This is a genomic window from Rhodobacter viridis, from assembly GCF_003217355.1.
Taxonomy (GTDB): domain Bacteria; phylum Pseudomonadota; class Alphaproteobacteria; order Rhodobacterales; family Rhodobacteraceae; genus Rhodobacter; species Rhodobacter viridis.
In genome coordinates this window covers 334,776-445,175 of record NZ_QJTK01000002.1, presented here as the reverse complement: position 1 = coordinate 445,175, position 110,400 = coordinate 334,776, and the positions used below count along the sequence as shown (strand labels likewise).

Here is a 110,400-nt window from a genome sequence, read left to right as displayed (position 1 = left end):
CGACAAGCGCGAAACCGAGGCCAAGCGCGACTGGAATCGGCAAAAGCAACGCCTGTTGAAGCAGAACGGATAGGGCCTCTGCCCTTGCCCCCATGGCCTCGTGAAGCTAAGCACAAAGCGATGACGGGAGGGTGAAAGATGGCTTTGGACGATCCGAAAACACTTGTTTCCACCGACTGGCTCGAGGCGCATCTGCGCGACCCCGATCTGCGGGTTCTCGATGCCTCGTGGTTCCTGCCCTCGATGGGGCGGGATGCGAAGGCGGGCTATGCCGCGGCCCATATTCCGGGGGCGCGGTTCTTCGACATCGACGAGATTTCCGACACGCGCTCGGACCTGCCGCACATGGCTCCGCCGGTCGAGAAATTCATGAGCAGAATGCGGGCGATGGGCGTGGGCGATGGCCATCAGGTCGTCATCTATGACCAGATGGGGATCTTTTCCGCGCCGCGCGTCTGGTGGCTGTTCCGGCTGATGGGCAAATCCGACGTCGCCGTGCTGGATGGCGGTCTGCCGAAATGGCTGGCCGAGGGCCGCGAGACCGAAGACATGGCGCCGATCCCGCGCGACCGTCACATGACGGTGCAGCGGCAGGCGCATCTGATCAAGGACGTGACGCAGGTCGCGCATGCCTCGAAGCTCGGCGATCACGAGATCATCGACGCCCGTCCGCGTGGCCGGTTCACCGGCACCGATCCCGAACCGCGGCCCGGCCTGCGCTCGGGGCATATTCCCGGCTCGAAGAACGTGCCGTGGAACGAGGTGCTGACCGAGGCAAACACGATGAAATCGCCCGAAGATCTGCGCGCGGTCTTCACGGCGGCAGGGGTGGACCTTGCGAAACCGGCCATCGCCACCTGCGGCTCGGGGATTTCCGCCGCGGTTCTGGTGCTGGCGCTGGAACGGATCGGCCACCGCAATCACGCCCTTTATGACGGCTCCTGGGCCGAATGGGGCATGTTCAACGACCTGCGCGTCGCAACCGGAGAAGCATGATGTTCAATTCCCTCAAAGCTCAGGCGCCCGACAAGATCTTGGCGCTGATGGGCCAGTTCCGCGCCGATCCGCGGACGGACAAGATCGACCTTGGCGTCGGTGTCTACAAGGACGCCGAAGGCCGGACCCCGGTGATGCGGGCGATCAAATCGGCCGAAAAGCAGCTTTGGGAAACGGAAACCACGAAAACCTACACCGCGCTGGCGGGCGAGCCCGCCTTCCACGCCGCGATGGCGGAAATGGTGCTGGGCGCGGGCTATCCGGCCGATCGTCTGTCGTGCCTCGCCACGGTGGGCGGTACCGGCGCCTGCCGTCAGGCGTTCGAACTGGCGCGTCTGGCAAACCCCGGCTGCACCGTCTGGGTCTCGGACCCGACCTGGCCGAACCACCTCTCGATCCTCGCCTTCATGAAGCAGGACTATAAACTCTATCGCTACTTCGACAATGACGCCCGCGCGGTGGCCTTTGATGCGATGATGGAAGACCTGCAGGCGATCAAGGCGGGCGATGTCGTGCTGCTGCACGGCTGCTGCCACAACCCGACCGGCGCCAACCTGACGCTCGATCAATGGGCGGCCGTCGCCGACCTTTTGGAAGCCAAGGGCGCCGTGCCGATGATCGACCTTGCCTATCAGGGCTTCGGTGACGGTCTGGAAGAAGACGCAGCGGGCACCCGGCTGATCGCCGCGCGTCTGCCCGAGGTGATGATCGCGGCCTCCTGCTCGAAGAACTTCGGCATCTACCGCGAACGCACCGGTTGCCTGATGGTCCTGTCCGATGCGGCCTCGAAAGAGGTGACGCAGGGCACCCTCGCCTATCTGAACCGTCAGAACTATTCCTTCTCGCCCGATCACGGCGCGCGGCTGGTGACGATGGTGCTGACCGACCCGACCCTGCGGGCCGAGTGGATGACCGAGCTTGAGGAAGTCCGCAAAGGCATGCTGGGCCTGCGCGAGCAACTGGCGGCAGAACTGCGCCAGCTTTCGAACTCGGACCGGTTCGACTTCGTCGCCCGTCACCGGGGCATGTTCTCGCGTCTGGGCGCCTCGCCCGAAGCGGTCGAAAAGATGCGCGTCGACAATGCGATCTACATGGTCGGCGATTCGCGTCTGAACATCGCCGGGCTGAACGCCAAGACCGTGCCGATCCTCGCCCGCGCGATCATCGCCGCCGGCGTGTGATTTCGCACAGAGACCTGTGCAAGGGCGGCCCCTCGGGGTCGCCCTTTTGCATGTTCTGTCACTTGATATTGTAAGCACGCTTATAATATATCTGCTCATCTCCGATGGAGGGATGATGAGCAACGGTGAAATTCCCCACGAAAGCCTCGGCTTTCTGATGCATGACGCGGCGCGGCTTCTGCGCAAACGCTTCGAGGTGCAGGCGGCAGAGCTTGGCCTGACTTCGGCGCAGTGGCGGCTGCTGGTCAACCTGTTCAAGCGCGGGCCGCTGCCGCAGGCACGGCTGGCGGAGCTGCTGGAAATCGAGCCGATTTCGCTCTCGCGCCTTGTCGACCGGATGGCCGAGGCGGGTTGGGTGGAACGCCGCCCCGACCCGAACGACCGCCGCATCCGCATCGTTCATGCCACCGACAAGACCCGGTCGACGATCAGCGCCGCGCGCCATATCGCCGACAGCATTTATGCCGACGCTCTGGCGGGCCTGCCCCCCGGCGCCACCGAAACGATGACGGCGATGCTGCGCCAGATCATCTGCAACCTTTCGCAAACGACCGAGACCGAAAAATGACCGATGCAACCCAAGCTCCGAAGAAATCGCCGAAGAAACTCTTGATGGCGACGCTGCCCGTGGCGCTGATCGCGGTGGGCGGCTGGGTCTGGCTTGACTCGGGCCGCTACGAATCGACCGAAAACGCTGCCGTGCAACAGGCGCGGATCTCTGTCGCCTCGGATATTTCCGGCCGCGTGACCGAGGTTTTCGTCAAGGACAATGCCGTGGTGACAGCGGGGCAGCCGCTCTTCCGCGTCGATCCTGAGCCCTATCAGATCGCGCTCGCTCAGGCCGATGCGGCGCTCGCCCAGGCGCGGCTTCAGGTCGATCAGCTGCGCGCGGCTTATCAACTGGCGCTGGCGCAGGAAAAGGTCGCGCAGGATACGGCAGATTACCTTGCCTCGGAACTGAAGCGGCAAGAGGCGATCACCGGCCGCGGCGCGGGCACGGAATCGGCGCTGGATGCGGCGCGCCATGATGCCAGCTCGGCCGAAGAAAGCCTTGCAGCGGCCAAGCAAGGCGTGGCCGCTGCGCTGGCGGCGCTTGGCGGCGATCCGAAGGTCGAAACAGATGCCCATCCGACCGTGCAGGCCGCGCTGACCGCGCGCGACAAGGCCGCCTACAATCTGGGCCTGACCGAGGTGAAAGCCCCCGCCGATGGCGTGATCTACAAGGCCGACAGCTTCAAGCCGGGCCAGTTCGTCGCCGCGGGGGCGTCGCTGTTCTCGCTCGTGGAAACCGGCGACACCTGGATCGAGGCGAACTTCAAGGAAACCCAGATCGGCAAGATGGCCCCCGGCCAGAAAGCGACGATCGAATTCGACACCTTCCCCGGTGAAGAGTTCGAAGCGACCGTCGCCGCCGTCGGCGCGGGCACCGGGGCCGAGTTCTCGCTGCTGCCGGCGCAGAACGCCACCGGCAACTGGGTCAAGGTCACGCAGCGCGTGCCCGTGATGCTGCGGCTCGCGCCCGGCACCGAGGCCCCTGCCCTGCGCACCGGCCTGTCCGCCGCCGTCACCGTCGACACCAAGGCTGCCACCAACCTCGATGCGCTTGTCAGCAACGTCGAGGGCAAGCCCGCGACCGCCGGGAACTGAGCCATGCACGGACCGATCGAGGTCAAGCACCATGGGCTGATCACCGCCTCGCTGATGCTCGCGACCATCATGCAGGTGCTCGACACCACCATCGCCAACGTGGCGCTGCCGTCGATGCGCTCGGATCTGGGCGCGTCGTCGGACACGATCAACTGGGTGCTGACCTCCTATATCGTCGCCTCGGCGATCGTCACGCCGCTCTCGGGGTGGCTCTCGGAACGCTACGGCCGGAAAGAGGTCTTCATCGCCTCGGTCGCAGGCTTCGTCTTCACGTCGATGCTCTGCGGCATCGCGTGGAGCCTGAACTCGATGGTGTTCTTCCGCATGGCGCAGGGGGTCTTTGGCGCCGCCATCGTGCCGCTCAGCCAGACCTTCCTGCTCGACATCAACCCGCGTGAAAAGCACGGGCAGGCGATGGCGATCTGGGGCGCGGGGATCATGGTCGGGCCGATCATCGGGCCGACACTCGGCGGCTATCTGACCGAGACGCTGAACTGGCGCTGGGTCTTTTACATCAACGTGCCGCTGGGCGTGATCGCGCTGGCAGGCCTTGCCGCCTACCTGCCGCACATGCCGCGCCGAACCCGACGCTTCGACTTCATCGGCTTTGCCGCGCTGGGTATCGGCGTCGGTTGCCTGCAATTGCTTCTGGACCGCGGCGGCGAGGTCGACTGGTTCAACTCGGTCGAGATCTGGATCGAGCTGGCGATCGCGATGTGCGGCTTCTGGGTCTTCGTGATCTGGATCATGGGGGTGGAGCATCCGTTCCTTGACCCGCACATGTTCACCGACCGCAACTTTTCGACCGGGCTGGTGCTGATCTTCATCGTCGGAATCGTGCTTTTGGCCTCGCTGGCGCTGCTGCCGCCGATGCTCTCGAGCCTCTTCGGCTATCCCGTCATCACGACGGGGATGGTGATGGCGCCGCGCGGCGTCGGCACGATGGTCACGATGATCGCGGCCGGGAAGCTCTTGCGCGTCGTCGATGCGCGCAAGCTGGTGATGACCGGCCTGATCTTCACCTCGGTCTCGCTTTACATCATGACGGGCTTTGGCCCGCAGATGAACGCGATGCCGATCATCGTCTCGGGCTTCGTGCAGGGGATCGGGCTGGGGCTGGTCTTCGTGCCGCTGTCGACCGTCGCCTTTGCGACGATCGCCCCGCAGTTCCGCGGCGATGCGACGGCGCTCTTCAGTCTGGTGCGCAACATCGGCAGCTCGATCGGGATCTCGATCGTCACCCTGCTTTTGACCCGCAACACCCAGATCAGCCATACCGAGCTGGTCTCGAACATCTCGGTCTTCGATCCGAACTTCTCGCAGATGATGAGCGGGCAATGGGGCGGCATCATGCAGGCGATGACGGCGCAATATGGCGAAGGCGCCTTCTGGAGCGTGATGAACCAGCTTGTCACGGCGCAGGCGGCGATGGTGGCCTATGTCGACGACTTCGAGGCGCTGATGTGGGTGACGCTCTCGGCCCTGCCGTTGGCCTTCCTGCTGCGGCGTCCGGTGGCCGCACCGCCGGGGGCTGCGGCACCGCCCCCCGCTCACGCGGATTAAAACAAAAAAAGGCCCGGGAATGTCCCGGGCCTTTCGCTTTCGATCCTTGCGGATCACATGTTGTAGGCGCTTTCGCCATGCGAGGTCTGGTCGAGGCCCTGACGTTCGTCATCGGCGGTCGGCCGCAGACCGAAGGCCATCGAGATGACCTTGAAGAGCACGAGCGACACACCACCCGACCACACCAGCGTGACCGTCACGGCTTTCAGCTGGGTGATGAACTGGGCCACCATGTCGTAGCTGCCCGGAACCGCCGGGAAGACGGTGTAATCGACCCAGCCCTGGCCGCCCAGCGACGGGTCGGCGACGATGGCCGTGCCCAGCGCGCCGACGATCCCGCCGATGCCGTGCACGCCGAAGACGTCGAGGCTGTCGTCATATTTCAGCTTCGACTTCACCACCGAGACGAAGAAGAAGCAGACCGGCGACACCACGAGGCCAAGCACGACCGAGCCCATCGGACCGGCGAAACCCGAAGCCGGGGTGATCGCGACGAGACCGGCGACGGCCCCCGACACGGCACCCAGCAGCGACGAGCGGCCATGCAGCACTTGTTCGACAAGGCTCCACGACAGCGCCGCGGCGGCAGTGGCAACGAAAGTGTTGATGAAGGCAAGCGCGGCCAGACCGTTCGACTCGAGGTTCGAACCGGCGTTGAAGCCAAACCAGCCAACCCACAGCAGCGAGGCGCCGATCATCGTCATCGTCAGCGAGTGGGGCGGCATCGGTTCCTTGTTGTGACCGATGCGCTTGCCGATCACGATGCAGCCCATCAGACCCGCGATCCCGGCGTTGATGTGCACGACCGTGCCACCGGCGAAGTCAAGACCACCCCAGCCCCAGATCAGGCCGTAATCGGTCGGCGCATCCACGAGGAAGTCGGGGCCAGCCCAGTACCAGACCATGTGGGCCATCGGGAAATAGACGACGGTCAGCCAGACCACCATGAAGATCATCAGCGGCCAGAACTTCACGCGCTCGGCGAAGGCGCCGACGATGAGGGCCGGGGTGATGCAGGCAAAGGTCATCTGGAAGACGACGAAAGCATATTCCGGGATATAGACGTTGTTCGAGAAGGTCGCGGCATAGGTGCCGGTGTTCACGCCGGCCAGGAACATCTTCGACAGGCCGCCGATGAAAGCGTTGCCCGAGGTGAAGGCGAGCGAATAGCCGTAGATCACCCACAGCAGCGAGGCGATCGACACGATCATGAACACCTGCATGAGCAGCGAAAGCATGTTCTTGGTGCGCACGAGGCCACCATAGAACAGTGCCAGCGCCGGGATCGACATCAGCAGAACCAGCGCCGAGGAGATCAGCATCCAGGCCGTGTCGCCCTTGTCGACCATGCCCGCCATCGCGGCGGCATCGGGGGCCTTGATCGGGCCGGCGGCGACAGCTTCGGCGACCGGCGCGGCCGCTTCCTGCGCGAACGCAGGCAGGGCCGCCACGGCAAGCGCCGTCGCAAGACCCGCGTATTTTGTCAGTTTGTTCATTGTCCCTGTTTCCCCTGTGGTTCTTAGAGCGCGTCGTCGCCCGCTTCGCCGGTGCGCACGCGCACGGCCTGGTTGACGTCGAGCACGAAGATCTTGCCGTCGCCGATCTTGTCGGTCTTCGCCGCTTTCAGGATCGTCTCGACCACTTCGTCGGCGAGATTGTCCGCAACGACGATTTCAAGCTTCACCTTCGGCACGAAATTCACCGCATACTCGGCACCACGATAAATTTCCGTATGGCCCGACTGAGCGCCGAAGCCCTTGATTTCCGTAACCATCATCCCGCGCACGCCGATCGCGGTCAGCGCCTCGCGGACCTCCTCGAGCTTGAACGGTTTGATCGCTGCAATGATGAGTTTCACGAGATGTCCCTTCCTATTGTCAGCCGCTCCGATGCCCGGGGCACCGTTGTGAGCGTATCAAGGCGCTGCCGGGCCGTTTCACACAAGGAAAGCTGCTTAAACCGGCAGCACGGAAAAACCGATTTTGGCCAGAAAACGCACAATTTGTGCGCATCGCCTTATTTTTATGCTTTCGAAAAACCGAATCGTGACGGGTTGCGGCTCCACATCCGGTTTCCTGCGGTGTAAGTTGCGCGAAATAACAGGCACCGGGGCGGAAATGGCAGGAACAGGCGGGCGGCGTGGGCCGCTGGTGGCGGACAAGCGCTACGTAGCAAGGCAGGCGACGACGGCGCAGACGAAATCCGCGCCGCCGAGCAAGCCGAAGACCCCGCGCAAACCCCGCGGCCCACGGCGGCCGCGCGGCGGCGGCTCGCTGTCCGGGCTGGTGCTGGGGCTGTTCAGCTTCCTCATGGGGGTGCTTTGGGGTGCGATCTGGCGCAGCGCGGCGGTGCTGGCGCTGATCCTCGGCCTTGCCACCTTCTATTTCTACAGCCAGTTGCCCGACTACACTGCCCTGCTGGATGGCCGTAACCGCGGTTCGGTGACCCTGCTCGACACCGAGGGCAAAGTCTTTGCCTGGCGCGGCGAGACCTTCGGCGGTCAGACCACCGCCGACAATGTCTCGCCCTATCTGAAGAACGCCATCATCGCGACCGAGGACAAACGCTTCTATCACCACTTCGGCGTCTCGCCCCGCGGCATCATCTCGGCGATCAGCATCAACCTGAGCGAAGGCCGCGGTCCGCTGGAGGGCAACGGCGGCTCGACGATCACCCAGCAGGTGGCCAAGCTGCTCTGCCTTGGCACTGCCTATGATCCGAAGCGCTGGAAGACCGAAGCCGATTACGAAAGCGATTGCCGTTCGGGAGGGGTGAAGCGCAAGATCAAGGAAATTCCCTATGCGATGGCGATGGAGGTCAAATACTCCAAGGCCGAGATCCTGACGATCTACTTCAACCGTGCCTATCTCGGCGCTGGCGCGCGTGGTTTCGAAGCCGCAGCGCAGCGCTATTTCGGCATTTCGGCCGCCAATGTGAATCCGCAACAGGCGGCGATGCTCGCCGGGCTGCTCAAGGCACCCTCGAGCTACGCGCCGACGACGAACCTGAAACGCTCGCAGGAGCGGGCGGGCATGGTGCTCGCGCTGATGCACGATCAGGGCTATCTGACCGACGCGGAATGGCAAAACGCCCGGGCACATCCAGCCACGCTGTCCGAAGCGGCGCAGGCCCGCGCGGGCGGCTATTTCGCCGATTGGGTGATGGACAGCATTCCCGACTTTCTCGCCAAGGACACGACCGAGGATGTGGTGATCCGCACCACCTTGGATCAGCGCATCCAGACCGCCGCCGAAGAGGCGCTGAAGTCGGTCTTCGACACCAAGGTCAAGGATGGCTCGACCGCCGAGGCGGCGATCGTGGTGATGTCGGCCGACGGCGCCGTGCGGGCGATGGTCGGCGGACGACAGTCGAAGGTCTCGGGGGCGTTCAACCGCGCGACTCAGGCGAAGCGGCAGACCGGCTCGACCTTCAAGCCCTTCGTCTATGCCGCCGCGCTTGATCTGGGCTGGACGCCGGATTCGATCGTCGAGGATGCGCCGCTGACGATCAATGTCCGTGGCTCGGGCCCGTGGTCGCCGAAGAACTATGAAAAGGAATATCTGGGGGCGATCCCGATCTGGCGGGCGCTGGCGAAGTCGATCAACACCGCGACGGTGCGGGTCAGCCAGTCGGTCGGGCTGGATGCCGTGCGCAAGGTCGCCTCGGATTTCGGCTTCGCCTCGGATCTGGCAGAGGGGCCTGCTGTGGCGCTTGGCGTGTCGGAATCGACGCTGCTGGAAATGACCGGCGCCTATGCGGGCATCCTGAACGGCGGCTCGTCGGTGCGGCCCTACGGGCTGACCGATCTGCGGCTGAAGGGCGAGGACGAGCCGCTCTTCGGCGCCGAGACCGGCATCGGCGAGCGGGTGATTTCCGAAAAGGCCGCGCGCGAGCTGATCTGGATGATGCATCAGGGCGTCGAGCAGGGCACCGGGATGCGGGCGCGGCTCGATGGCCGCGAAGTGGCGGGCAAGACCGGCACGACGCAGGCCGCCCGCGATGCCTGGTTCATCGGCTTCACCGCCGATTATGTGGCGGGCGTCTGGATGGGCTATGACGACAACCGGCCGCTCTCGGGCGTGACCGGGGGCGGGCTGCCCGCCGAGATCTGGCACGAGGTGATGACCCGTGTCGAAGACGGCCAGCCGGTGACGCCGCTGCCGATGGCCAGCCCCGAGGAATGGCGCGGTCAGGCCGATCCGAACAATGGCTATCCCGGTCAGGCCTGGTCTTCGGGCGATCCGATCCCCGAGGGCGGGGTTCCGGTGGTGGACGGCCAGCTTGTCACCTCGGGCACGCCGGTGCCGCCGCCGGTGCAGGCGACCAGCCCCACCGCCGAGGATGCGCAGCCGATGCCGTCGCAACCGGAGGCGCAACCGCGGCAACAGGGCGGTCCGCAGTCCTTTGGCGAGCAGATCGATTCGATGCTGCGCCAGCTCTACTGACCCCAGGCCAAGCCCGAAACGAAAACGCGGCCCCGAGGGGCCGCGTTTCCTTTTTCGCTCAAGACGCGATCACTCGGCCGTCTTCAGATCCGCGATCAGCGCATCGAGATTTCCGTGCCGCGCATCGACCATCGCGCCGATCTCGGTGCGCTCGGCCGCCAGCATGTTCACGCCTTCGATGATCATGTTGAAGAACAGGCTTTTGCCCGACTTGTCCGAGACATGCCAGAGCACCTCGAAGGGTTCCTCGCCCGGCATGTAGGCGATCGACTTCACCTCGATGAAGCTCTTCACCTTGCGCGCGCCGACGACCTCGAAGCGGGTCGCGCTGAATTCGCGGAAGCGCTTGCCATACTTGCGCGAGACATAGCCGCGGAAGGCAAGGGTGAAGGCCTGCATCTGCGCCGGCGTCGCGCTGCGCGAGGCCGTGCCCAGCACCGAACGGGCAATCGTCGGCACGTCGGCATATTGCATGTAGAGGTCTTCGAACATCGCATAGAGCGCCGGGCCGGTCTTGCCCGAGGCGATGGCGGCGTTCACATCATCGACCGCCTTGCCGATCAGCGCCTTCGCCTGATCTTCGGTCAGCGCCAGCGCCATGCCCGGGCGCAACACCGTCGCCGCGAACAGCGCGGCGGCGCCCCCCAGCAGGACGCGGCGGCGATCACTGCGCATTGGGGTCTTCATAGGGGTCCCAGGCCTGTGCATCGTCATTCTCCTTGCCTGCAAGCTGGTGGCGGCGCATCTGCAGATAGAGCAGCCGCGATTGCGCGTAGCTGTCCGCGCTGTCGTAAAGCACCGATTCGATCATGCCGCCGAAGCGTTTGCGGTCGGCGACATGGCCCGCGACCCGGGTCGCGGAGGCGGCGGTGGCATCGGCGCCCTCGAGCACCTGCCCCACCGGGTTCATCGCGATATCGACAACCCGACCGACGGCATCCCGCCCGGTCGAGGGGCCGAAGAACGGCATTTCGACATAGGCGCCCTCGCCCATGCCCCAGACCGCCAGCGTCTCGCCGAAATCGGTGTCCTGCTCGGGCAGGGCAAAATCCTTGCCCGCCGGGTCGAAGAGACCGGCCAGACCGATGGTCGAGTTGATCGCGAAGCGGAAGGTATTCTTGATCGCCGGTTCCGGGCGGCCCTGCAACAGCGAGTTCACCACCTTGCCGGGCAGCGACAGGTTCGAGCCCGCATTCGACACCGCACGGGTGAAGCCATTGTCGACCGTGCGCGGATGCCCGGGGCGTGCCTTGAAGAGCACCCGGTCGACGCCCTTGTTGAAGCCGTGCACATGCCGGTTGAAGCCCTCGTAGGGGTCATTGATTCCGTCGGGTCCGGTCGCAGTATGCCCGCCAGCACATCCGGCAAGCGCGAGGCCTGCGACCAGGACGAGGCCAAATCTCTTTTCCATCAACCCCTCGTGTCATCTTTGGCGCGCTGGAGTGTCGTCTTCGGCGCGCAGCGTCAAGACAGGTGACAACCGTCTCGATTTCGGTAAAACCCCAGAAAGCAATAAGGAGACCGGGGCGCGGAAACAAGGCGCCGCACGCGATTTTGTAGGATCGATGCGTTAACGTTTTCGCGTTCTCAGCTATTTTTTGGGCAGTGGATCCTGTCCTGCGACAAAGAGGGCAGAATGAAACGAGATGAACTTGCCGCTGGCAAGGCCGAGTTGCGGGCAGCCAGGTCAGCCGGAACGAGGCTGTTTCTGAGTGTCGGGCTGTTTTCGGTTTTCGTGAACCTGCTGATGCTCACCGGCCCTCTCTTCATGCTGCAGGTCTATGACCGGGTGCTCGGCGCGCGCTCGGTCGAGACGCTGACCGCACTGTTCCTGCTGGTGGTTTTCCTGTTCACCGCCATGGGTCTTCTGGATCTGGCGCGATCGCGGCTGATGGCCCGGATCGGCGCGCGGTTTCAGGCCGATCTGGAAGCGCGCGTCTTCGAAGCCGCGCTGCGCCGCAACGGCATGGTGCCGAACGATCCGGTGGCGATGGCCGGTCTGCGCGATCTCGATTCGATCAACAAGCTGCTGGCCTCGCCCGTGTTCCTTGCGCTCTTCGACGTGCCCTGGGTGCCGCTCTTCCTGAGCGCCATCTTCTTCTTCCACCCCTATCTCGGCTTCCTGTCCATCGCCGGCGGGGCCCTTCTGATCGGGGTGACTCTGCTCAACCAGTCGGTGACGGGCAAGCCGCTGCAAACGGCGACGGGGGCACAGATCGCCTCGGATCGTCTGGCCGACCAACTGCGCGACGAGGCCGAACTGGTGCAGGCGCTTGGCATGCGCGGCGCGTCCTTCCTGCGCTGGCGCAAGGCGCGCGAGCGGGCGGTGGTTTCGATGCTGCGCGCAACCGATCTGGGCGGCGGCTTCTCCACCTTCACCAAGACCTTCCGCGCCTTCCTGCAATCGGCGATTCTCGCCATGGGGGCCTTCGTCGTGCTCAAGGGCGAGATGACCGCCGGGGCGATGGTGGCGGGCTCGATCCTGATGGGGCGGGCGCTCTCGCCGGTCGAACAGGCGGTGGGTGGCTGGGCACTGGTCGCCCGCGCCCGCGAGGGCTGGGGACGGCTGTCGATCCTTCTGACCACGATCCCGCGCGACATGCCCCGCACGCCGCTGCCGCGTCCGCGCGCCGTGCTGGAAGCGCAGGCGCTGACGGTGGTGCCTCCGGGCACCCAGACCGCGACGCTGCGGGCGGTGTCGTTCCGGGTCGAGCCCGGGCAGGCGATGGGGATCATCGGCCCCTCGGGCGCGGGCAAATCCACCCTTGCACGGGCGATCTGCGGCGTCTGGCGGGCGGCCAACGGCTCGATCCGGCTCGATGGCGCCTCGCTCGACCAATATGACCCGGATGTGCTGGGCGGGCTGATCGGCTATCTGCCGCAGCGCGTGACGCTGTTCGACGGCACGATCGCCGAGAATATCGCCCGGCTCTCGCCCAATCCCGATCCCGAGATGATCGTCGATGCCGCCAAGCGGGCGGCGGCGCATCAGCTCATCCTCGATCTGCCCGAGGGCTACGACACCAAGGTGGCGCAGGCGGGCGGACGGCTGTCCGGCGGGCAGATCCAGCGCGTCGGTCTGGCGCGCGCGCTCTATGGCAACCCGGTGCTGCTGGTCCTCGACGAGCCGAATGCGAACCTCGACAACGAAGGGTCGATCGCCCTCAACACCGCCGTGCGAGGGATGAAGGCCGCGGGTGGCGCGGTGCTGATCATGGCGCACCGTCCGGCGGCGATTACCGAATGCGATACGCTGCTGGTGCTGGAATCGGGGATGCGGCGGGCCTTCGGCCCGCGTGAAGACGTGTTGAAAGCGATGGTGCAGAATGCGGCCGAACTGACCCGCAGCGCCGGACCGGGAGGAGTGGTATGACCCGCAAGCCGACATCCGCAAGCGAGGGCGCGAGCGACACCCCGGACGCGGCCGCGTTGGTGCGCAAGGCGATTCCGCAGCGCACGACGGCGGTGGCCTCTCCCGAACCGACCGGGCTGCAAGCGGCGGTGAACAGCTTTCCGAAAGCTGCCGTTCCGATCGGCCAGATCGGCGGCACGCCGCCCGATGGCCGGATCTCGCCGCGTGTGGCTCTGCTTCTGGGCTACATCACGCTCGCCGTTCTGCTTGGCGGCTTCGGGGTCTGGTCGGTCGTCTCCTCGATCGCCGGGGCGGTGGTCGCTTCGGGGCAGATCGAGGTGGATCAGCACCGGCAGGTGGTGCAGCACCCCGATGGCGGGGTGGTGTCCGAGATCAACGTGCACGAGGGCGACAAGGTCAAGGCCGGACAGGTGCTGATCCGTCTTGATGGCGATCTCGACCGGTCGGAACGGTCGATTGTCGAAGGGCAGTTCTTCGAGCTTCTGGCGCGGCGCGGACGGCTTGAAGCCGAACGAGTCGATGCGCCGCAAATTCACTTTCACAACGAACTGGTCGAGGCGGCAAAGACCCGGCCCGATGTCGCGGAACTCGTCGACGGGCAACAACGGCTCTTCGAGGCGCGGGCGCAAACCCTGCGCAAGTCGCTCGATCAGGTGGCCAAGCGCCGCGATCAGACTCAGTCTCAGATCGAAGGGATCGAGGCGCAGCGCGTTGCGATCCAGCGCCAGCAAGAGCTGATCGAACAGGAATTGACTGACCAGCGCGGGCTGCTGGCAAAGGGCCTAGCTCAAGCCAGCCGGGTTCTGGCGCTGGAGCGCGAGGCGGCCAGTCTTGCCGGTCAGGTGGGCGAGCTGGTGTCGCAAAAGGCGCAGGCCGAAGGCAAGGTCACCGAGCTTGATCTCGAAGCGTTGCGGCTGGCCTCGCAGCGGCGCGAAGATGCGGAAAGCGAGCTGCGCGACATCGGCTACCGCGAACTTGAACTGGCCGAGCGCCGCCGGTCGCTGACCGAAAAGATCGAGCGGCTGGATCTGCGCGCCCCCGTTGCCGGGATCGTCTACGCGATGACGGTGACGACGCCGCGCTCGGTGATCCGCGCGGCGGAGCCCGTGCTTTACATCGTGCCGCAGGATCGGCCGCTGCTGATCGCCGCGAAGATCTCGCCGATCAACGTCGACGAGGTGCGGGTCGGCCAGCCGGTCGCGCTGCGCTTCCCGGCCTTTGCCAGCCGCACGACGCCCGAGCTTTTCGGTCAGGTGACGAAGATCTCGGCCGACGCACTGGTCGACGAAGCCTCGAAAGCCTCCTACTTCCGCGCCGAGGTGATGCTGAACCCGGGCGAAGCGCAAAAGCTGGGCGATCTGCAATTGCTGCCGGGGATGCCCGCCGAGGTCTATATCCGCACCGGCGACCGCAGCCCGCTGCGCTATCTGACGAAGCCCTTCACCGATTACTTCGCCCGCGCCTTCCGCGAGGACTGATCACAGGGCCGCAAGCAGCGCCGCCGTGGGCCAGGCATCCGCCGGCAGGCCCAGGCGGCTCTGCTCGGCCTGCACGGCCTCGCGAGTCTTCTCGCCCAGAATGCCGTCGATCGGCCCGACATCATGGCGAAGCGCCTGCAGCCGCGCCTGCAGCGCTTTCATCTGCGCAGGCGCAAGCCCCGGTTCGGCGTTGCGCGGATCGATCCGCGGGGCGCCCTCCAGCCGGGTCGCGAAATAGGCCGCGGTGGTGACGTAGACGAAGCTCTGGTTCCATTCGAACAGAACCTTGAAGTTCGGATAGGCGAGGAAGGCCGGCCCCTTGCGCCCCATCGGCAGCAGCACCGAACCCTGCGCGCCGGCGAATTGCCCCGAGCGCGGCACCACCCCCATCTGCGCCCAGTCCCGGGTCGACAGGCTGTGGTTCAGCCCGGTCTGCGCCCAGTCCATCCGATCGGGCACGCTGACTTCCTGCAGCCAGGCCTCGCCCGGCCGCCACCCCATCGACGCGATCATCCGCGCCCCGGACATCAGCGCATCGGCGCTTGACCCCTTCAGGTTCACATGCCCGTCGCCGTCGCCATCGACGCCATTGCGCAGGATATCCTCGGGCAGCATCTGCACCTGCCCGATCTCGCCCGCCCAAGCACCAATGGTGCGCTTCGGGTCGAAATCACCGCGGGCATAAAGCTCGGCCGCGGCCATCACTTGCGGGCGGAACAACTGCGGGCGGCGGCAATCATGCGCCAGCGTCACCAGCGCATCGCGCGTGTTGAAATCGCCCTGCACCTTGCCAAAATCGGTCTCAAGCGCCCAGAACGCCAGCAGCACCCCGCGCGAGACGCCATATTGACGCTCGGCCGCATCGAAGACGCCCGCATATTTCTGCGCCATCGCCGCCCCGGTCTGCAGCCGATTCTTCGAAATCACCGAGGCCTGAAAATCAAGAAAGCTCTTCCGGAACACCCCCTGCGCCCGGTCGGCCTTGAGCACCTTTGTGTCCTGCCGAACCCCGGCAAAAAACGAATCAGCCTGCGCCGCCGAAAGCCCGTTGCGTTGCGCCTCGGCTTTCAGCCCGGCAACGAAGCTTGCGAAATCGCCACCGCACTCGGCATGGGCGGCAAGGGGCAGTGAAAGGCTCAGACACAGGGCGGCAAGCTGGGAACGCATCGGTTGCTCCGAAAATGATGTTGCCGCAGGGTAATCGGCGGCAGCGCACGGAGCAACCGGGCGTTGCGTTTACGATACGTCAGCAGGGTGACATACGGTATTCACTTGATTTTTACATATCACATCACACACTTGGCACGAGGGTTGCCCAGGGAGGGGCGCCCGCTGGAGGGTAAGATGGAGTTCCTGTCGAAAGAGATCCTGGCCGGTTTGCGCGAGGCGACCCGGCGCGAAAGCAAACGCCCCGCGCGCCTGAGCGTTCACGCCGGCGGCCGAGTCTGGCCGATCCTGAAACGCTGGTCGGGCGGCTTCTCGCTTGACGCGACTCAGGTCACCAACCTGCGCGGGCATGTGCAGATCTTTGACGGCGAACGCCCGGTAGCCACTGCGCTGATCGTCGCGGCCGAGGTCGACGGGTTCGAACTCATCTGCTCGACGAAGCGCGAAACCCCAGTGCGCCATGGCCCCGCGCTCGATTTCGAACGCGAAGACCGCACACCGCTGGGCTACATGCCCCCCGCGTAAGCGTCACAGCCGCGCGGGCAGCACCAGACCTTTGAGAATTTCGGCGGAGGGCATCGGTTTCTTGCCCTCTCGCTGCGCTTCCAGAACCCGGATCGCGCCCGTCCCGCAGGCGATGTCGAATCCCTGCAACACGGTTCCGGCGTCACCGCTGCCCGCGACACATTCGGCGCGCAGCAGTTTCACCCGCTCGCCCGCGACTTCGCACCAGGCCCCCGGGAAGGGCGAAAGCCCGTTCACCAGCCGCACCAGCTCGGAAGCCGGGCGGGACCAGTCGATCTTCGCCTCGGCCTTGTCGATCTTGGCGGCATAGGTGACGCCAACCTCGGGCTGCGCCGCGGGGGTCAGGCTGTCGAGCCGATCAAGCGCCTCGCAGATCATTCGCGCGCCCATCGCGCTCAGCCGATCATGCAGCTCGCCCGTCGTTTCGGTCGCGCCGATGGCAAGGGTTTCGCGCAGCAGCACCGGGCCGGTATCAAGCCCCGCCTCCATCTGCATGATGCAGATCCCGGTTTCGGCATCCCCGGCGATGATCGCCCGGTGAATCGGCGCCGCCCCGCGCCAACGCGGCAAAAGCGAGGCGTGAATATTCAGACAGCCGCGTTTCGGCGCGTCGAGAATCGCCTGCGGCAGGATCAGCCCATAGGCGACGACGACGGCAATATCGGCGTTCAGCGCGGCGAAAGCCTCGCGATCCTCGGGCGCCTTGAAGTTCAGCGGATGGCGCACGGACAGGCCCAGCGCCTCGGCCCGCGCCTGCACCGGCGAGGGCCGCAGCGCCTTGCCACGCCCGGCGGGTCGGGGCGGCTGGCTGTAGACGGCAACGACCTCGTGCTGCGCGGCAAGCGCTTCCAGCACCGGCACCGAAAACTCGGGCGTTCCCATGAAGATGACGCGCATCAGGGTTTCTTCGCGAATTTGGCCGATTTCGCCACCAGCATCTTGCGTTTGAGCATGCTGAGGTGATCGACATAGGTCTTGCCGTTCAGATGGTCGATCTGGTGCTGCACCGAGGTCGCCCAGAGGTGCACGAAATCGCGTTCCTCAATCTCGCCCACCGCGTTCAGGAACCGCACCGTCACCGCACGGGGCCGCGCAATCGTCGCCCAGACGCCGGGCAGGTTCGGGCTCGCCTCGTCATGCTCGCGCATCTGGCCCGAAGCATGCAGCACCTCGGGATTGGCCATCAGGATCGCCTGCCCCCGCGCCTCCGAGGCATCGACGACAGCAAGCCGCAACATCACCCCGATCTGCGGCGCCGCCAGACCGACACCCTGACCGGGCATCGCTTCCATCGTGTCGACCATGTCAGCCCAGATCGCGCGGATCTCGTCGGTGATCGCCTCGACCGGCGCGGCCGCGGTGTGCAACCGCTTGTCGTCAAAGCGGATAAAGGGACGGACGGCCACTTACGCCCGGCCCTCACGCGCCCATTCCCGCTTCAGCTTTTCCAGCTTGCGGGTGACCATCTGCCGCTTCAGCGGGCCCAGATGGTCAATGAAAAGCTTGCCGTTGAGGTGATCAAGCTCATGCTGCGCGCAAGTCGCCCAGAGCCCGTCGAACTGTTCCTCATGCGTCTGGCCATCAAGACCCAGCCAGCGCATCCGCACCTCTTTCGGGCGGGTCACGTCGGCATATTGCTCGGGAAGCGACAGACAGCCTTCCTCGTGCACGTTCTTTTCCTCGGAGACCCAGGTGATTTCCGGATTGATCATCACCATCGGCTCGGGGAAGCCGCTTTTTTCCTTGGCGCAATCCATCACGAAGATGCGCGACATCACGCCAATCTGCGGCGCGGCCAAGCCCACACCGGGGGCGTCATACATGGTTTCCAGCATGTCATCGGCCAGCTGGCGAATGGTATCATCAAGCGCTGCGACCGGGTCGCAAAGCTTCTTGAGCCGGGGATCGGGATGGATCAGGATGGGTCGCGTTGTCATGCGCATTTTTTATTGGATGCGGGCCAGTCACGCAATGGCGACCTTTGCGCGCAGGGTCGTTCTGCAAAATGGCAAATTTTCAGGAGGATGTTCCAGTTTTTTGATCTTCACTGGAACGTTGGACCGGAATATCAATCACATCAAGAACGATACCCCAAAACCTGCGATACACCCAGGAGCCTGCCATGACCCGCCTTCCCGACTTCGACGAAGTCATCGACCGCATCGGCACCCATTCGGTGAAATGGGACTGCATGGAAAGCCTGTACGGCGTTTCCCCGCAGGAAGGCATCGCGATGTGGGTGGCGGACATGGATTTCCGCCCGCCGCAAGCGGTGCAGGACGCGCTGACAACGCTGATGCGCCAGGGCGTCTACGGCTATTGGGGCGACGAGCGCGCCTACACCGCCGCGATTCAGTGGTGGATGGCCAATCGGCACGGCTGGACGATCGCGCCCGAGTGGATCTTCACCACGCATGGGCTGGTGAACGGCACGTCGCTCTGCCTGCAGGCCTTCACTCAACCCGGCGATGGCGTCGTTCTGATGACGCCGGTCTATCACGCCTTTGCCCGTGTCATCCGCGCCTCGGGGCGCAAGGTCGTCGAATGCGCGCTGAAGACGGTCGAAGGCCGCTATGAAATGGATTTCGACGCCTGGGACGCGCAGATGGACGGGACGGCGAAGATGCTGATCCTGTGCTCGCCGCACAATCCGGGCGGGCGGGTCTGGACCGCGGCCGAGCTGAAAGCCACCGCCGAATTTGCCCAGCGCCACAATCTGATCCTTGTCTCGGACGAGATCCACCACGATCTGGTGATGCCCGGCCACACCCACATTCCGATGGCCGTGGCCGCCCCCGATCAGCCGGTGGTGATGATGACGGCGACGACCAAGACCTTCAACATCGCGGGCGCGCATTCGGGCAATGTGATCATCGCCGATCCGGCGCTGCGGGCGCGGTTCGGGGCCACCATGGCCGCGATGGGCATTTCGCCGAACAGCTTCGGCATCGCCATGGCCACCGCCGCCTATTCGCCCGAGGGCGCGGCCTGGGTCGATGCGCTGAACACCTATCTGGACGGCAACCGGCAGGCCTTCGATGCGATCGTGAACACCATCCCGGGCGTCAAATCGATGCCGCTCGAGGCGACCTATCTCGCCTGGGTCGATTTCTCCGGCACCGGCATGGCCGCTCCCGAATTCATCGCGCGTGTGGAAAAGACCGCGAAGATCGCCGCCAACCATGGCGCCACCTTCGGGCTGGGCGGCGACGGTTGTCTGCGCTTCAACCTTGCGACGCCGCGGGCGCGGGTGGTGGACGCCGCAAACCGACTGAAAGCGGCCTTCGCCGATCTGCAGTAAACCGCGACATTGCGGGCCTTCCCAACCGCCCCGCCCACCCCCATATTCGGCGGGCGTGAACGGGAGGCCCCCATGCCCATCATCACCTTTCTGATCATCGGCACCGCCGCCGGCTACCTGGCGACGCGGCTGATGAAAGTGAACACCGACATTCCCACGACGATCGCGCTTGGCGTCTTTGGCGCGCTGATCGGGGGGTTTCTGCTGCGCTTCCTGATTTCGATCATGGGGATGATGGCGGGCTTCGTCGGCGCCGTCCTTGGCGCGATGGCGCTGATCTGGGTGTGGCAGACCTGGGGGCGCCGCTAGATGTGGGGCCCCTTCCTCGGCTTTGCGGGCACGGCATCGCTGCGGCTGATCTGGGCGCTTCTGGCGCTCGGCATCTGGCTGATGAGCCGCCCGGGTGGCTGGGCCGTGGTCGTCGTCGCCGTGCTGGTCGGCCTCAAACTCGTCCCCGAGCACTGAGCCCTTCCCAGCCCGCCCCGGACCGCCCATATTGGAGCCAGTTTCAAACCGGAGGCTCCCATGGACCCCATCACTCCCGGCGATTTCATCGGCGGCAATGCGATCATGCTCGCCGTCGCCTTCTTCCTGATTCTCTGCGTTTTCCTTGGCGTGCGGATCGTTCCGCAGTCCGAAAAGCATGTGGTCGAGCGCTTTGGCCGCCTGCGCGCCGTGCTGGGGCCGGGCATCAACTTCATCGTCCCCTTCCTTGACCGCGTGGCGCACAAGGTCTCGGTGCTGGAACGCCAGCTGCCGACGACGCGGCAGGATGCGATCACCGCCGACAACGTGCTGGTGCAGGTCGATACCTCGGTCTTTTACCGCGTGATCGAGCCGGAAAAGACCGTCTACCGGATCCGCGACATCGATGCCGCCATCGCCACCACCGTCGCCGGGATCGTGCGCTCGCAGATCGGGCAGATGGAACTCGACACCGTGCAGTCGAACCGCTCGCAGCTGATCACCCATATTCGCGACAACGTGGCGAATGTGGTCGATGACTGGGGGATCGAGGTGACGCGGACCGAGATTCTGGACGTGAATCTGGACGAGGCCACCCGTGCTGCGATGCTGCAGCAGCTGAACGCCGAACGCGCCCGGCGCGCGCAGGTGATGGAGGCAGAGGGGCGCAAACGCTCGGTCGAACTTGCCGCCGAAGCCGATCTTTACGCCGCCGAACAGGCCGCGAAGGCAAAACGCGTCACCGCCGAGGCGGAAGCCTATGCCACCTCGGTCATCGCCGAGGCGATCGCCAAAAGCGGCATCGAGGCCGCGCAATATCAGGTGGCGCTGAAACAGGTCGAGGCCCTGACCAAGGTCGCCTCGGGCAATGGCAAGCAGACGCTGCTGATGCCCACCTCGGCGCTCGAGGCCTTTGGCGAAGCCTTCAAGATGTGGAAGAAGTGATCATGTGGTGGCAGGAACCCTGGGCCTGGGTGGTGGCGGCGGCCGTGCTGGGCGCGGCAGAGATGCTGCTGCCCATCTTCCTTCTGCTCGGCTTTGCCGCCGGGGCGCTTCTGGTGGCCGGGCTGCTCTGGCTTGGTGTCCTTGGCGGATCGCTGCCCGCGCTGATTCTGGTGATGACGGTGGCGGCGCTGGCGGTCTGGCTGATCGCGCGCAAATTGGTCGGCGTCCGCGCCGGTCAGACGCGGATCTGGGATCGGGATATCAACGAAAACTGAAAATCTCTCACATTCCAGAACTGGAATTGATCTAGGTTATGGACGACTCGGCCGCTGCGGCGTAGAGACGCAGGTGGCAGATCAGGAGAGAAGAAATGTACGATGATTTCCCGAAAGAAGCGAAAAGCTTCAAGTACTTCCTTGTTAGCGTTACCGTTTGTCTGGTTGGCCTTGTCGTCTGGCTGTCGGTAGCCCAGCCGATGGGTCTGGGGATCGGGGCCGGGGCGGCGGAAGCCTCCACCCATCAGTGACGTTTGTCACATCATGCACGAAAACGGCGGCTCGGTCGGAGCCGCCGTTTTCGTTTTCAGCGACAGGATGTCAGATCTCGGCGATCTCGCGCAGGATCGCCTGCGCCGCCGCCTGCGGATCGGCGGCCTGCCAGATCGGACGACCGACGACCAGATGATCGGCCCCGGCCTTCAGCGCCGAAGCCGGGGTTTCGACCCGCTTCTGATCGCCAAGCGCGGCCCCCGCCGGACGCACGCCCGGGGTGACGATGAGCTTGCCCGCCGCCTCGGGCAGTGCCCGGATCAGCGCCGCTTCCTGAGGACTTGCGATGACGCCATCTGCCCCGGACAGAAAGGCCCGACCGGCCCGCTCCACCACCAGATCGGCGACGGCACCATCGCGGATCAGCGCGGCATCGAGATCGCCCCGGTCGAGCGAGGTCAGGATGGTGACGGCAAGGATTTTCAGATCCTTGCCCGCAGCCCCCTGTTTCGCCGCCCGCACCACATGGGGGTCGCCATGCACGGTCAGGAAATCGAGATCGAATTGCGCAAGGCCCCGCACCGCCGCTTCGACCGTCGCCCCGATATCGAAGAGCTTCATGTCGAGGAAGATCTTCTTGCCGTGCTCGTCCTTGAGCTCGTTCGCCAGCGCCAGACCACCGCCCGTCAGCATGCCAAGGCCGATCTTGTAGAAGCTGACGCTGTCACCCAGCTTTTCGGCCAGTTCCAGCCCCGCAAGGGCATTCGGCACATCCATCGCAACGATCAGGCGATCATCGGCGGGAAGAAGATCGGTCATGGCAGCCCTCCAGCGGTGCAAACGCCGGGGTTTTGCCCCTGATGCCGGAAGCGGTCAAGCGAATTGGATCAGTAGATCCCGCCGCGCCGCCGGGCTTCATGGGTCAGCGCCCGGACCAGACGCCGGTGCCCCATGTCGGGCGCGGCCGGAACCCGGACCGGCACCCGCATCGGCTGCGGCAGTCCGGGAGAGAAGAACTCCACCACCGCTTCGAACTGACGAAGCGCGGCGTTGTAGATCAGATGCGCGATGCGGACGGCAACCTGGTGCATGGGGTGACCTCGCCTATGGAGCTTTCAGGATGAACGTGAAGTCTTGGCGAATGGTTTCCAAGATCGCCCCAGCGAAATTTTTTTCATCACCCCGGACCCCTCTTGAACCGGCCAAAACGCTCGACCACTTTCTGGGCAAGACCCGGGAACGGCGTGCCATGGTGGGCGCCAAGGCCTTGGGGGCTTGATTGAGGAGAAACCCGATGAACATGGAAAAGTTCACGGAACGGTCGCGCGGCTTCCTGCAGGCGGCGCAGACGATCGCGATGCGCGAGGGCCATCAGCGGGTTGTGCCCGAGCATCTTCTGAAAGCGCTGATGGATGACGATCAGGGGCTGTCGGCCAATATGATCAAGCGCGCCGGGGGCGAGCCCGCCCGGGTGCAGGAAACCGTCGATCTTTACGTCTCGAAGCTGCCGAAAGTCTCGGGCGGCGACGGGCAGGTCTATGTCGAACAGGCGCTGGTGCGCGTGCTCGACGAGGCCGAGAAACTGGCAACGAAAGCGGGCGACAGCTTCGTTCCGGTCGAGCGGATGCTGATGGCGCTCGCCATGGTGAACACCAAGGCCAAGGACGCGCTGGATGCCGGCGCGGTGACCGCGCAGAAGCTGAACACCGCCATCAACGACATCCGCAAGGGCCGCACCGCCGACAGCGCCAATGCCGAGCAAGGCTATGATGCGCTGAAGAAATATGCGCGCGACCTGACCGCGGCGGCGGAAGAAGGCAAGATCGACCCGATCATCGGGCGCGATGACGAGATCCGCCGCACGATGCAGGTGCTGTCGCGGCGCACCAAGAACAACCCGGTGCTGATCGGCGAACCCGGCGTGGGGAAAACCGCCATCGCCGAGGGGCTGGCTTTGCGCATCATCAACGGCGACGTGCCCGAAAGCCTGCGCAACAAGAAGCTTCTGGCGCTCGACATGGGCGCGCTGATTGCCGGGGCGAAATACCGTGGCGAATTCGAGGAACGGCTGAAGGCGATCCTGAAGGAAATCGAGGCCGCGGCGGGCGAGATCATCCTTTTCATCGACGAGATGCACACGCTGGTCGGCGCGGGCAAATCCGAAGGCGCGATGGATGCGGCGAACCTGATCAAACCGGCGCTTGCGCGGGGCGAATTGCATTGCGTCGGCGCCACCACGCTCGACGAATACCGCAAATATGTGGAGAAGGACGCAGCCCTCGCGCGGCGGTTCCAGCCGGTGATGGTGAGCGAGCCGACGGTCGAGGACACGATCTCGATCCTGCGCGGGATCAAGGAGAAATACGAACTCCACCACGGCGTGAAGATTTCCGATTCGGCGCTGGTGGCGGCGGCGACGCTGTCGCACCGCTACATCACCGACCGCTTCCTGCCCGACAAGGCGATCGACCTTGTGGACGAGGCGGCAAGCCGTCTGCGGATGGAAGTGGACAGCAAGCCCGAAGAACTTGACGCGCTCGACCGTCAAATCCTGCAGATGCAGATCGAGGCCGAGGCGCTGAAACGCGAGGAAGATGCGGCGTCGAAAGATCGGCTCGAGAAGCTGGAAAAGGATCTGGCCGAGGTGATGGAGCGTTCCGCCGTGATGACCGCCAAATGGCAGTCGGAACGCGACATGCTCGAGGCCTCGCGCTCGGTCAAGGAACAGCTGGACCAAGCGCGGGCGGCGCTGGAACAGGCCAAGCGCGAGGGGAACTTCGCCAAGGCGGGCGAGCTGCAATACGGCAAGATCCCGGAACTGGAAAAGGTGCTGGCCGAAGCCGAGACGGTGGCCGAGGGCAAGATGGTCGAAGAGGCCGTCCGCCCCGAGCAGATCGCCGAAGTGGTGGAACGCTGGACCGGCATTCCGACCTCGAAGATGCTCGAAGGCGAGCGCGAGAAGCTCTTGAAGATGGAGGACGAGCTCCACAACCGGGTGATCGGGCAGGATGCCGCCATCACTGCGGTGGCCAATGCCGTGCGCCGCGCCCGCGCCGGGCTGAACGACGAGGGGCGGCCCTTGGGCTCGTTCCTGTTCCTCGGCCCGACCGGGGTCGGCAAGACCGAACTGACGAAGGCCGTCGCCAATTATCTGTTTGACGACGATGCCGCGATGGTGCGGATCGACATGTCGGAATTCATGGAGAAGCACTCCGTGGCCCGGCTGATCGGCGCCCCGCCCGGCTATGTCGGCTACGATGAGGGCGGCGTGCTGACCGAAGCCGTGCGGCGCCGCCCCTATCAGGTGGTTCTGTTCGACGAGGTGGAAAAGGCGCATCCCGATGTCTTCAACGTGCTGCTGCAAGTGCTTGACGACGGCATGCTGACCGATGGCCAGGGCCGCACCGTCGATTTCAAGCAGACGCTGATCGTGCTGACTTCGAACCTTGGCAGCCAGGCACTCAGCCGCCTTCCCGAGGGGTCGGATGCCGCCGAGGCCAAGTCCGAGGTAATGGAGGCGGTGCGGATGCATTTCCGCCCCGAATTCCTGAACCGTCTGGACGAGATGGTGATCTTCGACCGGCTGACGCGCGACAACATGGACGGGATCGTGACGATCCAGCTCAAGCGGCTCGAAAAACGTCTCGCGGCGCGGAAGATCAGCCTCGCGCTCGACGAGGCGGCGCTGAAATGGCTCGCCGACGAGGGCTACGATCCGGTCTTCGGCGCGCGGCCGCTGAAACGGGTGATCCAGCGCGCGTTGCAAGACCCGCTGGCGGAACTGATCCTCGCGGGCGAAGTGAAGGACGGCGACGAGGTCAAGGTGACCGCCGGTCTCGACGGGCTGGTGGTGGGCGGGCGGGTCTCGGCCAGCCACCGCGCCCAGACCGAAGCCCGGGTGCTGAACTGACAGGGAGGTGGGGGGCTCTGCCCCCCGCTTCGCCCCCCCCGAGATATTTGCAGCAAGGTGAGAGCATGGCCCTTCATCTTGCTTCAAATATCCCGGGGGTGAATTTTGGCGCAGCCAAAAGAGGGGGCAGCGCCCCCTCCCCTACGGCCGGGTCCTGCGTTAGGATCGATCACCATGCCCGCGCTCTGCCGTGATTGCCTTGCGACCTTCGACACCTCTCCTGCACGCTGTCCGCGCTGCGGGCGGCCGCGGATGCTGCGTCACCCCGAGCTTTTCACCCTCTCCGTCGCCCATATCGATTGCGACAGCTTCTATGCGTCGGTCGAAAAGCGCGACGACCCGAGCCTTGCCGACAAGCCGCTGATCGTCGGTGGCGGCACGCGCGGGGTCGTCACCACCTGCTGCTATATCGCCCGCATCGCCGGGGTCCGCTCTGCCATGCCGATGTTTCAGGCGATGAAGCTTTGCCCCGAGGCAGTCGTGCTGCGTCCGCGCAAGGATCGCTATGCCGAGGTCTCGGCGCTGATCCGGGCGAAATTCGCCACGCTGACGCCGCTGGTCGAACCGCTCTCGCTTGACGAGGCGTTTCTGGACCTGACCGGCACCGCCCGTCTGCACCATGCGCCCCCTGCGGTCAGTCTTGCCCGGGTGATCCGCGAGATCGAGACCGAGATCGGCGTCACCGCCTCGGTCGGGCTGTCGCACAACAAGTTTCTGGCGAAGATCGCCTCGGACCTCGACAAGCCGCGCGGGTTTTCGGTGATCGGCGTGGCCGAGACCGCGGAGTTCCTGCGCGACAAGCCCGCTTCGATCCTCTGGGGCGTGGGCGAGGCGACGCGGGCGGCGCTGGCCCGGGCGGGCTTGCGCAGTCTGGCCGATATCCGCCGCGCCGGTCAGGGCGCGCTCGAAAGCCGGTTCGGCGCGACGGGCCTGCGGCTTTACGACCTGGCGCAGGGCATCGACCGGCGCCGCGTCGTGCCCGATGCCGAGATCAAGTCGGTCTCGCACGAGACCACCTTCGACACCGACATCGCCGACCGCGACCGGTTGCAGGACATTCTTTGGACGATGTGCGAAAAGGCCGCCGCGCGGATGAAGGCGAAGGGGCTTGAAGGCCGCACGGCGGTGCTGAAGCTGCGGCGGGCGGATTTCTCCGCGCTCAGCCGTCAGGTGAAGCTTGAGGAACCCTCGCAACTGGCCGACACGCTCTTTCGCGCGACGCAGGCGCTGCTGATGGCCCTGCCCGAGCCGGGGCCGTTCCGGCTGATCGGCGCAGCCTATTCCGACCTTGGTCCGGCGGGCGGCCGCGATCCGGTGGGCGATCTGCTCGATCCGCAGGCGACGACGCGCGCGGCGGCCGAGCGGGCGGCCGATGCGATCCGGGCGAAATTCGGGTCAGATGCGATCCGGCTGGGCCGTGGCCTGACCAAAGGCTGACTATTCCGCCGCCATCCGCGCGTCGCCGCGCACAAGATCGGCGAGTTCCGCAAAGACTGCCCCGATCCGGCGCGCGAATCGATCGAACTGGGCCAGCGGCTCGATGAAGTCCTCGTCCATGTAGAGCGCCCGGGCGATCTCGACCTGCACCACCTCCAGCCCTTCGGCGGGCCGGCCGTAGCGCTGCACGATATAGGCGCCCGCAAAGGGGCTGTTGCGCGCCACGCGGAGCCCTGCGCGGCGGAACGCCTGTTCGACGGCCAGAATCGTCTCCGACCGGGCCGAGGCGCCGAAGCGGTCGCCCAGCACGATATCCGGCCCCTGACCGCGCAGGCTGGCGGCCTCGCTTGGCATCGAATGGACGTCGAAGAGAATCGCGCGGCCGAATCGGGCCCGCCGGTCCTGCAGCAGGGCGCTCAACTGACTGTGATAGGGCCGCCAGATTCGCGCCAGCCGGTCTTCGGCCTCGGCGCGGGAGATCTTGCCGCGGAAAATTTCCCGCCCCCCGGCGACGACACGGGGAATCACACCGAGCCCCGTTGCGACCCGCGCGCCCCCCGACCCGCGGGCCACCCCCTCGATCAGGGCCGGATCGAGCTCGTCTTCGGCACGGTTCAGATCGACATAGGCGCGCGGATAAACCGCCTCGAGCAGCGTCGCCCCCAGCAGCGGAACCTCTGTCAGAAGCCTGTCTACAAAGGCATCCTCGGAGGAACGCAGCCTGAGCAGGTCAAGCTGGGCACGGCGGGTGAAGTCGGCCGGATAGAACCGGCCCGAATGCGGCGACGCAAAGATCACCCCCGAGGTCACGGTCTCGGGCAGCTGCAGCCGGTAGGGCTGGATCGATGCGGGACACTCGGGCATGGGGGCTCCTTCGGAAGAAAGAGTACACCGATTTCTTTTCGTGCCAAAAGGGCCTTGAAAGCCGGAACGACTCCTTTTATAGACCCCCAGACCGACGCGGTTGCGGCCACGTTCTTTGCTTCGGGAAAGAATGCAGCGGCAAACGGCGAAAGTTTCCGGGCGGTTAGCTCAGCGGTAGAGCACTACGTTGACATCGTAGGGGTCACTGGTTCGATCCCAGTACCGCCCACCATTCACCGCCCCTTCGGGGGCATTCGTTTTCAAGGCGCACGTCGCCGCGAACAGGAGAAGACCGATGAAGGTCCGCAACTCGCTCCGCTCGCTCAAGCAGCGTCATCGCGATTGCCAGATCGTGCGCCGTAAAGGCCGCGTCTACGTGATCAACAAGACGCAGAAGCGCTTCAAGGCCCGTCAGGGCTGAAGCCGCCTTCGAGCAGTTCAAAAGGCCGCTGAGGAAACTCGGCGGTCTTTTTCTTTGCGCCCTGCGATTCCCTTGAGGCTGTGCGATCAGCCTTGGGCAAGGCCGATCAGCTTCGGAATCTCATGCAGATCGGTGAAGATCTCGGCCCCGGCAGCCAGCAGCGCCTCGGCCCCGCCGTGCGGCGCATAGCCAAGGCAGCGCATTCCGGCCGCCCGTGCCGCCTGCGCGCCGGGGCCACTGTCCTCGACAACCACGCATTCCGCAGGCGCCACCCCAAGGAACGCTGCCGCGTGCAGGTAAAGATCGGGGGCCGGTTTCGGACAGCCCAGATCCTGCCCGGAAAAGAGCCGATCCGAGAGCCGTGCCCACAGCGCCGGATGGCGGCCAAGGCTCGCCTCCATCTTCGCGCGTCGCCCGTTCGAGCCGACGGCATAGGGAATCCCCGCATCGTCAAGCCGATCCAGCAGCGATTCGACCCCCGGCATCAACTCGGCACGCGCGCGCAGCATCGCGTAAAGCCGGGCATAGAAGGAATCGCACCAAGCGGGCGCCAGCCCAGCGCCCATGTCGTTGGCCACCTGCCGCACGCGCTCCAGCGTGCCGCCGAGGAACATCTTTTCCATCTGCGGAATCGTCAGAGGCAACCCGTGGTCCGCCAGATCGTCCTGCAGCGCCAGAAAGGTCATCGGTTCGCTGTCGACCAGCACGCCGTCGCAGTCGAACAGAACGGCTTTCACGCTCATGCCGGCATCCGGGCGAGGGTCACGATCGTCTCGCCATAGCGGCGCTGGTCGATCTGCTCGAGCGGCTCGGGAACGATGGGGGCCGTGTTTTCCTCCCACACCACCATTGCACCGGGGGCGATCCAGCCATGCGCCAGACAGGAGGCAAGCGCCTTCTCCCCCAGCCCCATGCCATAGGGCGGATCGAGGAAAATCAGCCCATAGCCCGCACCGCGGCAGGGCCCCATGTTTGTCGCATCACGGCGCCAGATGTCGGTCACGCCCATCGCCCGCATCAGCTCGACATTCTTGCGCAAAAGCACCCGTGCCGCCGTGCCGTCATCGACAAAGGCCACCCGGGCCGCGCCGCGGGACAGAGCCTCGAGCCCCAGCGCGCCAGTGCCCGCAAACAAATCCAGCACCCGCGCCCCCGGGATCGGGTTGCCATGGGTGCCGTTGATCAGAAGGTTGAAGATGCTCTCGCGCACCCGGTCGGTGGTGGGGCGCAGATGCGCGCCCATGTCGCCCTCGCCCACCTCGGTCAGTTTCAGGCCCCGCCGCTCGCCGCCGATGATTCTCATGCCATCAGCGCCTTGAGATCGGTCGCCTCGGCCACCTGCTCGGGCGTCACCGACTTGCCACCCTCGATCAGCCGCTTGCCGATCATGTAGGCGCGCGGCGCATCCAGCGCATCGACGGCGATCAGGTGCCCGTTGCGGAAATACCAAAACGACTGCCCCTCGGTGGTGCGGGTCACCACTTTGTCATGACCGGTGCAAAGCCCCGCGATCTGCAGTTTCGAGGAAAACTGATCCGACCAGAACCAGGGTTTCGGCTGATAAGTTTTCCGGGCGCCCAACATGTTCTCGGCCACGAGTTCGCCCATGTCGATGGCATTGCCGACCGATTCGATCCGCATCCGCCCTTCCGGCCCCGGCAGCGCGGCGCAATCGCCCGCCGCCCAGATGTTCGGATCAGAGGTGCGGCCTTGTTCATCGACTGCGATGCCCTCGTCGATCACAAGTCCCGCAGCCTCGGCCAGATCGGTGCGCGGATCGACCCCGATGCCGACGACGATGAAATCGGCGGGCAGGATGCGGCCATCGGCCAGTTCGACGCCGCTCACCCGACCCTCACCCAAGACCCGGGTGATGCCGATGTCTTCCAGAATTTCGACCCCATGCGCGCGGTGCATCTCGCGGATCGCATTCGCGGTTTCCACCCCCGCGACGCGGCGCAGGATGCGGGCCCGGGTATGCACGAGTTTCGCGGTCAGCCCACGCTTGCTGGCCACCGCCGCCGCCTCAAGCCCGATGTAGCCGCCGCCCACGACGACCAGATTGCGCCCGGCGACGAATTCATCGGCCATCGCGTCGGTATCGGCGAGATCGCGCAGGGTGTAGATGCCCGCAAGCCCCTCGGCCCCCATCTCGACCGGCAGGGGCCGCGGCACCGCCCCGGTACAAAGCGCCAGATGGTCATAGCTCAGCCGCTCGTCGCCGATCAGCACCGCCTTCGCGGCACGGTCGATGCCGGTCACCTTCGTGCCCACGCGCAACGTCACCCGGTTCGCCACATACCAGTCGTCACCGCGCAGCGTCAGCCGTTCGAGCGGCATCTCGCCCAGAAGATAGGCCTTGGACAGCGGCGGGCGCTGATAGGGGGCCACCGGTTCCTCGCCCAGAATGGTCACGTCGCCCTCATATCCCAGGGCCCGCGCCTTCGCCGCCAAGGATGCCGCCGCCTGCCCGCCGCCCACAATCACGATGCCGCTCATGGTCTTCCTCTGGTCATGTCACGTCCCGCCCCTATATCCCTGATGCACAGCCCGTGCCAAGCGAAGGGAGAACGCAATGACACTTACGGTTGGGGAGAAACTTCCCGGCGCAACGCTTTTGAAGATCGGCGCCAACGGCCCCGAAGCGGTTGATCTGGCGGCGCTGACCAAGGGGCGCAAGTTGGTGATCTTTGCCGTTCCGGGCGCTTACACCGGTGTCTGCACGACCGCCCATGTGCCGAGCTTCATCCGCACCAAGCCGCAGTTCGACGCCAAGGGCGTGGACGAGATCGTCTGTGTCTCTGTCAACGACCCCTTCGTGATGGCCGCCTGGGGCGAAGCGACCGGGGCCACGGCTGCCGGCATCACGATGCTGGCCGATGCGGAAGCGAGCTTCACCAAGGCGATCGGAATGGCGTTTTCGGCGCCGCCCGTGGGCCTGATCGATCGCTCGGCCCGCTATGCGATGCTCGTCGAAGACGGCACCGTGAAGGTGCTGAACCGCGAGGAAAGCCCGGGCGTGTGTGAAATCTCGGCGGGCGAAGCCCTGCTTTCGGCGCTCTGACACCAAGGCGGCAAGGGCGTATTTGGGCCAAGAAGAAACACTGGTCTTCTTCTTGGCGAAAATACGCCCCTTTCCGCGGCCCGCGCGACCCGGGGGGATTTGCGTATTTGGACCAGGAAAAACCCGCTGCTTTTTCTTGGACTAAATACGCCCTGCTTCCCGATAGGGGCCAAGCTCTGCCAGTGCATCGGCTTCCTCGGCCACCGCCGCGCGCTCCTGTTCCAGATACTCGGCGACGGCGCGGCGGAAGCCGGGATGCGGGATGTGATGCACCGAATGCGTCACCACGGGCAGATAGCCGCGCGCCAGCTTGTGTTCGCCCTGCGCCCCGGCCTCGACCCGGGCGAAGCCTTCGGCAATCGCCCAGTCGACCGCCTGATGGTAGCACAGTTCGAAATGCAGGAAGGCGTGATCCTCGAGGCAGCCCCAATAGCGGCCGTAAAGCGTATCCCGCCCGATGAAATTGAGCGCCCCGGCCACAGCCCGGCCATCCCGCTCGGCCACGATCAAGAGCACCTCGTCGCGCATCGCATGCACCGCGTCAAAGAAGGCGCGGGTCAGATAGGGGCGGCCCCATTTCCGCGCCCCGGTGTCCTGATAAAAGGCCCACATCGCTTCCCAATGATGCTCCTCGATCGCCGCGCCGGTCAGCGCCCGGATCGTGCCGCCAAAAGCCTGCGCCCGCTCGCGTTCCTTGCGCAACGCCTTGCGCTTGCGCGAGGCAAGGGTGGCCAGAAACGCCTCGTAGCTGTCGTAGCCGCGGTTTTCCCAATGGAACTGCACGCCCATGCGATGCAGCCAGCCCTCGGAGGTTGCCGCCTCGGCCTCGGCCTCAGAGCAAAAGGTCAGATGCGCCGAGGAATGGCCGCCCCGCCGCGTCAGCTCTGCCATCGCCTGCAACAGCGCGGCCTGCCCGATGTCCTCCTGCCCCGGACGGCACAGAAGCCGCCGCCCGGTGACCGGGGTGAAGGGCACGGCGCCCTGAAGCTTCGGATAATAACTGCCGCCCGCCCGATGCCAGGCCTCGGCCCAGGCATGGTCGAAGACATATTCGCCCTGCGAATGGCTCTTGCGGTAAAAGGGGGCGACGGCGATCACCGCGCCCGCATGCCGGGCCACCAGATGATGCGGCGTCCAGCCGGTGCCGGGTCCGACCGAGCCCGAGTCTTCAAGCGCGCTCAGGAACCGATGCGTGGTGAAAGGGTCGCAGGGGCGGCCGCCCTCGGCGGTTTCGGGGCAGGCGCAGGCGTCCCAGTCTGCCGCCGGGATCGTTGAAAGGGCTGCAAGAACAGAAACTTCAACGCTTTCCAAAAAAGGGCCCCCCGCACCATTTCCCAGAAGGATGGGGCGCCGGGGGAAAGGGTCAAGCGGCGTAGCCCTCGAAGGTGATGTTTTGCGCGATCTTCCGCGCGTCGGCCTCGGCCTCGGGCGAGCGGATCGTCCAGCACAGGATCGCCGCCCCTTTGGCTTTCAGCTCGGCCACCCGGGCCGAGCCCAGATCGGCGGCCTCATGCGAGATGAACGAGGCCCCCACCCGCTCGAAATCAGGAATGCCCGCCAGATGCGCCCGCACAGTCGCGGGCAGAAGCGGCCAGTGATCGGCGTGATAGGCCGAGGTCGTCAGGCCGACCGGCACCCCGGGCGCCTCCAGATGGAAGGCGAGCACCGCATTCGGGTTGAAGGACATCACCGCCACCGGCCCGGCATAACCCGTCAGAACCCGCGCGGTGGCGGTCTCAAGCGGGCCGACATCCGGCCCCATCGCCCCATCCTGATCCTTGATCTCGATGAGCAGCGGCACCTGGCCATCGACGATCGCCAGGACCTCGGCCAAGGTCGGAATGCCCTCGTCGCCGCCCAAAAGCGGGATCTCGGACAGCTCCGCCGCCGTCAGGCCGCGCAGCCGACCGGGAACCCCGGTCAGCCGCCGCAGATCATAATCGTGAAACACCATCGGCACGCCATCGGCCGAGGGTTGCAGGTCGATCTCGATGCCGTAGCCCGCGGCCACCGCCGCCCGCACCGCAGCGCGGCTGTTCTCGGGCCGCCCGGCGGCCCGGTCATGCAACGCGCGATGCGCGATGGGGCGGGTCAGGAAGGCCGCAGGCAGGGGATGCATCATTCCACCTCGAAGATCGCCTCGATCTCGACCGCGACGCCGAAGGGCAGCGAAGCGGCAGACACGGCCGAGCGCGCATGACGGCCTGCCTCGCCAAAGACCTCGACCATGAGGTCCGAGCAGCCGTTCACCACCTTGGGCTGGTCGGTGAAATCAACCGTGGAATTGACGAAGCCCACGAGCTTCACCACCCGCTTCACCTTGTCCAGATCGCCCACCGCGGCCCGGGCCTGCGCGATCAGCGCGAGGCCGCACCGCCGCGCGGCGGCGGCGCCCTCTTCGACGCTCATGTCAGCGCCCAGCTTGCCCTTGATGAACCCGTCCGGCCCCGAGGAAACCTGACCCGAGACGAAGATCTGATTGCCGGTGCGCACGAAAGGCACGTAATTCGCCGCCGGGGCGGGGGCGTCGGGAAGCGTGATGTTGAGCGCGCTCAGACGGGCTTCGATTGCGGATGCCATGGGATCTTTGCCTTACCAGTTGATGTGATTGCGGAAGTCATCCAGCAAGCTGCGCCAGATGTCGATGGTGTCGGTGAAATTCTTTCCGCCCACGCCATCCTTGTCGAGGTTCACGTCATATTCGATCACCGCATTGCCGTCGCCGTCGACATAGGCGCGGCCAAAGCGGGCGTTCTTGTTCCAGCCGTTCAGCATCGCGTATTTCATCGGCTCTTCGGTCAGGAACACCGCCGAAAACGCGACCGAGGTGCAGTCGCGCGTCTGCGTGCAGCCATAGAAATAGACGTCGAATTTCGTGTCATCGACCTCGCTCGAGAGCATCGGATCGCCCTGATCGTCCCTGCCCGGATCGACCTTCAGACCGTAGTCCTGCAGGAAGGCGGCAACGACATCGGGATCGGCCATCACCTGCGCCTGCGCAGGCAGAGCCGCCAGAATTGCAGCGAAAGCGGGGACGAACGGACGGATCATCTGGGCCTCCTTTCGGCAAGGATTGTCCGATTGCCGGGTCTGCATCAAGCCCCGTCAGGCCACCAGCTGCTCGGCCTTCTTCAGATCGACCGAGACCAGTTGGCTGACGCCTTGTTCCTGCATCGTCACGCCGAAAAGCCGGTCCATCCGGCTCATCGTCACCGCATGGTGGGTGATGATCAGAAACCGCGTGTCGGTGCGGCGGGTCATTTCATCGAGCAGGTCACAGAACCGGGTGACGTTGGCATCGTCCAAGGGCGCATCCACCTCGTCGAGCACGCAGATCGGCGCCGGGTTGGCAAGGAAAACGGCAAAGATCAGCGCCATCGCGGTCAGCGTCTGCTCGCCGCCCGACAGCAGGCTGAGGGTGGAGAGCTTCTTGCCCGGCGGCTGGCACATGATCTCGAGCCCGGCTTCCAGCGGGTCATCGCTTTCGACCAGTTGCAGACTGGCCGAACCACCGCCGAAGAGGTGGGTGAAGAGCGTGCGGAAGCTTTCGTTGACCTGCTCGTAAGCCGTCAGCAACCGCTCGCGCCCCTCGCGGTTCAGCCCGGCGATGCCCGAGCGCAGCTTGCGGATCGCTTCCTCCAGATCGGTCTTTTCCTGCGCCAGCCCGTCATGTTCGCCCTGCACCTCGCGCAGGTCTTCCTCGGCGCGCAGGTTCACGGCGCCCAAGGCCTCGCGAGCGCGTTTGAGCCGCGCGACCTCGATTTCCAGCGCCTCGGCGGCGGGCATCTTCTCCGGGTCGACGTCGAGCGCATCGAACAAAGCCTGCGGCGTCAGATCCATCGCCTCCTCGATCCGCTCGGCGGCATGGGCCTGGGTTTCGCGGGCGGCATCAAGCCGCGCCTCGGCCCGGGCCTTGCCCTCGCGCGCCTCACCGGCGGCGCGTTCGGCATCGCGTTCCGCCATCTGCGCCTGACGCAAGGCGCCCTCCGCCTCGGCCAGCCGGTCCGAGGCTTTCGCGCGCCGTTCCTCGGCGGTCTCGATCGCGGAATTCAACTCGTCGCGCTTTGCCGCCAGTTCCTCGGGCGCGGCGGCGGCGTCTTCGAGTTCCCCCACCGCCTCCTCGCGCCGCGAGGCCAGTTCGGCGGACCGCTTCTCGGCCGTCTCCAACCGGTGCCGCCAGCCCGAAATTTCCTTGGTGATCTCCTGCCGCCGCCGCAGCCTTGCCTCGCCCTCGCGGCGGATCTCGTCATGCGCGGCGCGGCGGGTCAGCATCGTCACCCGCGCCGCTTCCACCGTCAGCTTGATCGCCTCGACGGCACCGCGCGCGGCGTCCAGATCGGGCAGCGCGGCCAGTTGCGCCTCGGCCTCGGCCAAAGCGAGCCGCGCCGATCCGGCCTCGTCGCCGTAACGCTTCACCGCCATCCGCGCCGCTTCGAGTTTGCCCGCGGAAATCGAACGATCCGCTTCGGCACGGCTGAGCGCCCGCCCCGCCTCGGCCAGCCGCGTATCGGCGGCGCGACGCGCATCGCGGGCGCGGGCGTCGGCGGCCGATGCCTCGGCCAGCGTCCGGCTCAAAGCCTCATGCGCCTGCCGCGCGCCATCGGCCCGGGCCGCGACCTCCTCGAGATCGCGCTTGAGTTCCACCAGACGGTTGAGCTGGCGCAGCCGCAGCGCAGCCGCCGTCGGCGCATCCTCGGCCCCGGCGCGAAAGCCGTCCCAGCGCCACAGGTCCCCGGCGAGCGACACCAGCCGCTGCCCCGGCGCAAGCGCGGGTTGCAGCCGCGCCCCCTCGGCTGCATCGGCCACAAGGCCGATCTGCGCGATGCGACGGCGCAGCACATCAGGCACGTCGACATGGGCAGAGAGCGGCTCGATCCCCGCGGGCAACGGCTGCACCACCGCGTAATCGGGCAGCACACCCCAGCCGGAGCGGGCCTCGGCCTCCACCTCCGGCGCGCGCAGATCATCGGCCAAGGCCGCGCCCAGAGCCGCCTCGTAGCCGCTTTTCACCCGCACCCGATCCAGAAGCTGATGCCCGCTCGCCGCCTCGCGTTCGACAAGCCGGGCCAAAGCCGCCACCTCGGCCCGCAGTGCGCCCGCCTCGCCCTCGGCCTCGGACCGCGCGGCGCGGGCGGTGCTTTCGCGCGCCTGCACGACGCCGCGGGCCTCATCCGCCGCAATCAGCGCTTCCTCGGCGGCTTCGGCCTGATCCTGCGCTTCTTCCTGCGCAGTCTGGGCGGCCTCGAACGCCTCCTCGGCGCGCTCCAGCGCCTCGGCCGCGGCCTCGGCGGCATCGGACGCCCGTTCCGCCTCCGCCTCGGCCTTGGCCACCGTCGCGCGGTTGTCCGACACGAGCCGCGTCACCGAGCCATGCCGCGCCGCCAGCCGGGCCACATCCTCGGTGCCTTCGCTCAGGTTCGCTTCCCGCTCGGCCAGAACCGCCGCCGCTTCGGCCGAAGCCTCGGAGGCCGCTTCCAGCTTGTCCTCGTGCCCCTCGGTGGCCTTGAGCAACTGGCCCATTTCCCAGTCGAGCCGGGCGATGGTTTCCCCCGCATCGCGATTCAGCCCGGCTTCGCGTTCCATGTCGCGATCGAGCTGCGCGATGCGCGACTTCAGACTGTCGATCCGCGCCGCCGCCTGCGCCTCGGCATCCGAGAGCGCGTCGCGTTGCAACACAAGCCGTTGCAGGATCGCCCCGGCAATCGCCTCTTCCTCGCGCAAGGGCGGCAGGGCATCTTCCTGCCCCGCCCGCGCCTTCGCCGCCGCGCGGGACGCCAATTCCGCCTGCGCCGCGCCCATCATCGCCGAGCGCAGCGCGTTCTCCGCCTCGGCCCGGGCCAGATCGGCCTCGCGCCAGCGCCGATAGAGAAGCATCCCCTCGGCATTGCGCAGATCATTGCCGATCTCGCGATACCGCACCGCCTGCCGCACCTGCCGGGCGAGCGCGGCCAACTGCCCGCCAAGCTGGTCAAGCACGTCATCGACGCGCGCCAGATTCTGCTCGGCCCCCGACAGTTTCAACTCCGCCTCGTGCCGGCGCTGATAAAGGCCCGAGATCCCCGCAGCCTCTTCCAGAATCCGGCGGCGGGCTTTCGGCTTGGCGTTGATCAGTTCCGAAATCTGCCCCTGCCGCACCAGCGCCGGGCTGTGCGCCCCGGTCGAGGCATCGGCGAACAGCATCTGCACATCCCGCGCGCGGACATCCTTGGTGTTGACCTTGTAGGCGGACCCGGCATCGCGGGTGATCCGGCGCACGATTTCCAGCGTGTCGGCCTCGTTGAAGCCCGACGGCGCCAGCCGTTCGCTGTTGTCGATCGACAGCGAGACTTCCGCAAAATGCCGCGCGCCGCGGGTGGCGGCGCCCGCGAAGATCACATCCTCCATCCCGCCGCCGCGCATCGCACTGGCGCGGGTTTCGCCCATCACCCAGCGCAAAGCTTCGAGCAGGTTCGACTTGCCGCAGCCGTTCGGACCCACGACGCCGGTCAGGCCGTCGTGGATCACAAGGTCGGTCGGATCGACGAAGCTCTTGAAGCCGTTCAGTCGCAGGCGGGTGAAACGCAAGGGGCACCGATTCCAGTTCAGGGGTCCGCCAGTGTCGGTTTTGCCACCGGGCAAGTCAACGCCACCGCCTCACGTTGCAGCGATCCCCCCGCGCTTATCCACAGGATCGGAGGCTTTTTGCTTGCATGGCGGGGTAACAGGCATAATCTGGTTCTAAATTCTGACCAATATCAAGGAAACATCCGATGGTTCCGGCTCTGGCGATCATTCTGGCGTGCCAATTGGCGGGCGAGGTGATCTCGCGTGCGGTGCATCTGCCGTTGCCGGGGCCGGTTCTGGGGATGCTGGGGATGGTGGCGGCGCTCACGGCCAGCGACCGGCTGCGCGAGATGATCCGACCCGTGGCGCAGGGGCTTTTGAACCATCTGTCGCTGCTTTTCGTGCCTGCGGGCGTGGGGGTGGTGGCGCATCTGCCGACGCTTGCCGCGCATGGTCCGGCGCTGGCGGTGGCGCTGGTGGCCTCGACGCTGCTGGCCATCGTCGTTGGCGCGGTGACCTTTACCCTTGTCGCGAAACTGGTGCGGAGCCTGCCCGATGAATGACGCGGCGCTGATCTGGTCCTATCTCGCCTCGCAACCTTTGTTGTGGCTGACGGCGACGCTCTTTGCCTATTGGGCGGGCGACAGTCTTTATCGGTTGGCGCGGCGCAATCCCGCGGCCAATCCGGTGATGCTGGCGGTGATCTTTCTGGCGGTGCTGCTGGGGATCACCGGCACGCCCTACAAGGATTATTTCGAGGGGGCGCAATTCGTCCATTTCATGCTGGGACCGGCGACGGTCTGTCTGGCCGTGCCGCTGCAGGCGAATCTGAAGGCGATCCGCAAGGCGCTGATCCCGATTGCGGCGGCGCTGCTGGCAGGGTCGTTCACCGCCATCGTCTCGGCGCTCGCGATTGCGAAGGCCCTAGGGGCCGAGGCGGGGCTTCTGGCGACGCTCGCGCCGAAATCGGCGACCGCGCCCGTGGCGATCGGCATTTCCGAGGCCTTGGGCGGGCAGCCGACGCTGACCGCGGTTCTGGTGCTGCTGACCGGCATGATCGGGGCGATTTTCGTGACGCCGATGATGAACGGGCTCGGCTTGAAGGACTGGCGTGCGCGCGGCTTTGCGACCGGGGTGGCCGCGCATGGGATCGGCACCGCGCGGGCCTTTCAGGTGCATGACACGGCGGGGGCTTTCGCCTCGATCGGGATGGGGCTGAATGCGGTGCTGACGGCATTTCTGGCGCCGCTTGTGCTGCCGTGGTTTTTGTGAGGGGTTATCCCTGACCGAGGCCATTGCCGAGGTCACGCGATACATTGGCCCCGTGACCGCCGAGTGCATCAAGCACTCGGCCAGCGCCCGCCCCGCCCATGGCGGGCGCTTTCGCGCCGCCGGGGCGGAGCGCTGGCCTCTGTCACGCTTGGGGATGCGGTCTTGCCGCAAAAGGGATCGCAACGGGCGGGGAAAAGCGGTGCTTTTCCTGATCCGCCCGAACCACCGTGTTGCTCAACCCTTGCTCGGCTTGTAGGGCGCCATGCCCGCCCGGGCCAGTTCATCCGCCCGTTCGTTTTCCGCATGCCCAGCGTGGCCCTTTATCCACTTCCAGACCACCTGATGGCGCGCCTGCGCCGCATCGAGCCGTTGCCACAGATCGACGTTCTTCACCGGCTTCTTGTCGGCGGTCTTCCAGCCGTTGCGTTTCCAGCCGTGCATCCAGGACTGGATGCCGTTCTTCACATAGGCCGAGTCGGTGGTGATCGTCAGCGCGGTCGGCCGCGTCAAAGCCTCCAGCGCCGAGATTGCCGCCATCAACTCCATGCGATTGTTGGTCGTGTCAGCCTCGCCGCCGCAGAGTTCCTTTTCCTTGACGATCGTGGCGCCGTCCATCGCGCGCATCAACACGCCCCAGCCCCCCGGCCCCGGGTTGCCGCTGCAGGCCCCGTCGGTCCATGCGTAAAGATCTGCCATCATGCGCGCTCGAACGCCAGCCGCAGGCCCAGCGCCGCGAAGGACGCCGCGAAAGCCCGCCGCATCCAGGCCATCACGGCCGGGCGGCTCAGGATCGCCTGCCGCCCCGAGGCGGCCAGCGCGGTGTAGCCAAGAAAGGTCAGGAAGGTCAGCACGGCAAAGACGACGCCCAGTTCCGCCATGACGTAAGGCCCGTCATTCACCGCCATGAATTGCGGCAGGAAGGCCACGAAGAACAGGGGCAGCTTCGGGTTCAGCAGGTTCAGCACGATGCCGCGCCAGACGAGGCGCCCGACCGACTGCGGCGCAGCGGCTTCAAGCGCCAGCCCGCCCGTGCCCTTCAGCGTGCCCCATGCCATGTAAAGCAGATAGGCCACGCCTGCATATTTGATCGACTGGAACAGCACGGCGGAGGTGTGCAGCACCGCGGCCAAGCCCGCGAGCGCGACGGCCAGATGCACCAGCGTCGCGATGGTGCACCCGAGCGAGGCCCAGAACCCCGCCCGGACCCCCTGCCCCAGCGTCGAGGACAAGGTGTAGACGACGCCGATCCCCGGAACCAGACAGACGATGAAAGCGGTCAGCAGGAACTCGGGCGTCATGGTACCTCAGGTGTCGTGGCGGAAGATCCGCGGGGTCTTGAACTCTATCCGCTCTTTCGCGGTCTCGACAAGCTCCACCGTCAGATCGTAGCGGTCACGGAAGGCCTCGATCACCTCGTCGACCAGCACCTCGGGGGCCGAGGCGCCCGCGGTCAGACCCACGCGGGTGATGCCCTCGAGCGCGTCCCATTTGATCTCGGAGGCGCGTTCGACCAGATGCGAGACCGCGCAACCTGCATTGCGACCGACTTCGACCAGACGCTTCGAGTTCGAGGAATTCGGCGCACCGATGACCAGCAAAGCCTCGATCTTTTCCGCGAGGATCTTCACCGCCGCCTGACGGTTGGTCGTGGCGTAACAGATGTCATCCTTGCCCGGCCCGACGAGCGAGGGGAACCGCGCCTGCAGCGCCGCCACCACCTCGGCCGTGTCATCGACCGACAGCGTCGTCTGGGTGATCCACGCCAGCTTGTCCGGGTCGCGCACCTCAAGCGTCGCCACATCGGCGGCGGTTTCGATCAGAAGCACCTCACCCTCGGGCAGCTGTCCCATGGTGCCGATCACCTCGGGGTGGCCGCGGTGACCGATCATGATGATCTGCAGACCTTCCTCGGCATGGCGTTCGGCTTCCAGATGCACCTTGGACACCAAGGGGCAGGTCGCATCGACATAGATCATGTTGCGCCGCTCGGCCTCGGCCGGGACGGTCTTCGGCACGCCATGCGCCGAAAAGATCACCGGCCGATCGACCGGGCATTCATCGAGCTCTTCCACGAAAACCGCGCCCTTGGCCGCGAGCGTGTCCACGACGAATTTGTTGTGGACGATCTCGTGGCGCACATAGACCGGTGCCCCCCATTTCTCGAGCGACATCTCGACGATCTTCACGGCCCGGTCGACGCCCGCGCAGAAGCCACGGGGGGCGGCAAGGTAAAGGGTAAGGGCAGGTTTCATGGTGCGCTCCGTATTCACGGGTCCAGAGGTAATGCCGCCGCGCCCCGCCGTAAAGTGCGACCCGTTTACTCCCAGCGCACCTCGCCCAGAAAGATGTAGCCCGCGCCGTAGATCGTCTTGATCAGACGCGGGTTCTTTGGATCTTCGCCAAGCTTCGTGCGCAGCCGCGAAATCCGCACATCCATCGCCCGATCGAAGCTTTCGCCCGCGGCGCCGCCCAGCGTCTCCTGCATTTGCGCCCGCGAAATCAGCCGGTTGGGGCTTTCAAGGAAAAGCCGCAGCACCTCTCCCTCGGCATGGGAAAAGGGCGTCTCGGCGCCGCTGTCATCAATCAGCACATACCGGTCGAAAGCGGCCTTCCACCCGGCAAAGACGGCGACCTGCGCCGCCGGTGCGGTGTCGGGACGCGGGCGGCGCAGACGGGCGCGGATGCGGGCCACCACCTCGGCCGGATCGAAGGGCTTGATGATATAGTCATCGGCGCCAAGTTCGAGGCCGGTCACCCGGTCCTGCACCTGCGCCCGCCCCGAGATGATGATGATCGCCGCCCCCGATTCGAGCGCCAGCCGATGCACCAGCGCCAGACCGTCGCGGTCGGGCAGGCCCAGATCGACAAGGCAAACATCGGGTTGGCAGCGCTTCAGCCCGGCCTCGAATTCCGTGGCGCGGGCGTAAGCGTTGGTGCGAAACCCGGCTTCCTCCAGCGCATCGACCAGCATGCGGCGGATCTCGGGTTCGTCGTCGAGAACGGTCACAAGGGGGGCTTGCGAAATGGTCATCGGCGCACTCCGGCAATCAGCGCGGCCAGTTCCGCCGCGACGAAGGGTTTTTGCAACACCGGGCAGGGCGCGGCGGCGCGCAGCCGACTGCCCGGCGGCAGCGAGGTCATCAGCAGCATCGGCACCCGCCCGGCCAGATGATGCGCAAGGTCGATCCCGGTGCCCTCGCCCGCGAGTTGGATATCGGACAGGACCAGCCCGATTTCCGGCAGATTGGAGAGCGCCTCGGCCTCTTCGACCGAGCCCGCCTCCAGCACCGAATGGCCCAGACCGCGAAGCATTTCGCGCACCGAAAGGCGGATATCCGGGTCATCCTCGACCAAGAGCACCAGCATCGGCGTCGCATCGGTTTCGGCCAGCCGCAGGGGCAGGCGCAGGGTCACGCAGGCGCCCGGTTCGCAATTCTCGATCCGCACCGTGCCGCCCGCCAGTTTCGTCTGGTCATAGACCATCGACAGCCCAAGCCCCGAGCCCTGCCCGCCCTTCGTGGTGAAGAACGGATCGAGAGCATGGGTCAGCGCCTCGGGCGAAAACCCCGGGCCGGTGTCGCTGACATGCACCTCGACCCAGGTATCCTGCACCGGATGCGCGGCAATGCGGATCGCCCCGCCGCGCGGCCCCATCGCATCGCGGGCGTTCAAGAGCAGATTGAGCAGGCTGTCCTGCAACGGCCCGGGGTCAAGGACCAAGGGCGCGTGCAACGCATCGACGTCGATATCGACCAGCACCGCGGGGCCAAGCGTCGGCGCCGCCATCGTCACCAGATCGGCAATCAACGCGGGCAGGTTCACCGCCTGCGGCCGCAACTCGCGCTTGCCGGAAATCGCGGCGATCCGGTCCAGAAGCGTCCCCCCGCGCCGCGCCGCCGAGAGCGTCGCCCGCACGACATCGCGCCCTTCCGAGGGCAGCCCGTCGATCCGCATCATCCGCCCCTGCAGGCCCAGAATGATCGTCAGAAGGTTGGCAAAATCATGCGCCATGCCCGAGGTGATCTGCGCCGCCAACTCGCGCTTGCTGGCCTGCGCCAGCGCCGTGCGGGCCTGCGTTTCCTCGGTCACGTCGGTGGACAGGATATAGACCCCCTGCACCCCGTTCCCCGCCCCCCGATCCGGCGTCAGCGCGATGCGGATGCGCCGCCCCGAGGGTTCGTGGGTGATCTCGAGCACATTCGCCTCACCGGCGAAGGCACGTTCGAACCCGGGCAAGATGCGGCGAAAGGTTTCCTCGCCCAGAACCTCGGCGGCGGTATGGCCCACAGGATCATCGAGCGAGCCGGGCATCACCGAGGTCACGCGGCGGTTCGAGAAGGTATAGACGAAATCCACCCCCATATGCGCGATATGGGCGGGCATCATCTCGGTCACCTGCCGGATGCGGGCGGCGGTGCGGCGCAGCTCACGCTGTGCTTCCTCCAGCGCCGCATTCGTCGCGGCCAGCTGCCGGTTCGCCGCCGCCAGCTGCTCGGCATGGGTCAGAACCTGTTCCGACAATTCCTCGGAGCGGGCATGCAGCAACGCCTCTTGCCGCTTCGTTTCGGTGATGTCGGTATAGACGGTGATCCAGCCACCCTCGGCCAAGGGGGCGCCTTCGACCGCGATGGTCCGGCCATTCGCGCGGGTGCGCTCCATGTAATGCGGCGCGAAATCCCGCGCCTGCTCGACCCGGGCGGCCACCCATGTCTCGATCTCGCCCACCTCGCCGTAATCGCCGCGCTCGGCCAGCCAGCGGATCGTGTCGGCAAAGGTCGTGCCCGGTTGCGTCAGATGCTCGGGCAGGTCGAACATCAGCTGATACTGCCGGTTCGAGACCGCCAGCCGCAGATCGCTGTCAAAGATCGACAGCGCCTGACCGATCAGGTTCAGCCCCGCCTGCGTCAGCCGTGCCCGCGTGTCCTCGGTCATCGCGTCCTCCCCCATCCCATCGCTAGCACCTTCTGCGCGCTTCGCAAGCTTCGGATTCAACCGGAAAGGATTCGCAAGATTTGGGCAAAAGTCCCGAAACTATTAACGGCAAGTTTCCAACCCAGAGGCCGCGCGGCGAGAGAGTCGCGGCTTTCGACGCCGGAGAGCCGGCGCAGGGGAGGACGCATGACAGATCAGGATCAGGGACCGGCCGCGCAGTCGATCCCGGCGCTCTTGGCGCTGAACGTCGAAAGGTATGGCAACCGTCCCGCCTATCGCGAGAAGGAATTCGGCATCTGGCAGGTCTGGACCTGGGCCGAAGCCGCCACGGAAATCCGGGCGATGGCGATGGGGTTCCTCAGCCTTGGCGTGGAACGGGGCGATCACATCGCGATCATCGGCCGCAACCGTCCGGCGCATTACTGGGCGATGGTGGCGGCGCAGATGTGCGGCGCGGTGCCGGTGCCGCTGTATCAGGACGCCGTGGCCGAGGAGATGGCCTATGTGCTCGATCACTGCGGCGCCCGTTTCGTGGTTTGCGGTGATCAGGAGCAGGTCGACAAGGTGGTGGAGGTCGAGGACCGCATCCACCACATCCAGCATGTGATGTATACCGACAAGCGCGGCATGCGGAAATACGACCATTCTCGCATGAACCATCTGGCCGACATCGTGGCCGAGGGGAAAGCCGGGCATTTCCGCTATGAAGGCGAGCTGGACAAGCGCATCGCCGAGCTGACCACCGACAGCACCTGCGTGATGCTCTACACCTCGGGCACCACCGGCAAGCCGAAGGGCGTGGTGCTGTCGAACCGCAACATCATCGAGACCGCCCGCGCCTCGGTCGCCTTCGATCATCTGGGCTGCGACGAGGACGTGCTGGCCTATCTGCCGATGGCCTGGGTCGGCGATTTCATCTTTTCCATCGGTCAGGCGATGGTGGCCGGGTTCTGCGTGAACTGCCCCGAAAGCCCGGCGACGATGATGACCGACCTGCGCGAAATCGGGCCGACCTATTTCTTCGCGCCGCCGCGGATCTTTGAAACGATGCTGACGAACGTGATGATCCGGATGGAGGACGCGGGCGATCTGAAGCATGGGATGTTCAAGCATTTCATGGAGTTCGCCAAGACCACCGGGGAAACCTACGGGATGCCGCGGTATCGGGTGAAGCGCTCGAAACCGACCTTGCGGCGGCGCTGGCGCTGGGCTTGGCGCTATGCGATGGGGATCGGCTTCTCGGTCGAGACGATGGTGGAAAACGCGGTGCGGCTGGCGATCGTGCGGCTGCGCCACCCGATGGAGCATCGCAAGCATTTCCACGCCCGCGGGCCTTTGCTGAACCTCTATCCGCAGCCCCTGCGCGATTACTTCGATTATCGCACTGGCGAGGTGACGATCTTTTCGCCGCTGAAAAACACGCTCGGCCTCAGCCGCGTGCGGGTGGCCTATACCGCAGGCGAAGCGATCGGTCCCGAGATCTTCGAATTCTACCGCTCGATGGGCATCAACCTGAAACAGCTTTACGGCCAGACCGAGGCCTCGGTTTTCATCACCCAGCAGCCCGACGGGCAGGTGCGGGCCGATACGGTGGGGGTGCCCAGCCCGGGCGTCGAGGTGAAGATCGGCGAGAATGGAGAGGTCTTCTATCGCTCGCCCGGAACCTTTGTCGAATATTTCAAGAATCCGGAAAGCACCGCCTCGACCAAGGATGCCGAGGGCTGGGTGGCCACGGGCGACGCCGGTTTCTTTGAACCGGGCACCGGGCATCTGCGCATCATCGACCGCGCGAAAGACGTGGGCAAGATGGCGGACGGACGGCTTTTCGCGCCGAAATACGTTGAAAACAAACTGAAGTTCTACCCCTCGATCCTCGAGGCGGTGGTCTTCGGCGGGGGCCGCGACCGCTGCACCGCCTTCATCAACATCGACCTGACCGCGGTCGGCAACTGGGCCGAGCGCAACAACATCGCCTATGCCTCCTATCAGGAACTGGCGGGCCATCCGCAGGTCTATCAGATGATCCGCGAGCACATCGACGCGGTGAACCGCTCGGTCGCGCAAGACCCGATGCTGTCGGGCTGCCAGATCCACCGCTTCCTGATCCTGCACAAGGAACTCGATGCCGATGACGGCGAGATGACCCGCACCCGCAAGGTCCGCCGCAATGTCATCGCCGAGAAATACGCCGATCTGATCGCCGCGCTCTATGACGGGCGCAGCAGCATCTACACCGAAACCGAGGTGACCTACGAAGACGGACGCAAGGGCGCGATCAAGGCCACGCTCCGCATCGAGGATGCCATCGTCGCGCCCGAGGCGCGCATCCACAAGGAGGCCGCGGAATGAAGGACACCGGCGCAGGCATCACCACGGCAGAGGGCGGCAGCGTCGGCCCGGTGCTGATGGAGTTGCGCAACATCACCCTGCGCTTCGGTGGGGTGGTGGCGATCAAGGACATTTCCTTCGATATCCGCGAGGGCGAGATCCGCGCGATCATCGGCCCGAACGGCGCGGGCAAGAGCTCGATGCTGAACGTGATCTCGGGCTTTTACGTGCCGACCGAGGGCGAAGTCTGGTTCCGCGGCGAAAAGCGCGGTCCGATGAAGCCCTATCAGGTGGCGCGTCTGGGCATCGCCCGCACCTTCCAGAACATCGCGCTCTTCGATGGCATGTCGGTTCTGGACAACATCATGACCGGGCGGCTGACCCTGATGCATTCGGGACTGCTCAGCCAGGCGATGTGGTGGGGCAAGGCCGCCGCCGAGGAAGATGAGCATCGCGAAAAAGTCGAAAAGATCATCGACTTCCTTGAAATCCAGAATATTCGGAAAACTCCGGTTGGGCGCCTGCCCTATGGGTTGAAGAAGCGGGTGGAACTGGCGCGGGCGCTTGCCGCCGAGCCGAAGATCCTGCTTCTGGACGAGCCGATGGCCGGGATGAACGTCGAGGAAAAAGAGGACATGTGCCGATTCATCCTCGATGTGAATGACGAATTCGGCACCACCACGGTTCTGATCGAACATGACATGGGCGTGGTGATGGATCTGTCGGATCGCGTCGTGGTGATGGATTACGGCCGCAAGATCGGCGACGGCCCGCCCGACGAGGTGCGCAACAATCAGGATGTGATCGACGCTTATCTGGGGGTGGCCCATGCTTGACCAGCTGACCTATGCCTCGGAGGCGGCGCTGAACGGCCTGATGGCCGGGGTGATGTATTCGCTCGTCGCCCTTGGCTTCGTCTTGATCTACAAATCTTCGGGCGTGTTCAACTACGCCCAAGGGGTAATGGCGCTTTTCGCGGCGCTGACGCTCGTCGGCATCCAGAAGGGCCAGGTGCCCTTTGCCCATCTGATCAACGCCGTCACCGGCGGCCATCTGGAGACCTTCGGCTGGCAGGTGCCCGCCGTGCTGGCCATCCTTTTGACCATCGTGGTGATGATCGGAATGGCGATCGTGATCGAGACGCTGGTGCTGAAGCATCTGGTCAATCAGGCGCCGATCATCCTCTTCATGGCGACGATCGGGCTGGCCTATTTCCTCGAGGGCTTCGGCGACGTGATGTGGGGCGCCGACATCAAGACGCTCGATGTCGGGCTGCCGCAGGGCATCAACGAAACGATCGAGAGCGTGACCGACACTTGGTTTGGCTACGGCTTCTTCATCGACAATCTCGACATCGTGGCGGCTATCGTTTCGGTCGCGCTGGTGACGGCGCTGACGCTCTTCAGCCAGTATTCGAAACAGGGCCGCGCACTGCGTGCCGTGGCTGACGACCATCAGGCGGCGCTCTCGGTCGGCATCTCGCTGCGCTTCATCTGGGTGCTGGTCTGGTCGATCGCAGGCTTCGTCGCGCTGGTCGCGGGGATCATGTGGGGCTCGAAATCCGGGGTGCAATTCTCGCTCTCGATGATCGCGCTGAAAGCCCTGCCGGTGCTGATGCTGGGCGGCTTCACCTCGATCCCCGGCGCCATCGTCGGCGGGCTGATCATCGGCATGGGCGAGAAGCTGTTCGAATTCTTCGTCGGGCCGCTGATCGGTGGCGCCACCGAAAACTGGTTCGCCTATGTGCTGGCGCTCTTTTTCCTCGTGTTCCGGCCGCAGGGCCTGTTCGGCGAGCGGATCATCGAGAGAGTGTAAACTAAAATGGACACTTTGACGCAGAAAACGGTTGAACAGGGGGACAAGGTGCGACATTCTGTCAGCGATCCGGCGAGCTGGAATGATTCCTGCCGGGGACAAGCACTGCATCAGGCGCTCCTTGTGGTTGAGGAGGCGCCCGGGGATGGGGGGCCCCTTCAAGATGACCAGAAAAGCCTGTTCCGTCGCCTTTACCATCGGTTGGGCCTCGGCATTGACCTTCGGATGGATTGCGCTGGCGGCACCGCCGGACGAGCCCGCTTCGCTGCGGACCATCAACATGATCCTCGCGGCCTTCGGGGCCGGGGCCGGCCTCTGGTCCTGGATGCGCGTGCGCCGCGACATCTGACCGGGGCGGAACGCACCCTTCCCCACCACATCACGGGGGGGAGGGGCTGATGTTCTACCGCGAAGCAGGCGATTTCAAGACAAGTTACCGGGCCGACAGCCAGACCTTTCCGATCCGTCTGGACCGGATGGGCTATGTCGCGGCGCTGGTCGTGGCCTATGGCATCGTGCCTTTCGTCATTGACGATTACTGGGCCAATGCGGTTTTCGTGCCCTTCCTGATCTACGCGATCGCGGCGATCGGGCTCAATATTCTGGTCGGCTATGCCGGTCAGGTGAGCCTTGGCACCGGCGGTTTCATGGCCGTGGGCGCCTATGCGGTCTACAAGCTGATGACCGCTTTTCCCGACGTGCCGATCCTGATCCATGTGCTTCTGGCGGGTGGCATCACCGCCGCGGTGGGCGTGCTCTTCGGCCTGCCCTCGCTGCGGATCAAGGGGTTCTACCTTGCCGTCGCGACGCTCGCCGCGCAGTTCTTTCTTGTCTGGCTCTTCAACAAGGTGCCGTGGTTTTACAACTATTCCGCGTCCGGGCAGATCACCGCGCCCGAGCGCACGATGTTCGGCATCTTCATCACCGGGGCGCAGACGACGGCGGCGGCGAAATACCTTTTCTGTCTGATCATCCTGACACTTGTGGCCCTGATGGCGCGCAACCTGACCCGCGGCACGGTCGGGCGGAAGTGGATGGCGATCCGCGACATGGACATCGCGGCCGAGATCATCGGGGTCAACCCGCTCTCTGCCAAGGTCACCGCCTTTGCCGTCTCGTCCTTCTTCATCGGCATCGCCGGGGCACTTCTGTTCTCGGTCTACCTGGGCGCGGCCGAGGTTGGCGAGGCCTTCGGGATCAACAAGTCGTTCCTGATCCTCTTCATGGTGATCATCGGCGGACTGGGCTCGATCTTCGGCTCCTTCGCCGGGGCGGCTTTCCTCGTGCTGCTGCCGGTGTTTCTGAAAAATGTGCTGGTGGGCGGCTTCGGCTGGCCGACCGATGTGGCGGCGCATCTGGAGCTGATGATCGTCGGCGCGCTGATCGTGGTGTTCCTGATCGTCGAGCCGCATGGGCTGGCGCAGCTGTGGCGCATCGCCAAGGAAAAACTGAGACTTTGGCCCTTCCCGCATTGAGGGGCAAGGCAAGACCCGGGCAACCGGCCAAATATAATCAATACGTTACTGGGAGGAGACACGTATGAAAAAGAGCTTTGCAGCCCTTGCGGCGGCGGCCATGCTGGCCACGACCGTTCCCGCGATGGCAGATCTGACGGTGCCGAACCTGAGCTATCGCACCGGCTCCTATGCCGCGAACGGCATCCCCTATGCCGATGGTTTCGCCGACTACTTCACGCTGCTGAACGAGCGGGATGGCGGCATCGGTGGCGAGAAGGTCGCCGTGCCGGAATGCGAGACCGCCTACAACACCGAAAAGGGCGTCGAGTGCTATGAGAGCACCAAGGGCCAGGCGGCGCTCGCCTATAACCCGCTCTCGACCGGGATCACCTATCAGCTGATCCCGAAGGTCACCGCGGATCACCATGTCCTTTACACGCCGGGCTATGGCCGCACGTCCTCGGCCAATGGCGCGGTCTTTGAATGGGTGTTCAACTACCCGGCCAACTACTGGGACGGCGCCTCGGTCGCGGTGAAATACATGCTGTCGCAGAATGGCGACGACCTGAAGGGCAAGAAGGTCGCGCTGGTCTATCACAACTCGGCCTATGGCAAGGAGCCGATCCGCACGCTCGAGGAACTGGCGAAGAAGCATGGCTTCGAGCTGGTGACGATCGCGGTCGACCCGCCCGGGCAGGAGCAGAAATCGCAATGGCTGCAGATCCGCCGCGAGAAGCCGGATTACGTGCTGATGTGGGGCTGGGGCGTGATGAACCAGGTCGCGATTCAGGAAGCGGTGAACATCAAGTTCCCGATGGATCACATGATCGGCGTCTGGTGGTCGGGCTCTGAAAACGATGTCGGACCGGCGGGCGAGGGCGCGAACGGCTACAAGGCGCTCAGCTTCCACGGCGTCGGCTCGGATTACCCGATCTATGCCGATCTGAAGAAATACGTCTTCGACGCGGGCAAGGCTGCGGGCGCGGGCGACAACCTTGGCAACGTGCTCTACTCGCGCGGCATGTATGCGGCGATGATCATTTCCGAAGCGATCAAGACCGCGCAGGAAAAGACCGGCCATGCCGCAGTGACGCCCGAAGAGGTGCGCGACGGCTTCGAGAACCTGAACCTGACCGAAGCGCGCCTGACCGAGCTGGGTCTGCCGGGCTTTGCGCAGGAAATCCACGCGACCTGCGCCGATCACGGTGGCCCGGGCACGGCGATGATCCTGCAATGGGACGCCGCGGCGAAGAAATGGTCGGCGGTCTCGGACTGGATCGAAGCCGACAAGGACGTGCTTGACCCGCTCATCGCCGAAGATTCGGCGGCCTTCGCCAAGGAAGGCGGCATCGCCGAGCGTTGCAAGTAAGACCCTGCCCCCGGCCTTCGGGCCGGGGGATTTCCCCGGAGGATGACCATGTTTGATGCGGCCAAGACCGAGACGCTGCTGGAAGTGAACAACATCGAGGTGATCTACAATCACGTCATCCTTGTGCTGAAGGGCGTCAGCCTGTCGGTGCCGAAGGGCGGGATCACCGCACTTTTGGGCGGCAATGGCGCGGGCAAGACGACGACGCTGAAGGCGATCTCGAACCTGCTGCATTCCGAACGCGGCGAGGTGACGAAGGGCTCGATCCTCTATCGCGGCGAACGGGTGCAGGACATGTCTCCCGCCGATCTGGTGCGCAAGGGCGTCATTCAGGTGATGGAAGGGCGGCATTGCTTCGAGCATCTGACGGTCGAGGAAAACCTGCTGACCGGCGCCTATACCCGCAGCGATGGCCGAGCCGCGATCGCACAGGACCTCGAGATGGTCTACACCTATTTCCCGCGCCTGAAGGAGCGCCGCAAATCGCAGGCGGGCTACACCTCGGGCGGCGAGCAGCAGATGGTGGCGATGGGACGGGCGCTGATGTCCCGGCCCGAGACGATCCTGCTTGACGAACCCTCGATGGGGCTCGCGCCGCAGCTGGTCGAGCAGATCTTCGAGATCGTGAAAGCGGTGAACGAGGGCGAAGGCGTCACCTTCCTTCTGGCTGAGCAGAACACCAACGTCGCGCTGCGCTATGCGCATTTCGGCTACATCCTGGAAAGCGGCCGCGTGGTGATGGACGGCCCGGCGGCGCAGCTGCGCGAAAACCCGGATGTGAAGGAGTTCTATCTGGGCATGTCGGACGACGGCCGCAAGAGCTTCCGCGATGTCCGAAGCTACCGTCGCCGCAAGCGCTGGTTGGCCTGACAAGCCCCTGACTTGAAAAACTTGCTGCGCAGCATTCTGCATTGCAGCATCTCCCAAATGTGGCGCAGAAAGGCCCCGTGATGAGCCGTTATTACGATGTTCTGGAAACCCGCTCCGCCGATGAACGTGCCGCCGCACTGACGCGGGATCTGCCGCAGGCGGTGGCGCGGGCGTTGATGGCGCCGGGTCTTGCGGCGCATCTGGGCGGGGTCGATGCCGCGGCGATCACCTCGCTTGACGCGCTGGCGAAATTGCCCGTGCTGCGCAAATCCGACCTGAGCGCGGCGCAGAAGAAATCGCCCCCCTTCGGCGGCATGACCCCGCGCACGGCGCGCGGCTTCGCGCATATCTTTCAAAGCCCCGGCCCGATCTATGAACCCGGCGAAACCTCGGCCGACTGGTGGCGGATGGGGCGCTTCCTGCATGCGGCGGGGGTTGGCCCGGGGGACATCGTGCAGAACTGCTTTGGCTACCATCTGACGCCCGCCGGGATGATCTTTGAATCCGGCGCGCGGGCCGTGGGCGCCGCCGTCCTGCCCGCGGGCACCGGCCAGACCGAATTGCAGGTCCGCGCCGCCGTCGATATCGGCACCACCGTCTATGCGGGCACCCCCGATTATCTGAAGGTGATCCTCGACAAGGCGGCCGAGATGAACGAGCCGCTGACGATCAGCCGCGCCGTCGTCGGCGGTGGGGCGCTGTTCCCGTCCTTGCGCAAGGAATATGCCGACCGCGGCATCGCCTGCCTGCAATGCTATGCGACGGCCGATCTGGGCAACATCGCCTATGAAAGCCCGGCGATGGAGGGGATGATCGTCGATGAGGGCGTGATCGTCGAGATCGTCCGCCCCGGCACCGGCGATCCGGTCGCCCCGGGCGAGGTCGGCGAAGTCGTCGTCACCACGCTCAACCCCGATTATCCGCTGATCCGCTTTGCCACCGGGGATCTCAGCGCCGTGCTGCCGGGCGTCTCGCCCTGCGGCCGCACCAATCTGCGCATCAAGGGCTGGATGGGCCGCGCCGATCAGACGACGAAGATCAAGGGCATGTTCGTGCGTCCCGAACAGGTCGCGGCCTTCGTTGCCGCCCACCCCGAGGTGAAACGCGCCCGCGTCATCGCCACCCGCGAGGGCGAGATGGATGCGATGACGGTGCGGATCGAAACCGAGGTCTGCGAGCCCGACCGCTACGCCGCGGGCGTCGTTGAAGCGCTCAAGCTCAAGGGCATGATCGAACTCGTGGCGCCGGGCAGCCTGCCCAACGACGGCAAGGTGATCGAGGATCTGCGCAAATACGACTGAGGCGGCCCGCCTTGGGCCCCGCCTCAGCCCCAGGTCGGGTGGAACTTGTTCGCCGGGCTCAGCGTGAAGATCTCGCAGCCATCGGCGGTGACGCCCACCGAATGCTCGAACTGCGCAGAAAGCGACTTGTCGCGCGTGACGGCGGTCCAGTCATCCGACAGAACCTTGGTTTCGGGGCGGCCAAGGTTCACCATCGGCTCGATGGTGAAGAGCATGCCTTCCTCCAGCACCGCACCGGCGCCCTTGCGGCCGTAGTGCAGAACGTTCGGCGGCGCATGGAAAACCCGGCCCAGCCCGTGACCGCAGAAATCGCGTACCACGCTCATCCGCTGCGCCTCGACATAGGCCTGAATCGCATGTCCGATGTCGCCAAAGGTGTTGCCCGGCTTCACCTGCTCGATCCCCAGCATCAGCGCGTCATGCGTGACCTGAATGAGCCGCTCCGCCTTGCGGGTCAGATTGCCCGCCACATACATCCGCGAGGTATCGCCGAACCAGCCATCCAGAATCACCGTCACGTCGATGTTCAGGATGTCGCCATCGGCCAGAACCTTCGGCCCCGGGATGCCGTGGCACACCACATGGTTCACCGAGATGCAGGACGCATGCTTGTAACCGCGATAGCCGATCGTCGCCGAGACCGCGCCAAGCTCCGTCACCCGGTTGCGGATGAAATCGTCGAGCGCCGCAGTCGTCGCCCCCGGCAGCACCATCGGCGCGACTTCGTCGAGGATCTGCGACGCGATCTTCCCGGCCGCCGCCATGCCCGCGAAATCGGCACGGTCATAGATGCGGATGCCATCCTTGGTCAGGCGGGGTTTTGCGTCGTTCACGGGCACTCTCCTGTTCGCTGGCCCCTAGATAGTCACAAATCCGCTGCTTGGCCAGACCCGGGCTTTTCCGCAACGCCGCAGCCCCTTATACCCATGCCGAAGGAGGAGCCCCATGCCCAATCCCACCTGTGCGATCCTGATCATTGGCGACGAGATCCTGACCGGCCGCACCCGCGAGGGGAATGCGCATCATCTGGCGGGCGAACTCGTCAAGGCGGGCTTCGATCTGCGCCAGATCCGGGTGATTTCGGACGACCATCCGACGATCGTCGCCGCGGTGCGGGAGCTTTCCGCGGCGCATGACCATCTGTTCACCTCGGGCGGCATCGGGCCGACCCATGACGACATCACCGCCGATGCCGTGGCCGAGGCCTTCGGGCGCAAGATCGGCGTGCGCGCGGATGCCCGGACGATCCTGGCCGCCCATTACGCCGCCCGCGGCGTCGAGTTCACCGAGGCCCGGCTGCGCATGGCCCGCATTCCCGACGGCGCGAGCCTGATCGACAACCCGGTCTCGGGCGCGCCGGGGTTCAGCGTCGAGAATTGCCACGTCATGGCCGGGGTGCCGAACATCTTTCAGGCGATGGTGGCAGGGCTTTTGCCGCGGCTCGCCGGGGGGCAACCGCTTCTGTCGCGCAACTGGCAGATGATGGTGGCCGAGGCCGCCATCGCCGATGCCCTGCGCGCGCTCGCCGAGGCACATCCCGACGTGTCCTTCGGGTCCTATCCCTTCGTGACCGAGGGGCAATATGGCACCAACCTTGTCGCCCGCGCGACCGATCCCGCGGCGCTCGACGCTGCCTTTGCCGCGCTGCAAGCCGCTTTCCCGGAGGGTCGATGACCGATCCGCTGTTCGAGGTGATCGACGCCACATGGCCCGCGGCCTCGGTGCGGGAGGTGGGCGGATTTCTGATCCGTGAAGGACAGGGCGGCGGCTCGCGCGTCAGCGCGGCAAGCCTTGTCGGTCGCCTTGAAGACGCCGACATCGACGAAGCGCTCGCTGCGCAGCGAAGCCTTGGGCAGACAGGGAAATTCATCCTGCGCCCCGGCGACGAGGCCCTTGATCTGGCGCTCGCGAAGCGCGGCTTCGAGGTGTTCGACCCGGTGGTGATCCTGGCCGCCGATCTTGCTGCCCTGCCCTCGGAGGTGCCGCCCGTCACCGCCTTCGCGCATTGGCCTCCCTTGGCGATCGCCCGCGAAATCTGGTCAGAAAACGGCATCGGCCCGGCGCGACAGGCGGTGATCGACCGCACCCCGCAGCCGAAAGCCACCGTCCTTGGCCGCACGAAAGACCGCGCCGCCGGGGCGGCCTTTGTCGCGATCCACCAGCGCAGCGCGATGCTGCATGCGCTGGTCGTCGCCCCGGAGTTCCGCCGTCTCGGCCTTGCCCGGTCGATCATGGCCGAAGCCTGTCGCTGGGCCGCAACCGAGGGGGCCGAGCGCATGACCCTTGTCGTCACCAAGGCGAATGTCGCGGCTCTGGCACTTTACCGGGCCCTCGGAATGCAGCCCGTCTGCGCTTACCATTACCGCCGCGAGGCCCAGTCATGAGACGTTTTTTCTGCGCAGCATTTTTCCTTGTCGCCCTGCCCGCGCAGGCCGAACAACTGCAACTGACGCTTCCGGCCGGGGCCTCGGTCTCGTCGGAGCGCACCCATGCCGCAACCTCTTACGCGCTGCCGATCGGGCCTTGGCGCAATGACACGATGGCCCGCAGCACACTCGAGGGCACGCGCTCGGACACCGCATGGCGGTTGCGCGGCAATCAGCAGACGACGCTGCAGATCCTTGCGCCGCTGCGCGATCAGATCGAGGCGGCAGGCTATATCCTGATGTATCAATGCGAGACCGATGCCTGCGGCGGCTTCGATTTCCGTTATGCGCTCGACTTGATCCCGGAACCGGAAATGCACGTCGATCTGGGCGACTTCCGCTATCTTGCGGCGCAGAATGGCAATGACTGGATCGCGCTGACAGTCTCGCGGTCGTCGGAATCGGGGTTCGTGCATCTGACGACAATGACGGTGCAAGACGCCTCGCCCGGCACACCCGACAATGATCTGGCCGCACCGCAACCGAGCCCGGAACCCGACAGCCCGGCCGGTGATCTGGGTCAGGCGCTGGAAAGCACGGGCAAGGTGGCGCTCGATGATCTGGTCTTTGCCAGCGGCGCTTCGAAACTGGCCGAAGAAGATTTCGCCTCGCTCTCGGCGCTGGCCGATTACCTTGCGACCCGGCCCGAGGCGCGGATCGCGCTGGTGGGGCACACCGACAACTCTGGGTCGCTCGCCGCGAATGTGGCTTTGTCGAAAGACCGCGCGGCGGCCGTGCGTAAACGGCTGATCGAGAAACTGGGCGTTCCGGCCGAGCAACTGACCGCCGAGGGGGCAGGCTGGCTCTCGCCCCGGACGTCGAACCTCACGCCCGAGGGGCGCGAGAAAAACAGAAGGGTCGAAGCGGTTCTCGCCTCGACCCCAAGGTGACGACGCCGGACGGAAAAGGCGCCGTGGGAGGAAGTCAATTCACCAGTTGTCCGGACCCTTGTCGGCAAAGGTCTCGGCCAGAAAGTCGATGAAGGCCCGCACCTTGGGCTGGGTGAAGCGGCCCGGCGGATAGACGGCATAGATGCCGAGCGTCTCCATCGGCAGATCGGGCATGGCCTCTTCGACCATCCCTTTCTTCATCGCATCAGCGTAAAGGAAACTGGGCAGATAGGCGATGCCAAGACCCGCGATCGCGGCATGCAGCAGCGATTGCCCGTCATTCACCGTCAGCCAACCCGCCGAGCGCACCTGACGCCGCTCGCCCGAGGGCGCGGTGATCTTCCAGACGTTGCCATTCGACTGGTTCGAATAATGCAGCAGCTTGTGATCATTCAGATCGTCGATCTTCGTGGGGCGGCCGTATTTCTCGAAATACTTTGGCGAGGCGATCATCCGTTTCGCCGTCTCGGTCAGCTTGCGCGCCTTGAGCGTGCTGTCTTCCAGCTCGCCCACCCGGATCGCCATGTCGAAGCCTTCGGAGATCAGTTCGACGTAGCGGTTGTTCAGCACCATGTTCACGGTAACTTCCGGATATTCCTGCAGAAAATCCCCCAGCACGGGCGAGAGCAGGTTGACCCCGAAATCGGTCGCGACCGAAATCCGCAGAAGCCCCGAGGGCGCCACCTGCATCGAGGTGACGAGCGCATCGGCCTCTCCGGCATCGTTCAGCACCCGTCGGGCACGGTCGTAATAGGCCAGCCCGATCTCGGTCGGCGACACCCGCCGCGTCGTGCGGTTCAGAAGTCGCGCCCCCAATCGGGCTTCCAGCGCCGAGACGTGCTTGGACACGGCCGATTTGGAAATCCCCATCTTCTTGGCGGCATCGGTGAAGCCACCTTGATCCACCACTGTGGCAAAGGCTTCCATTTCGGTCAGGCGGTCCATCGTTCACCCATGGGGAATGTTTCGTGTTTGTCTGAGTGATCGGATCGAATTCGGGCGCAATTTGGACACGCCCGGGACAATACGGGGGAAATTGCGGGGTTCGGTTAAGGCAGGGAAACGATTGTTGCTGGCAAAAGCGCGAAAGGGACGCTGCCCCTCGCCCTTGCGGGCTCACCCGGGGATATTTGGCGCAGGATAAAGACAATGACGTCGCGTTTGCCGTGACAGGGGGGGCGGCGCGCGTAAGGTGGCCGAAAAGGGGAGGACCTGATGAGCCATTATCCGCATCTGCTGGCGCCGCTCGATCTGGGCCATGTGGTGCTGCCCAACCGCGTGCTGATGGGCTCGATGCACACGAATCTGGAGGAAACCGGCGACTGGAACCGGGTGGCCGAGTTCTATGCGACGCGGGCGCGCGGCGGGGTCGGGCTGATGGTGACAGGGGGCATGGCCCCGAACCGCGAGGGCGGGGTGTTTCCCGGCGCCGCGGGATTGTTCACGCCGCAGGATATGGCCAACCACCGGCTGGTGACGGATCGGGTGCATGACGCGGGCGGGCGGATCGCGATGCAGATCCTGCATGCAGGCCGCTATGCCTATGGCCCGGACTGCGTTTCCGCCTCGGCGGTGAAATCGCCGATTTCCCCTTTCGCGCCAAAGGAACTGGATGCGGCCGGGATCGAAAAGCAGATCGCGGACATTGCCACCGCCGCCGCCCGCGCCCGCGAGGCGGGCTATGATGGCGTCGAGGTGATGGGGTCCGAGGGCTATTTCCTCAACCAGTTCCTGGTCCGCCATGTGAACCGTAGAGCCGACGACTGGGGTGGGTCTTATGAAAACCGGATGCGCCTGCCCGTCGAGGTGATGAAACGCGTCCGCGCTGCGGTCGGCCCGGATTTCATCGTGATCTTCCGCATCTCGCTGATCGACCTCGTACCCGACGGCTCGACCTGGGACGAGGTGGTGCAGCTCGCCAAAGCCATCGAAGCCGCCGGGGCGAGCCTGCTGAATACCGGCATCGGCTGGCACGAGGCGCGGGTGCCCACCATCGCCACCTCGGTGCCGCGGGCGGCGTTTTCCTGGCTGACGGCGCGGCTGCGCCCCGAAGTCGGCATCCCGGTCATCACCTCGAACCGGATCAACACCCCCGAGGTGGCCGAGGGGATTTTGGCTGCCGGGCAGGCCGACATGGTCTCGATGGCGCGGCCTTTCCTCGCCGATCCCGCGTTCGTCACCAAGGCGGCGCGCGGCCGCGCGGCGGAAATCGCGCCGTGCATCGGCTGCAATCAGGCCTGCCTTGACCACACCTTCTCGGGCAAGATTTCGTCCTGCCTCGTCAATCCGCGCGCCGGGCACGAAACCGAGCTGATGCTGACGCCCACCGAGACCCCGAAACGCATCGCCGTCGTCGGCGCGGGACCGGCAGGCATGGCCTGCGCCATCGCTGCGGCCGAACGCGGCCATGCGGTGAAGCTGTTCGAGAAGGACGCGGAAATCGGCGGGCAGTTGCGGCTCGCCCGCACCATCCCGGGGAAAGAGGAGTTCGTGGGCCTGACCGACTGGTTCGCGACGATGCTGTCCCGCGCGGGCGTCAGCCTGCGGCTCAACACCGAGGCGACAGTGGCCGCACTTGGCGGCTTCGACGAGGTGGTGATCGCCACCGGCGTCACCCCGCGCCGTCCCGGCATTCCGGGGGAGGAACTGGCGATCAGCTATGCCGACCTGCTCTCCGGCAAAGCCTCGGCCGGGCCGCGCGTGGCGGTTGTCGGTGCAGGCGGCATCGGCTTTGACGTCGCCGAATACCTGACCGTGACCGACAGCCCGACGCTGCACCCCGAGGAATGGATGCGGGAATGGGGCGTCGGCGATCCGGCGCAAAGCCCGGGCGGGCTCGCAAAACCCGAACCGACCCCGCCCGCTCGCACGGTCACACTGCTGCAAAGGAAGCCCGAGAAACCCGGCCGCCATCTGGGCAAGACCACCGGCTGGATCCACCGCGCCGCGCTTTCGGCGAAAGGCGTGAAGATGATCGGCGGGGTGAATTACGAGCGCATCACCGCCGAAGGCCTGCACATCAGCTTCGGCCCCGCGCGCGAAAATCCGACGCTGATCGAGGCGGATACCGTCGTGCTCTGCTCCGGTCAGGACAGCCAGCGTACCTTGGCCGAGGCGCTCACGGCGCAGGGGTTCACCCCCCACATCATCGGCGGCGCCGATGTCGCGGGCGAGCTGGATGCAAAACGGGCGATCGATCAGGGCACAAGGCTCGGCGCCAGCCTCTGATCCCCTTCATCTTGCCACAAATATCCCGGGGTCCGGGGGCAGCGCCCCCGGCCTCAGGGCTCAACCCGCGGTCTCGACGCAAAGGCGCCGGAACGCCCGCTTCAGCAGATCGAGTTCCGCCCGCAGCAGATCGAGTTCGGCGCGCAGATCCGCCTCGAGCGGCTGACCGCTCAGGATGGTGAAATGCCCCACCCTCTCGCCATCGGCCTGCAGAAGAAAGGTCTGCACCCCGTCCGAAAGCAGTTCGACCGGGATCGGCAGGCTCAGCCGCCAGCGACCATCGCCCAGCCCGTCGCAGGCCAGACCGGGCAGCTCGCGCGCCTGATGCACGACCTGAAACGCCGGTTCCGATGCACCGGCCCAGACACCTTCCCAGCGCCCGGCGATGATCCGCGATTCTTCCAGCATCCCGCCCCCTCAGATATCGGCGCGCGGATGGCGCGCGAAGGTCAGATCCCGCAGCAGGATCTGGTTCATCTGCGGACCTTCGAAGATCAGATCGACCCAGATCTTCTCGACCCGCTTTTCGTTCATCTTCGTATAGGCCAGATCGAATTCGACGAAATCCGTGCCGCCGCCCACCGGCATTTCCCGTACCAGTTGATCGGTGTTCGGCCCGTGCTTGACGTTCAGCCGACAGAAAATCTCGATCGGGCGTTCCAGCTCGACCGACATCGAAAGCCGCAGCAGGTGGTTGCGTCTGAGCCCGGCAACGCCGTCCTCGGGCAGATCGAGCACCAGCGACAGGAACGAGCCATCGAAGCGGAACACATCAAGCCGCAAGCCGAAGGGCGCGCGATCCTGCGCCCGCGTGTTGCGGATCTGGCGCAGCGTGATGTCGCTCTCCCGGCAATCGTGAAACAGCGTCGCATCCGTGCCGATCCGGCTGCGGCTTTCAGCACCGACGATCCCCGCCGGGTCCACCGGCCCGCGCCACAGATCGGGGCACCAGACCCAGTCGCAGCCGATCGGCCGTGCGATCCCGTCGACGTCATCGGGCGGCAGGGCCAGACGCGCCTCGGCCGCGAACAGCACCCGGTCGAGTTCGCGCCGCAACGCCCGCGCATCATGGCTGAGCTGATGCAGTTCCCCCCGGCTCAGCGCCGAAACGAGCCGCCCCGCCCGCGCCCAACGCGCCAGCATCCGGCTTTGCACCAGACGATCCAGAAACGAGGGGGACTTTCCAGACATCTTCATCGCGGCCATCCGAGAGTGTCGCCAATATGGAAACACTGCATCACATTCGTTTCCTTCTGCCCTGCATCCGGCCGAAAATGAAGCCGTAAATCCATCGAAATCCGCGCATTTTCGTTCGTATCAACCAAGGACGGAAACCGGATCGCAACTTTCGCCAAAAGCGATCAGTTCTGGTCGCGGATCGTCTCGTCAAAGGCAGAGAGCAGGTCAAGCTGCGTCTGGTCATCCAGCCGGCTGCCCGCCAGCGGCAGCACCGACAGCGCCGAGACATGGCCGCCGAGCCCCGAGATCTCGCGCCAATAGACCGGATCGACCGGCGCCGCGGTCGGCGCGGAATGGTCGGAGATCTTCAGAAGCAGCCGTTGCTCCTCGCGCTTCACCGCAAGGATCTCGACGTCCCGCGCCTTGCCCGACCGCGCCAGAGCCGCACGCCCGGCCTTGCTCTTGAAGAAGGTCTCGTAACTCTCGAAGGCGGTCTCGACGGGATCTGCGCTGACGGGGCCGATGGTGGCGCTCAGCATCGCCTGTTGCGCGGGTTTCGGCGCCGAGGCATTGCCGCCGATCGCAGCGCAACTGCCCCACAGCACGAAACTGCCCTCGGGCCCGTCGCGGGTCGAATTCGGATCGACGCAGAAGCCATCCGGCGCCATCAGCGTCATCTCGCCCTTCTGCACCGTCACCTTGCCGGAGACCGGCTTTCGCGCCGGCAAATGCAGGTTGAATTTCATCGGGAGTGCGTTGAGACAGCCCGAAAGGGCAAGGCTCAGGCACAAAGTGATCAAGACCCGTTTCATCGCCCCCCCTTTGCTGCGTCGCTCTTCCTAGCAAGGGGGGCAACCCGGGGACAAGCCCGCTTCGCACGGACGCAAGGTTTCGCCTTGCCGCAGGGGGCGTGCCACGGCATCTTGGGCCGAACGGAGGCAAACATGGTCTATCTTGCGATCGATGGCGGCGGCAGCGGCTGCCGGGCGGCTTTGTGCGATGACGCGGGGCAGGAGCTTGCGCGGGCGGAAGGCGGGCCTGCGAACATCGCCTCGGATTTCGACACGGCCCTTGCCAGCCTGCGCGAACTGGCGCTGCGGATGATCGGCGATCGGCCGCTGGATCAGGTGCGCGCGGTGCTGGGCGTTGCGGGGGCGAACCTGTCGGGCGCGGGGCCGCGGCTTGAAGCGGCACTGCCGTTCCGGGCAAAAGTGGTGCAGGATGTGACGACCTCGCTGCGCGGCGCCTTGGGCGACGCCGACGGGATCATGGCGGCGATCGGCACCGGCTCGGTCTTTGCGCGGCAAGTGGGCGGAGAGGTGAAGGCGATCGGCGGTTGGGGGTTTCGTTTGGGCGACGAGGCCTCGGGCGCCTGGATGGGACGGCTGATGCTGAACCGGATCACCCGGATGCTCGACGGCTACGCGCCGCTTTCCCCTTTGGCCAAGGCGGTGCTCGACGATCTGGGCGGCGGTCCGGGGCTGGTGGCCTTCACGCTGAAGAAAACCCCCGCCGATCATGCGCTTCTGGTGCATCGGATGGCGGCGGCGCTCGAAGATCCGCTCTCGCGGCAAGTGCTGACCGAGACGCGGGCGGAATTGCGCGCGGCGATCGGGCTGTTGCAGACCGACCCGCCGTTGCCGGTGGTCTGGCTCGGCGGGCTCGGGCCGACGCTGGCACTGACCGACTGGCCGCGAACCGAGCCTTTGGGCAGCTCGCTTGACGGAGCTATGGCGATGGCCCGGGACGAGGCGACATGGGCCGCGTGATCCTGACCGGGGCGCGGCTCTTTGACGGGCAGACATGTCATGACGGCAAGGCCGTGGTGCTGGAGAGGGCACAGATCGCCGCGATCCTGCCCGCCTCCGATCTGCCCGAGGGCGCGCGGATCGAGCTGGGCGGCGGCATCCTTGCGCCGGGTCTGATCGACCTGCAGGTGAATGGCGGCGGCGGGGTGATGCTTTCGGGCGCCGATCCGCTGACCGAGATCGCCACGATCTGCGCCGCCCATGCGCGGCTTGGCACGACCGGGCTTTTGCCCACGCTGATCACCACCTCTTCGAGCCTGACGCGCTCGGTTCTGGCAGCGGGGGTGGCGGCGGTCGGTCGAGTGCCCGGCTTTCTGGGGCTGCATCTGGAAGGGCCCCATCTCGACCCCAAACGCCCCGGCTGCCATCCGGCGCAGCACATTCGCCCGATGACCGAGGACGACCTTGATCTGATCTGCGAAGCCCGTGCCGGTCTGCCCGCGCTGATGCTGACGGTTGCGCCCGCATCGGTGACGCCCGCGCAGATCACCCGGCTGACCGCGGCGGGGGTGACGGTGGCTTTGGGTCATGCCGACTGCAGTTTTGCCGAGGCGCAGGCGGCCCATGCTGCGGGCGCCAGCGCCGTGACGCATCTCTTCAACGCGATGAGCCAGCTTGGCGCGCGCGAGCCGGGGCTGGTCGGCGCGGCCCTGTCGCTGCCCTTTGCGGCGGGGCTGATCGCCGACGGCATCCATGTTGCCCCCGAATCAGCGCGGCTCGCCCTGCGTCTGGCGGGCGAACGGCTCTTCCTTGTCACCGATGCGATGGCTGTGGCGGGCACCGACCTGCTCGACTTTGACCTCGCGGGCCAGCGCATCCATCGTGCCAACCGATCCCTGAGGACAGAAAACGACACGCTCGCCGGGGCGGATCTGAGCCTGCCGGAGGCGATCCGCTTCTGTATCGAAGTTCTCGGCCTTCCCCCCGAACAGGCGCTGGCCATGGCCACCGCACGCCCGGCGGCGCTGATCGGGTCGAATCGGGGACGTATCGCCCCCAGCCTGCCTGCCGATCTGGTGCATTTCACCGAGGATTGGCAGGTGAACCGGGTCTGGCAGGGCGGGAAGCCTCAGGCGAAATCGCCGACCGCATAGCCCTGAATGTAAAGCAGCGCGGTCAGGTCGCCGTGGTTGATGCGGATCTCGCATTGCGCCGCGACCGAGGGTTTGGCGTGCAGCGCCACGCCCGCCCCAGCCAGCTGCAGCATGCCCAGATCATTGGCACCGTCACCGACCGCCATGACTTGCGAATGTTCCAGCTTCAGTCTTTCCGAAATTTCCAGAAATGCCTGAACCTTGGCTTCACGCCCCAGAATCGGCAGCACCGGAACCCCGGTCAGCTTGCCATCTTCGATGCCGAGAACATTCGCCCGGTTCTCGTCAAAGCCAAGCGTTTCAGAGACATAGCCGGTGAAGGCGGTAAATCCGCCCGACACCAGCGCGCAATAGGCGCCATTCGCCTTCATCGTCCGAAGCAGGTCATGGCCGCCCGGCATGAAGGTGATCCGCTCGGCAATCACCCGCCCGATCACGCTTTCGGGCAGACCGCGCAAAAGCCCCAGCCGCTCGGTCAGCGCGCCTTCGAAATCGAGTTCCCCATTCATCGCGCGGGCGGTGATCGCGCTCACCTGCGCGCCCACGCCCGCCACATCGGCCAGCTCGTCGATACATTCCTGCTGGATCATCGTGCTGTCCATGTCGGCCAGAAGCATCTGCTTCTTCCGCCCCGCCGCGCGCTGCACGACCAGATCGAACCCCAGCCCCTGCAGGCTTTCCCAAACCTGCCAGCGATTCTCGGGAATCACCTCCAGCGGGAACTCGGCGGCGATGCCGGGGGCGAGCCAGCGCACCGCTCCGCCCACCCAGGCATTGCGCAGCGCCTCAACCGTCGCGGCATCAAGATTGGCAGCTTTGGGGTCGGCAATAAGGGTAGCGATGAACATGATCAGAGGTCCCGAGAGGTGAAGCTATGTCGCTTTTGATGTCCGATGCGGCGCTTTAGCGCGATTTTCCGTATTGTGCCAGTGCGGCAAAGTCTGTAGGAGCGACGGCGGGACACCTCTCCCCAACGAGAGGCGTTTATCTGGAAGGATAGCGACATGACGAATACTGCCCCGGCCAACCGTCCGGCGAATGCACGTTTTTCTTCGGGCCCCTGCGCGAAGATCCCCGGTTTCTCCCTCGACATGCTCTCGGATGCGCCTCTTGGCAGGTCGCACCGTGCCGCCATCGGCAAGAACAAGCTGAAAGAGGCGATCGACCTTACCCGCGAAATTTTGGGCGTGCCTGCGGATTACCGCATCGGCATCGTTCCCGCCTCGGACACCGGCGCCGTCGAGATGGCGCTCTGGTCGCTGCTCGGCGCCCGCAAGGTGACGATGTGCGCCTGGGAAAGCTTCGGCTCCGGCTGGGTCACCGACGTGGTCAAGCAACTCAAGCTTGACGCCGAGGTGAAAGAGGCGGGCTACGGCGATATCGTCGATTTCGCCACCGTCGATTTCAACACCGATGTCGTCTTCACCTGGAACGGCACCACCTCGGGCGTCCGTGTTCCGAATGGCGACAAGATCCCGGCCGACCGCGAAGGCCTGACCATCTGCGACGCGACCTCGGCCGCTTTCGCGATGGACCTGCCCTGGGACAAGCTCGACGTCACCACCTTCTCCTGGCAGAAAGTGCTGGGCGGTGAAGGCGGTCATGGCGTTCTGATCCTGTCGCCCCGCGCCGTTGCCCGGCTCGAAAGCTACACTCCCGCCTGGCCGATGCCGAAGATCTTCCGCCTGACCTCCAAGGGCAAGCTGATCGAGGGCGTCTTTGTTGGCGAAACCATCAACACCCCCTCGATGCTCTGCGTCGAAGACTATCTGGTGGCGATGAAATGGGCGAAAACCATCGGCGGGCTGAAAGGCCTTGTCGACCGTGCCGCCGCCAATGCGAAAGTGGTCTGGGACTTCTGCGCCGCCAATCCGTGGATCGCGAACCTCGCCAATGACCCGGCGACGGCCTCGACCACCTCGGTCTGCCTCAAGTTCAATGACGCCCGCATCAAGGACGGCGCCGCCTTTGCCAAGGCCGTTGCCAAACGCCTTGAAAAAGAAGGGGTTGCGCTGGATATCGGCGCCTATCGCGATGCCCCCGCCGGTCTGCGCATCTGGTGCGGCTCGACCATCGAGAAATCCGATGTCGAAGCCCTGATGCCTTGGCTCGCCTACGCCTTCGAGGCGGAGATCGCGGCTCAAGCCTGAACGACCGATGCGTGTGACCCACGCATCCCTTGCCTGAAGTCCTGAGGTGCGGCCCCCGCACCTCACCCCTTCCCCACATCCAAGGACTGACCCCAATGGCCCCCAAGGTTCTCATTTCCGACGAACTCTCCGACGCCGCCGTGCAGATCTTCAAAGATCGCGGCATCGAGGTGGATTTCCAGCCCAAGCTCGGCAAGGACAAGGAAAAGCTGGCCGAGATCATCGGCAATTATGACGGCCTCGCCATCCGCTCGGCCACCAAGGCCACCGCGGCCCTGCTTGAAAAAGCCACTCGCCTGAAGGTGATCGGTCGCGCGGGCATCGGTGTCGACAACGTCGACAAGGAAGCCGCCTCGAAAAAAGGCGTGATCGTGATGAACACGCCGTTCGGCAACATGATCACCACCGCCGAACATGCGATCGCGATGATGTTCGCCGTCGCCCGGCAGATCCCCGAGGCCTCTGCCTCGACCCATGCGGGCAAATGGGAAAAGTCGAAATTCATGGGCGTCGAACTGACGGCCAAGACGCTCGGCGTGATCGGCGCGGGCAACATCGGCGGGATCGTCTGCGACCGCGCCAAGGGCCTGAAGATGAAAGTGATCGCCTACGATCCCTTCCTGTCGGAAGAAAAGGCCGAGAAGATGGGCGTCGACAAGGTCGAGCTGGAAGAACTGCTCCGCCGCGCCGATTTCATCACCCTGCACGTGCCGCTGACCGACAGCACCCGCAACATCCTCAGCCGTGAAAACCTCGCCAAGACCAAACCCGGCGTGCGCATCATCAACTGCGCCCGTGGCGGTCTGGTGGACGAAGAGGCCCTCGCCGACATGCTGAAATCGGGCCATGTCGCGGGCGCCGCCTTCGACGTGTTCTCGGTCGAACCCGCCGAGGCGAACCCGCTCTTCAACCTGCCGAACGTCGTCTGCACCCCGCACCTCGGCGCCTCGACCTCGGAAGCGCAGGAAAACGTGGCGCTGCAAGTGGCCGAGCAGATGGCGAACTACCTGCTCGACGGCGCGGTTGAAAACGCGCTCAACATGCCCTCGATGACCGCCGACGAAGCCCGCGTGATGGGCCCCTGGGTGAAGCTGGCCGAATACCTTGGCGCCTTCATCGGCCAGATGACCGACGAGCCGATCACCGCGATCAACGTCACCTATGACGGCACCGCCTCGACGATGAACCTGCGCGCGCTCGAATGCGCCGTCATCGCCGGGATCATGAGCCGCTCGAACCCCGACGTGAACATGGTCTCCGCCCCGGTCATCGCCAAGGAACGCGGCATCCAGCTTTCGACCACGACGCAAGACAAGTCGGGCGTGTTCGACGGTTACATCAAGATCACCGTCGTCACCGACAAGCGGGAACGCTCGATCGCCGGTACCTGCTTCTCGGATGGCAAGCCGCGCTTCATCCAGATCAAGGGCATCAACGTCGACGCCGAAGTGGGCCGCCACATGCTCTACACGACCAACAAGGACGTGCCCGGCATCATCGGCAAACTCGGCACGCTTCTGGGCGAAAACAACGTCAACCTCGCGAACTTCACCCTTGGCCGTTCGGCCGCGGGCGGCGAGGCGATCGCCATCGCCTATCTCGACGAGGCGCTGGATGCCAAAGTTGTGTCCGAACTTGAAGCCACCGGCCTCTTCCAGCAGGTGAAACCGCTGGAATTCAACATCGCCTGATCTAGATTGGGCTCTGCCTTCAGGCCCTCCGCCGCGGCGGGGGGCCTTTTTCTTGGAGCCATCATGCAGACCTACGCCATCGGCGATATTCACGGCCAGTTTCACCTGCTGCAACGCGCGTTCGAGCTGATCGAGGCGGACCGGTCGCGGGAGGGATTGGCGGACAGTCCCGTGGTGGTGCTGGGCGATCTGTGCGACCGCGGTCCGCATTCAGCGAGTGTCATCGGCCATCTTTACGACCGGCAGGCGGCGGGTGAAAATCTGATCGTGCTCAAGGGCAATCACGACCGGATGTTCTCGATCTTTCTGGACGATCCCTTTGGCCGCGATCCGCGACTGCGCGCCGAATTCACTTGGATGCATCCGCGGCTCGGCGGCCCCGAGACGCTCGCCTCCTATGGCATTCGCGAACCGGCCAATCGCCCCACCGCGCAGGTCCATGCCGAAGCGCTGGCCGCAGTTCCCGCCGCGCATCGCACCTGGCTGGCCCGGCTGCCGGGTTCTTATCGCCGCGGCGAGGCGATCTTCGTGCATGCGGGCATTCGCCCCGGCGTGCCGCTCGAGGCGCAGACCGAGGATGACCTGCTCTGGATCCGCGCAGATTTTCTAGATGATTGTCGCGATCATGGTGCGTTGATCGTGCATGGTCATACCGCAATCAACACCCCCATCCATTACGGCAACCGACTGAATCTCGACAGTTCCGCGGGCTATGGCGGACCGCTTTCCACCGCGGTGATCGAGGGGCGCAAGGCCTGGCTTCTGACCGAGCAGGGCCGCCTTCCTTTGGGGTGACCCCAGCCGGAAACACATCATTAACCAATTCGGCGCATGCTTCCTGCCACAGGCAACCGCGGGGGCAACAATGCGGAACAGATCAAAGCCACGCCTCAGAACCCACTGGGTCCTCACCTGGCCCGACGGGGTCGGGGGGAGAGCGGAACTCCGGCTCGTCTGGGCCTTTGCAAGCTAGGAAGATGACGTTCCGTCACGCGGCCTGCGGCCCCTGTTCTCGGACCGGCTGCCGGGGGTAACCTTTCCGCATTGCAGCGGAGGGGACCTCATGACCGGCATCGTCATTCTATCGGGCGCGCGCACCGCGATCGGCGCATTCGGCGGCAGCCTGGCGGGCTTTGCGCCCGTCGATCTTGGCACCATTGCCGCGCGCGCAGCACTGGAACGCTCGGGCATCGCGCCCGAGCAGATCAATCAGGTTGTCATGGGCCACATCCTGAACACCGAGCCGCGCGACATGTATGTCAGCCGCGTCGCGGCCATTCAGGCGGGCATCCCGGTCGAGACCCCGGCGATGAACGTGAACCGGCTCTGCGGCTCGGGCGTGCAGGCGATCGTCTCGGCGGCGCAGGCGCTGATGCTGGGCGAGGGCGATTTCGCGCTGGCGGGCGGGGTCGATGTGATGAGCCGCGCCCCCTACATCCTGCCCGCCGCCCGCTTCGGACAAAAGATGGGCGATGCCAGCGTGATCGACATGATGGTGGGGGCGCTGTCCTGCCCCTTCGGCACCGGCCATATGGGGGTGACGGCGGAAAACGTCGCCACGGAATGCGCAATCTCGCGCGAGGATCAGGACACCTTCGCGCTGGAGAGCCAGACCCGCGCCGCGGCGGCGATTGCGGCGGGGGCGTTCAAGGATGAAATCGTGCCGGTCGAGATCGCCTCGCGCAAGGGCACGGTGATCTTCGACACCGACGAACACCCGAAGGCAACGACGCTCGATAAACTTGCCGCGCTGAAGCCCGCCTTCCTCAAGGGCGGCTCGGTCACGGCGGGCAACGCCTCGGGCATCAATGACGGCGCCGGGGCACTGGTGATCGCCCGCGAAGACGCCGCGGTCGCGACCGGGCTGAAACCGCTCGCCCGCATCCGCGGCTTTGCCATCGCAGGCGTGCGCCCCGAGGTGATGGGCCTTGGCCCGATCCCGGCGGTGCGGCTTCTGTGCGAAAAGACCGGGTTGAAGGTCAGCGATTTCGACGTGATCGAAAGCAACGAGGCGTTTGCGGCTCAGGCGCTGGCGGTCTCGCGTGCGCTCGACCTCGACCCGACCAAGGTAAACCCGAACGGCGGCGCCATCGCGCTTGGCCATCCGGTGGGTGCGACGGGCGCGATCCTGACGGTGAAGACGCTCTATCATCTGCGCCGCACCGGCGGGCGGCTTGGCCTGATCACCATGTGTATCGGTGGCGGTCAGGGGATTGCGCTGGCGATCGAGCGCCTCTGACCTCTGTCGCAAGGGCGTATTTGGACCAAGAAGAAACATGCGCTTCTTCTTGGCACAAATACGCCCTTGTCACGGTTTCAGCATGATCTGACGGTGGTCACTGCGCCCCTGTGCATCGAGCACCGTCAGCGACACGAAACCCGGGCCGGTCAGCGCCAGCATCGTTTCCCGCGTGCGGCTGCCCACCAGCAGCGGCGCCCCATTCGCCAGCCAGGTGAAGGGTGGCTGGCCGCCGCGCAGCTTCACCGTCAGCCCCTGCCCCGCGGTCTCGATCTCGGCGCCTTCGGGCGGGAAGGTCACTTCCGGGGCGCCCTCGACCACGACCGAGAAAGCCGCATCGCGCGGGCGGAAGCGCTGCAGCGGTTGCGGCAGGCGCGCATTGGGCAGGATCAGCGTCGCGGGCGGCGGCGGTGGAAGCGGCGCGCGGGTCTCGCCGATACGGTCGAACAGCTCGAACAGGACCGGCGCGGCAAGCTCGCCGCCAAAGGCCCCCGGCACCGGCGTGCCATCGGCGCGGCCCATCCAGACGCCCGCCACATGAGCGCCATCAAACCCCACCGCCAGCGCGTCGCGATGCCCGTATGATGTGCCGGTCTTGAAGGCGATCCGGTTCGGCGCCGCCCCGGGCGGAGGCGGAATCCGCGACAGGATGTCGGTCACCTGCCAAGCGGCAACCGGACCGAAAAGCTGCCCGTCGCGCGGACCGGCCTTGCCCGCCTCGGCCGAGAGCCGCAAGGGATGACCGAGCCGCGCCAGCGCCGCATAGGCCTGCACCAGATCCTGCAGACTGATCCCGAGCCCACCGAGACTGACCGCCAGACCGGGCGGCGCATCATTCGGCAGCAGCACTTTCGCCCCCGCCTTGCGCAGGGCGGCGAGCAGCCGCTCCGGCCCCAAAGCCTCGGTCAGGCTGACGACGGGGATATTGAGCGACAAGGACAAAGCCTGCCGCACCGGCAAGGTGCCGCGAAAGCTGCGGTCGAAATTCTGCGGCCGCCACGGGCCGAAGGCGACGGGGCGATCCTCGATCAGCGTCTCGGGATGGGCCAGACCGTCGTCAAAGGCCAGCGCATAGACAAAGGGCTTCAGCGTCGATCCGGGGGAGCGCAAGGCCTGCGTCAGATCGACAAACCCCGCCCGTTTCGCATCGGTCCAGGCGGCGCCGCCGACCGAGGCGAGGATCTCGCCCGTGCGATGATCAGCCACCAGCAGCGCCACGGAAACCTGCCCGGCCTGCCCGGAAACGGCCCGCGCCGCCAGCGCCTCGGCCGCGCGTTGCAGCGAGGGCTCGATCGTCGTCTCGATCCGCGCGCCGCGCGGCTTGGCGGCGGAGAGCCGTTCGGTCAGATGCGGGGCGAGCGCAGGAAAGTCGCGCCGCCGGGTCGGGATCGGCTCGGCCTTGGCGGCGCGGGCGGCATCGGCCTCCAGCGCCCCCTCGGCGGCAAGACGATCCAGAACCCGGTCGCGCGCGGCCTTGGCCGCCTTGGGAAATCGATCCGGGCGGCGGCTCCCGGGCGATTGCGGCAGGGCGATCAGCAGCGCCGCCTCGGCCGGGGACAGCCGCCGCGGTTCCTTGCCGAACCAGGCCAGCGACGCCGCCCGCACCCCTTCGACATTGCCGCCAAAGGGCGCCAGACGCAGATACAAATCAAGGATCTGCGGCTTCGTCAGATGCCGCTCCAGCGCCAGCGCCAGCCGGGCTTGGCGCAGCTTGCCATCGAGCCTGCCGGTGGTGCCGTCCTCCAGAAGCCGCGCCACCTGCATCGTCAGCGTCGAGGCCCCCGAGACCACATGCCCATTCCAGAGCATCTGCACCCCGGCCCGCAGCACGGCGAACCCATCGACGCCGGAGTGGCGGTAAAACCGGCCGTCCTCATAGGCGACAAGGTCATCAAGATAGGCCGGATCGACCGGACCGGGCGCCAGTCGCCAGCGCCCATCGGCGACCGGAAAGGCCCGCAGGATCGTGCCATCGCGGGCCAAAACCTCGGTGCCGACCTCGACGGCCAAGGGCGGCAGCGGGGCCGTCGAAACCCAGCGATCGAGCCCGTCGCGCAGGCCCGCAGCCGTGGTCAGAAGAAGGGCGGCGGCGAAAAACCCCGCCGCCCGCAGGCGCAGTGTCATTCCACCGTCACCACCCCGGTTTCGCCATGCGCGCGCATTTCGGGGCGATACATGTCTTCGACCGAGGCGGCCGGATGCACGAAGCTGCCCGGGCTGACCGCGCGCACGACATAGGCCAGACGGAACGGCTGATCGCTTTGCCAATCCAGCGCGGCCAGGAACCGATCCTGCCGGAACTCGGTCGTCAGCGGATTTTCCTCGACCGAGAGCCAGTCGAAGGCCGCCAGATCGCCCGAGCGGACAAGGTTCGGGTTGTCGATCTCGAAGCCCGCGGGCAGCGGATCGTTGACCATCAGCCGCGCTTCCTGATGGCCGAGCGGCTTGACTTCGAGCACGGTCACCAGCCGCGTGCCCTGCGCAACCTTGGTGGCATCGACCTCCTCGCCCTCCAGCGTGTAGTAGCTGCGCGCAATCGCCCAGCCCTTGCCACCGGCCTTTTCCGCGACCTCGGGCACGCCCACCGTGGTCAGCGTCAGCGTTTGCGGGGTTTCGCCCGTATTGGCGATGGCAAGCGCGCGCCCGGCGGTATCGGCGTCGATCACCTTCACCAGCGGCCCGGTCACCGCCGCGCCATCCACCGTCAGACCTTCCGCCTCGGGCCGGTCAATCTGCGCATGGGCGGCCAGAAGCGTCCAGGTTGCCTCCTGCGTCGAAAGCTGGGTGCTGCCCAGACGCTCGATCACCGATTTGCCCACCGTCTCGGGGTTGACCGCAGTCGAGCCCGATTCAGACGCGAGCGCCAGCACCGCCGCGGCATCGCGCAGGTTGGTGCCATAATCATCCCGCCAGACCGGCTTTTCATCGCCCAGCGCCGAGACCGACTGCGCCGCCCGGGCAAACATCGCATCGGCCCGGGTCTGATCGCCATAGGAGGCGAGCGCTGCCCCCAGTTGCGCCATCGCCAGGGGCGTCGCGAAATCGTCGCCCTTCACATCGGCGAAGTAGCGCAGATCGCCGATCGAGGCCGCCCCTTCGCGCGCCAGCACCATCAACTGATAGGCCAGAACCCGGCCGCCGCCATTGCTGGTGGCATCGAAATCGGGCGCGTAATTCACCTGATTGCGCAGGTTATCAAGCGCGTTGCGGAAAGCCATGTCCGGCACCGCATGACCGGCCTTGCGGGCGCGGCTGAGGAAGTCGGTGACATAGGCATCCAGCCAGCCATCGCCCGACATCGGCCCCCAAAGCCCGAAGGCCCCCGAAGCATCCTGATTGGTCAGCACCTTGGAAATCGCGCCCTCGATCCGGGCATCCAGATCCTTGGGCGTGCCCAGCTCCATCGCCTCGGCCACGGAGGACAGATAGAGCAGCGGCATCGCCGTCGAGGTGATCTGCTCGGTGCAGCCATAGGGATACTGGTCCAGCGCCTGCAACAGCGCCGGGGTGTTGAAGCGGGCAATCGGCCCCGCCGCCAGCGTCGCCCGCGCCGATCCGGGCAGGAAGCCCGCAAAGACATTGGCATCAAAGGTGAAGGTCTTGCCCGCGGCAAGATCAAACCGCGATTGCCGCGAGACGGCCGGGCTGTTGTCCTCGACCGGGATTTTCAGCGCCTTTTCCAAAAGCTTGCCATCGGGCGTCGTCAGCGCCACCCGGATCTCCTGCACGCCTTCGGATTTGGGCGCCGTGATCGGAACCTCGATCTCCGCCTTGCCAAGATCGGTCAGATCGACGCCCGAGGGACGCTCGCCGAGGGTCAGCCCGGCCGAAGTCACATCGAGCCCCATCCGCCCGGACGGCCCGGTGGCATGGACGATTTCCAGAAGCAGCCGCGAGGTATCTCCGGGGGCAAGGAAGCGCGGCACCGAGGCCGTCACCACCACCGGATCACGCACCAGCACGTCCGAAGACGCCTGCCCGACGCCGGTCTTCGACCAGACCACCGCCGACAGCCGCACGGTGCCGTTGAAGGCAGGCATGTCGAAACTGGTGTGAATGACCCCATTTTCATCCGCCGTCAGCGCGCCGGAGAAATAGGCCACCAGCTCTTCCGTGGGCGGAGGGGCTTGCATCGACATGTCCCGTCCGGCATCGCCACCCGAGCGGATCACCCCCATCTCGCCGCTGCGGCCATCGATCAGCCGCCCGTAAACGTCGCGCAGCCCGACGCCCAGACGGCGTTGGCCGAAGTAATGCGCAGCCGGATCGGGCGCCTTGAACCCGGTCAGGTTCAAGATCCCCACATCCACCGCCGCAATCGTCGCGTAGACGGTTTCGCCTTTCTTCACGCCATCGACCTTCAGCGCCACCGGAAGCTCGGCGCGCGGGTCAGAAGCGGCGGGAACGTCAAAGGCCGCTTGCAGCTTGCGCTCGCCAGGATCGACACCGGCATAGGCCAGCCCCATCGCCCGGTTCGGTGCTCGCGCCGGGGCCTCCTCGGCCAAGGGCCGCAGCACGGAAGCCGTCACATAGGCCCCCGCGCCCCATTCCTGCGTCACCGGCAGATCGATGCTGTTTTCACCCGCAGCGACTTCAACCGATTTCAGCGCCACGACCCGGTTCGACAGGACCGAAACCAGCGCCACCCCCTTGGCGGGCGCGACGATGCGCAGATGCGCCGTGTCGCCCATCGCATAGGCGGGCTTGTCGAGCGCGAGTTGCAGCCGGTCGGGGCTGGCCAGAACATCGGCAGGCGCATACCAGCCCGCGTCAAACGTCGTGCTGGCAGCAATCGCCCCGCTGTCATCCTCGACCACCAGTTCGTATTGGCCCCAATCGACCTTGGCCGCGATCTTCAGCGGTTCGGCCGCGGTCAGATCGCCCTTGCCCTCGGCCACGCGACTGCGCCGGGTGATCGGTTCCCAGTTCCAATAGCCATCGACCGCATACCACTGGTAGTCGGTCTCGACCTTGTTCACCACCCAATGCAACGCCATCGGCACGGGCTTCAGATCGGCGCCCAGCGTCGTGACCTTGAACCCGGCCTCGGATCCTTCGGGCACGGCGCCATCGGTGAAGGCGGGCTTGATCCCCAGCACCGGGGCATCGGGCATGACGAGACGCTTGATCTCGCGGCTGATCGGACGGCCCGAGCCTTCGCGCACTTCGACGGCAAAGGTCGCTTCCAGCGGCCGGTCGGCGGTCAAAGCCGCCTCGGGCAGCGCGACGGGAATTTCGGTCTTGCCCGCCTCGTCGGTCTCGCCCGCTTCCAGACTGTCATAGATCGTCTCGAAACTGGTGTCGTGACGGCCGAAGACATAGCCCTCGAACCCCGGAACGGCTTCGGCGGTGCGCAACGCGAAGCTGCCCTCGGTGCCCAGACCCGCGCCGGGCGCCCCGAACAGATAGCGCGCCTCAACCCCGATCAGCGGCATGTCGCCCCCGGCCAGAACCCCTTCGGGCAGGGTCAGGGTCGCATCGATCCGTTCGGGCAGGAAATCCTCGACAAGGATCTTGGTCGAGGCGAGCGGCTCCCCCTTCGGATCAGCAAAGACATCGAGCCGCCAGGTGCCGCGCGGCGCCTGCGCCCCGATCGGCAGGGCGATGGTATGACCCCCCGCCCCGGCATCTTCGGTCAGCGCGCGGGAATATTCGACGCCATCGGGCCGGTTCAGCACGGCGGTCAGCGGCAGACCGTCAATTGCCTGCGTGCTCGCATCGCGGGCCAGAACCGTCGCATTCACCGTCTCGCCCGCGCGATAGGCGCCGCGGTCGGTGGTCAGGAAAACGTCGATCGCAGGCGCAGGCGGCATCCCCTCGACGCCCCGATCGGACAGGTCGAATTCGGCATCGGTGAGGGACAGATAGGCCAGATCCTCACCATGCGTGACCGCGACCAGCGCCGGGGCGGAGTTTTCCTTGCCCGCGGCCTGTTCGGGGGCGAAATGCACCACGCCCTCCGCATCGGTCTTCGCCGTCGCGATCACCGCATTGGCCTTCGACACCAGCTGCACCTCGGCATCCGCCACGGCCGCGGCATCGGAGAGGCCCCGCACCGCCACGGTCAGCCCGTCGGCGCCGGAATAGGTCGTCAGACCGATGTCCGAGATCATGAACCACTGCGCCGCGGGCGGCTTTTCATAGGGATCGGCGCCGGGGACCGCCGCCGTCAGCACATAGACGCCCGGCCCGAGCGCCCCGGTCACCTCTTGCACCGGCAGACGGGTGGTCATGTCGCGGTTGACCTCCATCTTCACATCGGCGCTGCCGTGCCAGACTTCCTCGGCATATTGGCTGTTGAAATAGTCGATCGACCAGCTGTCGATCGAGCGGGCAAAGTAATCCTCGCGCATCGAGGCGACGAGGTTGCGATCCGACACCCGCAGGATCTTCAGATCGAGCCCCTTGAGGTTCACCGTCTGCACCGGCACGCCACTGTCTTCGCCGCGCGGCAGGATATAGGCGCGGCCGGGGAAGCTGACGGCAGGCGCACGGTCGCGCACATAAGCGGCAATGACCGTATCCTTGCCCAGCGTCTCGCCCGTCGCGGCGGGCAGGCCCTCGCGGAAGGTCAGCGCATAGCGTTGCCCGTGCTTCAGACCGCCCACGCAGATCTGGTTCGCCTCGGCCTCGACGGTCAGCCCGGTTTCAGGCAGCTGCACGAAGGGCGTGTAATCAACCCCGGTCTTCACCAGATCGGCGTTGAAATTCGCGCAGATCCGGGGCGTCGCACTGTCCGCCTCGACGGTGTTGTCCTGAATCCGGAAGCCGTATTTTCCCTCGGCATCGACCAGCGCGGCGGCAATATCGTCACGCGCCGAGAGCGTCGCGGCCAGTTGCAGCGCGGCGAGAGTTTCGCGCGTGCGGTCCACCTTTTCCAGCGCCCGCGCCAGCACGAAGAGCGCTTCCGCCTGACCGGCGGGCTTCGCCGCCCGCAGATAGCCGTTCACCGCCGCCGAAACCGAGCGCGCCCAAGCCGAGAAATCGTCGATCTTCAGCCCCAGCGCGGCGTAATCCGTCCACTGGTCCGAGGCATCGCCGAGCACGATCATCGCCCCTTCCAGCGCCTGCGCCCGGGTCCAGTTCGACTGCGTCCGCGCCTGTTTCAGCCCCGCGGCCAGTTCCTCGGGGCTGGCGAAATTCGTCAGATGCATCCGCCCCATGCCCGCGGCCAGCGCCGTCGCTTCGGCCAGCGTCCCTTCGTTCAGGAAACCGAGATCAGCCGCCCGGGTCGCCGCCCGCGCCTCGGCGCCCTTGTTTGCCGCGACGACAACCCCGGAGAAGGCGCCCTGATAAGGCGTCATCGCCGTCACCTCGGCTTTCGGGAAGCAGGAATTGTTGCGCGCGTTGAAGGTCACGGCCTTGCAGGCCGAATCGGCCAGACAGGCGGCCTCGCAGGCTTCGAGCGTCGTATCGAAGATTTGCGTCAGATCGCGGCCCGAAAGATCCATGCCCTCGGCGATCGACAACCGCCTTTCGGGGACAAGGGGGGACTCCTGCGCAACAGCTGGGACCAGCGATAAAAACAAGGCAGACAAGGACAGAAAGGCCGAGGACAGACGCATGGAAACCTCCGGGCTGAATGCGCGGATCGTCTCACGGGTCTGGGCCGGGTTCAACGGGGTAGCACAGAAGTTAAGGATGTTAAGCTGATTTTCACCCCCGGCTGCGAGAGTGCGCCAAGGAAATTCGACAGGTGCCGGGAATGGACGCCGTCTTGGCAGAAAAATTGGCTCAGGAGCGGCGGGCGCGTCTGGCAGCGGAACGTCTGCTGGAGCAGAAGAAGCGCGAACTCTTTGCCGCGAACCAAAAGCTTGCGCTGCATGCGCGGGCGCTTTCGGAACAGATCGTGCAGCAGCGCCACGGGCTGCAGCAGGCTCTGACCGAGGCGGCCTCGCTCAAGGGCGAGAATTCGCGCGTGCTGGGGGACCTGCAACGCGCGGAATCGGTGGCGATGATCGCACAGCGGCGGCTGTGGGACGCGCTTGAAACCATCCGCGACGGCTTTGCCGTCTATGACAACGATCTGCGCCTCGTGGTGGCGAACAAGGCCTATCTGTCGTTCTTTCACGGCGAGGTCGCGATCACCGCGGGCGTCACCTACGACGCCGTGCTGAAGATCGTCGCCAAGCACGAGATGGTCGACATGGCCGGGCGTGATCCGCTCGACTGGCACCACGAGATGATCGCCCGGATCCGGCGCGAACATATCGAGCCGATCGTGCTGCGCACCCGCGAGGGGCGCCACATCAAGCTGATCGACCGCTGGGGCGAGGATGGCGATCTGGTCTGCCTTGCGCAGGACATAACCCATATCATCGAGCGCGAACAGGAACTCGAGGAGGCGCGCAACCGCGCCGAAGCCGCGAACCGGGCGAAATCGGCTTTCCTTGCCAACATGAGCCACGAGATCCGCACGCCGATGAACGGTGTCGTCGGCATGGCGGAACTGCTGGGCGAGACAAAACTGACCGACGAACAGGAGCTTTACGTCGAGACGATCCGCTCCTCGGGCGAGGCGCTGCTGACGATCATCAACGACGTGCTCGATTATTCGAAGATCGAAGCCGAGCGGCTGAAGCTTTACCCCGAGATCTTCGATCTCGAACGCTGCCTGCACGAAATCATGGTGCTCTTGCAGCCCTCGGCCAAGGACAAGGGCGTGAAGCTTCTGGTCGATTACGACCTGTTCCTGCCGACACGCTTCATCGCCGATCCGGGGCGGATGCGACAGATCATGACCAACCTGATCGGCAATGCGGTCAAGTTTACCAATGCCGGTCACGTCCTCGCCCGCGTCGTCGGCTTCGAGCGCGACGCCGAACATTACGAACTGCACGTCACCGTCGAAGATACCGGCATCGGCATCTCGCCCGACAATCTCGAACATGTCTTCGGCGAGTTCAATCAGGTCGAAAGCACCTCGAACCGCCGCTTCGAGGGCACCGGGCTTGGGCTCGCGATCACCCGGCAACTGGTGCATCTGATGGGCGGCTCGGTCTGGGTCGACAGCCAGCTGGGCGAGGGCTCGTGCTTCGGCTTCCGGGTCATCCTGCCGCGCGCCGAGCCGGTCGAGCCGATCGACCAGCCGACGCCGCCGGTCACCCTGCGCGCGGCGCTGGTGGTCGATGATCTGCTGGTGAACCGGGTGATTCTGGAACGGCAGCTGGAAACCTACGGGCTCGAAGTGACGCTCTGCCGCTCGGGGACCGAGGCGCTGAAGGTGCTTGATGATGGCACCCGCTTCGATCTGGTGCTGACCGACCATCACATGCCTGATCTCGATGGTCTGGAACTGACGCGGCGGCTGCGGGCGATGGGCAATGCGACGCCGATCCTGCTTCTGACCTCGGACAGTGCCGCGCTGGATGCGGCGCAGGGCAATTGCGATCTGTTCGGCTGTCTCGAAAAGCCGGTGCTGCGCTCGGACCTGTTCCGGATGCTGCAAAAACTCTCGCTGCCGGGGGAGCCGCGGGCGCTTGAACCGCCGCCCCCGCCGCCGCCGCCGCCCCCGCCGAAGGTGAAACGGCAGATGCGGGTGCTTGCGGCCGAAGACAACCGCACCAACCAGCTTGTCTTCGGCAAGATGGTGAAGGATTTCGACATCGAGCTGCGCTTTGCCGCGAACGGGCTCGAGGCGGTCGAGGAGTGGCGGCGCTTCCAGCCCGATCTGATCTTCATGGATATTTCCATGCCCGAGATGGACGGTCGCGAGGCGACGCAGACGATCCGGCTGCATGAGCAGGACAAGGGCACGCGGGTGCCGATCTGCGCCCTGACCGCCCATGCGATGGAAGGTGACAGCGACTCGATCTTTGCCGCGGGCATCGATTTCTATCTGACGAAACCCTTGCGCAAGGCCTCGATCGCGGAACGCATTCTGGCGCATCAACCCGAGGATGCGCGGCCGGTGCTGCCCGAGGGGGGCGATATCTGATCAGCCGTGCTCGGCAATCAGCGCAAGGAAAGTGTCGGCGAAGCGGTCCAGCTTCGCCTCGCCCATGCCCGCGATCCGCTCCAGATCGGCGCGACTGCGCGGCTTCGTCTCGGCGATCCGGCGCAACATCGTCGCGGTGCAGGAGAGAAACCGGTCATGCCCGTCCTCACCGCGCGCAAGCCTGCGCTGCGCCGTGTCCAGCGCATCGAAAAGGCTCGCCGCCGCCGTGCCCGCAAGCTTCATCCGCGCCGGATGCAGCGGCTCGGCCGCATCGGCCCCCGCGATCACCTCAAGGAAGGCCCGGCCATAGCTTTCCAGCTTCTTCGCCCCCACCCCGTTCACCTGCGCGAACTGATCAAGCGTCCTTGGCCGCAGTTCCGCCATCTCGATCAGGGTGCGGTCGGGGAAGATCATGTAGGCGGGCAGCCCCGCCACCTCGGCCAGCGCGCGGCGCTTGGCCTTCAGCGCCGAGAGCAGCGGCGCATCTTCGTCGGAGACCAGCGCCTTCGGCACATGCTTGACCTTGGCCTTGCGGACCAGATCGCGGCGCAGCGTGATCCGTTCCTCGCCGCGCAGGATCGGCCGGGCACGCTCGGTCATCACCAGCGCCCCATGCCGCGCCGCATCCGGGCGGATCAGGTCATGCCCCTGCATCTGCCGGAACACCGCCTGCCATTCGGTGCGGCTCAGATCCTTGCCGACACCGAAGGTGGGCAGCAGGTCATGGCCGCGCGCGGTGATCCGGTCATTCGTCTGACCGAGCAGAATCTCGATCAGATGCCCCGCGCCATAGCTCTCGTCGGTCCGCAGCGCGGCAGACAGCGCCTTGCGCACGGCCTCGGTGCCATCGAACAGATCGGGCGGCGTCTCGCACAGATCGCAATTGCCGCAAGGGCCAGAGTCTTCGCCGAAATAGGACAAAAGCCGCTGCCGCCGACAGCCCGTCGCCTCGGCCAGACCCAGAAGCGCATTCAGCCGCCCGTGATCGGCGGCCTTGCGTTCGGGCGGCGCCAGCCCCTCGTCGATCTGCTGACGGCGAAAGCGCACGTCATCGGCTCCGAAAAGCGTCAGCGTCTCGGCCGGGGCGCCATCGCGGCCGGCGCGGCCGATTTCCTGATAATAGCTCTCGATCGATTTCGGCAGATCGGCATGGGCGACCCAGCGAATGTCGGGCTTGTCGATCCCCATCCCGAAGGCCACCGTCGCCACCACGATCAGCCCGTCCTCGCGCTGAAACCGCACCTCGACGCGGCGGCGGTCTTCGGCCTCCATCCCGCCGTGATAATGGCAGGCCGGATGACCGGCTTCGATCAGCGCGGCGGCCAGTTGTTCGGTCTTCGCGCGCGAGGCGCAATAGACGATGCCCGACTGCCCGCGCCGGGCCGCCACATACTCAAGGATCTGCTTGCGCGGCTGGTCCTTGGGCTCGAAGGCCAGCGAGATGTTCGGCCGGTCAAAGCCGCGCAGAAAGGTCGCGGGCGGAATGCCGTCGAACAGCCGGGTGACGATCTCGGCCCGGGTTTCCTCGTCCGCCGTCGCGGTAAAGGCCGCCAAGGGCACATCGAGCATGCGGCGCAGATCGCCGATGCGCAGATAATCGGGGCGGAAATCATGCCCCCACTGGCTGACGCAATGCGCCTCGTCGACCGCGATCAGCCCTGTTTTCGCGCGCCGCAACAGCGCCAGCGTGCCCGATCCGGCCAACCGCTCGGGCGCGATGTAAAGGAGCTTCAGCCGCCCGGCATCGATCGCTTCGAAAACAGCTTCGGTCTCTTCCTCGGTATTGCCCGAGGTCAGCGCCCCGGCCTCGACCCCGGCTTCGCGCAAGCTGCGCACCTGATCGCGCATCAGCGCGATGAGCGGTGAAATGACCACCGTCAGCCCCGGCAGGCACAGCGCAGGCAATTGGAAACACAGCGATTTCCCACCACCCGTCGGCATGATCGCCAAGGTGTTGCGCCCTGCCAGAACCGCCCGCACGATTTCCTCCTGCCCCGGTCGGAAGGCATGGAATCCGAAAACCGAGGCAAGCATTGCCTCGGGGCTGGGGTCGGGCAGGGTCATGCGCTCAGAGGCCGAGCAGCCGTTGCAGGAAGATCATGCCGATGATCACCACCATGGGGGTGAAGTCGATGCCTTGAAACGGCGGCAGGATCTTGCGGATCGGCGCGTAGATCGGCTCGAGGATGCGGTTGAGCAGATCCCAGACCTTGTAGACCATCGGCTGACGCAGGTTCAGCACGTTGAAATTGACCAGCCAGCTCATGATCACCTGGGCCAGGATCACCAGCCACAGGATCTGGAACACGAGGGCAAGGGCCACATGGACCCCGTCGAGCAGCATGTAAGGGTTCATTCGGACCTCCGTCGGATGCGCCTCACAGGTAAGCCACGCGGCGCCCGCTTGCAACTGCCCGAGGCGGCCATTTCGCGGGGCATTTGCCGCAAGGTCGTTGTTGACGCCCGCGCTGCAGCGCGGCACGACAGGGGCGGCAACAGGGGGCAGACATGTATCCGATCATCCGCATGGGCAAGGCGATCCTGTCGTCGCGCGGCAAGGCGATGGACATTCTTGAGCCCCTGTCGACCTTTCACCGTGCCTGGCCCTGGGACATCGACCCGTGGAAGGATCTGAACAACGGCCGGATCGTGACGCTGTTCGATCTGGGCCGGATCGCGCTGGCCCAGCGCACCGGGCTGAACGCGGCCCTGATCCGTAACCGCTGGGGCATCGTCGTCGCGGGCAACACCACGCGCTACAGAAAGCGCATCACGATGATGCAGGCCTTCGAGATGCGGACCCGTTGCGTTGGCTGGGACGCGCGGTTTTTCTACATGGAACAGGCGATGTGGCGGAGTGAGGAGTGCTGCAACCACATCCTGATCCGCGGCGCGATCACTTCGAAAGCGGGGATCGTCGCGCCGCAACGGGTGGTCGAGGACATGGGCCACCGCGACGAAAGCCCCGAACTGCCCGCCTGGGTGCAGGCCTGGGCCGCGGCCGATCATGCCCGGCCGTGGCCGCCCGAGATGCCGCCTTCAAGGTAAATGTTGCGCCGCCCTCCGGTTTCGGGCTTGATCCGGCGGAACATTCCGGGGGGCAACATGATCACCGAACGCAAGCGCATCTGGGGCCGGTGGTTCTTCGACTGGGCCAGCCAGCCCTACAACACGCTGCTGCTGACCTTCATTTTCGCACCGTTCATGGAACGGCTGATGGGCGACGGCACCACCGCGCAGACGGTCTGGGGCTTTGGCATCGGGCTTTCGGGGATGATCATCGCGGTCGCCTCGCCCTTCCTTGGCGCGATCGCCGACCGCTCCGGCCGCCGCATGCCCTTCATCTGGCTGTTTTCGCTGATGTATGTGCTGGGCTCGGCGTTCCTGTGGACGGCCGAGCCGGGGCATTTCAACCTCTGGCTGGTGATGATCGCCTTCTCGATCGGCATGATCGGCATGGAATTCGCCACCTCCTTCACCAATGCGATGCTGCCCGACCTGACCGAGCGCGAGAATATCGGCAAGGTTTCCGGATCGGGCTGGGCCTTTGGCTATGTCGGCGGGATGCTGTCGCTGATCATCATGCTGACGCTGTTGCAGGCCTCGCCCACCACCGGCAAGACACTGGTCGGGCTGACGCCGCTGTTCGGGCTCGATCCCGCCACCGGCGAGGATACGCGCATCGTCGGCCCGCTGACCGCGGTCTGGTATGCGGTGTTCATGATCCCGTTTTTCCTCTGGGTACGCGAACCGCGCCATCCGGGCGCCGTGCCGGTGGCGCAGGCCTATCGCGAGGCCTGGCCCGAGCTGCGCACCACCCTGAAATCGTTGCCGAAACGGCCGAGCCTGTTTGCCTATCTGGTGTCCTCGATGTTCTACCGCGATGCGCTGAACGGCATATTCACCTTCGGCGGCATCTATGCGGCGGGCGTGCTGCACTGGTCGATCACGCAGATCGGTCTCTTCGGCATTCTGGGCACGATCACCGGGGCCACATTTTCGTGGCTGGGGGGCAAGGCTGATGACCGCTTCGGACCGAAAGCCGTGATCGTCTTCAACCTGATCGCCCTTGCGCTGATAACGCTGGGCATCGTTTTCGTCTCGCGCGAGAGCGTCTTCGGCATGGCCGTGACCCCGGACAGTCATCTGCCCGACATCGCCTTCTACATCCTTGGCGGGTTGATCGGCGCGGGCGGCGGGGCGTTGCAATCGGCGAGCCGCACGATGATGGTGCGCCAGTCCGACCCGGAAAAGATCACCGAATGCTTCGGCCTTTACGCGCTGACCGGCAAGGCCACCGCCTTCATCGCGCCGATTGCCATCGGATCGGTCACTGCGATGACGCAAAGCCAGACTTTGGGCATCACTCCCGTCATCGTGCTTTTCGTTCTGGGTCTGATGCTGCTAGCCTTCGTCAAATCCGAGGGAGACCACGCCACGGCGTGAACCAAAGGGAGAGCGCATGACGCCGATCCGCCTTGCCGTCGCCGCCGCTCTGGTGGCGACAGGAACCGTTACGGCAAGTGCCGAGCCGCTGGCGCGGCAACTGTTCGGCGCGCAAGCGCGCCCGACCCAAGGCGCCTCCGAGCCGGTCGGCTCTTACGCGCGCGGCTGTGCGGCGGGTCTTGTGGCCCTGCCCGAGACCGGCCCGACCTGGCAGGCGATGCGGCTCAGCCGCAACCGCTTCTGGGGCCAACCCGAACTTGTCTCCTATCTCGAGGATCTGTCGAGCTTTGCCGCGCGCCTGCCCGGCTGGCAGGGGCTTTACATCGGCGACATGAGCCAGCCGCGCGGCGGCCCGATGACGGGCGGCCATGCCAGCCATCAGATCGGGCTGGATGCCGATATCTGGATGCTGCCCGCGACGCGGCTCGACCTGTCGCAAAAACAACGCGAGAAGATTTCCTCGATCTCGATCCGCACCGAGGATCAGACCCGGGTGAACGGCAACTGGACCCCGCAACACGCGGCACTGTTGCAGGCGGCCGCCTCCGACCCGCGGGTGGAGCGCGTCTTCGTCTCGGCGGCGGCGAAGCTTGCGATGTGTGCGACGGCGACCCGGGCCGACACGCCCTGGCTGCAGAAGATCCGGCCGATCTATGGCCATAACGAACATTTCCACGTCCGGCTGAAATGCCCGGCCGGATCGAACCTGTGCCAGACGCAAACACCGACGGTGGCGGAGCTGTCGAAAGGCGGCAACGGCTGCGACGACACCCTGACCTGGTGGGTGACGACCTATCTGGAGGAACTGCGCCACCCGCCGAAACGGCCGAAAAAACCCGGTCCTGTTCCGAAGACCGCGAAAACCTATGTGATGTCGGATCTGCCCGTCCAATGCCGAAACGTCCTGTCCGCGCCCTGATCGCCAGCCTCGGGCTGGTGGCGGTTCTGGCCGCCTCGACGCTTCTGATCGGCGTCGCCAGCGCCGGTCAGGACCGCGCCGTGCTTTTGCAAAGCTACATCTGGCGCAATCCGAACCCCGCTTTCGGCGGCATGTCTGCGATTGATTTCGCGGATGATGGCGTGACTTTCGTCGCGGTCTCGGATCGCGCAACACTCTGGCGCGGGCAGATGCGCCGGGATGCTCAGGGGCGCATCACCGAAATTGTCACCTCGGGGCCGACGAGATTGCACGACAGGAGGGGCAACCCGCTTGGCCTTCTCAGCGGCGATTCGGAGGGGGTCGCGCTGGCCCCGGATGGCAGCGTGTTCATCTCGTTCGAAGGTGTGCCCCGCGTCTCGCTCTATACGAAAGATGACGGCCCCGGCAAACTCCTGCCCCGGCCGCTCGCCTTCCAGACCATGCCTCTCAACGGGGCGCTGGAATCGCTGGCCGCCGACCCCCATGGCGCGCTTTACACCATGCCCGAGCGATCGGGCGACCGCGCGACCCCGTTCCCGGTCTGGCGCTACAAGGGCGGGGAATGGACGCAACCGTTCTCGATCCCGCGCGAGGGCGACTGGCTGCCCACCGGCGCAGATTTCGGCCCGGATGGCCGCTTCTACCTGCTCGAACGCGATTTCTGGGGCCTGCTGGGCTTTCGCAGCCGGGTGCAGGTCTTCGATATCTCGGGCGACCGGATCAGCGGCGGCGAGGTGCTGTTTCAGACCACGGCGGGAATGCACGACAATCTCGAGGGCCTCTCGGTCTGGCGCGACGACAGCGGCGCCATCCGGCTGACCATGGTCTCGGACGACAATTTCAGCGTCTTCCAACGCACCGAGATCGTCGAATATCGCATCTCGCACTAAGGTTTTGCTTGACCGGAACCGGCGGCAGGCGTATCCGCGCCTCCGTCCGCATGAGGCGGACCATGTCTCCGCTACCATGTAAAAACGGTGATCCTGAATGCGCTACCTGCCCGGCATCCTTGCCATGGCCATCATTGTCGTGGCCTCGAACATCCTCGTGCAGCATCTGCTCGGTCAATGGCTGACCTACGGGGCCTTCACCTATCCCTTCGCCTTCCTTGTGAACGACACCACGAACCGGCTGCAAGGCGCCCGCGCCGCGCGGATCGTCGTCGTCTCGGGCTTCTTCGTCGGCGTGATCTGCTCGCTCGTCGGCTCGCAGATCGAAGGCGAATTCGGCCCGCTCGTCAGCTTCCGCGTCGCGCTGGCCTCGGGGCTGGCCTTCCTCGTCGGGCAGCTGATCGACATTTCGGTCTTCAACCGGCTGCGCAACCGGCTGCGCTGGTGGCCCGCGCCCTTGGCCTCGACGCTGATCGGCTCGTTCCTTGATACTTGCGTCTTCTTCACCATCGCCTTTGCCGCAAGCCTTGTCTGGCTTGAACCCGGCAATGATGTGACCTGGGCCAATGAAAGCCTGCCGCTTCTGGGCCTCGGTCCGGCCGCACCGCTCTGGGTTTCGCTCGCCGCAGCCGATCTGTGCGTAAAACTTGGGCTTGGCATCTTTGCCCTGCTGCCTTTCCGGGCAATGGTCTGGCGGTTTTCGCCACGGATTGCGTAATTTAACTTGCCATACACCAAATCTGTGCCACCCTCCTGTTATCGGCAACACGCATGAAAGGAGGTGGTCCAGTGTCTAGAGTGATATTGGAGAGAGGTGTCGGGACAGTCAGGGGGGCCGAGGCCTGAGGGCAACCCCAAGGGTCGCAGACCCTGGCTGGGACGGAGGATCTGATCCAGACCCTAACCGGACCATCTCCGTAGATCTCGGGGGTCGCAGGCCACGCCCGCGACCCTTTTACTTTGCGACTTTTCGACCTCGGCAGGCCAATCGGCCTGCTTTTTCATTGCGGGGGCTGGAATTGCCGCCCCGCCCGTGGCAATCTGAAAAAGGCAATCCAAGGGGGCGGGAGAGCGCGATGGACGACAGCGACATTTCCGGCATGACGTTCGAGCAGGCGATGGCTGCGCTTGAACAGGTGGTCAACCAGCTTGAACGCGGGGAAGTGGCGCTGGATCAGTCGGTCCGGCTCTCCGAACGTGGCGCGAAGCTGAAAGAGCGCTGCGCGATGCTTCTGAAGGAAGCCGAGGAGCGGGTCGAAAAGATCATGCTGGGCGAAGGCGGGGTGCCCGCAGGCACCGTTGCGGTGGAAGGACTCTGATGTTTTCCGAACGTTTGAAAGAGATTCAGGACGCCGTCGAGGCGGCGATGTCGGCTGCGATCCTGCGTTTGCCCGAGGGCGATCTGCGCGATGCGATGGCCTATGCGGCGCAGGGCGGCAAGCGGCTGCGCGCCTTCCTCGCCATCGAATCGGCGGCGATCCACGGGATCGCGATGGAGCAGGCGATGCCCGCCGCGCTGGCGGTCGAGGCGCTGCACGCCTATTCGCTGGTGCATGATGACATGCCCTGCATGGACAATGACGATCTGCGCCGCGGCCTGCCGACCGTTCACAAGAAATGGGATGACGCCACCGCCGTTCTGGCGGGCGATGCGCTGCAAACCCTGGCGTTTGAGCTGTGCACCGCGCCGGTGCTGGGCACGGCCGAGAACCGGGTGGCGCTGGTCGCCGCCTTGGCGCAGGCTTCGGGCGCCGAGGGGATGGTCTATGGTCAAGCCCTCGACATTGCCGCGGAAACCGCCGCCGTGCCGCTGACGCTGGATGAAATCATCCGTCTGCAAGCGGGCAAGACCGGTGCGCTGATCTCGTTCGCCGCGCAGGCGGGCGCGATCCTCTCGGGCGCCGACCGCGGGCCACTGGCGGCTTACGCCAAGGCGCTCGGCCTTGCCTTCCAGATCGCTGACGACATCCTTGATGTCGAGGGCAACGAGGAAGCCGCGGGCAAGCGTTTGGGCAAGGATGCCGAGGCGCACAAGGCCACCTTCGTCTCGCTGCTGGGTCTGCCGGGGGCAAAAGCCCGCGCCGCGGATCTGGTCGCCGAGGCCGAAGCCGCCCTTGCGCCTTATGGCGAGGCCGCGGCTACCCTTCGCGCCTGTGCGCGCTATGTGATCGAACGCGACAAGTAAAGCGACCCAGATGAGCCAGACCCCAGCCACTCCCGTTCTCGACCGCGTCCGCCTGCCCTCCGACCTGAAGGGGCTGAGCGACCGCGAGTTGCACCGCCTTGCCGATGAATTGCGCGCCGAGACGATCTCGGCCGTGTCGGTCACCGGCGGCCATCTGGGGGCGGGGCTGGGCGTCGTCGAGCTGACCGTGGCGCTGCATGCGGTCTTTGACTGCCCGCGCGACAAGATCATCTGGGACGTGGGCCATCAGTGCTATCCGCACAAGATCCTGACCGGGCGGCGCGACCGCATCCGCACCCTGCGCACCAAGGGGGGCTTGTCGGGCTTCACCAAACGCTCGGAAAGCCCCTATGACGCTTTCGGGGCCGGGCACAGCTCAACCTCGATTTCCGCGGCGGTGGGCTTCACCATGGCCCGCGAGCTGGGCTCCGAATGCGGCGACGCCATCGCGGTGATCGGCGACGGCGCGATGACCGGCGGCATGGCCTTCGAGGCGCTCAATCACGGCGGCCATCTGGGCAAACGGATGTTCGTAGTGCTGAACGACAATGAAATGTCGATCTCGCCGCCCGTTGGCGCGCTCTCGTCCTATCTGACCCGGCTTTATGCCGAAGCGCCGATGCAGGATCTGAAGGCGATGGCCAAGGGTGCCGTCAGCCTGCTGCCCGAACCCTTCCAGGAAGGCGCCCGGCGGGCGAAGGAAATGCTCAAGGGCATGACGATCGGCGGCACCCTGTTCGAAGAACTGGGCTTTGATTATGTCGGCCCGGTCGATGGCCATGATCTGGATACGCTCCTGCATCTGTTCCGCACGCTGAAGACGCGGGCGACGGGGCCGGTGCTGATCCACGCGCTGACGAAAAAGGGCAAGGGCTATGCGCCCGCGGAAAACCGCCCCGACCGTGGCCATGCCACGGCCCGTTTCGACGTGCTGACCGGCGCACAGGTCAAGGCGCCCTCGAACGCGCCGAGCTACACCAAGGTCTTTGCCGAAAGCCTGATCGACCAAGCCTCGCGCGATGAAAAGATCGTCGCGGTGACGGCGGCGATGCCCGAGGGCACCGGGCTGAACCTCTTTGCCGAGCGCTTCCCGCGCCGCTGCTTTGACGTCGGCATCGCGGAACAGCATGGGGTCACCTTTTCGGCCGGACTGGCGGCGGGGGGGATGAAACCCTTCTGCGCGATCTACTCCACCTTCCTGCAACGCGGCTACGACCAGATCGTGCATGACGTGGCAATCCAGCGCCTGCCGGTCCGCTTTGCCATCGACCGCGCCGGTCTGGTGGGCGCCGATGGCGCCACCCATGCGGGAGCATTTGATATCGGCTTCATGGCGAACCTGCCAGGCATGGTGGTGATGGCCGCCGCCGACGAGGCCGACCTTGTGCATATGGTCGCCACCGCCGCCGCGCATGACGAAGGCCCGATCGCCTTCCGCTATCCCCGCGGCGAGGGGATGGGCGTCGACATGCCGTCCCAGGGCGTTCCGCTCGAGATCGGCAAGGGCCGGATCATCGCGGAAGGCGCCCGGGTCGCGATCCTGTCCTTTGGCACGCGTCTGGCCGAGGTGCTGAAAGCCCGTGAAGCTTTGGCCGCCCGCGGCATGGCGCCGACCGTCGCCGATGCCCGCTTCGCAAAACCGCTCGACACCGATCTGATCCTGCAGCTTGTCGCAGACCACGAGGCGCTGATCTGCATCGAGGAAGGCGCGGTGGGCGGCTTCGGCAGCCATGTGGCGCAATTCCTGTCGGATCAGGGCGTGTTCGATCGCGGCTACAAGTTCCGCTCGATGGTGCTTCCCGACACCTTCATCGACCACGCCAACGCCGAAGACATGTATGCCGCGGCCAAGATGAACGCAGCGGATATCGAGGCGAAGGTGCTCGATCTGCTGGGTATCGCGGTCGCGAAACGCGCCTGAGGCGCGGGTTTCAAGCGTCGCAAAGAGCGTATTTAGGCCAAGAAGAAACGCCATCGGCTTCTTCTTGGTGCAAATACGCATCCTTCCTTGCGGCAAGGCGCGGCGGTCAGATCACCGCGCCAGCCAGCGGTCGCGGATGAAGCTGGCGGTCATCAGATCCAGATGCGCGCCGCCGCCATTCTTGCTCAGCGTGATCTCATCGGCGCTTTCGCGGGCGAACCGGCCCGTTGCGATGTCGTAGAAGTCGGCCACCACATCCGTCTCGGCAATCACCCCGCGGGAGAGCGGATCGCGGAATTCGCCAATATGGTGCAGCGTCGTCGCGCGGGCATCGCAGAACAGCCGCGCCCGGCGCAGGGTCGCGTCATCGGCCTCGCGCATGTCGGGGCGGAAGGCGCCAATCAGGTCGATGTGGGTGCCCGGTTGCAGCCAGTCGCCGCGCAGCCAGGGGTCCTTGGCCATCGTCGTGCCCGCGACGATCTCGGCCTGACCCAGCGCGGTTTCAAGGTTCATCTCGACCCGGGCGCCCGTGGCCTCGGCCAAGGCTTCGGCCCCCGCCTGCGAGCGGTTCCAGATGGTGAACCGGGCGGCGGGAAAGGCCGCGCGATAGGCCTCGATCATCGCGGCGGCCACCTTGCCCGCACCGCAGATCAGGATCTCCGTCGCCTCGGGCCGCGCCAGAAGCCGCGCCGCCAGCAGGCTGTCGCCCGCCGTCTTCCATTTCGTCACCAGCGCGAAATCGAGCACGGCCGAGAGAAGCCCGGTCCGGTCCTCCATCAGCATCACGCCCCCATTCACCGTGGGCAGATCCACCCCGGCATTGCCCGGCACGATTGTTGCCGCCTTCACCAGCATGCCCAGCCCGTCGATCAGCGCCGAGCGGGTCAGCAGCGTGTCGGCGCCGCGATAGAGGAAACTGTCCGCCACCTCGGCGCGCGGCAGGCGGTGCCCGGCGCGAAAGGCCTCGGTCAGGCCGATCCAGTCCAGCTGCGCTTCGGCCTCGGGGCCGATCAGGGCGGGGGTCATGCGGCCTCTCCTTCGGTCAGGAAGCCCTCGGCGATGAGCCTTTCGGCCCAGCCCTCGGGCGTGGTGAACAGATGCGTCTTCCAGCCCCGCGCGGCGGCGGCTTCGATGTTTTCCGGCCGGTCATCGGCGAAAAGCAGATCGGCACCGGAATAGCCCGTGCCCTCCTCCAGCGCCGCATAGAAGCGCGGATCGGGCTTGATCATGCCCAGATAGCCCGAAACGAACAGCCGGTCGAAATTGGTCAGGAACGGATAGGCGCGGCAGGCCAGCTCAAAGGTGCCGATGCCGAAATTCGACAGCGCGAAGACCGGCACCCCTTTCGCGCGCAGGGCCGAAAGCAGGCGCACGGAATGGGGAATGGCCGGGGTGCACATGTCGAGCCAGTGGTCATGCCAGGCCATCACCTCGGCTCGCCAGTCGGGGTGCAGATCGGCATGGGCACGCACGGTTTCGGCAAAGGGCGCCCCCAGATCGATGCGCTCGTTCATCGCGGCGATGCCGGTTTCGGCCCAAAAGGCGCGGCGGCGCTCGGGGCCGATCAGGCGGTCATAAAACGCCTCGGGGTGCCATTCGACCAGCACCATTCCGATGTCGAAAACCACGGCTTTTGTCATGTGTGCACCCATGCGATGACGGCGGGGATGGAAAGGATCGAGACCGCGGTCGAGATCAGGACCGCGGTCGAGACGCGTTGGGGCGCGACGCCGAAACTCGCAGCAAGGATGTAGACATTGCCCGCCACCGGCAACGCGGCGGCAGCGACCATCACCCCCGCGGCAATGGGCTCGACGGGGAAGATCAGAAAGGCGGCGACGGCGACGGCCAGCGGATGCAGCACCAGCTTCGCCGCGGACAGCCAGAGCGCGGGGCCAAGCCGCTCGGCAGAGCGCCCGGCAAGCGAGGCGCCGATGGCGAACAGCGCCCCGGGCGTGGCAGCGCCCCCAAGGATCTTCATGAACTCCTCAAGCGGGCCCGGCATCGGCAGATGCAAAAGCGCCCAAGCCAGCCCCGCCACCATCGAGACGATCATCGGGTTCTTCGCCAGCCCGAGCGCCAGCGGCGCCACGGCCACGCGGCCATGATGGGCATAGGTGACAATCAGCGTGATCAGCGTCGAAAACACGATCATGTCGGCGGCCAGCACCATCAGCACCGGCCCCGCCGCTTTCGGGCCCAGAAGCACGACCAGCATCGGCACGCCCAGAAACCCGGTATTGCCGGTCATTGCGGTATGGGCCTCCATCGCGGCCTCGGCCAGCGGCCGGGCGCGCAGTTTCGCCACCGCGAAGCCAAGTGCCCAGACCGCAATCGAGGCGGTCAGATAGGCGGCGAAGAAGGCGGGATCGAAAAGCTCCTCGATCGGCAGCGTCGCGGTGAAGCGAAAGAGCATCGCCGAAAGCGCGAAGTAGAAGACGAATTTCGTCAGCCATGCCGTCGCCTCGGGCGGGAAGAAACGCAGCCGGCCCGCTGCCCAACCGAGCCCGATCAGCGCGAAGAAGGGCAATGTCTTGAGGAAGATCTCGATCATGGTTCCGGGCTAACACGCCCGCTTGCGCGGCACCAGTGAAGGGATTTGCGTATTTGGACCAAGAAGAAAGCCGCTGCTTCTTCTTGGCCGAAATACGCCCTTTCAACCGCCGCCAATCAGCGCCCCCGCCGCAAAGACAAGCGCGCCGCCCACCACCACCTGCAGCACGGCGCGGAAGAAGGGGGTTTCCATGTAGCGGTTCTGAATCCACGCAATCGCCCACAATTCGACGAAGACGATCACCATGGCGATCGCCGTCGCGGTCCAGAAATCCGGGATCAGATAGGGCAACGCGTGGCCAAGCCCGCCCAGCGCCGTCATCACGCCCGAGGCGAGCCCACGTTTCAGCGGACTTCCGCGCCCCGAGATCACCCCGTCGTCATGCGCGGCCTCGGTGAAGCCCATCGAGATCCCGGCACCGACCGAGGCCGCAAGACCGACGAGCAGCGTCGTATGGGTATCCTGCGTCGCGAAGGCCGTGGCGAAGATCGGCGCCAGCGTCGAGACCGAGCCATCCATCAACCCCGCCAGCCCCGGCTGCACCCAGGTCAGCACGAATTGCCGATGCGCCGAGGCGTCTTCCTCGGTCTTCGCCGCGCCGCCCAGATTGTCCTCGGTCAGGTTCTCGGCATGGCGTTCGTGCCGCGCCTCGGCCGCGGCCAGATCACCCAGAAGCTTGCGCGTCGCCGCATCACTCGTGCTTTTCGCGGCGCGAACGTAAAAGGCGCCCGCGGTGCGTTCCATGTCTTCCGCCTCGGCCCGGATCGCGTCCAGCGACAGGTTGGCGGAAAGCCACATCGGCTTGCGCGCATAAAAGCCCGCCACATGTTCGCGGCGGATGAGCGGGATCACCTCGCCGAACCGCGCCCGATGTCGCTCGATCAGGGCCTGACGGTGGCCGTCTTCCTCGGCGGCCATACCGTCGAAGACGGCGGCGCTGGCGGGGTAATCGGCACGCAGACGCTCGGCGAAGCTGCGGTAGATGCGGGCATCGTCTTCTTCGGAAGAAATGGCGAGGGCCAGAACCTCGCGTTCGGAGAGCTCGGAAAAACGGCGGCGAGTGGCGAGTGCGGAAAACATGGCGGCCCCATTTTAGAACAATTCCAACTTAGGCGAAGACCTCGATCATGCAACCGAAAAATGTGAACCGTCCAGTTCAATTTACCCTTGAAGATCTGAACGACTCGGTTCATATAAGCGATGTAAACCGATTGGTTTAGATTGGAGATCAACATGAAACGCTTCTTCCTTGGCCTCGCGCTTGTCACGATGACCGCGTCTGCCGCCGCGGCCGGAGGCATGAGCTTCGACCTTCCGCGCCTCGACTTCCCGGGTTCGGGCGCCGATGTCACCCAGACCTGCAACCTGCTGACGCAAGCTTGCGGCCAATAAGCGCCCGCAAACGCCGTGCCACGAATGGTTGACCATGCCGCCCCTGCACCCTACGCATGGGCGGACAGGTTAACCGAACGGGGGACAGCATGGCCGGAACCGGCGAAGCGCTGATCGTCATCGACATCCAGAACGACTTCTGCCCGGGCGGAGCCTTGGCGGTGGCGGGCGGCGACGAGATCATCCCTCGCGTCAATGCGCTGATGACCGAATTTCCCGTGACCGTGCTGACGCAGGATTGGCACCCGGCCGATCATGCGTCTTTCGCGGAAAATCACCCGGGCGCCGCGCCGTTCTCGCAAATCACCCTGCCTTACGGCGCGCAGACGCTCTGGCCCGCGCATTGCATGCAGGGCAGCAAGGGCGCCGATTTCCATCCGGGGCTGCGCACCGATGCCGATCTGATCCTGCGCAAGGGGTTTCGGCGCGCCATCGACAGCTACTCGGCCTTCTTCGAAAATGACCGCACCACCCCCACCGGCCTTGCGGGCTATCTGCGCGAGCGCGGCATCACGCAGCTGACCTTTGTCGGGCTGGCGCTGGATTTCTGCGTGGGCTGGTCGGCAATCGATGCGGCGAAGCTCGGCTTCACCACCCGCGTTCTGGAAGGTGCCTGCCGGGCCATCGATCTGGGAGGCTCGCTCGCGACCGCGCGGGGCCAGATGATCGCCGCGGGCGTGGCGCTGGAGCCCTGAGATGGTCGATATCGCCACCCGCGTCTACAATCACCGCTGGCAGATCGACCCGATCATCCGCTCGCTGATCGACACCGATTTCTACAAGCTGCTGATGTGCCAGTCGGTGTTCCGCCACCGCCGTGACACGCAGGTCACCTTCAGCCTGATCAACCGCACGAAATCCATCCGCCTGGCCGATCTGATCGACGAGGGCGAATTGCGCGAGCAGCTGGATTACGCCCGCGGACTGCGGCTGACCCGCGGCGAAAGCACCTGGCTGCGCGGGAATACCTTTTACGGCAAGCGGCAGATGTTCCGCCCCGATTTCATGGAATGGTTCGAGGCCTTCCGCCTGCCGCCCTATCACCTTGAAAAGCGCGACGGTCAGTATGAGCTGACCTTCGAGGGCAATTGGCCCGAGGTGATGATGTGGGAAATTCCGGCGCTGGCGATCTTGATGGAACTGCGCTCGCGCGCGGTGCTGCACGGAATGAAGCGCTTCGAATTGCAGGTGCTTTACGCTCGCGCCATGACCCGGGTCTGGGAAAAGATCGAGCGGCTGAAGCGGATCGAAGGGCTGAAGATCGCCGATTTCGGCACCCGGCGTCGACACGGCTTCCTGTGGCAGGACTGGTGCGTGCAGGCGATGGTGGAAGGTCTGGGCGATGCGGCGCAGGGCGGCTGTTTCACCGGGACGTCGAATTGCCTGATTGCGATGCGCCGCGATCTGGAGGCCGTGGGCACCAATGCACACGAGCTGCCGATGGTGATGGCCGCGCTGTCGGACACCGACGAGGAATTGCGGCAGGCGCCCTATCGCGTGCTGGAAGACTGGCACGAAGAGCACGACGGCAATCTGCGCATCATCCTGCCCGACACCTACGGGACCAAGGGGTTCCTGCAGCGCGCCCCCGACTGGCTGGCCGCCTGGACCGGGATCCGCGTCGATTCCGGCAACCCCTTTGAAAGCGCCGAGACTGCAATTGCGTGGTGGGAATCGCGCGGCGAAGATCCGACGAAGAAGCTGGTGATCTTTTCCGACGGGCTCGATGTCGCGCAGATCGAGGCGCTGCACGCGCATTTCCGCGGCCGGGTGAAGGTCAGCTTCGGCTGGGGCACGCTGCTGACCAACGATTTCCGCGGGCTGGTCGAGGAAGACGAGCTGTCGCCCTTCAGCCTGGTGTGCAAGGCGGTGGCGGCAAACGGGCGCCCGACGGTGAAACTGTCGGACAACCCGGAAAAGGCCACCGGCCCCGATGCCGAGATCGCGCGCTATCGGCGCGTCTTCGACGTCGGCGCGCAGACCGCGACGCCAGTCGTCGTTTAACCGTCGAGCGCGTTCATCAGCCAGTAAAGCCCGGCCGACAGCACCGCGGAAGCCGGCACGGTGATGATCCAGGCCGCGACGACCGTGGTGATGTGCGAGCGCCGCACCAGCAGGCGGCGCGAGCGTTCCTCGGCCGGGACCACCTTGCCCTTTTGCAGCCCCAGAAGCCGCGCCCGGCGTTCGGCGTGCCATTCGCGGTAGAAACCGACGCCGAAGACGCCACCGACAGCGATATGGGTCGACGAGACCGGCAGGCCAAGCCATGAGGCCACGATGACGGTGATCGCCGCCGAAAGCGCCACGCAATAGGCGCGCATCGCATTGAGCTTGGTGATCTCGGAGCCCACCAGCTTGATCAGCCGCGGCCCGAAGAGGCTGAGGCCCACCGAAATCCCGAAGGCGCCGACGGCCATGATCCAGAACGGCACCTCGACCTTGTCGGCCAGCGTTCCCTCGCGCACCGCATGGACGATCGCGGCCAGCGGGCCGACAGCATTGGCCACGTCATTCGCACCATGCGCAAAAGACAGAAGCGCCGCCGAGACAATGAGCGGCATCGTGAAGAGTTTCTTCAGCGATTTCTTGCGGTTCTCGGCGCCCTCGGATTGGCGGCGCACCAGCGGCACCGAAGCCTTCCAGGCCGCGAACCCGAAGGCGATCCCCGACAGCACCGCCGTGCCAAGGCCGATATCGACAAGCTTCGACACGCCCTTGAGCGCCAGATAGGTCGCGAAGGTGCCCGACATGATGCCGATCAGCACCGGCACCCATTTGCGCCCCGCCGCAATCTTGTCCTCGACATAGATGATCTTGGCCTTGATGAAGGCGAGGAAAAGCGCCGCGAAAATGCCGCCCAGGATTGGCGAAATCACCCAGCTGGCCGCAATCGCCCCGATCGCCCCCCAGTTCACCGAGGCAAGCCCCGCCGCCGCCACCCCGGCGCCGACGACGCCGCCGACGATCGAATGGGTGGTCGAGACGGGCGCCCCCATCCAGGTCGCCAGATGCAGCCACAGCGCCGAGGCGAGCAGTGCCGCCATCATCGCCCAGATGAAATGCGCCGAATCGGGCAGGGCATCGGGCGACAGGATCCCGGTCGAGACGGTCTTGACCACATCACCGCCCGCAATCAGCGAGCCCGCGATCTCGAAGATCGCGGCAATGATCAGCGCCCCCCCCAGCGTCAGCGCATTGGCACCGACCGCCGGGCCCATGTTGTTGGCGACGTCGTTCGCGCCGATGTTCAGCGCCATGTAGGCGCCGATCGCCGCGGCAAACACCACGATCAGCCCCCCCGGATGCGCGCCCATCAGGATGCCGGCAAACACCCCCGCCAGCACGATGAAGGCCAGCCCCAGCCCCGGTGCCACCAGCGGTCGGGCCACGAATTGCGTCGCCTCCTCCAGGAGGCCGATGCGACTCAGGTCCTTGTCGAGCGTCTTGAACTGGTTGATGGGCGGTGTGGCCACGGTAGGTCCCCTGCACGACACCCGTCACACATTCGACAGGTATCCGTTACGTTCGCGCGTGGGTTAGACCTGATGCCCGGCCATGGCAATGCGACGTTCACGAAAGCGTGCGCAAGATCTGCTTCAATTCGCGTTCCTGCACCCGTTTCGCCGCCGCCTTGGGTGAGACGAATTGTCGCGCCCTGCGACCGACCTCGGGATAGTCGTCATCCAGCCCTTCGACCGTGACGACGAAGCACAGCACCTTGCACCGCTGCTCAAGCCCGTTCTTGCGCCGTTTCGTGTAGTGAAAGGCGCCGATCGGATCGCCATTCACATGGCCGCGCACCCCCGCCTCTTCCCAGGCTTCCCGCAGCGCCGCCTCGGCCAGCGTCTTGCCGCGCATCGGCCAGCCCTTCGGCACGATGCAGCGCTTGGTATCGAGCGAGGAGACCAGCAACACCTCGGCCTGCTTGCCCTCGCCGCGTCGGCAGAGCGCCGCGACCTGCAGCGCCTCGGGGCGGTGACCCAGCAGATTGCGCAGAAACGGGGGCAGGCCGATCATCCGATCTCTCCCCAAGGGCTGTCGCCCGCCAGCAGCATCCGTGCCAGCGCCACCGCACGATAGGCATAGGCGCGCTGGCGACGGGTGTCGTCGGGGGCGCGTGTGACGACCCAACCGGCCGAGACGAAGCTGCGCAGGGCAAGGAAAAGCGGCAGCAGTTCCAATTGATTAACAGTCAACTGTCTTCGGCTGCGATAGCCCGCGACCAGACGCCGGGCATGTTCGGGCAAAAGCGGATCGCCCCAGCTTTGCACCAGCGCCGAGGCCAGATCGTAAAGCCGCCAGCCCGGCCCGCTGTCGTCGAAATCGATCAGCCGCAGACCCTGCCGCGTGATCATGGCGTTCGAGCGCAGCGTGTCGGCATGGATCGGGCCGAAATCCTGCGCAAGCGGCAGCAGGTCCAGCGCCCGTGTTCGCGCGGCAAACAGAATCGCGCTTTCCTCGGGCGTCAGCGTCGGCGCCTCCCAGAACCGGCCGAGCCGCGGGGCGTTGCCCAAAAGCGCCTCGGCATCCCAGCCGGCGCGCGGGAAAGGCACGGGACAGGCCCCCGCGTCGGTCGCATTGTGCAGATCGGCGATCAGCGCGCCGAAGTCTTCGGCCTTGGCCAGCACGGCAGAATTTTCCAAAGGCGCGACGGCCTCGCCCATCGGCCGCCCCTCGATCCAGCGCAGGCAGGAAAAGGTGAGCCCCTGCACCTGTGCGACCCAGGCCCCATTCGCCGCCGGGATCGGTTCGGCCACGGCCACGCCCCGGTCGCAGAGCCGCGCCGACCAGGCCAGCTCCGCCGCGATTGCCTGCGCATCCTGATAGCCGGGACGGTGCAGCCGCAGCGCCGCCTTGGTGCCGGTCGGAAGGATCGTGCCGAAGACGATGTTTTCCGACCGCCAGATCAGTTGCAAGGGCGCGCCCATGCACAGCCAGGCGCGTTGCGCCTCGGCAGCGATCTCATAGGCGTCGGCATCGTCCATCATGCGGGGATCTTTCGCAAAATGGTATCGAGGGTCGCGACCAGTTGCGCAGCATTCGCGCGCGAAAACGGCATCGGCGGGCGCATCTTCAGGATATGCTGACCCCGCCCGACCCGGCCCAGAAGAATGCCTTCGTCCTTCGCCGCTTCGACCACCCGACCACAGAAGTCCGTGGCGGGCTGCCCGTCGCAGGCGAATTCGATGCCGAAGAACAGACCGAAGCCGCGGGTATCGGCGATCAGCGGATGGCGCAATTCGCGCAGAAGGCCCAACGCATAAGACCCGACGTCGCGGGCGTTTTCGACCAGCCCCTCTTGCTCGATCACATCGAGGACGGCGCTCGCGGCGGCGCAGGACACCGGGTTCCCGGCAAAGGTGTTGAAATAGCCAAAGGCGTTGCGGAACGCCGCCATCACTTCAGGCCGGGCGATCACCGCAGCGACCGGATGGCCATTGCCCATCGGCTTGCCGAGGGTCACCACATCGGGCGCAAAGCCCAGAAACTCATGGCCCCACCAGTGCGATCCAACCCGCCCAAAGCCCGGCTGCACCTCGTCGCACAGGATCAGCCCCCCGGCCTTGCGCACCACCTCGACGGTCGGATCAAGGAACCCGGGGCCGATGCCCGGCGTCCCCTCATTGGCAAAGATCGGGCAGAGCATGAGGCCCGCAAAGCCATGCCCCGACGCCTCCAGATCGGCAATCGCCGCCGCCACTCCCTCGGCGAAGGCCTGCGGCTGCGCGGCAATCGAGCCGCCCAAGGGCGCCAGACTGTCGGGCGCAGGCACGCGGCGGATATGGGGCGGGTAGCCACCAATCGGCGGGCGGCGGGTCGAGAGATGCGCAACGGCCGTCGTATTGCCGTGATAGGTGTTGTCGGTCGCGATCAGCCCGGTCTTGCCGGTCATCGCCTGCGCCATCCGCAGTGCGACATCATTCGCCTCCGACCCGGTGCAGGTCATCAGCATCTGGCTCAGGCCATGGCCGAATTTCGCCACCAGCCGCTCGCCATAGTCCAGAATGCCCTCGTGCAGATAGCGGGTATGGGTGTTCAGAACCGATGCCTGCCGCGCGATCGCCTCGACCACCTTCGGGTGCCCATGACCGACATGGGCAACGTTGTTGTAGCAGTCGAGATAGCGCCGTCCGGTCTCGTCAAAAAGCCAGACCCCGTCGCCGCGCACGATCTGCAACGGGCGTTCGTAAAAGGTCGGCACATTCGGGCCAAGCAGCCGCGCGCGGCGGGCCAGCAGATCATTCATCGTCGCCCACCCTGCCCCGCAGCGCCTTGACTTCGCCCCGCACCGTCTTTGCCGCCAAACGGCGCCGCTGACTGCCGAGCGTCGGCTTCGTCGCCACCCGCCGCTTTGGCGCCACCAGCGCCGCGCGGATCAGTTCCACCAGCCGCTCCCGCGCCAATTCGCGATTGCGCAACTGGCTGCGGGTTTCCTCGGCCCGAATGACAATGGCGCCATCCAGCGTCCATTTCCGCCCGGCCAGCCGCTTCAACCGCGCCTTCACCGGCACCGTCAGATGTGGGCTGCGCTCGGCCTCGAAGCGCAGTTCCACCGCGGTCGAGACCTTGTTGACGTTCTGCCCCCCCGGCCCCTGCGAGCGCGTGAAGCTTTCCGACAGTTCCCAGTCGGCAATCGCCAATGTGTCATCGATCCACAGCATGGAGCCAACCTAAACACCGATTCGAAAAACAAAAGACCCGCAGCTTTCATCTTGCCAAAAATACCTCGGGGTGCGGGGCAGCGCCCCGCTCTCAGGCCAGCAAACGGGCACCATCGTGACCGGAAATGCGCAAGGACATCACCGTGCCCTCCGGCATATCGCGGTCAAACGACACTTCGGTGAAATATTCGGTCCGCCCGAGCCGCGGCCCCTCGGTCAGCACCTGTCGCGTCTGACCGACTTCTGCTGTCAGATGCCGCACCAGGGCCGCATCGCCCGCCGCCCGCAGCCGGGCCGCGCGCTCCTTGATCAGCGGCCCCGCCACCCGCGGCATCCGCGCCGCGGGCGTGCCCTTGCGGGCCGAGAACGGAAACACATGCAGGAAGGTCAGGCCGCAGTCCTCGACCAGCTTCAGCGAATTGGCGAACATCTCTTCGGTCTCGGTCGGAAACCCGGCGATGATGTCGGCGCCAAAGACGATGCCGGGGCGCAGCCGCCGCGCCTCTTCGCAAAACGCAATCGCATCGTCGCGCAGATGCCGCCGCTTCATCCGCTTCAGGATCATGTCGTCGCCATGCTGCAACGACAGATGCAGATGCGGCATCAGCCGGGGCTCGGTCGCGATCGCCAGCATCAGGTTTTCATCCGCCTCGATGCTGTCGATCGAGGAAATCCGCAGCCGCGCCAGATCGGGCACCAGCTTCAGGATTCGCATCACCAGATCGCCAAGCCGCGGCGCGCCCGGCAGATCGGCGCCCCAGGAGGTCAGATCGACCCCGGTCAGCACCACCTCGGCAAAGCCGCGGTCCACAAGGCGCTTGATCTGCTCGACCACCACCCCCGCGGGCACAGACCGCGAATTGCCACGCCCGAACGGAATGATGCAGAAGGTGCAGCGATGATCGCAGCCGTTTTGCACCTGCACATAGGCGCGATGCCGCCCGAAGCCATCGATCAGATGACCCGCGGTCTCCTTCACCGAGAGGATGTCATCGACCATCACCCGCTCGGTTTCCCCAATGAAATCCGCGCCTTTCGGCGCCAGCGCCGCCCAGGTCTCGGGCTGCATCTTTTCATGGTTGCCGACGACGCGGGTCACCTCGGCCATCGCGGCAAAGGTCTCGGGCTCGGTCTGTGCGGCGCAGCCGGTCACGATGATGGCCGCACCGGGGTTTTCGCGCGAGAGCTTGCGGATCTCCTGCTTGGCCTTGCGCACCGCCTCGGCGGTGACCGCGCAGGTGTTCACGACGACCGCGCCCGAAAGACCGGCCTGCGCGGCCAGCTCTTTCATCGCCTCGGTCTCGTAAGCGTTCAGCCGACAGCCCAGCGTCGAGAAAACCGGCGGTTTCATAGGGCGGCAAGGAAGGCGGGGGACAGCTGCGCCTCGAAGACCAGCGCGGTCGGGCCGGTCATCCAGACGCCATCCTCGCGCCAGTCGATCTCCAGCCGCCCGCCGTCGACATCGACAATCACCTGCCGCCCGGTCAGCCCGCGCAGATGCGCCGCGACCGCCGTGGCACAGGTGCCCGAGCCGCAGGCGAGCGTGATGCCCGCGCCGCGTTCCCAGACCCGCATCCGCAGATGATCGGGGCCGACGAGCGAGGCAAACTCGACATTCGTGCGTTCGGGGAAAAGCGGATGATGCTCGATCTTCGGACCCAGCCCCGAAACATCGGCAGCTTCGGCATCCTCGACGAAGAAGATGCAATGCGGATTGCCCATGCCCACCGCGATCGGCGCGCCCGTCAGGGGCAGCGCCAGCGGATCGGCGGTCACGGGAATCGCGGCGGCGTCAAGAATCGGGGCGCCCATGTTCACCGACACGAGCCCATCCGCGCGCCGCTCGGCCGACAGTCGGCCCCGCGCCGTGGTCAGCGTCACGCGCTCCTTGCCCAGATCGCGCATCATCAGATCCGAGACGCAGCGCGTGGCATTGCCGCAGGCGCCCGCCTTCGAGCCATCGGAATTCCAGAATTCCAGCGTGAAATCCGCGCCCTCGGCGGGCAGAATCACCGCAAGCTGGTCGAAGCCGACGCCGCGATGCCGGTCACCCAGCGCCCGCGCAAGCGCAGGCGTCACCGGATTTGCGCCGCTGCGCGCGTCGATCACCACGAAGTCGTTGCCAAGGCCATGCATCTTCAGAAAGCGCAGGCCGGTGTCGGAAAGGGGTCTGTTGTCCATGCGCGCCCTCTACACCCGGAAACCAGTTTTTTCCAGTGCTGCGATTTTTTCGCGCTTTGGCCCTTGACCCCCCCGGCGCAGGCCTTTAGAGAGCGCCGCAGTGATGGGCCGTTAGCTCAGTTGGTAGAGCAGCTGACTTTTAATCAGCGGGTCGCAGGTTCGAATCCTGCACGGCTCACCATCACTCTCCTTGTTAAATCAAGGCCTTGGACCCGCGCTTCGGCGCGGGTCTTGGTCGTGGTTTTGGGGCTGGGGGACAGATGGGGGACAAATCCCGAATCGCCCACCTGCCGTGATTACTTCGAGAGAACGGCAAGCATTCGTTCATCCGGCCGCGACTTACAGACGACGGAGCGCGTCCTAATCTAGGCAATCTAGAAACCTGAGGCGGCGGTCAGACCTGTTGCAGCCATGCCCGGCTTGTACGACACGCGCTGTCCGCGCGCGCTATCCGCCAGATGGCCGCTGAACAGCCCGAGCCCCCGCGACAAGCAGAATCATTGGCCGGTGTGCGCGGTCGTGTTACCGCGTGGTTGCTAAACACTTCAGCAATGCGCTTGAGGTATTGACTCGGGAGCCGTTTGGAGTCCTGCGCGCTTGTCCCAGATTCGAGGGCGAGTTACATTGTGATTCGACGTAGAGGAAGCGTTCGCCAATGGATAAGTTGCCCCTGAGATTGGAACGCGAGCCCCTTGTGGACGCTCTGTTCGAGGTTCGCCTCGGGCCCAATTCGCTTGCTGACATTCTGCCCGGCTTCCTATTCCACGATTTGCCCGCACCGAAGCCGCAAATCACGCGCCTTCCGGCCGCTGAGTTCCCGCAACCCATGCGGGCAAGCGACCCCGCCCTTCAGTTTGCACCTATCCTGCGGATGGACTGGGGTGACTATGTGATTTCGGTCGGCGATCGAAACGTAATCATCAGTTGCAAGCTGCCCTACAAGAAGTGGTCACACTTCAAATCGGTCATCTTGGACCTCACCGCCAGGATCGGCAAAGTGGGCGCTCCCGGAAAGGTCGAGCGTTATTCGCTCAAGTACGTCAACTTGATCCAAGCACCGTCGCTGGCTGAGCAAGTTTCCAAGATCAAGATGTCGATTACCTTGGGCGAGGTAGAAGTGAAGGGTGACCATACGACCCTTCAAGTTCACCGCCACGAAGACGGGATCATCCACATCTTGTCCGTCGTTATTGGCGCCGAGGGCCAAATGCCCGACGGCAAGATAGTGGCTGGAGCTGTAGTGGACGTTGACTCGATCAGAAATGTTGACGTGGCGGACCTTGCCACCTTTGCGGCGAGCCTTGAGCAAGGGCTTGAGGAGCTTCGGCAAGCCAACAAGCGAAAATTCTTCACCTGCCTGAATCAGGCGACAATTGATGAAATGGGGCCAGTCTATGAATGAGATCCTGAAGCCTCGTCCGATGCCGATGAACTTCGCGGTGATCGGTTTGTCTGCGGCAATCGCGGCCGGAACGGCTACTTGGCCTGTGCGTGATACTCCCGCCTATGTGACGCTGCGGGACGGCTCCACGTTCAGCTACTTCGAAAAATCACTTCGGTACGGCTCGACGGCCCAAGACTTTGCCGACGGCGTTGCCCGTATCTATGCGTCCCTGCTTCAAGGCCAAGAGCCTCTTGGTGCCGAGTTTGAGGCCGTCTGGGATGCAAATGTGGCTGATCTTTACGAGTCCTGACCGAACGCATGAATCTGGACGCCGAGACTCTCATCCAGCAGATTCCGTACTATCTCAGTGCTCAGGACCAAAAGGCCCTGCTTGACGAGCTAACAGCAATCTCGCGCGGCGGCACCGCCGAATATCTGCTCAGCACGTATCGAGACTCGTTCAAGGAAGTGATGCTCCAAGGTGACGGCTGGAGCGGCCTTCAATTGTTTCTGTTCGACACCGGCGACCGCAAGTCGGTTCGGGGCATCGTGCTGTCCAACTCCTGCGATGTGGACCCCGAAAACCCACGCGATGTACCGGCTCGCGTGATCTTCGCGCCATTGGTCAAGCTGGCGGCTTTCAAGACCGTGCTTGACGCTAGCGGGATCGGCGCCGAACGCATTGCCGCCAAGATTGCAGCGATCAAGGCCCAGAAGACGACCAACATCTTCTACCTTCCTGCTGGCGGGCCTCTGAAAGAGGACTATGTCGTCCGCTTTGACGACGCCCATAACATGCCCGTTGCCGCGCACACCAAATCGGCAGACCGGGAAAAGCTGTTCACCCTGAGCAACACGGGCTTCTATATGTTCGTGCTCAAGCTGTCAGTCCACTTCTGCCGCCTTCAGGAGAAGGTCAATCGAAAGCCAGCAGAGGCCGCCACCTGAAGCTGTCTCACATTGACTTGGCCCAGTCGCGGAACCGTCGCCACCACATCACACCGTGCTCTAGGTTGTAAGCCTTCTCGAAATGCAGATGCGTGCGACGACCTCAATGCTTCAGCTCTAGGGCGCCGATAGACTTCGGATTGGGCCACAAGCGCCCACCCCGCGCGATCACCAGCGGCGGATCCGTCGGAAACGACCGGATGTCGAACCACTTGAACCAGGTGCCATCCGTGTTTGCCTTGTTCCCGCACCGCAGCGGGTAGCCGTTCATCGCGTGACGGATGAGCGCCGCACGGAAGGCGCGCAGGTCGATCAGCCACCACAGGTCGAGGCTCACCCCGTCGTCTCCCGCGTGCCCGTAGAAAAGCCAGTCGCCTTCGCCGTTCACGACCTTCTCAAGCTCGGTCATGGCGCCGGAAGCCACCTGCGAGCGAAGGGTGAAATCGAAGGGATAGCGCGCCGCATAGCCCGGGCGCCGCACGCGCGCCGCAACCCGGATGTCTCGCCCGTCGAGCATCATCAGGTCGGTGGCGTGGCGCATATCGAGCCAGTCTGGCGCTGCACGCAGAAGATGCGCCCCGACGATACGCCGGATCGCGGGAAGGTATTGGTCCGACCATTGCCGGTTGATCGAATACTCCATGTTCATCGGTGCGGCTCGTCGCTACGGGCATCTCGCGGTGAAAGAAGGCCCGCGGAATGCGGGCCCTCAGTTGCATCAATCTCAGCCTTGCGCCGGTTCCTCGGCCAAGCCCTCGGTGCCTTCCATCACGATCCGCATCAGCATCTCGGCCACCTCGAGCGTGCTGGCAATGCCCACGTCCCGGTCGGCTTGGTTGCCGCCGCTCGTCGTGTTTTCTGCCGCAAGCCGCGCGGTGCGGATCAGCCCCGACACGAGCGTCGCGGCTTCGTCGGCCGTCGCCCAGGCGGGTTTCCCGGTCAGGTTCTTCAGGTCGAGCATCACGCCGCCTCCCCTTTCTGGTTGTCGAGCCAATGGGCGGCGCAGAGTTCCGCCCGCTCAGCCATCATCTCCATCACGAAGATCAGGTGATCCCGCTCCCCGGCAGTCAGGGGCGTATCGGCATCATGCCCAGCGAGTTCACCGGCAAGGCCGCGGAGGGCTTGCGCCCCGTTCAGCACGTCATAGGCCGCGCGCTCAGGGTTGATGGGTTTCACGGTCATTGGTCACCACCTTTCAGCATCGCCTCAGCCTCGGTCGGGGCGGGGCCATGAAGGGCCAAGATGTCGTTGAGGCTCAGGTCTTCCCCGGCCCAGTGACGCCGCGCCAGATCAAGCGCCGCATCACAGATCAGCTGCGAGTCGTGCTGCTTGTTTTCCAGCCCCGCAATTGCGGCAAAAACGATCCGCTTTTCGACGTCATCAAGACGTTCGAATTGCTCGGAAAGCCCGTGCTGTTGCGCTTCGGTGTTGTCGCTCATTGCGCACCGCCTTTCAGGGCCGAGGCGGCATCGGTCAGCAGCGCGCAGCATTTATCCATCTGGTTCATGGCTTGGATGCACGCCGCCGAAATGGCTGCGTTTTCATCGGTGCGCTCACTGTCGACGGCCATCTCGATCAGAAGGACGAGGCTGCGGGCAGCGCGGATGGCGTCGTCTGCATCGTTGATCGCGTGCAAAGGGGTATTGTTCCCCGAAGCGGGGTTCTGTTCGGTCATGGTCGTTTTCCTCCGGGTTATGCCGCCATCGCAAAGGCGGCGTTGAGTTCTGCGCGCAGGGCGTCGAGGCGCTGCCAATCGGCACCGCGCAGGCAATCCTTGCATTCCAGCGTGACTATCTCGGTGCGGATCTCTTCGACCGGGCGGGCCGTGGCAGCCGCAGCAAGGCGCCGGGCACGATTGGCGGCATGGGCCCTCATGATCGACCAAGCGCGCGACAGGGCGGCGGGGAAGAGGCCGCGAAGCCGCGAGGCGGGAAGGCGGCGACTCCACAGGTCTTGCCGGGCAAGTTCCCATGCGAGCACGAAGAGTTCGGAACGGCTGAAGGTCATGACAGTTGCCCTCGCGATACTGATAGATTATCTATAGTTGATGATAGACCGCATTTCAATATGTCGTCTATCGAAAACGATAACTATTCTATCAAAGGGGCGAAGCTTGAACGGAGAGCAGATCAGAGCGGCGCGAGCGCTGCTTGGTTGGACAGCGGCAGACTTGGCGGGAAAGTCGGGCGTGAGCTATCCGACAATTCAGCGGCTCGACGCGACGAAAGGCCCGGTTGGCGGTCGCTTCGAAACCGTTGAGGCTATCAGGAAGGCGTTTGAGGCCGAAGGAATCCAGTTTCTGGTAGATGGTCAGGTGGCTTCAGGCATAGGCGTTGCGCTTGGAAATCGAGGGGGCAATGACTGAGCGGGAAAATCCGATTCCGGAGAATAAGGATCTCGGCGCGGCAGCGCTTTCGAGCGGCGAAAGAGCCGATATCGCATACAAGACAGCACTCATCATGGAGGCAAAAGTTCCTGGATCCAAGTCGCCAGAGGCCAACGCAATCTCTTCGGCCACGACCCTTGGCAGGAACGTCTTGCATGAAGAACTCGGAAGATTCGGCTCTTGGGATGGCGCCATCTACGATTTGGACGACGAAACGCGAGACAGGTTGCTCGCTCATGCCCGCCAAGATTCAGCGTCAGCGTATTCTCTCGCAATCTTCATCGCAAAGCAGTCTGCCGAAGCATCAAGGGCTGCGCGCCGGGCCGCTCGGCTAACCACTCTTGTTCTCTGCATCAATCTCATTTTCCTCGCAGGGTTGGTTTTGCTGCTTAGCTGAGGCCCCGATAACCCTATGCCCAGCGCCGCCTCGCGCTCGCGCGCAATGATCCGCAGGTTTGGCGGCGAGTTGCACGGAAGCTTCGGCGCATTCTGCCGTTGCGCCCAGCGCCCCGATTTGTTGCCGGTCATCACGCGAGCCGCGGCAAGACTCTCGCCCGCTTCAGACGACCGGGCCGCGGAGCCGCTTGGCCTTCTTCTTACACGACGGCCGACAATAAACGGCATCCGCCCGGCGCTGCAACGGCACCGGCTCGCCGCAGACGGGGCAGGCCCAGCCGAAGGGGGTGCGCAGGTTTTTGTTGATCTGGGCGGCGCGTCGGCGGCGGTGTTTTCGGTTGCCGCACATCCACGTGTGAAAAAGCACCGTGCGCGGATCTTCGTCGCTCAACTCGATGCCGAAGGGGTCGGGCGCAGGCATGGCGGTTTCCAATTTCGGGGGCCAAAGAGGGGTTAGAGAATTGGGGCGATGATCCGCCCCAATCGTCATTGCCGCAAAGGAGTTGAGGCGGCATATCCCCCCACGGCGACCGCGTGAGCCAATGCCCGCCCGATCAGTTCCGCCTGAGCATCCGTCACCGGTTGGCCCCTCATGGCGCGCTGAATGACGATCATCGCACGGGAGGCCTCGTTGCCGCGCTTCTCGGTCAGGGCGCGGGCAATATCGGCATAGATCCCCTGCTGACGAAGCGCGATGGCTTCCTCGGTCTGGCCCGAAAGCACGGCCGCGACGCGCTTCCCGGCCTCAAGCGGCTTGCCTTGCAGCAGCACCGACATTGCCCCGGGGGCGGTCATTTTCTCAATCTGCCCCTGTACCGACTGCCGCACCGCCGTCTTGCTGTTCTGCGCCAGCGCCGCGCGCAGTTCGATCGACGTCGTTTCAGTGTCCAGCCGCTTGATCAGCGCCGCAGCATCCGCCTTGCCGAGGAGCGCGGTCATTTTGTCCTCTGCCGCGCGCGAGGTCATTTCGCGCATCAGTTTTTGTAGCTCGCGAATGTCGGTGTTCGGATCAGATGCGGTTCGCGCCACATTTGCCAGCGTGTCATCGATGTAGGACCGCACGCCCGCCTTGGCCGCATCGCGCTCTGCCTTGCTAGCCCCGGCCAACCCCGTGCGCACCGCCTCGCGGGTCGTGCCCGGGCGGAGCATGGAATAGCCAAGGTCGCTCGCCTTGGTGCGACTGATCGCATCGGCCGCGGTGTCGAGCGCGGCGCCATATTCCGGCACCAGATCCCGCACGTGCTGCCGGATCGCGCGCGACAGGCCAGAGGTCGCCCGGCCAACCGCGGTTGTCCCGCCCATCTTCCCTGCGCCGTCCGCGGCGTCCGCAACGTCGTTGAGCGCGCGGGTCACATAATCAAGCTGCCGCACGTCGGGCAGTTGCCGCAATTTCACGCTGCCGTCGTCGGCGATGTCGACAAGGATCTGCTTCGACTGCTCGCCTTCGAGCGCCATCAGGTCGTTGGCCTTGCGCCATGCCGAGGCGGGCACGCGGGCAAACATGTTCTTGAGCGCCTGCCCGCGCTCCGATGCGTAGTTGATCGGCGCAGAATAGGCGGCGTCATAGGCGGTCGAGCGCGCGGCCTCTGTGCCCTGCCGGATGCCGGACTTGATGCCCTCGGCCCCCTGCGGAGCCCCGAGGGTGCGGTCAAGCGTGGCCGTCATGTCGGCAGCTGAGGCTTTGGCCCGCTCGGTTACAGCATCGCGCACGACGCGCTGAGAGGCGCCGCCAGCGTTCACGGATGCGTCTAGGAGGGATTGCGTCGCCGGGCCAGCATCGGCCAGCATAGCCTTGCCCCCGGCGCGCTGAATGGCCGCCTCCGCTGCGGCATAGTCGTCGGCCTCAAGCGCCGTTTTCACCACCTTCGCCGCGTCGCTCGATATGCCAAGCTCACGCGCAATGGTGCTGTAGTCGATCCCCTTCAGGCGGCGAAATGCCGCCGCGCCAAGCGATGAAGCCGCAGGGGCCAGCCCGCCAACTGCGCCGCCGACGCCCGCCCCCATCAACCCGCGGTCGATCGCCGACAGCCCCCGGTCGCCGTCGTTCCCGGCACCGTAGCCCGAGATGGCGCCCTCGGTCGCGCCGAGAGCGGCGCCCGCCGCTGCGCCACGAATGGCCGTCGAAACCGCAGTCGGCCCCGCAACGCCCGCCGCAGCCGGTGCCGCAGCCATCGCCATGGGTACCGCGCCCGCGACGCCGCCCGCAACCTGAAGCGCTGTCGACTGCACCGGGCGCCGGTCCTGCATGGCTTGCTGCGTGTAGCGCGTTGCCTGCTCGGCCTTGCCGCCGAACATGGCCCCGATAGCCTCGTCGGCATATTCCCCGGCGAACGGAAC

At 65.4% G+C, this 110,400-nt stretch carries 110 protein-coding genes and 2 tRNA genes (2 of these 112 running past the window's edge); 59 read left to right on the top strand and 53 right to left on the bottom strand.

From position 1 onward, the window contains the following. The 6 genes from smpB to C8J30_RS05400 all read left to right on the top strand — a co-directional run. On the top strand, positions 1-73 hold the 3' end of the coding sequence (gene smpB / locus C8J30_RS05425) for an SsrA-binding protein SmpB (protein ID WP_110804692.1). The gene continues 401 nt to the left of window position 1, outside the view; only the last 73 of its 474 coding nucleotides appear in the window; its start codon lies off the left edge, out of view; its stop codon occupies positions 71-73. A gap of 65 nt (positions 74-138) precedes the next feature. Beyond that, the gene (gene sseA, locus C8J30_RS05420) at positions 139-996 is read left to right on the top strand and encodes a 3-mercaptopyruvate sulfurtransferase (protein ID WP_110804691.1); all 858 of its coding nucleotides are present in this window, start codon (positions 139-141) and stop codon (positions 994-996) included. Beyond that, a complete protein-coding gene (locus C8J30_RS05415) occupies positions 996-2,177 on the top strand; it encodes an amino acid aminotransferase (RefSeq protein WP_110804690.1) in 1,182 nt (393 codons plus the stop codon). The genes sseA and C8J30_RS05415 overlap by 1 nt, the downstream gene beginning before the upstream one ends. A gap of 115 nt (positions 2,178-2,292) precedes the next feature. After that, on the top strand, positions 2,293-2,745 hold the full coding sequence (locus C8J30_RS05410; RefSeq protein ID WP_110804727.1) for a MarR family winged helix-turn-helix transcriptional regulator: 453 nt from the start codon (positions 2,293-2,295) through the stop codon (positions 2,743-2,745). Further along, positions 2,742-3,824: an HlyD family secretion protein gene (locus C8J30_RS05405; RefSeq protein WP_110804689.1), complete on the top strand. Its 1,083-nt coding sequence runs from the start codon at positions 2,742-2,744 to the stop codon at positions 3,822-3,824. The genes C8J30_RS05410 and C8J30_RS05405 overlap by 4 nt, the downstream gene beginning before the upstream one ends. A 3-nt stretch (positions 3,825-3,827) precedes the next feature. Next, positions 3,828-5,387 carry a DHA2 family efflux MFS transporter permease subunit gene (locus tag C8J30_RS05400; protein WP_110804688.1) on the top strand — a complete coding sequence of 520 codons (1,560 nt, stop codon included), beginning with the start codon at positions 3,828-3,830 and terminating at the stop codon, positions 5,385-5,387. 53 nt (positions 5,388-5,440) lie between these two features. Here C8J30_RS05400 and C8J30_RS05395 read toward each other — a convergent pair whose 3' ends face one another. Further along, positions 5,441-6,883 (bottom strand): ammonium transporter, encoded by a 1,443-nt coding sequence (locus C8J30_RS05395; protein WP_110804687.1) that lies wholly within the window; start codon positions 6,881-6,883, stop codon positions 5,441-5,443. A 23-nt stretch (positions 6,884-6,906) separates the two neighbouring features. After that, positions 6,907-7,245 carry a P-II family nitrogen regulator gene (locus C8J30_RS05390; RefSeq protein WP_110804686.1) on the bottom strand — a complete coding sequence of 113 codons (339 nt, stop codon included), beginning with the start codon at positions 7,243-7,245 and terminating at the stop codon, positions 6,907-6,909. Positions 7,246-7,504: 259 nt separating this feature from the next. Between C8J30_RS05390 and C8J30_RS05385 the strand changes: the two genes are divergently transcribed. After that, the gene (locus C8J30_RS05385) at positions 7,505-9,832 is read left to right on the top strand and encodes a transglycosylase domain-containing protein (protein WP_110804685.1); all 2,328 of its coding nucleotides are present in this window, start codon (positions 7,505-7,507) and stop codon (positions 9,830-9,832) included. 69 nt (positions 9,833-9,901) lie between these two features. On the opposite strand, the gene C8J30_RS05380 is transcribed toward C8J30_RS05385, so the two are convergent. Both C8J30_RS05380 and C8J30_RS05375 read right to left on the bottom strand, forming a co-directional pair. Further along, complete coding sequence (locus C8J30_RS05380; RefSeq protein ID WP_245909709.1) at positions 9,902-10,507, bottom strand: MlaC/ttg2D family ABC transporter substrate-binding protein; 606 nt, start codon at positions 10,505-10,507, stop codon at positions 9,902-9,904. Continuing rightward, entirely contained in the window at positions 10,497-11,243 is a 747-nt protein-coding gene (locus C8J30_RS05375) for an MlaA family lipoprotein (protein WP_110804683.1), read from the bottom strand. Before C8J30_RS05375 ends, C8J30_RS05380 begins: the two co-directional genes overlap by 11 nt. Before the next feature lie 225 nt (positions 11,244-11,468). Here C8J30_RS05375 and C8J30_RS05370 point away from each other — a divergent pair, with 225 nt between their 5' ends. Together C8J30_RS05370 and C8J30_RS05365 are read left to right on the top strand one after the other, a co-directional pair. Beyond that, positions 11,469-13,205: a type I secretion system permease/ATPase gene (locus tag C8J30_RS05370; protein WP_110804682.1), complete on the top strand. Its 1,737-nt coding sequence runs from the start codon at positions 11,469-11,471 to the stop codon at positions 13,203-13,205. After that, a complete protein-coding gene (locus C8J30_RS05365) occupies positions 13,202-14,683 on the top strand; it encodes an HlyD family type I secretion periplasmic adaptor subunit (protein ID WP_110804681.1) in 1,482 nt (493 codons plus the stop codon). Before C8J30_RS05370 ends, C8J30_RS05365 begins: the two co-directional genes overlap by 4 nt. Here the strand turns inward: C8J30_RS05365 and C8J30_RS05360 are convergent, their stop codons facing one another. Beyond that, the gene (locus C8J30_RS05360) at positions 14,684-15,850 is read right to left on the bottom strand and encodes a lytic murein transglycosylase (RefSeq protein WP_110804680.1); all 1,167 of its coding nucleotides are present in this window, start codon (positions 15,848-15,850) and stop codon (positions 14,684-14,686) included. Positions 15,851-16,027: 177 nt separating this feature from the next. Here C8J30_RS05360 and C8J30_RS05355 point away from each other — a divergent pair, with 177 nt between their 5' ends. Then, on the top strand, positions 16,028-16,375 hold the full coding sequence (locus C8J30_RS05355) for a hypothetical protein (RefSeq protein WP_110804679.1): 348 nt from the start codon (positions 16,028-16,030) through the stop codon (positions 16,373-16,375). A gap of 3 nt (positions 16,376-16,378) precedes the next feature. On the opposite strand, the gene fmt is transcribed toward C8J30_RS05355, so the two are convergent. From fmt to def (C8J30_RS05340), 3 genes are read right to left on the bottom strand one after another with little or no spacing between them, the layout of a single operon-like run. Continuing rightward, positions 16,379-17,272 (bottom strand): methionyl-tRNA formyltransferase, encoded by an 894-nt coding sequence (fmt, locus tag C8J30_RS05350; RefSeq protein ID WP_110804678.1) that lies wholly within the window; start codon positions 17,270-17,272, stop codon positions 16,379-16,381. Then, positions 17,272-17,781, bottom strand: coding sequence for a peptide deformylase (gene def, locus C8J30_RS05345; RefSeq protein WP_110804677.1), 510 nt, complete (start codon positions 17,779-17,781; stop codon positions 17,272-17,274). Before def (C8J30_RS05345) ends, fmt begins: the two co-directional genes overlap by 1 nt. After that, a complete protein-coding gene (gene def, locus C8J30_RS05340; protein ID WP_110804726.1) occupies positions 17,782-18,312 on the bottom strand; it encodes a peptide deformylase in 531 nt (176 codons plus the stop codon). Between the two features lie 185 nt (positions 18,313-18,497). Between def (C8J30_RS05340) and C8J30_RS05335 the strand changes: the two genes are divergently transcribed. The 6 genes from C8J30_RS05335 to C8J30_RS18550 all read left to right on the top strand — a co-directional run bounded on the left by C8J30_RS05335 (position 18,498) and on the right by C8J30_RS18550 (position 21,612). After that, complete coding sequence (locus C8J30_RS05335) at positions 18,498-19,676, top strand: MalY/PatB family protein (protein ID WP_110804676.1); 1,179 nt, start codon at positions 18,498-18,500, stop codon at positions 19,674-19,676. A 72-nt stretch (positions 19,677-19,748) separates the two neighbouring features. Next, positions 19,749-19,985 carry a GlsB/YeaQ/YmgE family stress response membrane protein gene (locus tag C8J30_RS05330; protein WP_110804675.1) on the top strand — a complete coding sequence of 79 codons (237 nt, stop codon included), beginning with the start codon at positions 19,749-19,751 and terminating at the stop codon, positions 19,983-19,985. Next, on the top strand, positions 19,986-20,141 hold the full coding sequence (locus C8J30_RS18555) for a hypothetical protein (RefSeq protein ID WP_181420782.1): 156 nt from the start codon (positions 19,986-19,988) through the stop codon (positions 20,139-20,141). Positions 20,142-20,201: 60 nt separating this feature from the next. After that, entirely contained in the window at positions 20,202-21,086 is an 885-nt protein-coding gene (locus C8J30_RS05325) for an SPFH domain-containing protein (RefSeq protein WP_181420781.1), read from the top strand. Between the two features lie 2 nt (positions 21,087-21,088). After that, entirely contained in the window at positions 21,089-21,361 is a 273-nt protein-coding gene (locus tag C8J30_RS05320; protein ID WP_110804674.1) for a hypothetical protein, read from the top strand. Positions 21,362-21,456: 95 nt separating this feature from the next. Beyond that, entirely contained in the window at positions 21,457-21,612 is a 156-nt protein-coding gene (locus tag C8J30_RS18550; protein WP_181420780.1) for a hypothetical protein, read from the top strand. Between the two features lie 70 nt (positions 21,613-21,682). Here C8J30_RS18550 and pyrF read toward each other — a convergent pair whose 3' ends face one another. Beyond that, the gene (gene pyrF / locus C8J30_RS05315; RefSeq protein WP_110804673.1) at positions 21,683-22,393 is read right to left on the bottom strand and encodes an orotidine-5'-phosphate decarboxylase; all 711 of its coding nucleotides are present in this window, start codon (positions 22,391-22,393) and stop codon (positions 21,683-21,685) included. 68 nt (positions 22,394-22,461) lie between these two features. Next, positions 22,462-22,665, bottom strand: a complete 204-nt coding sequence (locus tag C8J30_RS05310; RefSeq protein WP_110804672.1) for a hypothetical protein — start codon at positions 22,663-22,665, stop codon at positions 22,462-22,464. Between the two features lie 203 nt (positions 22,666-22,868). On the opposite strand from C8J30_RS05310, the gene clpB reads away from it, so the two are divergent. Beyond that, positions 22,869-25,484 (top strand): ATP-dependent chaperone ClpB, encoded by a 2,616-nt coding sequence (clpB, locus tag C8J30_RS05305; protein ID WP_110804671.1) that lies wholly within the window; start codon positions 22,869-22,871, stop codon positions 25,482-25,484. A 174-nt stretch (positions 25,485-25,658) separates the two neighbouring features. Continuing rightward, positions 25,659-26,921: a DNA polymerase IV gene (locus tag C8J30_RS05300; RefSeq protein WP_110804670.1), complete on the top strand. Its 1,263-nt coding sequence runs from the start codon at positions 25,659-25,661 to the stop codon at positions 26,919-26,921. On the opposite strand, the gene C8J30_RS05295 is transcribed toward C8J30_RS05300, so the two are convergent. Continuing rightward, the gene (locus tag C8J30_RS05295) at positions 26,922-27,785 is read right to left on the bottom strand and encodes an N-formylglutamate amidohydrolase (protein ID WP_110804669.1); all 864 of its coding nucleotides are present in this window, start codon (positions 27,783-27,785) and stop codon (positions 26,922-26,924) included. A 157-nt stretch (positions 27,786-27,942) separates the two neighbouring features. Here C8J30_RS05295 and C8J30_RS05290 point away from each other — a divergent pair. Together C8J30_RS05290 and ykgO are read left to right on the top strand one after the other, a co-directional pair. After that, positions 27,943-28,017 (top strand) — tRNA-Val (locus C8J30_RS05290). Between the two features lie 63 nt (positions 28,018-28,080). Further along, on the top strand, positions 28,081-28,206 hold the full coding sequence (gene ykgO, locus C8J30_RS05285) for a type B 50S ribosomal protein L36 (protein WP_013069105.1): 126 nt from the start codon (positions 28,081-28,083) through the stop codon (positions 28,204-28,206). Positions 28,207-28,292: 86 nt separating this feature from the next. On the opposite strand, the gene C8J30_RS05280 is transcribed toward ykgO, so the two are convergent. From C8J30_RS05280 to C8J30_RS05270, 3 genes are read right to left on the bottom strand one after another with little or no spacing between them, the layout of a single operon-like run. After that, on the bottom strand, positions 28,293-28,949 hold the full coding sequence (locus C8J30_RS05280; protein WP_110804668.1) for an HAD family hydrolase: 657 nt from the start codon (positions 28,947-28,949) through the stop codon (positions 28,293-28,295). Further along, positions 28,946-29,509, bottom strand: coding sequence for a 16S rRNA (guanine(966)-N(2))-methyltransferase RsmD (rsmD, locus tag C8J30_RS05275; RefSeq protein WP_110804667.1), 564 nt, complete (start codon positions 29,507-29,509; stop codon positions 28,946-28,948). Before rsmD ends, C8J30_RS05280 begins: the two co-directional genes overlap by 4 nt. Beyond that, on the bottom strand, positions 29,506-30,705 hold the full coding sequence (locus tag C8J30_RS05270; RefSeq protein ID WP_110804666.1) for an NAD(P)/FAD-dependent oxidoreductase: 1,200 nt from the start codon (positions 30,703-30,705) through the stop codon (positions 29,506-29,508). The genes rsmD and C8J30_RS05270 overlap by 4 nt, the downstream gene beginning before the upstream one ends. Before the next feature lie 76 nt (positions 30,706-30,781). Here C8J30_RS05270 and C8J30_RS05265 point away from each other — a divergent pair, with 76 nt between their 5' ends. Further along, a complete protein-coding gene (locus C8J30_RS05265) occupies positions 30,782-31,270 on the top strand; it encodes a peroxiredoxin (protein WP_110804665.1) in 489 nt (162 codons plus the stop codon). 141 nt (positions 31,271-31,411) lie between these two features. Here C8J30_RS05265 and C8J30_RS05260 read toward each other — a convergent pair whose 3' ends face one another. The 5 genes from C8J30_RS05260 to smc are packed head-to-tail and all read right to left on the bottom strand — an operon-like array spanning position 31,412 to position 37,834. Further along, complete coding sequence (locus C8J30_RS05260; RefSeq protein WP_110804664.1) at positions 31,412-32,581, bottom strand: GNAT family N-acetyltransferase; 1,170 nt, start codon at positions 32,579-32,581, stop codon at positions 31,412-31,414. A gap of 52 nt (positions 32,582-32,633) precedes the next feature. Beyond that, complete coding sequence (locus C8J30_RS05255; RefSeq protein WP_181420779.1) at positions 32,634-33,392, bottom strand: glycerophosphodiester phosphodiesterase family protein; 759 nt, start codon at positions 33,390-33,392, stop codon at positions 32,634-32,636. Next, entirely contained in the window at positions 33,389-33,850 is a 462-nt protein-coding gene (locus C8J30_RS05250; protein WP_110804662.1) for a RidA family protein, read from the bottom strand. The genes C8J30_RS05255 and C8J30_RS05250 overlap by 4 nt, the downstream gene beginning before the upstream one ends. Positions 33,851-33,862: 12 nt before the next feature. Then, positions 33,863-34,321: a YbjN domain-containing protein gene (locus C8J30_RS05245; RefSeq protein WP_181420778.1), complete on the bottom strand. Its 459-nt coding sequence runs from the start codon at positions 34,319-34,321 to the stop codon at positions 33,863-33,865. Between the two features lie 54 nt (positions 34,322-34,375). After that, complete coding sequence (gene smc, locus C8J30_RS05240; protein WP_110804660.1) at positions 34,376-37,834, bottom strand: chromosome segregation protein SMC; 3,459 nt, start codon at positions 37,832-37,834, stop codon at positions 34,376-34,378. A gap of 185 nt (positions 37,835-38,019) precedes the next feature. Between smc and C8J30_RS05235 the strand changes: the two genes are divergently transcribed. Both C8J30_RS05235 and C8J30_RS05230 read left to right on the top strand, forming a co-directional pair. Continuing rightward, positions 38,020-38,376 (top strand): CidA/LrgA family protein, encoded by a 357-nt coding sequence (locus tag C8J30_RS05235; RefSeq protein WP_110804659.1) that lies wholly within the window; start codon positions 38,020-38,022, stop codon positions 38,374-38,376. Then, positions 38,369-39,085, top strand: a complete 717-nt coding sequence (locus tag C8J30_RS05230) for an LrgB family protein (RefSeq protein ID WP_110804658.1) — start codon at positions 38,369-38,371, stop codon at positions 39,083-39,085. Before C8J30_RS05235 ends, C8J30_RS05230 begins: the two co-directional genes overlap by 8 nt. Positions 39,086-39,319: 234 nt before the next feature. Here the strand turns inward: C8J30_RS05230 and rnhA are convergent, their stop codons facing one another. From rnhA to C8J30_RS05205, 5 genes are all read right to left on the bottom strand, one after another. Continuing rightward, the gene (rnhA, locus tag C8J30_RS05225) at positions 39,320-39,781 is read right to left on the bottom strand and encodes a ribonuclease HI (protein ID WP_110804724.1); all 462 of its coding nucleotides are present in this window, start codon (positions 39,779-39,781) and stop codon (positions 39,320-39,322) included. Continuing rightward, the gene (locus C8J30_RS05220; protein WP_110804657.1) at positions 39,781-40,383 is read right to left on the bottom strand and encodes a LysE family translocator; all 603 of its coding nucleotides are present in this window, start codon (positions 40,381-40,383) and stop codon (positions 39,781-39,783) included. The genes rnhA and C8J30_RS05220 overlap by 1 nt, the downstream gene beginning before the upstream one ends. Positions 40,384-40,389: 6 nt before the next feature. Continuing rightward, positions 40,390-41,337 (bottom strand): 4-hydroxy-3-methylbut-2-enyl diphosphate reductase, encoded by a 948-nt coding sequence (ispH, locus tag C8J30_RS05215; protein WP_110804656.1) that lies wholly within the window; start codon positions 41,335-41,337, stop codon positions 40,390-40,392. Between the two features lie 65 nt (positions 41,338-41,402). After that, the gene (locus tag C8J30_RS05210; protein WP_394341909.1) at positions 41,403-42,116 is read right to left on the bottom strand and encodes a response regulator transcription factor; all 714 of its coding nucleotides are present in this window, start codon (positions 42,114-42,116) and stop codon (positions 41,403-41,405) included. Continuing rightward, positions 42,113-44,017, bottom strand: coding sequence for a PAS-domain containing protein (locus tag C8J30_RS05205; RefSeq protein WP_110804722.1), 1,905 nt, complete (start codon positions 44,015-44,017; stop codon positions 42,113-42,115). Before C8J30_RS05205 ends, C8J30_RS05210 begins: the two co-directional genes overlap by 4 nt. 186 nt (positions 44,018-44,203) lie before the next feature. Here C8J30_RS05205 and C8J30_RS05200 point away from each other — a divergent pair, with 186 nt between their 5' ends. The 8 genes from C8J30_RS05200 (at position 44,204) to C8J30_RS05165 (ending at position 53,157) form a co-directional block, all read left to right on the top strand. Then, positions 44,204-46,366 (top strand): AMP-binding protein, encoded by a 2,163-nt coding sequence (locus C8J30_RS05200; protein WP_110804655.1) that lies wholly within the window; start codon positions 44,204-44,206, stop codon positions 46,364-46,366. Then, positions 46,363-47,181 carry an ABC transporter ATP-binding protein gene (locus C8J30_RS05195; RefSeq protein ID WP_110804654.1) on the top strand — a complete coding sequence of 273 codons (819 nt, stop codon included), beginning with the start codon at positions 46,363-46,365 and terminating at the stop codon, positions 47,179-47,181. Before C8J30_RS05200 ends, C8J30_RS05195 begins: the two co-directional genes overlap by 4 nt. Further along, on the top strand, positions 47,174-48,160 hold the full coding sequence (locus C8J30_RS05190) for a branched-chain amino acid ABC transporter permease (protein ID WP_110804653.1): 987 nt from the start codon (positions 47,174-47,176) through the stop codon (positions 48,158-48,160). The genes C8J30_RS05195 and C8J30_RS05190 overlap by 8 nt, the downstream gene beginning before the upstream one ends. A 163-nt stretch (positions 48,161-48,323) precedes the next feature. Further along, the gene (locus C8J30_RS05185) at positions 48,324-48,509 is read left to right on the top strand and encodes a hypothetical protein (RefSeq protein ID WP_146227864.1); all 186 of its coding nucleotides are present in this window, start codon (positions 48,324-48,326) and stop codon (positions 48,507-48,509) included. Between the two features lie 49 nt (positions 48,510-48,558). Further along, complete coding sequence (locus C8J30_RS05180) at positions 48,559-49,635, top strand: branched-chain amino acid ABC transporter permease (protein ID WP_110804651.1); 1,077 nt, start codon at positions 48,559-48,561, stop codon at positions 49,633-49,635. 64 nt (positions 49,636-49,699) lie between these two features. Beyond that, the gene (locus C8J30_RS05175) at positions 49,700-50,986 is read left to right on the top strand and encodes an ABC transporter substrate-binding protein (protein WP_110804650.1); all 1,287 of its coding nucleotides are present in this window, start codon (positions 49,700-49,702) and stop codon (positions 50,984-50,986) included. Between the two features lie 48 nt (positions 50,987-51,034). Next, positions 51,035-51,856, top strand: a complete 822-nt coding sequence (locus C8J30_RS05170; protein ID WP_110804649.1) for an ABC transporter ATP-binding protein — start codon at positions 51,035-51,037, stop codon at positions 51,854-51,856. A gap of 80 nt (positions 51,857-51,936) precedes the next feature. Continuing rightward, complete coding sequence (locus C8J30_RS05165; RefSeq protein WP_110804721.1) at positions 51,937-53,157, top strand: phenylacetate--CoA ligase family protein; 1,221 nt, start codon at positions 51,937-51,939, stop codon at positions 53,155-53,157. Positions 53,158-53,180: 23 nt separating this feature from the next. Here C8J30_RS05165 and map read toward each other — a convergent pair whose 3' ends face one another. Then, a complete protein-coding gene (map, locus tag C8J30_RS05160) occupies positions 53,181-53,990 on the bottom strand; it encodes a type I methionyl aminopeptidase (protein ID WP_110804648.1) in 810 nt (269 codons plus the stop codon). 112 nt (positions 53,991-54,102) lie between these two features. Here map and C8J30_RS05155 point away from each other — a divergent pair, with 112 nt between their 5' ends. From C8J30_RS05155 to C8J30_RS05145, 3 genes are read left to right on the top strand one after another with little or no spacing between them, the layout of a single operon-like run. Continuing rightward, positions 54,103-54,831, top strand: coding sequence for a competence/damage-inducible protein A (locus C8J30_RS05155; RefSeq protein ID WP_110804647.1), 729 nt, complete (start codon positions 54,103-54,105; stop codon positions 54,829-54,831). Next, the gene (locus tag C8J30_RS05150) at positions 54,828-55,541 is read left to right on the top strand and encodes a GNAT family N-acetyltransferase (protein ID WP_110804646.1); all 714 of its coding nucleotides are present in this window, start codon (positions 54,828-54,830) and stop codon (positions 55,539-55,541) included. The genes C8J30_RS05155 and C8J30_RS05150 overlap by 4 nt, the downstream gene beginning before the upstream one ends. Further along, positions 55,538-56,473: an OmpA family protein gene (locus tag C8J30_RS05145; RefSeq protein ID WP_110804645.1), complete on the top strand. Its 936-nt coding sequence runs from the start codon at positions 55,538-55,540 to the stop codon at positions 56,471-56,473. The genes C8J30_RS05150 and C8J30_RS05145 overlap by 4 nt, the downstream gene beginning before the upstream one ends. 39 nt (positions 56,474-56,512) lie before the next feature. Here C8J30_RS05145 and C8J30_RS05140 read toward each other — a convergent pair whose 3' ends face one another. Continuing rightward, positions 56,513-57,418 (bottom strand): LysR family transcriptional regulator, encoded by a 906-nt coding sequence (locus C8J30_RS05140; RefSeq protein WP_110804644.1) that lies wholly within the window; start codon positions 57,416-57,418, stop codon positions 56,513-56,515. A 270-nt stretch (positions 57,419-57,688) separates the two neighbouring features. Here C8J30_RS05140 and C8J30_RS05135 point away from each other — a divergent pair, with 270 nt between their 5' ends. Beyond that, positions 57,689-59,701, top strand: a complete 2,013-nt coding sequence (locus tag C8J30_RS05135; RefSeq protein WP_110804643.1) for an NADPH-dependent 2,4-dienoyl-CoA reductase — start codon at positions 57,689-57,691, stop codon at positions 59,699-59,701. 60 nt (positions 59,702-59,761) lie between these two features. Here C8J30_RS05135 and C8J30_RS05130 read toward each other — a convergent pair whose 3' ends face one another. The 3 genes from C8J30_RS05130 to C8J30_RS18545 form a co-directional block, all read right to left on the bottom strand. Beyond that, a complete protein-coding gene (locus tag C8J30_RS05130; RefSeq protein WP_110804642.1) occupies positions 59,762-60,109 on the bottom strand; it encodes a hypothetical protein in 348 nt (115 codons plus the stop codon). 9 nt (positions 60,110-60,118) lie between these two features. Continuing rightward, positions 60,119-60,892 carry a DUF6478 family protein gene (locus tag C8J30_RS05125; protein WP_110804720.1) on the bottom strand — a complete coding sequence of 258 codons (774 nt, stop codon included), beginning with the start codon at positions 60,890-60,892 and terminating at the stop codon, positions 60,119-60,121. Between the two features lie 170 nt (positions 60,893-61,062). Beyond that, entirely contained in the window at positions 61,063-61,692 is a 630-nt protein-coding gene (locus tag C8J30_RS18545; RefSeq protein WP_181420777.1) for a hypothetical protein, read from the bottom strand. 132 nt (positions 61,693-61,824) lie between these two features. Between C8J30_RS18545 and C8J30_RS18540 the strand changes: the two genes are divergently transcribed. Together C8J30_RS18540 and nagA are read left to right on the top strand one after the other, a co-directional pair. Continuing rightward, complete coding sequence (locus tag C8J30_RS18540; RefSeq protein ID WP_181420776.1) at positions 61,825-62,649, top strand: BadF/BadG/BcrA/BcrD ATPase family protein; 825 nt, start codon at positions 61,825-61,827, stop codon at positions 62,647-62,649. After that, the gene (nagA, locus tag C8J30_RS05115; protein ID WP_110804640.1) at positions 62,637-63,782 is read left to right on the top strand and encodes an N-acetylglucosamine-6-phosphate deacetylase; all 1,146 of its coding nucleotides are present in this window, start codon (positions 62,637-62,639) and stop codon (positions 63,780-63,782) included. The genes C8J30_RS18540 and nagA overlap by 13 nt, the downstream gene beginning before the upstream one ends. Here nagA and serB read toward each other — a convergent pair. Then, positions 63,758-64,630: a phosphoserine phosphatase SerB gene (gene serB / locus C8J30_RS05110; protein ID WP_110804639.1), complete on the bottom strand. Its 873-nt coding sequence runs from the start codon at positions 64,628-64,630 to the stop codon at positions 63,758-63,760. The two genes, nagA and serB, sit on opposite strands and share 25 nt — an antisense overlap. Positions 64,631-64,786: 156 nt before the next feature. On the opposite strand from serB, the gene C8J30_RS05105 reads away from it, so the two are divergent. The 4 genes from C8J30_RS05105 to C8J30_RS05090 all read left to right on the top strand — a co-directional run bounded on the left by C8J30_RS05105 (position 64,787) and on the right by C8J30_RS05090 (position 69,862). Then, positions 64,787-65,932 (top strand): phosphoserine transaminase, encoded by a 1,146-nt coding sequence (locus tag C8J30_RS05105; protein WP_110804638.1) that lies wholly within the window; start codon positions 64,787-64,789, stop codon positions 65,930-65,932. Positions 65,933-66,027: 95 nt separating this feature from the next. Continuing rightward, positions 66,028-67,623 (top strand): phosphoglycerate dehydrogenase, encoded by a 1,596-nt coding sequence (gene serA / locus C8J30_RS05100; protein ID WP_110804637.1) that lies wholly within the window; start codon positions 66,028-66,030, stop codon positions 67,621-67,623. A 63-nt stretch (positions 67,624-67,686) separates the two neighbouring features. Then, a complete protein-coding gene (locus C8J30_RS05095) occupies positions 67,687-68,418 on the top strand; it encodes a metallophosphoesterase (RefSeq protein ID WP_110804636.1) in 732 nt (243 codons plus the stop codon). Positions 68,419-68,686: 268 nt separating this feature from the next. Further along, entirely contained in the window at positions 68,687-69,862 is a 1,176-nt protein-coding gene (locus C8J30_RS05090; protein ID WP_110804635.1) for an acetyl-CoA C-acyltransferase family protein, read from the top strand. Between the two features lie 69 nt (positions 69,863-69,931). Here the strand turns inward: C8J30_RS05090 and pbpC are convergent, their stop codons facing one another. Further along, positions 69,932-71,986: a penicillin-binding protein 1C gene (pbpC, locus tag C8J30_RS05085; RefSeq protein ID WP_110804634.1), complete on the bottom strand. Its 2,055-nt coding sequence runs from the start codon at positions 71,984-71,986 to the stop codon at positions 69,932-69,934. Then, positions 71,983-77,427, bottom strand: a complete 5,445-nt coding sequence (locus C8J30_RS05080; protein WP_110804633.1) for an alpha-2-macroglobulin family protein — start codon at positions 77,425-77,427, stop codon at positions 71,983-71,985. The genes pbpC and C8J30_RS05080 overlap by 4 nt, the downstream gene beginning before the upstream one ends. 140 nt (positions 77,428-77,567) lie before the next feature. On the opposite strand from C8J30_RS05080, the gene C8J30_RS05075 reads away from it, so the two are divergent. Beyond that, positions 77,568-79,799, top strand: coding sequence for a response regulator (locus C8J30_RS05075; protein ID WP_110804632.1), 2,232 nt, complete (start codon positions 77,568-77,570; stop codon positions 79,797-79,799). Here the strand turns inward: C8J30_RS05075 and recQ are convergent, their stop codons facing one another. After that, positions 79,800-81,863 (bottom strand): DNA helicase RecQ, encoded by a 2,064-nt coding sequence (gene recQ / locus C8J30_RS05070; RefSeq protein ID WP_110804631.1) that lies wholly within the window; start codon positions 81,861-81,863, stop codon positions 79,800-79,802. Between the two features lie 4 nt (positions 81,864-81,867). After that, positions 81,868-82,155 carry a YggT family protein gene (locus C8J30_RS05065; protein ID WP_110804630.1) on the bottom strand — a complete coding sequence of 96 codons (288 nt, stop codon included), beginning with the start codon at positions 82,153-82,155 and terminating at the stop codon, positions 81,868-81,870. Positions 82,156-82,307: 152 nt separating this feature from the next. Between C8J30_RS05065 and C8J30_RS05060 the strand changes: the two genes are divergently transcribed. The 8 genes from C8J30_RS05060 to dxs all read left to right on the top strand — a co-directional run bounded on the left by C8J30_RS05060 (position 82,308) and on the right by dxs (position 90,160). Next, the gene (locus C8J30_RS05060; protein WP_110804629.1) at positions 82,308-82,847 is read left to right on the top strand and encodes an acyl-CoA thioesterase; all 540 of its coding nucleotides are present in this window, start codon (positions 82,308-82,310) and stop codon (positions 82,845-82,847) included. 57 nt (positions 82,848-82,904) lie between these two features. Continuing rightward, entirely contained in the window at positions 82,905-84,245 is a 1,341-nt protein-coding gene (locus C8J30_RS05055) for an MFS transporter (RefSeq protein WP_110804719.1), read from the top strand. Positions 84,246-84,261: 16 nt separating this feature from the next. After that, positions 84,262-85,164 (top strand): penicillin-insensitive murein endopeptidase, encoded by a 903-nt coding sequence (gene mepA / locus C8J30_RS05050; RefSeq protein ID WP_110804628.1) that lies wholly within the window; start codon positions 84,262-84,264, stop codon positions 85,162-85,164. Beyond that, positions 85,137-86,054 carry an esterase-like activity of phytase family protein gene (locus tag C8J30_RS05045; protein ID WP_110804627.1) on the top strand — a complete coding sequence of 306 codons (918 nt, stop codon included), beginning with the start codon at positions 85,137-85,139 and terminating at the stop codon, positions 86,052-86,054. Before mepA ends, C8J30_RS05045 begins: the two co-directional genes overlap by 28 nt. Positions 86,055-86,151: 97 nt before the next feature. Further along, a complete protein-coding gene (locus C8J30_RS05040) occupies positions 86,152-86,772 on the top strand; it encodes a queuosine precursor transporter (RefSeq protein WP_110804626.1) in 621 nt (206 codons plus the stop codon). Between the two features lie 358 nt (positions 86,773-87,130). Then, positions 87,131-87,373, top strand: a complete 243-nt coding sequence (locus C8J30_RS05035; RefSeq protein WP_110804625.1) for an exodeoxyribonuclease VII small subunit — start codon at positions 87,131-87,133, stop codon at positions 87,371-87,373. Further along, entirely contained in the window at positions 87,373-88,239 is an 867-nt protein-coding gene (locus C8J30_RS05030) for a polyprenyl synthetase family protein (protein WP_110804624.1), read from the top strand. Before C8J30_RS05035 ends, C8J30_RS05030 begins: the two co-directional genes overlap by 1 nt. Positions 88,240-88,249: 10 nt before the next feature. Continuing rightward, positions 88,250-90,160 carry a 1-deoxy-D-xylulose-5-phosphate synthase gene (gene dxs / locus C8J30_RS05025; protein WP_110804623.1) on the top strand — a complete coding sequence of 637 codons (1,911 nt, stop codon included), beginning with the start codon at positions 88,250-88,252 and terminating at the stop codon, positions 90,158-90,160. Positions 90,161-90,271: 111 nt separating this feature from the next. Here the strand turns inward: dxs and C8J30_RS05020 are convergent, their stop codons facing one another. The 4 genes from C8J30_RS05020 to mbfA all read right to left on the bottom strand — a co-directional run bounded on the left by C8J30_RS05020 (position 90,272) and on the right by mbfA (position 93,794). After that, entirely contained in the window at positions 90,272-91,186 is a 915-nt protein-coding gene (locus C8J30_RS05020; protein WP_110804622.1) for an ornithine cyclodeaminase family protein, read from the bottom strand. Continuing rightward, the gene (locus C8J30_RS05015; protein WP_110804621.1) at positions 91,183-91,800 is read right to left on the bottom strand and encodes an HAD family hydrolase; all 618 of its coding nucleotides are present in this window, start codon (positions 91,798-91,800) and stop codon (positions 91,183-91,185) included. The genes C8J30_RS05020 and C8J30_RS05015 overlap by 4 nt, the downstream gene beginning before the upstream one ends. Then, positions 91,797-92,714 carry an AEC family transporter gene (locus C8J30_RS05010; protein WP_110804620.1) on the bottom strand — a complete coding sequence of 306 codons (918 nt, stop codon included), beginning with the start codon at positions 92,712-92,714 and terminating at the stop codon, positions 91,797-91,799. Before C8J30_RS05010 ends, C8J30_RS05015 begins: the two co-directional genes overlap by 4 nt. 102 nt (positions 92,715-92,816) lie before the next feature. Then, entirely contained in the window at positions 92,817-93,794 is a 978-nt protein-coding gene (gene mbfA, locus C8J30_RS05005; protein WP_110804619.1) for an iron exporter MbfA, read from the bottom strand. A 153-nt stretch (positions 93,795-93,947) separates the two neighbouring features. Here mbfA and C8J30_RS18535 point away from each other — a divergent pair, with 153 nt between their 5' ends. The 3 genes from C8J30_RS18535 to pncB all read left to right on the top strand — a co-directional run bounded on the left by C8J30_RS18535 (position 93,948) and on the right by pncB (position 96,110). Further along, positions 93,948-94,106 (top strand): hypothetical protein, encoded by a 159-nt coding sequence (locus C8J30_RS18535; RefSeq protein ID WP_181420775.1) that lies wholly within the window; start codon positions 93,948-93,950, stop codon positions 94,104-94,106. An 89-nt stretch (positions 94,107-94,195) separates the two neighbouring features. Further along, positions 94,196-94,801, top strand: a complete 606-nt coding sequence (gene pncA, locus C8J30_RS05000) for a bifunctional nicotinamidase/pyrazinamidase (protein ID WP_110804618.1) — start codon at positions 94,196-94,198, stop codon at positions 94,799-94,801. Position 94,802: 1 nt separating this feature from the next. Further along, on the top strand, positions 94,803-96,110 hold the full coding sequence (gene pncB / locus C8J30_RS04995; RefSeq protein WP_110804617.1) for a nicotinate phosphoribosyltransferase: 1,308 nt from the start codon (positions 94,803-94,805) through the stop codon (positions 96,108-96,110). Here the strand turns inward: pncB and C8J30_RS04990 are convergent. From C8J30_RS04990 to dapF, 7 genes are all read right to left on the bottom strand, one after another. Continuing rightward, positions 96,107-97,579 (bottom strand): inorganic phosphate transporter, encoded by a 1,473-nt coding sequence (locus C8J30_RS04990; RefSeq protein WP_110804616.1) that lies wholly within the window; start codon positions 97,577-97,579, stop codon positions 96,107-96,109. The two genes, pncB and C8J30_RS04990, sit on opposite strands and share 4 nt — an antisense overlap. Before the next feature lie 97 nt (positions 97,580-97,676). Next, positions 97,677-98,123, bottom strand: coding sequence for an NUDIX hydrolase (locus C8J30_RS04985; protein WP_110804615.1), 447 nt, complete (start codon positions 98,121-98,123; stop codon positions 97,677-97,679). After that, entirely contained in the window at positions 98,120-99,091 is a 972-nt protein-coding gene (locus C8J30_RS04980) for a phosphotransferase enzyme family protein (protein WP_220033698.1), read from the bottom strand. Before C8J30_RS04980 ends, C8J30_RS04985 begins: the two co-directional genes overlap by 4 nt. Continuing rightward, the gene (locus tag C8J30_RS04975) at positions 99,091-100,353 is read right to left on the bottom strand and encodes an aminotransferase class III-fold pyridoxal phosphate-dependent enzyme (RefSeq protein ID WP_110804613.1); all 1,263 of its coding nucleotides are present in this window, start codon (positions 100,351-100,353) and stop codon (positions 99,091-99,093) included. Before C8J30_RS04975 ends, C8J30_RS04980 begins: the two co-directional genes overlap by 1 nt. After that, complete coding sequence (gene arfB, locus C8J30_RS04970) at positions 100,346-100,768, bottom strand: alternative ribosome rescue aminoacyl-tRNA hydrolase ArfB (protein ID WP_110804612.1); 423 nt, start codon at positions 100,766-100,768, stop codon at positions 100,346-100,348. The genes C8J30_RS04975 and arfB overlap by 8 nt, the downstream gene beginning before the upstream one ends. Before the next feature lie 91 nt (positions 100,769-100,859). After that, positions 100,860-102,119, bottom strand: a complete 1,260-nt coding sequence (gene mtaB / locus C8J30_RS04965) for a tRNA (N(6)-L-threonylcarbamoyladenosine(37)-C(2))-methylthiotransferase MtaB (protein WP_110804611.1) — start codon at positions 102,117-102,119, stop codon at positions 100,860-100,862. Then, the gene (gene dapF / locus C8J30_RS04960) at positions 102,116-102,949 is read right to left on the bottom strand and encodes a diaminopimelate epimerase (RefSeq protein ID WP_110804610.1); all 834 of its coding nucleotides are present in this window, start codon (positions 102,947-102,949) and stop codon (positions 102,116-102,118) included. The genes mtaB and dapF overlap by 4 nt, the downstream gene beginning before the upstream one ends. A 105-nt stretch (positions 102,950-103,054) precedes the next feature. Here dapF and C8J30_RS04955 point away from each other — a divergent pair. From C8J30_RS04955 to C8J30_RS04940, 4 genes are all read left to right on the top strand, one after another. Then, a tRNA-Lys gene (locus tag C8J30_RS04955) sits at positions 103,055-103,130 on the top strand. A 474-nt stretch (positions 103,131-103,604) separates the two neighbouring features. Next, complete coding sequence (locus C8J30_RS04950) at positions 103,605-104,351, top strand: TIGR04255 family protein (protein WP_110804609.1); 747 nt, start codon at positions 103,605-103,607, stop codon at positions 104,349-104,351. Further along, the gene (locus C8J30_RS04945) at positions 104,344-104,643 is read left to right on the top strand and encodes a hypothetical protein (RefSeq protein ID WP_110804608.1); all 300 of its coding nucleotides are present in this window, start codon (positions 104,344-104,346) and stop codon (positions 104,641-104,643) included. Before C8J30_RS04950 ends, C8J30_RS04945 begins: the two co-directional genes overlap by 8 nt. A gap of 8 nt (positions 104,644-104,651) precedes the next feature. Further along, positions 104,652-105,281 (top strand): hypothetical protein, encoded by a 630-nt coding sequence (locus tag C8J30_RS04940; RefSeq protein ID WP_110804607.1) that lies wholly within the window; start codon positions 104,652-104,654, stop codon positions 105,279-105,281. A 103-nt stretch (positions 105,282-105,384) separates the two neighbouring features. On the opposite strand, the gene C8J30_RS04935 is transcribed toward C8J30_RS04940, so the two are convergent. From C8J30_RS04935 to C8J30_RS04910, 6 genes are all read right to left on the bottom strand, one after another. Continuing rightward, positions 105,385-105,930, bottom strand: coding sequence for a hypothetical protein (locus tag C8J30_RS04935; RefSeq protein WP_110804606.1), 546 nt, complete (start codon positions 105,928-105,930; stop codon positions 105,385-105,387). Positions 105,931-106,005: 75 nt separating this feature from the next. Beyond that, positions 106,006-106,242, bottom strand: a complete 237-nt coding sequence (locus C8J30_RS04930; protein ID WP_110804605.1) for a hypothetical protein — start codon at positions 106,240-106,242, stop codon at positions 106,006-106,008. Next, positions 106,242-106,463: a hypothetical protein gene (locus C8J30_RS04925; protein WP_110804604.1), complete on the bottom strand. Its 222-nt coding sequence runs from the start codon at positions 106,461-106,463 to the stop codon at positions 106,242-106,244. The genes C8J30_RS04930 and C8J30_RS04925 overlap by 1 nt, the downstream gene beginning before the upstream one ends. Beyond that, entirely contained in the window at positions 106,460-106,720 is a 261-nt protein-coding gene (locus C8J30_RS04920) for a hypothetical protein (RefSeq protein ID WP_110804603.1), read from the bottom strand. Before C8J30_RS04920 ends, C8J30_RS04925 begins: the two co-directional genes overlap by 4 nt. Next, on the bottom strand, positions 106,717-106,956 hold the full coding sequence (locus C8J30_RS04915; RefSeq protein WP_110804602.1) for a hypothetical protein: 240 nt from the start codon (positions 106,954-106,956) through the stop codon (positions 106,717-106,719). The genes C8J30_RS04920 and C8J30_RS04915 overlap by 4 nt, the downstream gene beginning before the upstream one ends. A gap of 17 nt (positions 106,957-106,973) precedes the next feature. Next, positions 106,974-107,288 carry a hypothetical protein gene (locus C8J30_RS04910; RefSeq protein WP_110804601.1) on the bottom strand — a complete coding sequence of 105 codons (315 nt, stop codon included), beginning with the start codon at positions 107,286-107,288 and terminating at the stop codon, positions 106,974-106,976. 106 nt (positions 107,289-107,394) lie between these two features. On the opposite strand from C8J30_RS04910, the gene C8J30_RS04905 reads away from it, so the two are divergent. Together C8J30_RS04905 and C8J30_RS04900 are read left to right on the top strand one after the other, a co-directional pair. Continuing rightward, on the top strand, positions 107,395-107,646 hold the full coding sequence (locus C8J30_RS04905) for a helix-turn-helix domain-containing protein (protein WP_220033697.1): 252 nt from the start codon (positions 107,395-107,397) through the stop codon (positions 107,644-107,646). Further along, on the top strand, positions 107,639-108,064 hold the full coding sequence (locus tag C8J30_RS04900) for a hypothetical protein (protein ID WP_110804600.1): 426 nt from the start codon (positions 107,639-107,641) through the stop codon (positions 108,062-108,064). The genes C8J30_RS04905 and C8J30_RS04900 overlap by 8 nt, the downstream gene beginning before the upstream one ends. A 162-nt stretch (positions 108,065-108,226) precedes the next feature. Here C8J30_RS04900 and C8J30_RS04895 read toward each other — a convergent pair whose 3' ends face one another. After that, positions 108,227-108,484 (bottom strand): hypothetical protein, encoded by a 258-nt coding sequence (locus C8J30_RS04895; protein ID WP_110804599.1) that lies wholly within the window; start codon positions 108,482-108,484, stop codon positions 108,227-108,229. Between the two features lie 65 nt (positions 108,485-108,549). Beyond that, positions 108,550-110,400 carry the 3' portion of a hypothetical protein gene (locus tag C8J30_RS04890; protein ID WP_110804598.1) on the bottom strand. Its footprint extends 345 nt past the window's final position, so only the last 1,851 of its 2,196 coding nucleotides appear in the window; its start codon lies beyond the right edge, outside the window; its stop codon occupies positions 108,550-108,552.

What these genes read in the sequence shown, in the direction of transcription:
- mbfA (WP_110804619.1), bottom strand. Translation starts at nt 93,794, where the DNA reads ATGTTTTCCGCACTCGCCACTCGCCGCCGTTTTTCCGAGCTCTCCGAA.
- sseA (WP_110804691.1), top strand. Translation starts at nt 139, where the DNA reads ATGGCTTTGGACGATCCGAAAACACTTGTTTCCACCGACTGGCTCGAG.
- C8J30_RS05220 (WP_110804657.1), bottom strand. Translation starts at nt 40,383, where the DNA reads ATGACGCCCGAGTTCCTGCTGACCGCTTTCATCGTCTGTCTGGTTCCG.
- C8J30_RS05385 (WP_110804685.1), top strand. Translation starts at nt 7,505, where the DNA reads ATGGCAGGAACAGGCGGGCGGCGTGGGCCGCTGGTGGCGGACAAGCGC.
- C8J30_RS04910 (WP_110804601.1), bottom strand. Translation starts at nt 107,288, where the DNA reads ATGACCTTCAGCCGTTCCGAACTCTTCGTGCTCGCATGGGAACTTGCC.
- mtaB (WP_110804611.1), bottom strand. Translation starts at nt 102,119, where the DNA reads ATGAAACCGCCGGTTTTCTCGACGCTGGGCTGTCGGCTGAACGCTTAC.
- C8J30_RS05365 (WP_110804681.1), top strand. Translation starts at nt 13,202, where the DNA reads ATGACCCGCAAGCCGACATCCGCAAGCGAGGGCGCGAGCGACACCCCG.
- fmt (WP_110804678.1), bottom strand. Translation starts at nt 17,272, where the DNA reads ATGCGCGTCATCTTCATGGGAACGCCCGAGTTTTCGGTGCCGGTGCTG.
- C8J30_RS05165 (WP_110804721.1), top strand. Translation starts at nt 51,937, where the DNA reads ATGAGCCGTTATTACGATGTTCTGGAAACCCGCTCCGCCGATGAACGT.
- C8J30_RS05200 (WP_110804655.1), top strand. Translation starts at nt 44,204, where the DNA reads ATGACAGATCAGGATCAGGGACCGGCCGCGCAGTCGATCCCGGCGCTC.
- C8J30_RS04940 (WP_110804607.1), top strand. Translation starts at nt 104,652, where the DNA reads ATGAATCTGGACGCCGAGACTCTCATCCAGCAGATTCCGTACTATCTC.
- C8J30_RS04920 (WP_110804603.1), bottom strand. Translation starts at nt 106,720, where the DNA reads ATGAGCGACAACACCGAAGCGCAACAGCACGGGCTTTCCGAGCAATTC.
- ykgO (WP_013069105.1), top strand. Translation starts at nt 28,081, where the DNA reads ATGAAGGTCCGCAACTCGCTCCGCTCGCTCAAGCAGCGTCATCGCGAT.
- arfB (WP_110804612.1), bottom strand. Translation starts at nt 100,768, where the DNA reads ATGCTGTGGATCGATGACACATTGGCGATTGCCGACTGGGAACTGTCG.
- C8J30_RS05040 (WP_110804626.1), top strand. Translation starts at nt 86,152, where the DNA reads ATGCGCTACCTGCCCGGCATCCTTGCCATGGCCATCATTGTCGTGGCC.
- ispH (WP_110804656.1), bottom strand. Translation starts at nt 41,337, where the DNA reads ATGAAACCTGCCCTTACCCTTTACCTTGCCGCCCCCCGTGGCTTCTGC.
- C8J30_RS05295 (WP_110804669.1), bottom strand. Translation starts at nt 27,785, where the DNA reads ATGCCCGAGTGTCCCGCATCGATCCAGCCCTACCGGCTGCAGCTGCCC.
- C8J30_RS05140 (WP_110804644.1), bottom strand. Translation starts at nt 57,418, where the DNA reads ATGGACCGCCTGACCGAAATGGAAGCCTTTGCCACAGTGGTGGATCAA.
- C8J30_RS18550 (WP_181420780.1), top strand. Translation starts at nt 21,457, where the DNA reads ATGTACGATGATTTCCCGAAAGAAGCGAAAAGCTTCAAGTACTTCCTT.
- pncA (WP_110804618.1), top strand. Translation starts at nt 94,196, where the DNA reads ATGGCCGGAACCGGCGAAGCGCTGATCGTCATCGACATCCAGAACGAC.
- C8J30_RS05280 (WP_110804668.1), bottom strand. Translation starts at nt 28,949, where the DNA reads ATGAGCGTGAAAGCCGTTCTGTTCGACTGCGACGGCGTGCTGGTCGAC.
- C8J30_RS05245 (WP_181420778.1), bottom strand. Translation starts at nt 34,321, where the DNA reads ATGATCCGTCCGTTCGTCCCCGCTTTCGCTGCAATTCTGGCGGCTCTG.
- C8J30_RS05405 (WP_110804689.1), top strand. Translation starts at nt 2,742, where the DNA reads ATGACCGATGCAACCCAAGCTCCGAAGAAATCGCCGAAGAAACTCTTG.
- dapF (WP_110804610.1), bottom strand. Translation starts at nt 102,949, where the DNA reads ATGGACAACAGACCCCTTTCCGACACCGGCCTGCGCTTTCTGAAGATG.
- pyrF (WP_110804673.1), bottom strand. Translation starts at nt 22,393, where the DNA reads ATGACCGATCTTCTTCCCGCCGATGATCGCCTGATCGTTGCGATGGAT.
- C8J30_RS05185 (WP_146227864.1), top strand. Translation starts at nt 48,324, where the DNA reads ATGACCAGAAAAGCCTGTTCCGTCGCCTTTACCATCGGTTGGGCCTCG.
- mepA (WP_110804628.1), top strand. Translation starts at nt 84,262, where the DNA reads ATGACGCCGATCCGCCTTGCCGTCGCCGCCGCTCTGGTGGCGACAGGA.
- C8J30_RS05355 (WP_110804679.1), top strand. Translation starts at nt 16,028, where the DNA reads ATGGAGTTCCTGTCGAAAGAGATCCTGGCCGGTTTGCGCGAGGCGACC.
- C8J30_RS05075 (WP_110804632.1), top strand. Translation starts at nt 77,568, where the DNA reads ATGGACGCCGTCTTGGCAGAAAAATTGGCTCAGGAGCGGCGGGCGCGT.
- C8J30_RS05325 (WP_181420781.1), top strand. Translation starts at nt 20,202, where the DNA reads ATGGACCCCATCACTCCCGGCGATTTCATCGGCGGCAATGCGATCATG.
- C8J30_RS05130 (WP_110804642.1), bottom strand. Translation starts at nt 60,109, where the DNA reads ATGCTGGAAGAATCGCGGATCATCGCCGGGCGCTGGGAAGGTGTCTGG.
- C8J30_RS18545 (WP_181420777.1), bottom strand. Translation starts at nt 61,692, where the DNA reads ATGAAACGGGTCTTGATCACTTTGTGCCTGAGCCTTGCCCTTTCGGGC.
- C8J30_RS05320 (WP_110804674.1), top strand. Translation starts at nt 21,089, where the DNA reads ATGTGGTGGCAGGAACCCTGGGCCTGGGTGGTGGCGGCGGCCGTGCTG.
- C8J30_RS05105 (WP_110804638.1), top strand. Translation starts at nt 64,787, where the DNA reads ATGACGAATACTGCCCCGGCCAACCGTCCGGCGAATGCACGTTTTTCT.
- C8J30_RS05205 (WP_110804722.1), bottom strand. Translation starts at nt 44,017, where the DNA reads ATGACCGAGGACACGCGGGCACGGCTGACGCAGGCGGGGCTGAACCTG.
- C8J30_RS04915 (WP_110804602.1), bottom strand. Translation starts at nt 106,956, where the DNA reads ATGACCGAACAGAACCCCGCTTCGGGGAACAATACCCCTTTGCACGCG.
- recQ (WP_110804631.1), bottom strand. Translation starts at nt 81,863, where the DNA reads ATGACCCTGCCCGACCCCAGCCCCGAGGCAATGCTTGCCTCGGTTTTC.
- C8J30_RS05150 (WP_110804646.1), top strand. Translation starts at nt 54,828, where the DNA reads ATGACCGATCCGCTGTTCGAGGTGATCGACGCCACATGGCCCGCGGCC.
- rnhA (WP_110804724.1), bottom strand. Translation starts at nt 39,781, where the DNA reads ATGGCAGATCTTTACGCATGGACCGACGGGGCCTGCAGCGGCAACCCG.
- C8J30_RS05080 (WP_110804633.1), bottom strand. Translation starts at nt 77,427, where the DNA reads ATGCGTCTGTCCTCGGCCTTTCTGTCCTTGTCTGCCTTGTTTTTATCG.
- pncB (WP_110804617.1), top strand. Translation starts at nt 94,803, where the DNA reads ATGGTCGATATCGCCACCCGCGTCTACAATCACCGCTGGCAGATCGAC.
- C8J30_RS05230 (WP_110804658.1), top strand. Translation starts at nt 38,369, where the DNA reads ATGAATGACGCGGCGCTGATCTGGTCCTATCTCGCCTCGCAACCTTTG.
- C8J30_RS05060 (WP_110804629.1), top strand. Translation starts at nt 82,308, where the DNA reads ATGTATCCGATCATCCGCATGGGCAAGGCGATCCTGTCGTCGCGCGGC.
- C8J30_RS05235 (WP_110804659.1), top strand. Translation starts at nt 38,020, where the DNA reads ATGGTTCCGGCTCTGGCGATCATTCTGGCGTGCCAATTGGCGGGCGAG.
- C8J30_RS05210 (WP_394341909.1), bottom strand. Translation starts at nt 42,116, where the DNA reads ATGACCATTTCGCAAGCCCCCCTTGTGACCGTTCTCGACGACGAACCC.
- C8J30_RS05045 (WP_110804627.1), top strand. Translation starts at nt 85,137, where the DNA reads ATGCCGAAACGTCCTGTCCGCGCCCTGATCGCCAGCCTCGGGCTGGTG.
- C8J30_RS05250 (WP_110804662.1), bottom strand. Translation starts at nt 33,850, where the DNA reads ATGGCATCCGCAATCGAAGCCCGTCTGAGCGCGCTCAACATCACGCTT.
- C8J30_RS04900 (WP_110804600.1), top strand. Translation starts at nt 107,639, where the DNA reads ATGACTGAGCGGGAAAATCCGATTCCGGAGAATAAGGATCTCGGCGCG.
- C8J30_RS05255 (WP_181420779.1), bottom strand. Translation starts at nt 33,392, where the DNA reads ATGATGCATCCCCTGCCTGCGGCCTTCCTGACCCGCCCCATCGCGCAT.
- C8J30_RS04935 (WP_110804606.1), bottom strand. Translation starts at nt 105,930, where the DNA reads ATGAACATGGAGTATTCGATCAACCGGCAATGGTCGGACCAATACCTT.
- C8J30_RS05010 (WP_110804620.1), bottom strand. Translation starts at nt 92,714, where the DNA reads ATGATCGAGATCTTCCTCAAGACATTGCCCTTCTTCGCGCTGATCGGG.
- def (WP_110804726.1), bottom strand. Translation starts at nt 18,312, where the DNA reads ATGACAACGCGACCCATCCTGATCCATCCCGATCCCCGGCTCAAGAAG.
- C8J30_RS04985 (WP_110804615.1), bottom strand. Translation starts at nt 98,123, where the DNA reads ATGATCGGCCTGCCCCCGTTTCTGCGCAATCTGCTGGGTCACCGCCCC.
- C8J30_RS05310 (WP_110804672.1), bottom strand. Translation starts at nt 22,665, where the DNA reads ATGCACCAGGTTGCCGTCCGCATCGCGCATCTGATCTACAACGCCGCG.
- clpB (WP_110804671.1), top strand. Translation starts at nt 22,869, where the DNA reads ATGAACATGGAAAAGTTCACGGAACGGTCGCGCGGCTTCCTGCAGGCG.
- C8J30_RS05190 (WP_110804653.1), top strand. Translation starts at nt 47,174, where the DNA reads ATGCTTGACCAGCTGACCTATGCCTCGGAGGCGGCGCTGAACGGCCTG.
- nagA (WP_110804640.1), top strand. Translation starts at nt 62,637, where the DNA reads ATGGGCCGCGTGATCCTGACCGGGGCGCGGCTCTTTGACGGGCAGACA.
- C8J30_RS05175 (WP_110804650.1), top strand. Translation starts at nt 49,700, where the DNA reads ATGAAAAAGAGCTTTGCAGCCCTTGCGGCGGCGGCCATGCTGGCCACG.
- C8J30_RS05065 (WP_110804630.1), bottom strand. Translation starts at nt 82,155, where the DNA reads ATGAACCCTTACATGCTGCTCGACGGGGTCCATGTGGCCCTTGCCCTC.
- serA (WP_110804637.1), top strand. Translation starts at nt 66,028, where the DNA reads ATGGCCCCCAAGGTTCTCATTTCCGACGAACTCTCCGACGCCGCCGTG.
- C8J30_RS05125 (WP_110804720.1), bottom strand. Translation starts at nt 60,892, where the DNA reads ATGTCTGGAAAGTCCCCCTCGTTTCTGGATCGTCTGGTGCAAAGCCGG.
- C8J30_RS04925 (WP_110804604.1), bottom strand. Translation starts at nt 106,463, where the DNA reads ATGACCGTGAAACCCATCAACCCTGAGCGCGCGGCCTATGACGTGCTG.
- C8J30_RS04930 (WP_110804605.1), bottom strand. Translation starts at nt 106,242, where the DNA reads ATGCTCGACCTGAAGAACCTGACCGGGAAACCCGCCTGGGCGACGGCC.
- C8J30_RS05300 (WP_110804670.1), top strand. Translation starts at nt 25,659, where the DNA reads ATGCCCGCGCTCTGCCGTGATTGCCTTGCGACCTTCGACACCTCTCCT.
- C8J30_RS05270 (WP_110804666.1), bottom strand. Translation starts at nt 30,705, where the DNA reads ATGAGCGGCATCGTGATTGTGGGCGGCGGGCAGGCGGCGGCATCCTTG.
- C8J30_RS04945 (WP_110804608.1), top strand. Translation starts at nt 104,344, where the DNA reads ATGAATGAGATCCTGAAGCCTCGTCCGATGCCGATGAACTTCGCGGTG.
- C8J30_RS04950 (WP_110804609.1), top strand. Translation starts at nt 103,605, where the DNA reads ATGGATAAGTTGCCCCTGAGATTGGAACGCGAGCCCCTTGTGGACGCT.
- C8J30_RS05170 (WP_110804649.1), top strand. Translation starts at nt 51,035, where the DNA reads ATGTTTGATGCGGCCAAGACCGAGACGCTGCTGGAAGTGAACAACATC.
- C8J30_RS05330 (WP_110804675.1), top strand. Translation starts at nt 19,749, where the DNA reads ATGCCCATCATCACCTTTCTGATCATCGGCACCGCCGCCGGCTACCTG.
- C8J30_RS05380 (WP_245909709.1), bottom strand. Translation starts at nt 10,507, where the DNA reads ATGCGCAGTGATCGCCGCCGCGTCCTGCTGGGGGGCGCCGCCGCGCTG.
- C8J30_RS05035 (WP_110804625.1), top strand. Translation starts at nt 87,131, where the DNA reads ATGGACGACAGCGACATTTCCGGCATGACGTTCGAGCAGGCGATGGCT.
- C8J30_RS05395 (WP_110804687.1), bottom strand. Translation starts at nt 6,883, where the DNA reads ATGAACAAACTGACAAAATACGCGGGTCTTGCGACGGCGCTTGCCGTG.
- C8J30_RS05030 (WP_110804624.1), top strand. Translation starts at nt 87,373, where the DNA reads ATGTTTTCCGAACGTTTGAAAGAGATTCAGGACGCCGTCGAGGCGGCG.
- serB (WP_110804639.1), bottom strand. Translation starts at nt 64,630, where the DNA reads ATGTTCATCGCTACCCTTATTGCCGACCCCAAAGCTGCCAATCTTGAT.
- C8J30_RS04980 (WP_220033698.1), bottom strand. Translation starts at nt 99,091, where the DNA reads ATGGACGATGCCGACGCCTATGAGATCGCTGCCGAGGCGCAACGCGCC.
- C8J30_RS05400 (WP_110804688.1), top strand. Translation starts at nt 3,828, where the DNA reads ATGCACGGACCGATCGAGGTCAAGCACCATGGGCTGATCACCGCCTCG.
- C8J30_RS05135 (WP_110804643.1), top strand. Translation starts at nt 57,689, where the DNA reads ATGAGCCATTATCCGCATCTGCTGGCGCCGCTCGATCTGGGCCATGTG.
- C8J30_RS18535 (WP_181420775.1), top strand. Translation starts at nt 93,948, where the DNA reads ATGAAACGCTTCTTCCTTGGCCTCGCGCTTGTCACGATGACCGCGTCT.
- C8J30_RS05155 (WP_110804647.1), top strand. Translation starts at nt 54,103, where the DNA reads ATGCCCAATCCCACCTGTGCGATCCTGATCATTGGCGACGAGATCCTG.
- C8J30_RS04895 (WP_110804599.1), bottom strand. Translation starts at nt 108,484, where the DNA reads ATGCCTGCGCCCGACCCCTTCGGCATCGAGTTGAGCGACGAAGATCCG.
- C8J30_RS05020 (WP_110804622.1), bottom strand. Translation starts at nt 91,186, where the DNA reads ATGACCCCCGCCCTGATCGGCCCCGAGGCCGAAGCGCAGCTGGACTGG.
- C8J30_RS05195 (WP_110804654.1), top strand. Translation starts at nt 46,363, where the DNA reads ATGAAGGACACCGGCGCAGGCATCACCACGGCAGAGGGCGGCAGCGTC.
- C8J30_RS05335 (WP_110804676.1), top strand. Translation starts at nt 18,498, where the DNA reads ATGACCCGCCTTCCCGACTTCGACGAAGTCATCGACCGCATCGGCACC.
- C8J30_RS05090 (WP_110804635.1), top strand. Translation starts at nt 68,687, where the DNA reads ATGACCGGCATCGTCATTCTATCGGGCGCGCGCACCGCGATCGGCGCA.
- C8J30_RS05015 (WP_110804621.1), bottom strand. Translation starts at nt 91,800, where the DNA reads ATGACAAAAGCCGTGGTTTTCGACATCGGAATGGTGCTGGTCGAATGG.
- pbpC (WP_110804634.1), bottom strand. Translation starts at nt 71,986, where the DNA reads ATGACACTGCGCCTGCGGGCGGCGGGGTTTTTCGCCGCCGCCCTTCTT.
- C8J30_RS04975 (WP_110804613.1), bottom strand. Translation starts at nt 100,353, where the DNA reads ATGAATGATCTGCTGGCCCGCCGCGCGCGGCTGCTTGGCCCGAATGTG.
- dxs (WP_110804623.1), top strand. Translation starts at nt 88,250, where the DNA reads ATGAGCCAGACCCCAGCCACTCCCGTTCTCGACCGCGTCCGCCTGCCC.
- C8J30_RS05415 (WP_110804690.1), top strand. Translation starts at nt 996, where the DNA reads ATGTTCAATTCCCTCAAAGCTCAGGCGCCCGACAAGATCTTGGCGCTG.
- rsmD (WP_110804667.1), bottom strand. Translation starts at nt 29,509, where the DNA reads ATGAGAATCATCGGCGGCGAGCGGCGGGGCCTGAAACTGACCGAGGTG.
- C8J30_RS18555 (WP_181420782.1), top strand. Translation starts at nt 19,986, where the DNA reads ATGTGGGGCCCCTTCCTCGGCTTTGCGGGCACGGCATCGCTGCGGCTG.
- C8J30_RS05370 (WP_110804682.1), top strand. Translation starts at nt 11,469, where the DNA reads ATGAAACGAGATGAACTTGCCGCTGGCAAGGCCGAGTTGCGGGCAGCC.
- C8J30_RS05055 (WP_110804719.1), top strand. Translation starts at nt 82,905, where the DNA reads ATGATCACCGAACGCAAGCGCATCTGGGGCCGGTGGTTCTTCGACTGG.
- C8J30_RS05265 (WP_110804665.1), top strand. Translation starts at nt 30,782, where the DNA reads ATGACACTTACGGTTGGGGAGAAACTTCCCGGCGCAACGCTTTTGAAG.
- C8J30_RS05145 (WP_110804645.1), top strand. Translation starts at nt 55,538, where the DNA reads ATGAGACGTTTTTTCTGCGCAGCATTTTTCCTTGTCGCCCTGCCCGCG.
- C8J30_RS05360 (WP_110804680.1), bottom strand. Translation starts at nt 15,850, where the DNA reads ATGCGTTCCCAGCTTGCCGCCCTGTGTCTGAGCCTTTCACTGCCCCTT.
- C8J30_RS05375 (WP_110804683.1), bottom strand. Translation starts at nt 11,243, where the DNA reads ATGGAAAAGAGATTTGGCCTCGTCCTGGTCGCAGGCCTCGCGCTTGCC.
- C8J30_RS18540 (WP_181420776.1), top strand. Translation starts at nt 61,825, where the DNA reads ATGGTCTATCTTGCGATCGATGGCGGCGGCAGCGGCTGCCGGGCGGCT.
- C8J30_RS05410 (WP_110804727.1), top strand. Translation starts at nt 2,293, where the DNA reads ATGAGCAACGGTGAAATTCCCCACGAAAGCCTCGGCTTTCTGATGCAT.
- C8J30_RS05180 (WP_110804651.1), top strand. Translation starts at nt 48,559, where the DNA reads ATGTTCTACCGCGAAGCAGGCGATTTCAAGACAAGTTACCGGGCCGAC.
- C8J30_RS05095 (WP_110804636.1), top strand. Translation starts at nt 67,687, where the DNA reads ATGCAGACCTACGCCATCGGCGATATTCACGGCCAGTTTCACCTGCTG.